The organism is Pseudomonas guariconensis (assembly GCF_015680235.1).
Taxonomy (GTDB): Bacteria; Pseudomonadota; Gammaproteobacteria; order Pseudomonadales; family Pseudomonadaceae; genus Aquipseudomonas; species Aquipseudomonas guariconensis_A.
Map to the genome: position 1 here is coordinate 106,386 of NZ_JADLJL010000002.1, position 112,907 is coordinate 219,292.

Annotated in this window: 102 protein-coding genes and 5 pseudogenes (2 of these 107 cut by a window edge); 76 read left to right on the forward strand and 31 right to left on the reverse strand. The window is 63.2% G+C overall.

Going from position 1 to position 112,907, the window contains the following annotated elements; genetic code table 11:
• From IRZ56_RS02590 to IRZ56_RS02660, 15 genes are all read left to right on the forward strand, one after another.
• Positions 1 to 429, forward strand: partial view of a terminase gene (locus tag IRZ56_RS02590; RefSeq protein ID WP_196143476.1) — the 3' end only. 1,062 nt of this gene lie to the left of the window's left edge; only the last 429 of its 1,491 coding nucleotides appear in the window; the start codon falls outside the window, past its left edge; it ends in the stop codon at positions 427 to 429.
• The gene (locus IRZ56_RS02595) at positions 429 to 1,880 is read left to right on the forward strand and encodes a DUF4055 domain-containing protein (RefSeq protein WP_196143477.1); all 1,452 of its coding nucleotides are present in this window, start codon (positions 429 to 431) and stop codon (positions 1,878 to 1,880) included. The genes IRZ56_RS02590 and IRZ56_RS02595 overlap by 1 nt, the downstream gene beginning before the upstream one ends.
• Positions 1,807 to 2,901: a minor capsid protein gene (locus IRZ56_RS02600; protein ID WP_196143478.1), complete on the forward strand. Its 1,095-nt coding sequence runs from the start codon at positions 1,807 to 1,809 to the stop codon at positions 2,899 to 2,901. The genes IRZ56_RS02595 and IRZ56_RS02600 overlap by 74 nt, the downstream gene beginning before the upstream one ends.
• A 36-nt stretch (positions 2,902 to 2,937) precedes the next feature.
• Entirely contained in the window at positions 2,938 to 3,552 is a 615-nt protein-coding gene (locus IRZ56_RS02605) for a hypothetical protein (protein WP_196143479.1), read from the forward strand.
• A gap of 83 nt (positions 3,553 to 3,635) precedes the next feature.
• On the forward strand, positions 3,636 to 4,409 hold the full coding sequence (locus tag IRZ56_RS02610; protein ID WP_196143480.1) for a hypothetical protein: 774 nt from the start codon (positions 3,636 to 3,638) through the stop codon (positions 4,407 to 4,409).
• A gap of 3 nt (positions 4,410 to 4,412) precedes the next feature.
• Positions 4,413 to 5,390 carry a major capsid protein gene (locus IRZ56_RS02615; RefSeq protein WP_196143481.1) on the forward strand — a complete coding sequence of 326 codons (978 nt, stop codon included), beginning with the start codon at positions 4,413 to 4,415 and terminating at the stop codon, positions 5,388 to 5,390.
• A 47-nt stretch (positions 5,391 to 5,437) separates the two neighbouring features.
• Positions 5,438 to 5,875 (forward strand): HeH/LEM domain-containing protein, encoded by a 438-nt coding sequence (locus IRZ56_RS02620; protein ID WP_196143482.1) that lies wholly within the window; start codon positions 5,438 to 5,440, stop codon positions 5,873 to 5,875.
• A gap of 3 nt (positions 5,876 to 5,878) precedes the next feature.
• On the forward strand, positions 5,879 to 6,256 hold the full coding sequence (locus IRZ56_RS02625; RefSeq protein WP_196143483.1) for a hypothetical protein: 378 nt from the start codon (positions 5,879 to 5,881) through the stop codon (positions 6,254 to 6,256).
• A 3-nt stretch (positions 6,257 to 6,259) separates the two neighbouring features.
• Complete coding sequence (locus IRZ56_RS02630) at positions 6,260 to 6,652, forward strand: hypothetical protein (protein WP_196143484.1); 393 nt, start codon at positions 6,260 to 6,262, stop codon at positions 6,650 to 6,652.
• A 1-nt stretch (position 6,653) separates the two neighbouring features.
• The gene (locus tag IRZ56_RS02635; protein ID WP_196143485.1) at positions 6,654 to 7,328 is read left to right on the forward strand and encodes a hypothetical protein; all 675 of its coding nucleotides are present in this window, start codon (positions 6,654 to 6,656) and stop codon (positions 7,326 to 7,328) included.
• A complete protein-coding gene (locus IRZ56_RS02640; RefSeq protein WP_196143486.1) occupies positions 7,325 to 7,753 on the forward strand; it encodes a phage tail terminator-like protein in 429 nt (142 codons plus the stop codon). Before IRZ56_RS02635 ends, IRZ56_RS02640 begins: the two co-directional genes overlap by 4 nt.
• Positions 7,754 to 7,764: 11 nt before the next feature.
• Positions 7,765 to 7,968, forward strand: coding sequence for a hypothetical protein (locus IRZ56_RS02645; RefSeq protein ID WP_196143487.1), 204 nt, complete (start codon positions 7,765 to 7,767; stop codon positions 7,966 to 7,968).
• 65 nt (positions 7,969 to 8,033) lie between these two features.
• Positions 8,034 to 8,690, forward strand: coding sequence for a phage tail protein (locus IRZ56_RS02650; RefSeq protein ID WP_196143488.1), 657 nt, complete (start codon positions 8,034 to 8,036; stop codon positions 8,688 to 8,690).
• A 9-nt stretch (positions 8,691 to 8,699) separates the two neighbouring features.
• Positions 8,700 to 9,083, forward strand: a complete 384-nt coding sequence (locus IRZ56_RS02655) for a phage tail assembly chaperone (protein ID WP_196143489.1) — start codon at positions 8,700 to 8,702, stop codon at positions 9,081 to 9,083.
• 68 nt (positions 9,084 to 9,151) lie between these two features.
• Positions 9,152 to 9,397 carry a DUF1799 domain-containing protein gene (locus tag IRZ56_RS02660; RefSeq protein WP_230390320.1) on the forward strand — a complete coding sequence of 82 codons (246 nt, stop codon included), beginning with the start codon at positions 9,152 to 9,154 and terminating at the stop codon, positions 9,395 to 9,397.
• Positions 9,398 to 9,494: 97 nt separating this feature from the next.
• On the opposite strand, the gene IRZ56_RS02665 is transcribed toward IRZ56_RS02660, so the two are convergent.
• Entirely contained in the window at positions 9,495 to 9,740 is a 246-nt protein-coding gene (locus IRZ56_RS02665; protein ID WP_196143490.1) for a hypothetical protein, read from the reverse strand.
• A gap of 245 nt (positions 9,741 to 9,985) precedes the next feature.
• Here IRZ56_RS02665 and IRZ56_RS02670 point away from each other — a divergent pair, with 245 nt between their 5' ends.
• From IRZ56_RS02670 to IRZ56_RS02735, 14 genes are all read left to right on the forward strand, one after another.
• Entirely contained in the window at positions 9,986 to 10,885 is a 900-nt protein-coding gene (locus IRZ56_RS02670; protein WP_196143491.1) for a hypothetical protein, read from the forward strand.
• A 123-nt stretch (positions 10,886 to 11,008) separates the two neighbouring features.
• Positions 11,009 to 11,995 carry a hypothetical protein gene (locus tag IRZ56_RS02675; protein WP_196143492.1) on the forward strand — a complete coding sequence of 329 codons (987 nt, stop codon included), beginning with the start codon at positions 11,009 to 11,011 and terminating at the stop codon, positions 11,993 to 11,995.
• A 41-nt stretch (positions 11,996 to 12,036) separates the two neighbouring features.
• Positions 12,037 to 12,312, forward strand: a complete 276-nt coding sequence (locus tag IRZ56_RS02680) for a hypothetical protein (RefSeq protein ID WP_196143493.1) — start codon at positions 12,037 to 12,039, stop codon at positions 12,310 to 12,312.
• A gap of 56 nt (positions 12,313 to 12,368) precedes the next feature.
• Positions 12,369 to 15,170, forward strand: coding sequence for a phage tail tape measure protein (locus IRZ56_RS02685; RefSeq protein WP_230390321.1), 2,802 nt, complete (start codon positions 12,369 to 12,371; stop codon positions 15,168 to 15,170).
• A gap of 183 nt (positions 15,171 to 15,353) precedes the next feature.
• Positions 15,354 to 15,938 carry a hypothetical protein gene (locus IRZ56_RS02690; RefSeq protein ID WP_196143495.1) on the forward strand — a complete coding sequence of 195 codons (585 nt, stop codon included), beginning with the start codon at positions 15,354 to 15,356 and terminating at the stop codon, positions 15,936 to 15,938.
• On the forward strand, positions 15,938 to 16,540 hold the full coding sequence (locus IRZ56_RS02695) for a hypothetical protein (protein ID WP_196143496.1): 603 nt from the start codon (positions 15,938 to 15,940) through the stop codon (positions 16,538 to 16,540). Before IRZ56_RS02690 ends, IRZ56_RS02695 begins: the two co-directional genes overlap by 1 nt.
• 2 nt (positions 16,541 to 16,542) lie before the next feature.
• Positions 16,543 to 16,941, forward strand: coding sequence for a DUF6950 family protein (locus IRZ56_RS02700; RefSeq protein ID WP_196143497.1), 399 nt, complete (start codon positions 16,543 to 16,545; stop codon positions 16,939 to 16,941).
• On the forward strand, positions 16,941 to 20,450 hold the full coding sequence (locus IRZ56_RS02705; protein ID WP_196143498.1) for a phage tail tip fiber protein: 3,510 nt from the start codon (positions 16,941 to 16,943) through the stop codon (positions 20,448 to 20,450). The genes IRZ56_RS02700 and IRZ56_RS02705 overlap by 1 nt, the downstream gene beginning before the upstream one ends.
• Entirely contained in the window at positions 20,450 to 21,472 is a 1,023-nt protein-coding gene (locus IRZ56_RS02710; protein WP_196143499.1) for a hypothetical protein, read from the forward strand. Before IRZ56_RS02705 ends, IRZ56_RS02710 begins: the two co-directional genes overlap by 1 nt.
• Positions 21,473 to 21,493: 21 nt before the next feature.
• Complete coding sequence (locus IRZ56_RS02715; RefSeq protein ID WP_196143617.1) at positions 21,494 to 22,291, forward strand: phage tail protein; 798 nt, start codon at positions 21,494 to 21,496, stop codon at positions 22,289 to 22,291.
• Complete coding sequence (locus IRZ56_RS23235) at positions 22,291 to 22,887, forward strand: tail fiber assembly protein (RefSeq protein ID WP_328310685.1); 597 nt, start codon at positions 22,291 to 22,293, stop codon at positions 22,885 to 22,887. Before IRZ56_RS02715 ends, IRZ56_RS23235 begins: the two co-directional genes overlap by 1 nt.
• Before the next feature lie 58 nt (positions 22,888 to 22,945).
• Positions 22,946 to 23,389: a structural protein P5 gene (locus IRZ56_RS02725; RefSeq protein WP_196143500.1), complete on the forward strand. Its 444-nt coding sequence runs from the start codon at positions 22,946 to 22,948 to the stop codon at positions 23,387 to 23,389.
• Entirely contained in the window at positions 23,386 to 23,748 is a 363-nt protein-coding gene (locus IRZ56_RS02730; protein WP_196143501.1) for a hypothetical protein, read from the forward strand. Before IRZ56_RS02725 ends, IRZ56_RS02730 begins: the two co-directional genes overlap by 4 nt.
• A complete protein-coding gene (locus tag IRZ56_RS02735) occupies positions 23,745 to 24,005 on the forward strand; it encodes a hypothetical protein (RefSeq protein ID WP_196143502.1) in 261 nt (86 codons plus the stop codon). The genes IRZ56_RS02730 and IRZ56_RS02735 overlap by 4 nt, the downstream gene beginning before the upstream one ends.
• A gap of 318 nt (positions 24,006 to 24,323) precedes the next feature.
• Here the strand turns inward: IRZ56_RS02735 and IRZ56_RS02740 are convergent.
• Positions 24,324 to 25,204, reverse strand: a pseudogene (locus IRZ56_RS02740) (tyrosine-type recombinase/integrase); the annotation flags it as partial.
• A 5-nt stretch (positions 25,205 to 25,209) separates the two neighbouring features.
• Here IRZ56_RS02740 and IRZ56_RS02745 point away from each other — a divergent pair.
• From IRZ56_RS02745 to IRZ56_RS02755, 3 genes and pseudogenes are all read left to right on the forward strand, one after another.
• A pseudogene (locus IRZ56_RS02745) lies at positions 25,210 to 25,731 on the forward strand (recombination protein NinG); the annotation flags it as partial.
• A pseudogene (locus IRZ56_RS23285) lies at positions 25,708 to 26,007 on the forward strand (peptidase M48, Ste24p); the annotation flags it as partial. The pseudogenes IRZ56_RS02745 and IRZ56_RS23285, both read left to right, overlap by 24 nt.
• A gap of 732 nt (positions 26,008 to 26,739) precedes the next feature.
• Positions 26,740 to 27,192, forward strand: a complete 453-nt coding sequence (locus tag IRZ56_RS02755) for a hypothetical protein (RefSeq protein WP_196143503.1) — start codon at positions 26,740 to 26,742, stop codon at positions 27,190 to 27,192.
• A gap of 260 nt (positions 27,193 to 27,452) precedes the next feature.
• Here the strand turns inward: IRZ56_RS02755 and IRZ56_RS23100 are convergent, their stop codons facing one another.
• The 9 genes from IRZ56_RS23100 to IRZ56_RS02795 all read right to left on the reverse strand — a co-directional run bounded on the left by IRZ56_RS23100 (position 27,453) and on the right by IRZ56_RS02795 (position 35,333).
• Positions 27,453 to 27,590 (reverse strand): hypothetical protein, encoded by a 138-nt coding sequence (locus IRZ56_RS23100; RefSeq protein ID WP_196166215.1) that lies wholly within the window; start codon positions 27,588 to 27,590, stop codon positions 27,453 to 27,455.
• Positions 27,590 to 27,766 carry a hypothetical protein gene (locus IRZ56_RS02760; protein ID WP_196143504.1) on the reverse strand — a complete coding sequence of 59 codons (177 nt, stop codon included), beginning with the start codon at positions 27,764 to 27,766 and terminating at the stop codon, positions 27,590 to 27,592. Before IRZ56_RS02760 ends, IRZ56_RS23100 begins: the two co-directional genes overlap by 1 nt.
• Positions 27,756 to 28,097 carry a hypothetical protein gene (locus IRZ56_RS02765; protein ID WP_196143505.1) on the reverse strand — a complete coding sequence of 114 codons (342 nt, stop codon included), beginning with the start codon at positions 28,095 to 28,097 and terminating at the stop codon, positions 27,756 to 27,758. Before IRZ56_RS02765 ends, IRZ56_RS02760 begins: the two co-directional genes overlap by 11 nt.
• Positions 28,088 to 29,188: a hypothetical protein gene (locus tag IRZ56_RS02770; protein WP_196143506.1), complete on the reverse strand. Its 1,101-nt coding sequence runs from the start codon at positions 29,186 to 29,188 to the stop codon at positions 28,088 to 28,090. The genes IRZ56_RS02765 and IRZ56_RS02770 overlap by 10 nt, the downstream gene beginning before the upstream one ends.
• 113 nt (positions 29,189 to 29,301) lie before the next feature.
• Positions 29,302 to 30,210, reverse strand: a complete 909-nt coding sequence (locus IRZ56_RS02775; protein WP_196143507.1) for a hypothetical protein — start codon at positions 30,208 to 30,210, stop codon at positions 29,302 to 29,304.
• Positions 30,211 to 30,598: 388 nt separating this feature from the next.
• A complete protein-coding gene (locus tag IRZ56_RS02780) occupies positions 30,599 to 31,747 on the reverse strand; it encodes a helix-turn-helix transcriptional regulator (RefSeq protein WP_230386022.1) in 1,149 nt (382 codons plus the stop codon).
• Between the two features lie 215 nt (positions 31,748 to 31,962).
• Positions 31,963 to 33,855 carry a sulfate adenylyltransferase subunit CysN gene (gene cysN, locus IRZ56_RS02785; protein ID WP_196143509.1) on the reverse strand — a complete coding sequence of 631 codons (1,893 nt, stop codon included), beginning with the start codon at positions 33,853 to 33,855 and terminating at the stop codon, positions 31,963 to 31,965.
• Complete coding sequence (gene cysD / locus IRZ56_RS02790; protein WP_328310760.1) at positions 33,855 to 34,769, reverse strand: sulfate adenylyltransferase subunit CysD; 915 nt, start codon at positions 34,767 to 34,769, stop codon at positions 33,855 to 33,857. The genes cysN and cysD overlap by 1 nt, the downstream gene beginning before the upstream one ends.
• A gap of 93 nt (positions 34,770 to 34,862) precedes the next feature.
• The gene (locus IRZ56_RS02795) at positions 34,863 to 35,333 is read right to left on the reverse strand and encodes an SRPBCC domain-containing protein (RefSeq protein WP_196143511.1); all 471 of its coding nucleotides are present in this window, start codon (positions 35,331 to 35,333) and stop codon (positions 34,863 to 34,865) included.
• 71 nt (positions 35,334 to 35,404) lie between these two features.
• Between IRZ56_RS02795 and IRZ56_RS02800 the strand changes: the two genes are divergently transcribed.
• The 6 genes from IRZ56_RS02800 to IRZ56_RS02825 all read left to right on the forward strand — a co-directional run bounded on the left by IRZ56_RS02800 (position 35,405) and on the right by IRZ56_RS02825 (position 42,732).
• The gene (locus IRZ56_RS02800; RefSeq protein WP_196143512.1) at positions 35,405 to 35,668 is read left to right on the forward strand and encodes a hypothetical protein; all 264 of its coding nucleotides are present in this window, start codon (positions 35,405 to 35,407) and stop codon (positions 35,666 to 35,668) included.
• 5 nt (positions 35,669 to 35,673) lie between these two features.
• The gene (locus IRZ56_RS02805; RefSeq protein WP_196143513.1) at positions 35,674 to 38,481 is read left to right on the forward strand and encodes an RHS repeat domain-containing protein; all 2,808 of its coding nucleotides are present in this window, start codon (positions 35,674 to 35,676) and stop codon (positions 38,479 to 38,481) included.
• Positions 38,482 to 38,657: 176 nt separating this feature from the next.
• Positions 38,658 to 39,767, forward strand: a complete 1,110-nt coding sequence (locus IRZ56_RS02810) for a DUF1214 domain-containing protein (RefSeq protein ID WP_196143514.1) — start codon at positions 38,658 to 38,660, stop codon at positions 39,765 to 39,767.
• Positions 39,767 to 40,939: a sulfotransferase family protein gene (locus IRZ56_RS02815; RefSeq protein ID WP_196143515.1), complete on the forward strand. Its 1,173-nt coding sequence runs from the start codon at positions 39,767 to 39,769 to the stop codon at positions 40,937 to 40,939. Before IRZ56_RS02810 ends, IRZ56_RS02815 begins: the two co-directional genes overlap by 1 nt.
• Positions 40,940 to 40,967: 28 nt before the next feature.
• Complete coding sequence (locus IRZ56_RS02820; RefSeq protein ID WP_196143516.1) at positions 40,968 to 41,756, forward strand: SDR family oxidoreductase; 789 nt, start codon at positions 40,968 to 40,970, stop codon at positions 41,754 to 41,756.
• A gap of 10 nt (positions 41,757 to 41,766) precedes the next feature.
• On the forward strand, positions 41,767 to 42,732 hold the full coding sequence (locus IRZ56_RS02825) for an acetyltransferase (RefSeq protein WP_196143517.1): 966 nt from the start codon (positions 41,767 to 41,769) through the stop codon (positions 42,730 to 42,732).
• Positions 42,733 to 42,937: 205 nt separating this feature from the next.
• Here IRZ56_RS02825 and IRZ56_RS02830 read toward each other — a convergent pair whose 3' ends face one another.
• On the reverse strand, positions 42,938 to 44,320 hold the full coding sequence (locus IRZ56_RS02830; protein ID WP_196143518.1) for a DUF1329 domain-containing protein: 1,383 nt from the start codon (positions 44,318 to 44,320) through the stop codon (positions 42,938 to 42,940).
• A 24-nt stretch (positions 44,321 to 44,344) separates the two neighbouring features.
• Complete coding sequence (locus IRZ56_RS02835) at positions 44,345 to 45,880, reverse strand: DUF1302 domain-containing protein (RefSeq protein ID WP_328305035.1); 1,536 nt, start codon at positions 45,878 to 45,880, stop codon at positions 44,345 to 44,347.
• A gap of 286 nt (positions 45,881 to 46,166) precedes the next feature.
• On the opposite strand from IRZ56_RS02835, the gene IRZ56_RS02840 reads away from it, so the two are divergent.
• Together IRZ56_RS02840 and IRZ56_RS02845 are read left to right on the forward strand one after the other, a co-directional pair.
• Positions 46,167 to 47,900, forward strand: a complete 1,734-nt coding sequence (locus IRZ56_RS02840; protein WP_196143520.1) for an FAD-dependent oxidoreductase — start codon at positions 46,167 to 46,169, stop codon at positions 47,898 to 47,900.
• A 2-nt stretch (positions 47,901 to 47,902) separates the two neighbouring features.
• The gene (locus IRZ56_RS02845; RefSeq protein ID WP_196143521.1) at positions 47,903 to 48,781 is read left to right on the forward strand and encodes an SDR family NAD(P)-dependent oxidoreductase; all 879 of its coding nucleotides are present in this window, start codon (positions 47,903 to 47,905) and stop codon (positions 48,779 to 48,781) included.
• Between the two features lie 136 nt (positions 48,782 to 48,917).
• Here IRZ56_RS02845 and IRZ56_RS02850 read toward each other — a convergent pair whose 3' ends face one another.
• The 6 genes from IRZ56_RS02850 to IRZ56_RS02875 all read right to left on the reverse strand — a co-directional run bounded on the left by IRZ56_RS02850 (position 48,918) and on the right by IRZ56_RS02875 (position 55,542).
• Complete coding sequence (locus IRZ56_RS02850) at positions 48,918 to 50,489, reverse strand: FadD3 family acyl-CoA ligase (RefSeq protein ID WP_196143522.1); 1,572 nt, start codon at positions 50,487 to 50,489, stop codon at positions 48,918 to 48,920.
• A gap of 67 nt (positions 50,490 to 50,556) precedes the next feature.
• On the reverse strand, positions 50,557 to 51,303 hold the full coding sequence (locus IRZ56_RS02855) for an SDR family NAD(P)-dependent oxidoreductase (protein WP_196143523.1): 747 nt from the start codon (positions 51,301 to 51,303) through the stop codon (positions 50,557 to 50,559).
• Between the two features lie 201 nt (positions 51,304 to 51,504).
• On the reverse strand, positions 51,505 to 52,590 hold the full coding sequence (locus tag IRZ56_RS02860; protein ID WP_196143524.1) for a ferredoxin--NADP reductase: 1,086 nt from the start codon (positions 52,588 to 52,590) through the stop codon (positions 51,505 to 51,507).
• A 1-nt stretch (position 52,591) separates the two neighbouring features.
• Entirely contained in the window at positions 52,592 to 53,347 is a 756-nt protein-coding gene (locus IRZ56_RS02865) for a glucose 1-dehydrogenase (protein ID WP_196143525.1), read from the reverse strand.
• Positions 53,335 to 55,014 (reverse strand): FAD-binding protein, encoded by a 1,680-nt coding sequence (locus IRZ56_RS02870; RefSeq protein ID WP_196143526.1) that lies wholly within the window; start codon positions 55,012 to 55,014, stop codon positions 53,335 to 53,337. Before IRZ56_RS02870 ends, IRZ56_RS02865 begins: the two co-directional genes overlap by 13 nt.
• A gap of 9 nt (positions 55,015 to 55,023) precedes the next feature.
• Positions 55,024 to 55,542 carry a flavin reductase family protein gene (locus IRZ56_RS02875; protein WP_196143527.1) on the reverse strand — a complete coding sequence of 173 codons (519 nt, stop codon included), beginning with the start codon at positions 55,540 to 55,542 and terminating at the stop codon, positions 55,024 to 55,026.
• A 211-nt stretch (positions 55,543 to 55,753) separates the two neighbouring features.
• On the opposite strand from IRZ56_RS02875, the gene IRZ56_RS02880 reads away from it, so the two are divergent.
• From IRZ56_RS02880 to IRZ56_RS02965, 18 genes are all read left to right on the forward strand, one after another.
• The gene (locus IRZ56_RS02880) at positions 55,754 to 56,935 is read left to right on the forward strand and encodes an acyl-CoA dehydrogenase family protein (protein ID WP_196143528.1); all 1,182 of its coding nucleotides are present in this window, start codon (positions 55,754 to 55,756) and stop codon (positions 56,933 to 56,935) included.
• Between the two features lie 124 nt (positions 56,936 to 57,059).
• Positions 57,060 to 58,184 carry an LLM class flavin-dependent oxidoreductase gene (locus IRZ56_RS02885; RefSeq protein ID WP_196143529.1) on the forward strand — a complete coding sequence of 375 codons (1,125 nt, stop codon included), beginning with the start codon at positions 57,060 to 57,062 and terminating at the stop codon, positions 58,182 to 58,184.
• A 236-nt stretch (positions 58,185 to 58,420) separates the two neighbouring features.
• A complete protein-coding gene (locus IRZ56_RS02890) occupies positions 58,421 to 59,317 on the forward strand; it encodes a VOC family protein (protein ID WP_196143530.1) in 897 nt (298 codons plus the stop codon).
• 11 nt (positions 59,318 to 59,328) lie between these two features.
• On the forward strand, positions 59,329 to 60,210 hold the full coding sequence (locus IRZ56_RS02895) for a CoA transferase subunit A (protein ID WP_196143531.1): 882 nt from the start codon (positions 59,329 to 59,331) through the stop codon (positions 60,208 to 60,210).
• A gap of 12 nt (positions 60,211 to 60,222) precedes the next feature.
• A complete protein-coding gene (locus tag IRZ56_RS02900) occupies positions 60,223 to 61,026 on the forward strand; it encodes a CoA-transferase subunit beta (RefSeq protein ID WP_196143532.1) in 804 nt (267 codons plus the stop codon).
• A gap of 38 nt (positions 61,027 to 61,064) precedes the next feature.
• Positions 61,065 to 61,937, forward strand: a complete 873-nt coding sequence (locus tag IRZ56_RS02905) for an enoyl-CoA hydratase (protein WP_196143533.1) — start codon at positions 61,065 to 61,067, stop codon at positions 61,935 to 61,937.
• Positions 61,938 to 61,939: 2 nt separating this feature from the next.
• On the forward strand, positions 61,940 to 63,007 hold the full coding sequence (locus tag IRZ56_RS02910; RefSeq protein WP_196143534.1) for an NAD(P)H-dependent flavin oxidoreductase: 1,068 nt from the start codon (positions 61,940 to 61,942) through the stop codon (positions 63,005 to 63,007).
• 12 nt (positions 63,008 to 63,019) lie between these two features.
• Positions 63,020 to 63,775 (forward strand): enoyl-CoA hydratase family protein, encoded by a 756-nt coding sequence (locus tag IRZ56_RS02915; RefSeq protein ID WP_196143535.1) that lies wholly within the window; start codon positions 63,020 to 63,022, stop codon positions 63,773 to 63,775.
• 11 nt (positions 63,776 to 63,786) lie between these two features.
• Positions 63,787 to 64,953 carry an acyl-CoA dehydrogenase family protein gene (locus IRZ56_RS02920; protein WP_196143536.1) on the forward strand — a complete coding sequence of 389 codons (1,167 nt, stop codon included), beginning with the start codon at positions 63,787 to 63,789 and terminating at the stop codon, positions 64,951 to 64,953.
• A 10-nt stretch (positions 64,954 to 64,963) separates the two neighbouring features.
• A complete protein-coding gene (locus IRZ56_RS02925) occupies positions 64,964 to 66,019 on the forward strand; it encodes an acyl-CoA dehydrogenase family protein (RefSeq protein WP_196143537.1) in 1,056 nt (351 codons plus the stop codon).
• Between the two features lie 139 nt (positions 66,020 to 66,158).
• Positions 66,159 to 67,307 (forward strand): acetyl-CoA C-acetyltransferase, encoded by a 1,149-nt coding sequence (locus IRZ56_RS02930; protein ID WP_196143538.1) that lies wholly within the window; start codon positions 66,159 to 66,161, stop codon positions 67,305 to 67,307.
• A gap of 16 nt (positions 67,308 to 67,323) precedes the next feature.
• Positions 67,324 to 68,199, forward strand: coding sequence for an SDR family oxidoreductase (locus IRZ56_RS02935; protein WP_196143539.1), 876 nt, complete (start codon positions 67,324 to 67,326; stop codon positions 68,197 to 68,199).
• Positions 68,200 to 68,466: 267 nt separating this feature from the next.
• A complete protein-coding gene (locus IRZ56_RS02940; protein WP_196143540.1) occupies positions 68,467 to 69,639 on the forward strand; it encodes an acyl-CoA dehydrogenase family protein in 1,173 nt (390 codons plus the stop codon).
• Positions 69,636 to 70,826: an acyl-CoA dehydrogenase family protein gene (locus IRZ56_RS02945; RefSeq protein ID WP_196143541.1), complete on the forward strand. Its 1,191-nt coding sequence runs from the start codon at positions 69,636 to 69,638 to the stop codon at positions 70,824 to 70,826. Before IRZ56_RS02940 ends, IRZ56_RS02945 begins: the two co-directional genes overlap by 4 nt.
• Before the next feature lie 15 nt (positions 70,827 to 70,841).
• The gene (locus IRZ56_RS02950; protein WP_196143542.1) at positions 70,842 to 71,624 is read left to right on the forward strand and encodes an SDR family oxidoreductase; all 783 of its coding nucleotides are present in this window, start codon (positions 70,842 to 70,844) and stop codon (positions 71,622 to 71,624) included.
• A gap of 2 nt (positions 71,625 to 71,626) precedes the next feature.
• The gene (locus IRZ56_RS02955) at positions 71,627 to 72,085 is read left to right on the forward strand and encodes a MaoC family dehydratase (RefSeq protein ID WP_196143543.1); all 459 of its coding nucleotides are present in this window, start codon (positions 71,627 to 71,629) and stop codon (positions 72,083 to 72,085) included.
• 19 nt (positions 72,086 to 72,104) lie between these two features.
• Positions 72,105 to 73,307: an acetyl-CoA C-acyltransferase gene (locus tag IRZ56_RS02960; protein ID WP_196143544.1), complete on the forward strand. Its 1,203-nt coding sequence runs from the start codon at positions 72,105 to 72,107 to the stop codon at positions 73,305 to 73,307.
• Position 73,308: 1 nt separating this feature from the next.
• Positions 73,309 to 73,695, forward strand: coding sequence for a steroid Delta-isomerase (locus tag IRZ56_RS02965; protein ID WP_230390322.1), 387 nt, complete (start codon positions 73,309 to 73,311; stop codon positions 73,693 to 73,695).
• Between the two features lie 75 nt (positions 73,696 to 73,770).
• On the opposite strand, the gene IRZ56_RS02970 is transcribed toward IRZ56_RS02965, so the two are convergent.
• On the reverse strand, positions 73,771 to 74,835 hold the full coding sequence (locus IRZ56_RS02970; protein ID WP_196143545.1) for a hypothetical protein: 1,065 nt from the start codon (positions 74,833 to 74,835) through the stop codon (positions 73,771 to 73,773).
• 71 nt (positions 74,836 to 74,906) lie between these two features.
• Entirely contained in the window at positions 74,907 to 75,707 is an 801-nt protein-coding gene (locus IRZ56_RS02975; protein ID WP_196143546.1) for an SDR family oxidoreductase, read from the reverse strand.
• Positions 75,708 to 75,870: 163 nt separating this feature from the next.
• On the opposite strand from IRZ56_RS02975, the gene IRZ56_RS02980 reads away from it, so the two are divergent.
• The 6 genes from IRZ56_RS02980 to IRZ56_RS03005 all read left to right on the forward strand — a co-directional run bounded on the left by IRZ56_RS02980 (position 75,871) and on the right by IRZ56_RS03005 (position 80,993).
• Entirely contained in the window at positions 75,871 to 76,698 is an 828-nt protein-coding gene (locus IRZ56_RS02980) for an alpha/beta fold hydrolase (RefSeq protein WP_196143547.1), read from the forward strand.
• Positions 76,695 to 77,486 carry a fumarylacetoacetate hydrolase family protein gene (locus IRZ56_RS02985; protein ID WP_196143548.1) on the forward strand — a complete coding sequence of 264 codons (792 nt, stop codon included), beginning with the start codon at positions 76,695 to 76,697 and terminating at the stop codon, positions 77,484 to 77,486. Before IRZ56_RS02980 ends, IRZ56_RS02985 begins: the two co-directional genes overlap by 4 nt.
• A 16-nt stretch (positions 77,487 to 77,502) precedes the next feature.
• Positions 77,503 to 78,411: an acetaldehyde dehydrogenase (acetylating) gene (locus tag IRZ56_RS02990; protein ID WP_196143549.1), complete on the forward strand. Its 909-nt coding sequence runs from the start codon at positions 77,503 to 77,505 to the stop codon at positions 78,409 to 78,411.
• An 11-nt stretch (positions 78,412 to 78,422) separates the two neighbouring features.
• On the forward strand, positions 78,423 to 79,451 hold the full coding sequence (gene dmpG / locus IRZ56_RS02995) for a 4-hydroxy-2-oxovalerate aldolase (RefSeq protein WP_196143550.1): 1,029 nt from the start codon (positions 78,423 to 78,425) through the stop codon (positions 79,449 to 79,451).
• Positions 79,452 to 79,902: 451 nt separating this feature from the next.
• Positions 79,903 to 80,511, forward strand: a complete 609-nt coding sequence (locus IRZ56_RS03000) for an SCO family protein (protein WP_196143551.1) — start codon at positions 79,903 to 79,905, stop codon at positions 80,509 to 80,511.
• Entirely contained in the window at positions 80,511 to 80,993 is a 483-nt protein-coding gene (locus IRZ56_RS03005; protein ID WP_196143552.1) for a copper chaperone PCu(A)C, read from the forward strand. Before IRZ56_RS03000 ends, IRZ56_RS03005 begins: the two co-directional genes overlap by 1 nt.
• Positions 80,994 to 81,139: 146 nt before the next feature.
• Here IRZ56_RS03005 and IRZ56_RS03010 read toward each other — a convergent pair whose 3' ends face one another.
• Positions 81,140 to 81,367, reverse strand: coding sequence for a hypothetical protein (locus IRZ56_RS03010; RefSeq protein WP_043206911.1), 228 nt, complete (start codon positions 81,365 to 81,367; stop codon positions 81,140 to 81,142).
• A gap of 693 nt (positions 81,368 to 82,060) precedes the next feature.
• Between IRZ56_RS03010 and IRZ56_RS03020 the strand changes: the two genes are divergently transcribed.
• A complete protein-coding gene (locus IRZ56_RS03020; RefSeq protein ID WP_419183244.1) occupies positions 82,061 to 83,182 on the forward strand; it encodes an MFS transporter in 1,122 nt (373 codons plus the stop codon).
• A 13-nt stretch (positions 83,183 to 83,195) separates the two neighbouring features.
• Here the strand turns inward: IRZ56_RS03020 and IRZ56_RS03025 are convergent, their stop codons facing one another.
• Positions 83,196 to 83,468 carry a hypothetical protein gene (locus IRZ56_RS03025; protein WP_196143618.1) on the reverse strand — a complete coding sequence of 91 codons (273 nt, stop codon included), beginning with the start codon at positions 83,466 to 83,468 and terminating at the stop codon, positions 83,196 to 83,198.
• On the opposite strand from IRZ56_RS03025, the pseudogene IRZ56_RS23390 reads away from it, so the two are divergent.
• Positions 83,403 to 83,621, forward strand: a pseudogene (locus IRZ56_RS23390) (ornithine decarboxylase); the annotation flags it as partial. The gene IRZ56_RS03025 and the pseudogene IRZ56_RS23390 overlap by 66 nt on opposite strands.
• A gap of 33 nt (positions 83,622 to 83,654) precedes the next feature.
• On the opposite strand, the gene IRZ56_RS03030 reads toward IRZ56_RS23390, so the two are convergent.
• The 7 genes from IRZ56_RS03030 to IRZ56_RS03060 all read right to left on the reverse strand — a co-directional run bounded on the left by IRZ56_RS03030 (position 83,655) and on the right by IRZ56_RS03060 (position 89,073).
• Positions 83,655 to 84,488, reverse strand: coding sequence for an AraC family transcriptional regulator (locus tag IRZ56_RS03030; RefSeq protein ID WP_196143553.1), 834 nt, complete (start codon positions 84,486 to 84,488; stop codon positions 83,655 to 83,657).
• Positions 84,485 to 84,799, reverse strand: coding sequence for an AzlD domain-containing protein (locus IRZ56_RS03035; RefSeq protein WP_196143554.1), 315 nt, complete (start codon positions 84,797 to 84,799; stop codon positions 84,485 to 84,487). Before IRZ56_RS03035 ends, IRZ56_RS03030 begins: the two co-directional genes overlap by 4 nt.
• Positions 84,796 to 85,497, reverse strand: coding sequence for an AzlC family ABC transporter permease (locus IRZ56_RS03040; RefSeq protein ID WP_196143555.1), 702 nt, complete (start codon positions 85,495 to 85,497; stop codon positions 84,796 to 84,798). Before IRZ56_RS03040 ends, IRZ56_RS03035 begins: the two co-directional genes overlap by 4 nt.
• Positions 85,498 to 85,673: 176 nt before the next feature.
• Positions 85,674 to 86,351: a sel1 repeat family protein gene (locus tag IRZ56_RS03045; protein WP_230381093.1), complete on the reverse strand. Its 678-nt coding sequence runs from the start codon at positions 86,349 to 86,351 to the stop codon at positions 85,674 to 85,676.
• A 177-nt stretch (positions 86,352 to 86,528) separates the two neighbouring features.
• Complete coding sequence (locus IRZ56_RS03050) at positions 86,529 to 87,623, reverse strand: hypothetical protein (RefSeq protein ID WP_196143557.1); 1,095 nt, start codon at positions 87,621 to 87,623, stop codon at positions 86,529 to 86,531.
• Positions 87,624 to 87,664: 41 nt separating this feature from the next.
• Positions 87,665 to 88,294 carry a LysE family translocator gene (locus IRZ56_RS03055; protein ID WP_196143558.1) on the reverse strand — a complete coding sequence of 210 codons (630 nt, stop codon included), beginning with the start codon at positions 88,292 to 88,294 and terminating at the stop codon, positions 87,665 to 87,667.
• 2 nt (positions 88,295 to 88,296) lie between these two features.
• Complete coding sequence (locus tag IRZ56_RS03060) at positions 88,297 to 89,073, reverse strand: YqcI/YcgG family protein (protein WP_196143559.1); 777 nt, start codon at positions 89,071 to 89,073, stop codon at positions 88,297 to 88,299.
• 157 nt (positions 89,074 to 89,230) lie between these two features.
• Here IRZ56_RS03060 and IRZ56_RS03065 point away from each other — a divergent pair, with 157 nt between their 5' ends.
• The 10 genes and pseudogenes from IRZ56_RS03065 (at position 89,231) to IRZ56_RS03110 (ending at position 112,480) form a co-directional block, all read left to right on the forward strand.
• The gene (locus IRZ56_RS03065; protein WP_196143560.1) at positions 89,231 to 90,151 is read left to right on the forward strand and encodes a LysR substrate-binding domain-containing protein; all 921 of its coding nucleotides are present in this window, start codon (positions 89,231 to 89,233) and stop codon (positions 90,149 to 90,151) included.
• Positions 90,152 to 90,295: 144 nt separating this feature from the next.
• Positions 90,296 to 92,656, forward strand: coding sequence for a DNA polymerase II (locus IRZ56_RS03070; RefSeq protein ID WP_196143561.1), 2,361 nt, complete (start codon positions 90,296 to 90,298; stop codon positions 92,654 to 92,656).
• An 82-nt stretch (positions 92,657 to 92,738) separates the two neighbouring features.
• Entirely contained in the window at positions 92,739 to 97,304 is a 4,566-nt protein-coding gene (locus IRZ56_RS03075) for an NEL-type E3 ubiquitin ligase domain-containing protein (protein ID WP_196143562.1), read from the forward strand.
• A 128-nt stretch (positions 97,305 to 97,432) separates the two neighbouring features.
• Positions 97,433 to 102,073, forward strand: a complete 4,641-nt coding sequence (locus IRZ56_RS03080; protein ID WP_196143563.1) for an NEL-type E3 ubiquitin ligase domain-containing protein — start codon at positions 97,433 to 97,435, stop codon at positions 102,071 to 102,073.
• A 99-nt stretch (positions 102,074 to 102,172) separates the two neighbouring features.
• Positions 102,173 to 106,714 carry an NEL-type E3 ubiquitin ligase domain-containing protein gene (locus IRZ56_RS03085; protein ID WP_230390323.1) on the forward strand — a complete coding sequence of 1,514 codons (4,542 nt, stop codon included), beginning with the start codon at positions 102,173 to 102,175 and terminating at the stop codon, positions 106,712 to 106,714.
• 211 nt (positions 106,715 to 106,925) lie between these two features.
• The gene (locus IRZ56_RS03090; protein WP_196143564.1) at positions 106,926 to 107,477 is read left to right on the forward strand and encodes a DUF4174 domain-containing protein; all 552 of its coding nucleotides are present in this window, start codon (positions 106,926 to 106,928) and stop codon (positions 107,475 to 107,477) included.
• 167 nt (positions 107,478 to 107,644) lie between these two features.
• Positions 107,645 to 107,914 (forward strand): annotated as a pseudogene (locus tag IRZ56_RS03095) (hypothetical protein); the annotation flags it as partial.
• A gap of 133 nt (positions 107,915 to 108,047) precedes the next feature.
• On the forward strand, positions 108,048 to 108,881 hold the full coding sequence (locus IRZ56_RS03100; protein ID WP_196143565.1) for a DUF692 domain-containing protein: 834 nt from the start codon (positions 108,048 to 108,050) through the stop codon (positions 108,879 to 108,881).
• Complete coding sequence (locus IRZ56_RS03105; RefSeq protein ID WP_196143566.1) at positions 108,874 to 109,578, forward strand: DNA-binding domain-containing protein; 705 nt, start codon at positions 108,874 to 108,876, stop codon at positions 109,576 to 109,578. Before IRZ56_RS03100 ends, IRZ56_RS03105 begins: the two co-directional genes overlap by 8 nt.
• A gap of 334 nt (positions 109,579 to 109,912) precedes the next feature.
• Positions 109,913 to 112,480: an EAL domain-containing protein gene (locus tag IRZ56_RS03110; protein ID WP_196143567.1), complete on the forward strand. Its 2,568-nt coding sequence runs from the start codon at positions 109,913 to 109,915 to the stop codon at positions 112,478 to 112,480.
• A 54-nt stretch (positions 112,481 to 112,534) separates the two neighbouring features.
• Here IRZ56_RS03110 and IRZ56_RS03115 read toward each other — a convergent pair whose 3' ends face one another.
• Positions 112,535 to 112,907 carry the 3' end of a protein phosphatase 2C domain-containing protein gene (locus tag IRZ56_RS03115; protein ID WP_196143568.1) on the reverse strand. It continues 443 nt past the right edge of the window, so 373 of the gene's 816 nt are visible here — the last part of the coding sequence; its start codon lies off the right edge, out of view; the stop codon is at positions 112,535 to 112,537.

A 112,907-nucleotide genomic window follows, 5' to 3' on the forward strand; every position in this document is an offset into this window, starting at 1 on the left:
CATTACATGAAGGTGCTTAAAGATCGCGGATACACCTACGGCGAGCATTGGGGGCCCCACGACATCGACAACCGGGAATTTGGTAGCGACGGCAAGACTCGGCGAGAACTCGCGCGAGAGGGCTACGAGATCGACGGTGAGAAGTACCGCATGACCTTCCAGGTGGTCCCGAAGCTCGGCGTGGACGAAGGCATTGAGCAGGCGCGGGAAATCCTGCCGAACTGCGCGTTCGACGAGGCGAAGTGCAGCGAGGGTATTACCGCTCTGGAGAGCTACCGCAAGGAATGGGACGACAAGCGTGGGTGCTGGAAGGACAAACCGCTTCACGACTGGTCCTCGCACCCGGCTGATGGGTTCCGCTATTTCGCCGTTGCCATGGCGCGACGTAAACGCACAGGCGGTGTCCGCCGTATCGGAGGTTTGGCGTAATGCCTGTTCAATCAACCCACCCAGACTACGACGCTCACATCGAAGAGTGGCGGATGATGGACGACGCTTTGGAGGGCGAGGGAGCCATCAAGCGCAACCCGCGAAACCTGCCCAAGCCAAGCGGTATGGTCGAGGCCGAAAAGCTGGACGGCGCCGGCAATGCCTACCTCTACCAGAACTACACCGCCAGGGCCCAGTACGAGCATTGGGTGCGGGATTCGCTGCGCTCGATGATGGGCCTGGTCTCTAGGCTGATCCCCGAGGTGAAGCTACCCTCGGGGCTGAAGGCGTTGGAGGGCAACGCCACGGCCGATGGCTTCGGCTTGACCCAGCTGTTCCTGCGGATCGTGCGCCAGGCCATTTCCCATGGCCGCGTGCCGTTGGTGGTCAACATCGACGACAAGGGGCAGCCGTACTTCGCCACCTACGCGGTGCGCAACGCCATCAACTGGGACACTGCCGACCAAGGCGGTCGGCAGGATCTGGTGCTTTCCGTATTCCGTGAGTTCCGGCGCAAGGAGCAGGATCGCTACAGTCACGAGTGCGAGACGGTCTATCGCGAGTTCTATATGGACGGTGCGGTGTGCCGCACTGGCGTGCGCAACGAGGCCGGCGAGCTGATCGAGGACGACCGCCCGTTGGGCACCGTCGACGGCAGCAACAACCTGGTGCGGGGGTTGGATTACATCCCGGTCATCTATTGCGGCTCGACCGACAACTCGCCGGACGTAGATGAGATCCCGTTGCTGACCATGGCCCGGGCCGCGCTGAAGTCGTACCAGCTCAGCGCCGACTACTTCACCGCGCTGCACCAGACAAGCCACCCGCAGCCGTGGGTGTCCGGCCTGGATGAGAGCGTGGAGCTCAGCGTCACCGGCCCATCTGCGGCCTGGGACCTGGGGCCAAGCGGGTCGTGTGGCTATCTTGAGTTCCAGGGCGCCGGCATTGAGGCGGTCCGTACGGCGATGGAAGACCAGAAGAACGCGGCCCTCGAGGCTGGCGCCAAGGTCATGGACGTTTCAGGCACTGAGTCGGGAGAGGCTCGAAAGACCCGCCAGAACGACCAGCATGCCACGTTGCACAGCATCGTCATCACCGCTGCAGAGGCCATCGAGCAGGCCCTGCGGTACGCCGCAGAGTGGACCGGCTTCAATCCCGATGAGGTTGTCTTCACGGTTAAGCCAGAGTTCGTGATCCCCGAGGTCAATGCCCAGGTGCTGGCCGAGCTGCAGAAGAGCGTGATGGCCGGCACAATCAGCGCCGAGACCTACTGGCAGTACCTGACCACTGGAAAGCTGCCCGAACGCCCCTACGAAGAAGAGGCCGAACTGATCGGCGAAGACCGAGACAAGGCCGGCATTGACCTGGACATAGATGATGGCGAAGAAACCGGAGCAGACGGCGGACGAGAAGCTGCTGGAGCAGGTGGGGCGTCACTCGGTACTGCTTGAGCGGCTCAAAGCCGGCGAGGTCAGGAAATTCGAGACCGTCCTGCGGCGGGCAGATGCCCATGTCCGCGACCAACTCACCCGCAAGGAGCTGACCACCTACAGCCGCAGCCGGCTTGAGGAGTTTCTCGGGAGGGTGGGCGGCAAGCTGCTGGAGATCTACAAGGCCTTCAGCAATCGGATGCAATCCGACCTTGTGGACATTGCGCAGTACGAGGCAGCGTTCGAGGGCCGCAGCCTGGCCAGGGCGCTGCTGATCGATGCAGTCATGCCGGCAGACTCACTGATCAGGGCCGCGATCAGCACGCAGCCCCTACAGGTAGCGGGCGTAGATGGCGGTAAGCTACTGAAGCCCTTCCTGACCGGATGGACGCGCACGGAGGCCGACAGGGTAACCAACGCCATCCGGATGGGTGTCGTGCAGGGCCAGACCAATGCCGAAATCACCCAGGCCATACGCGGCACCCCTGCGCAGAACTTCACGGACGGCGTGCTGGCGGTCACAAACCGTAGCGCCCGGGCCGTCGTCCAGACCGCAGTCCAGCATGTAGCCACCACGGCGCGCATGGAAACACTGAAGGCGAATGCCGGGGTAGTTCCTGGGTATCGGATCGTCGCCACTCTGGATCGTAAGACCAGTGTGCAGTGCCGGAGCCTGGATGGCCGCGAGTACGAGATGGGGAAGGGGCCTGTGCCCCCGTTCCACATTCACTGCCGAACCACCATCACGCCGATCACAAGGTTGTCGGCGCTGTTCGGGCAAGGTGCCACGAGGGCTTCCGTTGGCGCGGATGGCGGCGGGCAGGTCTCGGCAAGCCTCAGCTACTACCAATGGCTAAAAACGCAGCCAGCGGCGTTCCAAGACGCTGCACTGGGCCCGGTGCGCGGCAAGCTGTTCCGCGATGGGGGGCTCACTGTTGAGCGATTTGCCTCGCTGCAGCTGGACAAGAACTTCAAGCCTTTGACGCTGGGTCAGTTGAAGGAGCTAGAGCCCTTAGCTTTTGAGCGAGCAGGTTTCAGTTGATGCTAAAGTGCCATCCTTTGTTCAAGGGAGGCGGCGATGATTTGGATTTACATCATAATTTTTGTTACTTGCTTAGTGATTACTGGGCTCTTGGGTTTGACAGTAGGAATCCATTACAACCCATCCTCGACAATCAGATTCGTGCCTAACTGGGGTAGTTGGGGGGATTGGTTCTCCGGTGGCGGCGCGTTGCTGGCCGTTATCACTACGCTCTACTTGTCCAGAAGAGACGAAAGGCAACGAGCAGCTCAGGAGCATGATAGGTTTGAGATTGAACAGGGAGCTTCGAGCTCGCACATCGCTATACGCTTTACATCTCTTGGGCACTTTAACGCAAAGGTGAAAAGCGTTCTCATTTCTAGGCCGGATGGTCGAGCAATTACAATGTTCGGGCATGACCCATCAGGAACTGAAGCAAAAATGCCAGTCTATTTGCACTTCAAAGATGACCTGCAATATGAGTGGAATGTTAGACACATGCGTCAGTTGCTAATGGCGATCAACTCTCTCCAATGTGCACGTCTCGACGATTTGGCAATAGAGGTTATCACCTCTGTGGATGTGTTCCGTTTTAGCTTTGATGGTCCAGTGTTAAAAGCGCTTCGAGAAGCTGCAAAGCGGGAATCGATTTCGGTCGAAGCTCTTTTTTAGTTTCTATTTTCAGAACCGGCCCGGCTATCGCCGGGTTTTTTATGCCCGCAAGGCGGGCCCACCAGTCCCCAGGGGATAGCCACATGCCTTTTGACTTCGACCCGGCCGCCCACGGCCTCACTCTCGACGACACTCAAACCGCCGCTCTGAAGGCAGCACTGGGCGGCGAGGTGCAGAAATTCCTGGACGGTGAGGTCTCGGGCCTCAAGACCAAGAATCAGGAGCTGATCGGCTCCAACAAGACCATCAAGGCCGAGCTGGACAAACTGAAAGGTCAGTTCGACGGCCTGGACATCGAGGCTGTCAAGGGCCTGCTGGCCAAGGCCGGTCAGGACGAAGAGACCAGGCTGATCGCCGAGGGCAAGCTGGACGAGGTAATCAGCCGGCGCACCGAGCGCCTGCGCACCGACCTGGACAAGCAGGTCAAGGCCGCCAACGAGCGCGCCGACAAGGCCGAAGCCTTCGCGGCTAAGTACAGCGACAAGGTGCTGGCTGACTCCATCCGCGCAGCCGCCATCAAGGCCGGCGCGCTGCCCGAGGCGGCCGAGGACATCATCCTCCGCGCCCGAGGCACCTTCAAACTGAGCGAAGACGGGGAGCCTGTCGCCTTTGACCGTAATGGCGAAGTCATCTACGGCAAGGACGGCAAATCCCCACTGTCTCCCCTCGAATGGGCGGAATCGCTGCGCGAGACCGCTTCCCACCTGTGGCCAAGGGCCCAGGGTGCCGGGCAGACCGGCGACAACGGTGGCAAGGCCACGAAGAAATGGGGCGAGTACACCGAGGCGGAGCGCGCTGCGATCGCCCGTGACAACCCCGACGCGTACAAAAAACTCCAAGCCACCCGAGGAACCTAACCCATGGCATCTACCCAACTGTCGGACATCTTCGTTGCCGACTACTACGGCACTCTGGAGCCGGTGAACTCCCCAGAGAAGACCGCCGTCTACGAGTCCGGCATCATCACCCGATCCGCGACTCTGGACGGCATCGCCAAGAACGGCCAAGGCACTTCCGAGATCAGCTACTGGCAGGATCTCGACGCCGATGAGGCGCCGAACATCTCCAATGACGATCCAGACGACCTGGGAGAGGTTGGCAAGGCCGAGCAGGGCAGCATGCGTGCCCGGACCCTGTATCTCAATAAAGGCTACGGTGTCTCCGACTTGACCGCTGAGCTGGCCAACTCCGAGCCGATGCAGCACATCCGCAACCGCTTCGGTACCTACTGGACCCGCCAGTGGCAGCGTTACCTGATGGGCGCAGCCCGCGGCGTGATTGCATCTAACATCGCCAACAACGGCGGCGACATGGTGAAGGATGCGGGCGCATCGATCAGCGCAAACGCCTTCCAAGACGCTGCTTTTACCGCTGGTGACGCTGCCGACATGTTCGCCGCAATCGGTGTGCACTCGGTCGTGATGAACCAAATGGTGAAGCAGGACATGATCGAGTATCTGCGCGACTCGCAGGGCAAGATCATCCTGGCGACCTACCTGGGCAAGCCGGTCTTCATGGATGACGGCTTGATCTACGCCCCTGGACAGTACCTGTCGCTGTTCTTCGGTCAGGGCGCATTCGGCTACGGCGAGGGCAGCCCGCACATGCCGGTCGAGATGCAGCGCAAGCCGGATGGCGGTAATGGCGGCGGCGCCGAGGTGTTGTGGGAGCGCAAGACTTACATCCTGCAGCCGGCCGGCTTCAGCTGGCAGGGCAGCGACAACCGCAACTTGAGCCCGACCGCCACCCAGTACGCCGCTGCGGCCAACTGGAAGCGCGTGTTCGACCGCAAGCAGGTTCCGTTCGCCGCGGTCATCAGCGGCACCGCCACCCCTTGACCCCATGATGCGGGGCGCCGACCAGGCGCCCTGCGCAGGAGCTCACCATGAAAGTCATTTACACCAATACTCCAGGCAGCGAGCGCGGCACCTGCTATCGCCGCCTGGACCAGTTCTTCGGCGTTATCGACGGAGCTAAGTCGGTTTCCGTGCAGGGCGATGCCCCGCACATCAGTGAGGCTTACCAGCGACAGGGCATCAGCGTAAGCGAGATCGAAGAAGGCCTGCGCCTGGACGGCCCGACCATCGCCCAGTGGGTAGCGGAGGGTTACAAGGCCTCGGCGTACCCACCTGCTGGCTATGCCGCCACCAGTACTGCGGCAGAGATCGCCAAAGCGCTGGAGGAGGAAGGCGACGGCGCTCCCGAGACCGACCCTCACAAGATGAAGGTGCCGGAACTCAAAGAGTGGTTGACGGCCCAGGGCATTACCTTCGATCCAGCCCTCAACAAGCCCGAGCTGCAGGCCCTGATTCCGAAGGACTAAGCCATGACCGACTTCATCACTGTCGCTGACGTTGACGAAAAGCTTGGCCAGGGGTGGGCTGGTGCCGGTGATGCAGTCCTTGCCGTGAACATGGCCAATGCCTGGCTCACAGCCAAGATCAAGCGGGCGGTACCCATTCCGGTGCCGGATGCCATCGTGACCGCTGGCGCGCAGGTCGCCAAGCTCGCCGCCGAAGGCAAGCTCTACAAGGACACCCAGCGCGAGGTGCAGAGCAAGACCGTGTCTGCCCAGGCTGGTACGTCGACCAGCAAGACCTATGTCGCCGGGTCTGTCGATCGCTCCGCTGGCGAGAATTTCGCCCTCGACCTCATCGCGCCCTGGACCCGCCGCGCGGGCACCGTAATGCTCAAGAGGAGCTGACCCATGGGCATGCGCGAAGAACTTCAGGCCGAGCTGGCGGAGGCGTTTGACGATCCAGACGGCCTGGCCGATGCGGTAAAGACTGTTGCAGGGAGTCGCACGGTCAAGGGCGGATATGACCCCGAGATCGGCGGCACCGTCCCGGCCTCGACCATTTATTACACCGGGCGCGGCGTGTTCAGCAGCTACCTGACCAAGGAAATCGATGGCGCGCGCATCCAGACCGAGGACGTGAAGCTCCTGGTGCTGCAGAACGAATTGTTCGAGGGCCAGGCAGGCGCTGTAACCGATGTCCCTGCGCTACCCAAGATCGGCGACCAGGTGAGCGGCTACCGCGCACTCAATGTGTCGGAGGATCCTGCCCAGGCCACTTGGACCATCCAGCTGAGGAAGTGATATGGCGCGCGGATCACACATGGCCCAGCGATACGGCGGCGAGCAGGGCGGCTTCGCTGAGGCAATTCGGGCGTTCGCCGAGCAGGCAGAGCACGCCCTGGACGCCACCTTCCGCGAGATTGTGATCGAGATCGGCAGCAGCGTGATACGCATGTCGCCGGTCGGCAATCCGGAGCTGTGGGCGGCCAACGTCGCTCACCGGGCCAAGGCAACCAAGGCTGCCGACGACTACGACTTCAAGGTCGCTGTGCGCAACACACTGATCAACCTGAACCAGGACAACTTCACCAAGGCCGGAAATCTTCGCAAAGGCGTGAAGTACGCCAAGCCCCTCACCAAGACCGAGCGCGAGCAGAACTTCGCCACCAATGGCCTCGTAGCGGGCCAGGGCTATGTCGGCGGTCGGTTCCGGGGTAACTGGCAGTTCTCCATCGATTCGCCGGCGACCGAAGAGCTCGACCGCATCGACCCGTCGGGCAGTGAAGCCATTGCCGCGCTCATCACCCAGGTGCAGGCGCTCACCATCGGGCAGACGGCCTACATCGTGAACAACCTGGCGTATGCGGTCCCGCTCGAGTACGGCCACTCAACCCAGGCGCCGGCCGGCATGGTCCGGGTCACCCTGGCCAACTTCCAGCGCATTGTCGACGAAGCCATCAGGAACAACAGCGTATGAGCCAAGCAAAGGCCCGCCAGGCCATCGAGATCAAGCTGATGGCCTGGGCCACAGCGCGCCCGATCCGGGTGGCCAACTTCGAGCAGGGCTTCGAGGCCCAGCCGGGCGAGACCTACCTACAGGCGTTCCAGCTGCCGGCTAGCACAACTTGCCGCTACCTGGGCGGTGATGCCTACGAGTACATCGGCGTGTATCAGGTAAGCATCGTTTGCCCGGCTGGCCAGCCTCTGGTAATCGCCGAGACGCTGGTTGACGAGCTTTCGAGCCTCTTCCGGGTGGATTCGGAACTCAGCCGCAACGGATTCGAGGGCCTAGTCACCGAACCAGTCGACCAGGGCCCAACCATCACCGAGTCGGCGACCTACACGGTCCCGGCCAGCTTCACCTACCGCGGAGTCGCGGACCAACAGACCGTTGGGGTATAGCAGGAGAAACCATGGATATTCGTGATCTGCCTGGACGAAAGCGCGCATTGGAACACTCCATTCGCGAGTCCATTCGCTCTGAGATAGAGCTGTTCCGCAGCGAGACGGGCATCGATGTCGCCGCTATCGATGTGAGCGTGTTCCGTGCTCACGCAGTAGACGAAGAAGCACCGCCGAGGTCCATTGGCACCGTAAACGTAACGCTCGACCTCTGAGGGTCGCCAACTCAACCAGCCCGCCGCGTGCGGGCTTTTTCGTTTCTACCCAAGAGGAAAACACCATGGCCGCACGCTTCCCGCTGCCGAACGGGGCTATCGTTGAGATCGCCGCTACCCTGGGGACCGCAATTCCATTCACCGCAATCACCAACGCTGCGCCGCCAGTGCTCAGCGCTGTAGGCCACGACCTGACCGCTGACGATGTGGTGCTGATCGACTCCGGCTGGGCCAAGCTCACCGATCGAGCCGCGCGCGTGGTAAACCCCCTGACGGACAGCTTCGGACTGGGCGGCATCAGCACCTCCAGCGCTGAGATCTTCACCCCTGGCGCAGGCCTGGGCTCTGTGATCCCGGTCACCGACTGGGTGCAGATCTCGAAAGTGACCGGCTTCACTCCATCTGGCAGTGAGCAGCAGTTCGCCACTGTCGGCTATCTGGAAGACGATGACGATCGCCAGTTCCCGACCAACCGCAACCCGCTGAATCTTGCCATTGTGGTCGAGGACCAGCCGGCGGCTGCCTATGTTGGCGCCGTCGAAGGGTTCGACGAGTCAAAGGAGCTGACCGTGGTCCGCCTGAAGCTACGCAACGGCGACCAGATCCTCTACCCGGGCTACGTCAGCATCACTACCACTCCGACCATGGAGCGGAACAACATCATGACCCGCACCATCAGTGTCGGTCTGTCCGGTCGCCCTCTGCGTTACCTGGCCGCCTAAGGAGCCGATATGCCGAAGATCAAGATCGCGCAGAACCCCACGTTCACCGCCGAGGTGAAGATCCCGCGCGTGGGCGGCGACCCGGTGGCGGTGGAGTTCACATTCCGCTACTTCGATCGCACCGCCCTGGCCAAACTTTACGACGGCTGGAACCAGGCCTTCGAAGAACACGCCGAGAAGTGCAAGGCCGAAGGCGCGAGCCTCGAGCAGTTCACATCCGGCCAGGTTCAACTGCAGGCCGAGCAGATCAAGGCCGTCACCGCCGGCTGGGGCTTCGACGACAAGTTCACCGACCAAGCAATCCACGATCTGGTGACCACCTGTGTCGGCGCGCCGCAAGCCGTTCTCGACGCCTACCAGGAAGCCTACAACCCGGCACGCCTGGGAAACTGAAGGCGGCGGCGCGGGCCCTGTACGAGTCGGGCCCGTCCGCCGAGCAGTTGGCCTTCCTTGGGCTCACCTTGGAGGACATCGAAGTCGAGGACGTGGAAGTCTGGCCAGATGTGTGGCCGGCCTTCTGCTTGTTTGAGGCTTTGGGTACTCAATGGCGGCTTGGCCCCGGCGGGCCTTCAGGTCTCGACTACACGGCCATCCCAGGCACCGCCAAGATGATCGGGATCAAGCGCAGAGGTCTTGAAGAGGCGTTTCCCGATCTGCGCGTTATGGAAAATGAGGCCCTAGCCGTGATGGCTGAGGCTGCGAAGTAGGGCAACAACTAACGCGGAAAGGCCGCAGGAGAAATCATGAGCTCAGCCAAAAATTGTTTCCCGGGCCACGAAGACGCCGGGAAACTCCTGTCGTGGGTTACACGTCAGATTTTGAACTCCGCTCTGGGAAAAGACCTTGAATCAAAGATTCGAGAGGCAAGTGATGCGCGGACCGATCCTTGATGATGGATTTGTCGGCTGGCATGGCGGCGATCAGAGTTTTCGCTGTGTCTTCAATCTTGCTGCGCAGCGAAGGGTCCAGAGTTGCGAGGGATGTGCCGATTACCTGAAGTGCAGCGCATACGCCGAGCTCGAAGGGAGTGATTACGCGTTGTTCGCTCATGTTGATCCTCCTGGATCATTAATACCCCAGTCCATGGGCTTTCCGGCAGCGGACCGGGGCGGTTCGTTGGGAGGCACAACGCTACTACGGCCCGGACAAGCCCGCGTACTGTATTTCCGTCCATGGTGGATGGGTGGACAGTCTGACCGCTCATCGACATCAACCCAGCGGATGCCATCGGAATAGTGGCATCGGTGCCTCCAACCCTTTACCATGCTGCCGCCTTTTACCATGGAGCTGGGTTGATGACTGGGTTGGTGCTTGAAGCAAGCCACGAGATTTACTTCTCAACAAAGAATGAGATTCCCATCGCCGATGTGGTTACCTCGTTGCTTGCCTTCGAGAGGATCATCAAGCAAAGCCCGCAGGTCCTTTCCGCTCTGACTGGCGCAGAAATTGACCACATTGAAGTTTTCGTTGAAGAGCTGCACTCTGGTAGCTTGGATGCGAAGTATCTGCTCAAGCTGTTTTTCAAGGATGAGGAGGAGCTGGAGAAGTTTCTCGGCTCGATTAGGGAAAAACTCAAGGAGCATCCCGTGGTGCGAAACACGCTTCTGACCGCCGTCATCGCGGGAATGGTAGGGTACGGCCTATTCGCGGCAGCGAAGATCGTAAACAGCCCGGAAGCCGCCGCCACGATTCAGGCTAACAACAACGTGGTGATCAACATTGGTGCCGGCGAGGTCAACATGACGCCGGAACAATTCACCGCAGTGGTTCACGCAGCTATAAGGGATAAGAAGGCTCTTGCGAAGGACAGCGTGAGATTCATGGCTCCCGCTCGCACCGACAAAGAGTCTCAGGTGGTTTTCGACGGGCATGAGCAGATCGTCATCCCCAAGGAGACGGTTCAGGTAGCGCCTTCAAGCGTAGATGTTGTGAGGGACCAGATCGAAGATCGCCTTCCCGATGTAGATCTTCACATTCGAGCTACCAACCTGGACAGCAAAACCAGTGGCTGGGGTGGGCTAATCCCTGGCGTGGTTGATCGTCGCATCCCGATCGAGCTTGCCGAAGACATTGATCCGAAAGATGTGGCCGGAAAGTTCAAGCTCAGAGCTGACGTTGTTGTGATCTACGAGCCGAAAGGCAAGGCCAAAAAACTAACCCCAGTCAAAATACTGGTGACCGGTTTGGTCGAGTGACTCGGAAGCCCAGCCCCACGCTGGGCTTTTTGCGTCTGGCGCCGTGCTGATTCCTGCGCGGGTTTTGGCCCTTCCTGCTGATGGTGGTAGATTGCCCTGCATGCAGACAGGGACGCTCTCGATGTGAATCCGCTAGACCTCCTTCAGCCGTATCTATACGGTCCCGATGACACCATCAGTCATGAGTATGACCCGGCGGCATACAGGCTCACTTTCGAGGATAAGAGGCAGATCGAGGAAACCATACGGAAGCATGGTGCAGGCGCCCTGCAAAATGTTACCAAGGGCGGGGCGATGCTCTACCTTCGTTCCGCGATGCGATTCGCTGGCGAAGACGAAGCATATCTTCGATCTTTATTTGATCCAGATACTGTCAGATGGCGCGGCTTAGGTAATGACGCCTCCCGACACCCGCCGATTGTGAACATCCCTGCTCCTGAAGGCGGGTGGCCGATCAAAGAAGAAAAGGTAGCCATTCCCTACAGCCAGGCTCCGGAAGGGGTAGCCCTGTCGCTGCTGACTAAAGATGGGTGGTCAGGAGCGCACACTGAGGGCAACACACTCAGGTGTCTTTTCAGGGCAATCCTGCTCCCGTACTTAATCGAAAAAAATCCCTACTATCGAGTTGACCCAGTCAACACACCGCTATGCCATGCAATTCATTACTTGATTCCTATGACTGCAATCGGCCTGGATGGAATCCTCGCCAACACGCGAGACGTACCTAGGAGGCCGATTGATGAAATGCACAAGTTCATCGAGTGGCGCCTCCATCAGCCGATATACGGTGTGCAAGACGATTTCATGAGGATAAGTTCCGCGCACGGCAGTGTGTGGCCCAAGACGCCAGAGGCAGGTTTTGACGCACTAAAATACCTGTCCGCAGTGCCGTCTCGCTTCTGGCATGATCTTCTGGAAATCTATGCCCGCTTCGACGGAACCTTAAGTCATGGCTGGCCTGATCTTGAGCTTACAAATGGACGTGAGGTAGAAATGGTTGAGGTCAAGGTCAAGGATCGGCTCACAGCCAGTCAAAAGCTGACAATGCCGATTCTTATGGCGCTTGGCATCAAGTGTCGGGTGATCCGGTTAATGAACACCAAGAAGTGAAGGGCGAGGTAGGGATGCGATTTCTTTGGGGAGTGGTTGCGATGATTGTGCTTTCCGGCTGTGGGAAGAGCGACATCGACAGGGCGCGTGAGGCGGTTGCAGAAAAGCTAAATGACCCGGGGTCGGCTCAGTTCCGCAATGAGCGGAGCGAAAAGGGCGGCTGGGTTTGCGGTGAGGTAAATGGCAAGAATGCGTTCGGTGGCTACATCGGCTTCAAACGATATACGGTTACATGGATGCCGGACGGCTCCAATGTTGTAGCCCTGGAAGGGGAAAATGAAACCTCTGTGGACCGCATCAACTGCGGAATCCAATAAGAGCCTGAATCAACCCAAGCCCGCCATGTGCGGGCTTTTTTATGCCCGGAGAAACCATGAGTCAGGGTGATATTGCCGTCCTTGGTATCAAGGTGGAGTCAGGGGAAGCCGCTACAGCTGCCCAAGACCTCGATAAGCTGGCTCAGGCTGGGGATCGAGCCGAGAAATCTACCGCTGGCGTCAGCACCCAGGCAAAGGCGTCTGGCGTGTCCATCAAGAGCCTTGCCGCGAGCGGGAAAGAGGCGGAGCAGGCGCTGGATGCATACTCGCGCCAGGCGCAGGCTGCGGGCCTTTCAACGAAGGCCTATACAGCCGCGCTGCGTGGAGTTCCCGCACAGTTCACAGATATCGTGGTATCCCTGCAGGGTGGGATGAACCCGTTCACCGTCCTGCTGCAGCAGGGCGGGCAGCTCAAGGACATGTTTGGCGGAATTGGGCCGGCGACACGTGCCCTCGGTGGCTATGTTGCCGGACTGGTTAACCCGTTCACGCTGGCTGCCGCGGCTGCCGCGACGCTTGGTGTTGGTTACTACAAGGGCAGTCAGGAAGCGGATGAATTCCGAAAGTCCCTAGTGCTCACGGGGAACGCTGCTGGAACCAACGTTGGCGCCTTGGCAGACCTGTCAAAGCAGATCAGTGTGACGGTTGGAACCACTGGAGCAGCGGCAGAGGTATTGGCTCAGCTCGCAGGCAGCGGGAAGATCGCCGGCGATAGCCTGGGCACAGTCGCAACGGCTGCACTCGAAATGAAGGATGCAACCGGAAGAGCAGTTGAGGAGACGGTGGCTGAGTTTGTGGAAATCGGCAAAGACCCCGTTGATGCCGCTCGCAAGCTTAATGAGCAATACAATTTTTTGACCGCTGCGACCTATTCGCAGATCGTCGCTTTGAAGGAGCAGGGCGACACTGTGGGTGCTGCAAAGCTGCTTACCGATACATATGCGGACACGATCAGCTCCCGCTCAAAGGAAATTACTGAGAATCTCGGATACATCGAGCGCGCCTGGCGTGGCGTATGGAGCATGACCAAAAACGCCGGCGATGCTGTAGCGGAATTTGGTCGAACGCAAGGTATCGCAGGCCAGCTTTCGGATGCTCAACGAGAGCTTGCCGAGATCGACAAGCGAATGCAAAACCCTATCGCTGCGAGCAGCAAGCGAAACCAGGATGAGCGCGAAATAGCCCAGAGCCGCGTCAAAGCCCTTCAAGACCAGCTCAGGACACAACAGTCCATTGACCAGGCACAAGAGAACTACCGGAAGCGCCAGCGTGACTCGATCATCGCCATGCACGAGGTGGATACTCTCGAAAAGTCCGCCTGGACGAATGCAGAGAAGCGCGCCGACGCTTTGCAAAAATACGAGCGCGCGCTGGAGAAAATTCGCAAAACCGATCCCAATGACGCACGGCTCAAGCCGGAGACCATTGCGCGCGTTCGCGCCGACATCGAAGAGCAGTACAAGGATCCCAAGACGGCTTCATCGCCGGTTGACCTCTCCGGCTTCAACTACCAGAAAAACGCGCTGAGCGCCATCCTGGCCGAGTACAAGAACCACCAGAAGGAGCTGGACGCGGCGCAGAAAGCGGGCTTGATCTCGCAGGAGTCGTACGCCTCACAGCGTGCCGCGATCATCGAACAGCAGAAGGCCGAGGTCACCAACGCCTACGAGGCAGAAATCAAGGCCCTGGAGGACGCCAAAGGTCGGAGCAGCACCAACGCCCAGCAGCGCATTCAGCTTGACCAGAAGATCGCCGATGCCCGCGCGGCCATGGTCAAGGCACAGAAGGATGCTGACTCCGAGCTGGCGGTGCTGGCCACCAACGAGGAAGGCCGGCTCAAGCGCCAAGCTGCTGCAGTCCAGGCCTACACCGATCAGCTTGAGCGTGAGCGTCAGGTTCGGGCTACGGCAGGTGATCGCGCTGCGGCTGCCCTTGGTATGGGTGATCGGCAGGCGGGGCTCCAGAGAGAGCTTGATGGTGTGTCGGACGAGTTCAACCGCAAGCGTGAAACTCTGCTGGATCGTCGCCGCACGGCGCCGGACAAGTACAGCGCCGAGGACTACAAGCGCGACCTGGCAATCCTCGAGGAGGCTGAGAACAGGTACAGGGAAACTGTGGTGGGCAACTACGACAAGATCTCTGCAGCTCAGGGCGACTGGAGGAACGGCGCTTCATCGGCATTCGCTACCTACCTCGAACAGGCCCGCGACGTGGCGGGGCAGACGCGCACGCTGTTCAGCAATGCGTTCGGCAACATGGAAGACGCCGTGGTCAACTTCGTGAAGACCGGCAAGTTGTCCTTCAAGGATTTCGCTGACGGCGTGGTAGAGGATCTGATCCGCATCCAGGTACGCCAGGCCGCGGCCGGCTTCCTTAGTACTGCGTTCGGCTTCATGGGCGGCGGCGGTTCGTCCGCTGGCGCCGGGACGATGACTGGCTTCAGCGAAACCATCTCTAGATCTGGATTTTCTGGTGGTGGCTACACCGGCGATGGCGGGAAGTTCGAGCCGAAGGGCGTTGTGCACGGCGGTGAGTTCGTTTTGCGTAAGGAGATCGTGGCTCAGCCCGGCATGCGCAACTACTTAGAGGGCCTGAACCTGAGGGGATACGCCTCCGGCGGATTCGTGACACCGCGGATCGCCTCGACCGCTACCCAAATGGCTGCCGCCCAGCCCGACACGTCGGCCAGCTCGGTGCCCGGGATCGTCCAGCACATTAGCGTCCAAGGCACTGCCGACGACGCCACCCTGGCCCGCATCCAGCAGGCCGCTCAGAAGGGCGCGCAGGACGGCTACAACCTTGTCCTGCGCGACCTGAAGACCAACGGCCCAGCCCGCCAGCTGATCGCGCGTCGATGATCCATAGGAGCTGAAAATGTCGAATCAGAAAACGCCTCAGCCAGATGATTTCATGACCCGAATCCAGAAAGCCGCACGGCGGGGAGCCGAGGAGGGATACCGCCTGGTGCTGGCAGATCTGAAATCGAGAAAGCCCGCGCGGTAACCGCCGCGCAAGGAAGACCAGTCACTAGGAGTTACCGCATGGCACTAGCATGGCCGGCATCGCTGCGCCCGTCTGAAATGAACTGGGGTTTGGTAAACAACAGCCGCGCCTTCACCTCGACGCTCTCGAATGCCCAGCAGATTGTTGGGCAGCCGGGCGCCTATTGGCAGTGCACCATCACATTCGGATTGCTTACGCGCAAGCAGGAGCGACAGCTGACATCGTTCCTGGGGGAGCTGGACGGAATGTTCGGCACGGTCAACGTGCCGGCATTCACCCGACGTCGCGGTAATGGCGTAGGGGCTCTGAAGGTCGTTAGCGGCCCTTCACAGTCACGCTCCATTCAGGTTGGTGGCGCCACGCCGAACGCTCAGATGTTTTCCATTGGCGATTACATGACGATCGGCGGTGAGATGTTCGAAGTGATCAAGCCAGCCGTGGCCAACGCCCAGGGGCAGGCGGTGGTTCAGGTGAACAAGCGCATTCGCCAAACCTTGGCGGTTGGTGCGGCTATCGAGTATCTCAACCCGTACTCCGAAATGCGCATGACTCAAGACACCTGGAACATGACTGTGCGCCAGGCTGTGTCGAACGGAAGCTACCAGTTCAGGGAGGCCTTCTGATGCCCTCAACATTCCCGTTCAGCCAGAGCGTGGTCGATATCATCGCCACCGGCAAATTCCTGAGCGTGTATGCCTGCCAGCTCGATTTCGAAGACGGCCCGGTCTACGCGCATACGGGGACCGGTGACCTGGTGATCGACGGAATCACGTATCTGGGAGTAGGGCAGTTCGGCGAGGTCGGGCAGTCGCAGGAGAGCGACAACTCGAACTCGCCCATGTCGATTGACCTGGCCCTGAACGGCCTGGACAGCTACATCATCACCGAGACCAACATCCGGGGATGCCGCGGGCGATCCGGCAAGCTCCTGTTCGTGGTGTTCGACGAGCAGGGCAACTACGCCGCCGACATCCTGTTCTCCGGCCGCATGGACGCGGCCACCTTTTCCTACGCCGGCAACGGCGAGGACGGCAACAAGATCACCGTCCCGATCGTTGATCGGATGGCCGAGTGGAGCCGCACGGGCACCGAGCGCTTCACCGACGAAAACCACCGGGCCCGCCACCAGGGGGATCGGTTCTTCTACGCCGTCGCTCAAATGTCGGAATGGCCCATCTACTGGGGCTCCAAGAAAGACGCCCCGACGTTCACCTACGAGAAATAGGCATGCGCTACCGAGACTGGACCACACGCCTCAGCGAAGTGATCAAGGCCGCCTTAGAGCGGCCTTTTTCATGGGGCGAATTCGACTGCTGCCTGTTCGCTGCGGATTGCGCGGTGGCGGTATGCGGTACGGACCCGGCCCAAGCATATCGCGGCACCTACAAGACCGAGGCAGGCGCCAAGCGCGCCCTGAAGAAGAACCACGGCAGTCTTGAGGCGGCCTGGGATGCCTGCTTCACCAGGGTTTCGCCTGCATTCATCCAGCGTGGCGATGTCGCCATGTACGAAGCGCCTGGCGGCCGATCCATGGCTGTGTACTGGGCAAACGAGTTCTGGGCTACCACTGACGACGGGGTCGCCCGCGTGGTGTGCGAACCGCTTGCAGTTTGGAGAGTTGAATAATGTCCGGTGGCGTCAAGAAAATTGCTCAGGTCGCCGTCGGCGCGGTCGTCGGGTTTGTTTCGAGTGGTGGCAACCCGCTTGGAGCATTGATGGGTGCAGGCCTGGCCTTCTATGCAGCTGAGCAGCAAGAGAAGCTGAACACTAAGTCTCCTCTGCGCGACAGCGAGCCTTCGGCGCAGACTGTCCGCTCCTCAAAGGCTCCTGCACGCTTCATCTTAGGTCGCGTCAGCACCGGTGGGGTGCTGGTGTGGGCGCAAGAGCAGGCTGGCGATCAAACCGATGGCGAATGGCTGCATTTGGTCTATGTCTTGTGCGAAGGCGCCGTAGACGGGCTGGAGAAGATTTACCTTGGCGAAGAAGAGATAGGTACCTTTGGCGAGCACGCTTCCTATGAGCTTGTCGTCAACCCAGCCCAGGTGAACGCCTTCTTGAAGGCCAATTGCCCGGATTGGAAGAATGAGCAGATCGGCCGGGGGCTATCGTTCGTGCGCCTCTCTCTCAAGTACAGCGCTGAGAAGTTCCCCTCTGGGATTCCAGATGCTCGTTTCATTGTGCGCGGCCGCAACGATATCTACGATCCGCGCACCGGGATGTCCGTCTACACCGAGAATACAGCGCTGCATATCTTGTGGTTCCTGCGAAACCGCTGCGGCGTGCCGGACGATGAGATCGTGTTCGAGACCTTTGCAAGTGGCGCGAACGTCTGTGACGAGTCGGTCGGCAACCCAGACGGCTCCTCAAGCCCTCGCTATCGCAGTAGTTGTGTAATTGGCGCCGATGAGCAGCGCACCAACGTTTTGCAGAAGCTAGAGTCTGCGTGCGGTGGCAAGGCCATTCGTGTGGGCGGCCGTTGGATGTTCCAGGCGGGCGCCTACTACGGTCCGTATGACTTCGAGATCACCGAAGATATGGTGATCGGCACCATCACAGGGAGCACCGAACCGACGAATGATTCAGCGATCAACACGGTGCGCGGCACCTTCATCGATCCATCGCAGTCATGGACCGAGACCGATTATCCTGAAGTGAGCGTCGCCGAATGGGTTGTCGCGGACGGTGGTGAGGCGGCCGAAACCCTGACGTTTTCGTACGTCACCGATGCTTATCAGGCCCAGCGTCTGGCCAACATTGAGCTTCGCCGGCGCCGAGCAGGCGGTACGATCAACGTGCCGATGAACTTCCTCGGGTACAACTGCCGGCCGGGGCGAGCCGTGCGCGTGAACCTGCCGTCGCTCAATATCTTGGGCGAATTCATCGTCACCAACTGGAGCATGGGCACCGACGAAGGTTGCACCGCCCAGTTGCAGCAATATGATGCCGCGCAGTTCGACGATGCCGTGGGTCAGCCATACAACCCGATCGGCTTCATCAGCCTACCAGCCGGCGGCCTGGGCAGCCCCACCAACCTGGTATGGATTGCTGACGGCACCGCCGAAGTGACCCAGGGCGTACTGAGTTGGGTGCAGCCTGCCGGCGCCGTCACCGGCTACGCGGTCACTGTGCGCCAGGGAAACACTGCGGTGCAGGCCCAGCAGGTCCCGGCTACCACGCTGCGACTGCCATTGTCTGGCCTGGCATCGGGCAGCTACACCATGAGCGTGGCCGCCATTGGGCCGCTGGCCCGGTCGGGCGAAGCGAGCATCACCGTCAACATCGACGGACCGCCAGTGCCTGAGGCCTGCGTCGTTCAGTCGAGCATCGACAGCATCACGCTGTTCCCGAGCAATTCTCTTCATGGCCTGAACGGCGGCACCTACGAGTACTTCTTCAGCCTCGACCCGCAGGCGCCTGCGGCGCAGGCGGAATACCTGGGGCAGGGCATGAGCCTGACCCATACAGGACTGGCCTTCTTCACGAATTACTACTACTTCGTGCGCTCGAAGAACGCCTACGGGGTGAGTGGGTTCTTGAAGGTGCCGGCGTCTACGTCGACGGATGTCAGTACGTTCCTCGATGCTCTGGCTGGGAAGATCGGCGAAAGCCAGCTGGGCCAAGAGCTGCTGACGGAGATCGAGAAGATTTCCGGCGAGGGGCCGGATTCGGTGAATAGCCGTATCGATGCGGCCAAGCAGGAGCTGGAGGACCTGATCACCGAGCTGACCGACCCGCTCGAATACGTGCCCACCAATGCCTACCTGAAGAACGACGCTGTGCGCAGTGGCCAGCGCCTGTACATGGCGATCGCCAACGTTCCTGCCGCTGCGAACGGCAGCAATGCGCCGCCGAACCCGACCTACTGGGTGGATATCGGCAGCATCGCTGAGACGGCAAATGGCCTGGCCCAGGCTGTGGCCAAGAACACCACCGACATCAGCACCATCGACGGCAAGGTGACGGTCAACGCCGCCATGCTGCAGGCCGTGCAGTCGGCCTATCGCGATGACAACGGAGAGGGCGCGCTCAACGACGCCCTGCGGGGCTGGGACACCCTGGCGAAGGTCTCGGAAGAGTCACGCACCCGCGCAACGCAGAACGAGGCCATGGCCAGCCGGATGACAACGGTTGAGGCCAGTGTCGGCGAGAACAAGGGCAGCATCCGCAGCCTTGAGCGGACGGTGGTCACGAACGAGCAGGCCACGGCCAGCCGGTTCCTGGATGTGAGCACTAAGGTCGGTGCCAATTCGGCCAGTATCTCGGCGCTGGAAAAGACTGTCACCGACAACGAATCGTCGACGGCTTCGCGCCTGGAGACCGTTAATTCCCGGGTGGACGCGACGAATTCGGCGCTCAATCAGGAAAAGGCCGACCGTGCTGATGCTGTTGCCGGGGAGCGTGCGCTGCGTGAGGCATCCATCAGTGATGAGGCCGCCACTCGCGCGGATGCTGACCAGGCGCTCGGCGCTCGTATCGGTTACATGGAAGCGTCGTTCACAGTGCCGCAGGGTGAGCGTGACGACAACGGTGAAGGAGCGCTGTCAGGAGCACTGAAGGCCTGGGAGAGCACGGCGAAAATTGCGGATGAGTCGAAGGTGCGCGCGACGGCTATAGAGGCTCAGGCGAAACGGTCGGAGACGCTGGAGGCCTCGATTGGGCAGACGAATGCTGCGGTGCAGACGGTAAGCGAAGCTGTTGTCGGCGTGGACGGCCGAGTTCGTGCGCAGACCACGATCAAGGCGCAAACCATCGTCGGCGGCCGAAAGGTCATGGCCGGCCTATCCGTTGGCACCGATGGCGACACCTCGGAGATTCTGGCCTTTGCGCAGCGTTTTGGCGTGGTGGATGAAGTCAGTGGTCAATTGATCCTGCCGTTCGTTGTGCAGGGCGGCCAGGTCTACATCAACTCTGCAGTGATCAACACCGCCTTCATTCGCGACATCATCCTGGGCATGACGCTGCGTTCACAGGCAGTCGACTCACAAGGTCGTCCGTTGATCGAACTGAACATGGTTACCGGCGCTGTCTCGATCCGCGGCCAGTCGGTCGATGGCTCGATTCTGCTGAACAACAACGGCTTGTACGTCTACGACAACAACGGTATCGAGCGTACGGCAGTGGGGAGGCTGACCTGATGGCAGTGCAGTATGGAGGCCGGACGCGGGATGCGTCCGGTGTCGTCACGCTGGATACGTCGGTGACTGCGCTACGGTCGATCTACACGACCCAGGTGCAGGGGAATGGGGCCTGGGACCAGTACTTCTCGATACCGCAGATCAAGGCGGGGTCGTTTGTGGTCGTGCAGCCACCAACGCCGAACTATGCAGTTAGCGTGGAAGCTTGGTGGTCGCCTGGCCAACTCCATCTTCGACGGGCTTATAGCGACAGATGGATCGTCAAAGTCCTTTCGTATGGGGATGCTCCAGATACGACCACCAAGTACGGAATAAGGGCTAGAAACGACAGCAATCTGGTGCAGATCGACAACGTCAACAAGGTTATGAGTGTTGCTGGATCAGGGTCGTTTCTTCTTGGGCGGCGAGGGCCCGGTGACTACATCCTATCTGGCCAAGGAAATTTTCCATCTGTAATTAGAACTACAGAAGAGCCATATGTCTTCTTGCGTTCCGATACAGGAATGATGGTGTGTAAGTATCGCGTGCTGGGTTCGCCAGGGGCCTGGACCGGTTTCACTGTTGACGCTTGGTTTGGAGGCCCATTCGCCAACCTTCTCTATACCGTCCACTGGATGGTTGGATCCTCAACCCCAAGTTCGGTCGATAGTGATTATGGAATCCGGATTAGGAGTGAATCATCGGAGCGGACGTTCAACAGCAATGACAACCTAATTCTGTTGAGCGGCGGCGCGCCATCTTCAGACAGGTTTGTTATTGCCGGAACACCGGTGGAAACCCCAACAATCTACTGGTCTAGTTTTCAGATGCCATGGACGGGAAATGTAAACGACTACTTCCTTGCTTCTTCGCTGCTTCCGACTTTTTTCGATGGTTATGAGTTCTACGATAACCCTGCAGGATTCCTTGTCGGAAACAGAACTGTTTTGCAGGCCTATGCAGGGTCCTACAACTCAAGCACAGGCGCCGCTGGTGTAAACGGCAGAACGGTTTTCGCCGGCCGCCCAATGCGCCCCCTCTAACTTTCTCCAAAGGAAACAGCCATGCCCTGGTATAGAACAGGCACGGTCGCGATCACGGCCGGCCAAACGACGGTGACCGGTACCGGCACCAACTTCTCAGCGAATGCCCGGGTGGGCGATGCGCTGCTCGGCCCGGATGGCACCTGGTACGAGGTGACCAACATCGCCAGCGCTACGGTGCTGAGCATCTTGCCGGCCTACAAAGGCGCTACCGTCAGCGGCGGCACTTATGCCATCACTCCGGTGCAGGGATACACCAAGACCCTTGCCGACAAGTTCAATGACATCGCGAACACCTGGGGCTCGACGCTGGCCGGACTTGGTTCCGTGTCGACCGAAAACGTGGTGCCGGTGACAAAGGGTGGCACTGGCGGCACAACTCAAGCGACGGCACGAAACGGCCTGGGCCTGAAGTCGGCGGCAGTGGCCGATATCGTCGGTACGGTTAGCCAGAGCAGCGGAGTGCCCACGGGTGCCATTATGGAAACTGGTAAGAATGCGAATGGCACATATGTAAAATATGCCGATGGAACCATGATTTGCTGGAAGAATAATCTTGAGGGAGTCAATATTGATCAGCCGGCAGGCCCCGCGGGATTATTTATTACGGCCTCACCGGGAGTTTCTTGGACTTTTCCGGTCGCGTTCTCAGGGCCAGATTTGCCGTTTGTTACTTGTATCGCATCAAACTTTGGAGGTATTTGGTTTACAATTGGCGGTAGATCCTTATCTGCTGTTTTTGAAATGCGTGGAGTTCGCGGAGCATCTTACACCGGGAATTTTGGTATTCAAGCCATGGCAATTGGAAGGTGGTACTAATGATCATCAAGCTTTCCCCGGTTCGGTCTGACCTTCCTCTCGCAGTGGTCAAGGCTGGCGATCAGCTGGAAATCAACGGTGTCTCTCTGGACTTCTCACGGCTCGCTGACGGCTCGACGTTGCCAGCCGAGGCGATCAGCAGTTCCTTCATCGTTGCTCCTGTTGAGCGCATCAATGGCGACCTGGTCGTTACCTTGATGCTGCCACACGATGCCGACGCGCCGGAGAGCGCACGCTTCCCGATTGACATCCACGACCCTGCCGACGGTCCAGTTCGCCTGCCTGGCCTTGAGCCTGGCGATACGGTAGAGGTGGTTGCTGGTGTTATCGACTGGTCCCAGGAGATAACTGCAGAAGCCAAGGCCCAGGCGGCCGCAGAGCAACATCTTGCTCAGGTCCAAGCCGAGATTGCATCCCGTCGCGCTGAGGCAGACCGCTCGATCGCGCCACTGCAGGACGCCGTTGACCTTGGCGAGGCCACCGAAGCCGAGGCCGCTTCGCTGACTGCATGGAAGCGCTACCGCGTCGAGCTGAGCCGTGTTCCGACCCAGCCAGGCTATCCCAGCGAAATCGCCTGGCCCGTACCGCCCGCCTGATCCAACTGGACGAAACCGACCGGTCTAGAGCCGGTATTTTTTTGCCTGGAGAAAACCCATGACCGCACGCGGCGTACGCAATAACAACCCCGGGAACATCGATTTCAACCCCCGCAATGACTGGGTGGGTCAGCTGGGCCTGGAGGTAGGGCCCGGCAAGCCGCGCTTCGCCCGCTTCGACACGCCCGAAAATGGCATACGCGCCCTGGGCAAGCTGCTCATCAACTACCGGGGCAAAGACGGCATGCCCGGCGTGGGCGGAAAGGGCATCGACACGGTGCTGGAGACAATCAACCGCTGGGCGCCGGCGAACGAGAACGACACCCAGGCCTACGCCTCAGCTGTGGCAAAGCGCCTTGGCGTACGCACCACCGACCCGATTAACATCAAGGACCCGGCCACTCTGCGGGTGTTCGTCGAGAGCATCATCATCCATGAGAACGGCGGCAACCCGTACGAGGCGGAGGTGATCGACGAGGGCGTGCGGAGGGCTCTGGCATGAGCCCCTGGTTTCTGCGTCTAACCGGCGCCTGTCTGCTGGTCCTGCTCGGCATGGCCGTGGGCGCCTGGGCTACCAACAGTCATTTCCGGCCGCTGCTCGACGATGAGCAGAACCAGGTGGCCGCGTGCAAAGCCGCGCGCGACCACCTGGCTGGCCTGGCCACGGAGCAGGGCAAGGCCCTGGGCGACCTGACCCTGGCCGCGAACGAACGCCAGGCTAAGGCGGATCAGGCGGTGAAGGATGCCAGGTCCAGCGCCAAGGCCGACTACGCCGCGGCGAACCGCTTGCAGCTGGAGCGCACCGGCGGCGATCAGTGCGCGGCCGCCACCTCGATCATCGACAAGGAGCTTGGTCTATGAGGACGTTGCTGATCCTGAGCGCGCTGGTGTTGGCTGGATGCGCCGGCCGGGTCGAGCCGCAGATCCAGTATGTGCGCGTCGAGGTTCCGGTGCAGGTGCCGTGTCGCGCGCCGGAGGTTGCGGTGCCTACCTGGGCGGCTGATGGATTGAGCAAGTCCGACGACTTAGAGACTAAAGTGCGCGCCTTGCTTGCCGAGCGGCTGCAGCGGATCGGTTACGAGCGGCAGCTAGTTGCCGCAGTCCAGGCCTGCCGGTGATCGGCGCGCCTGTGGGTTGCTATATAAAGGAAGGGAAATGGTCGGCAGAACGCCGGGATGGGCAGCCGGGGCTGCGTGAGAAATGCGTGACTCTCGTGAACACTTGGCAGCACCTATGGGCAGTCGATTGCAGCGAGCGCTCCAAAAAGTGCTGTGTTATCATGCCGTTGCGTGGATTGGCATGCATGGGGTGCAAGGGGTCGAGTGTTCGAATCACTCCGTCCCGACCAAAAATCCCTAAGAAATCCAGATACTTACGAGTGTCTGGATTTTTTTATGGGCGGTCGTGCGCAAAACCCGCGCAAAATGCGCGCAAAACTATCCGGCGATTTCGCCGATATTCAGGTCGGCATCGACCTCGGACCACACCACATCTTCGTGCCCTTTTGATAGTTTCTGGTCATGCCTTCGGTGGTATGCCCGGCGATCTTCTGACCGTCTTTCCCGGCCCGCTTGTACAAGTGGAGGGAGAGGGCGCGCAATTCATGAAACCCTGGCATCTCCTCCTCTTTGAGGTGGCGATAGCAGCCAGCGGCATCCCTCGCATCTTTGAAGGCTCGAGTGAGGAACCTCTCGTCAACCTTCGTCCAGTGATCTTTCCCTTCTCGTTTCTTTTTTCGTTCCGGGCGACGGTGCACCAGGTATGGAGACAGGATGTCGTCCCGGCATCGAGTGAGCACTTCGCTCAATGGGTCGGTGACTTTGATCTTCAGCCAGCCAGCGTCCGAAGCCTTCTCCGTCTTGTTTGGTACGACATATAGATAGCCATCGCGCACGTCTTCGAATTTCATGTCGAGGATGTCGCCACGCCGTTGTGCAGTAATGAACGCGAGATCGATAGCGTTTTTCAGCCAGCGCGGGGACTTGTCATGGATTGCTTTCAGTCCTTCCACGGTGTGTCGCTTGCGCTGTTTCTTCTCGATCTTCGGAATCGTGTTGGCTGCAGGGTTGTCAGGGCAGAGGCCTTTTGCTGCGGCGTGATTGAAAAGGTCGATCAGAATTGCGCGAGCCTGGTTACTCGCCCTCGGGGTGAGGGGCTCAAGGAACTCGGCAATCATTCTGATGGTGATCTGGTCTATTGGGTGCTCGCCGAACGTCCCTCGGATCTGCTTGAACCTGACCGCATATAGATCAAGGGTTGCCTTTGCGAGTTCGCGCGGCGGCAGCACGTCGCGCTCATAGGTGGCAAGGAACCCGGCGCGGAGTGCAGTGCGTTGTTCTCGCTGCAACAGGGAAGAGTGGCAAGCAGATCGCTCGCGAGCTCGGCATTATCGACTGTGCCAGGGCCATGGCCAAGGATCCGAAGCTGCAGAAGGTTGCGGCCAAGGCCATCACCAAGCAGAAACGCCAAGACCTGCAGGAGCGCCGGGAGAAGCTGAAGACCCGCCGTGAGCACATGGCAGAGGCACAGACCGCGTTCAATGCTTACATCCGCGAGCGCGACGCCGGTCTGCCGTGCATCAGTTGCGACTCGAACCCAAGCGACCACGACCTCATCACCGGCAGTCGCTGGGACGCTGGCCATTACCGGTCGGTGGGCGCCTGCCCGGAGCTGCGCTTTGAGCCGCTGAACGTCCACCGTCAGTGCGTGAAGTGCAATCGAAACTTGTCCGGTAACGCGGTCGAGTACCGCATTCGCTTGGTAAAGCGCATCGGCGCAGACCAGGCTGAATGGCTCGAAGGGCCTCATAAGCCCCAGCGCCTGACCATCGAAGACACGACCGCCGGCGTCCTGCTGGTGAAGTACGGCGTGATCATTGGTGGCTTCGCAGGAGCGATCCTCTCGCTGACCTTCCTGCGAGGGCTCACCCGGGGCCAGGCGGTCGCCGCCTTCTTCACCGGCTTCGCATCGGCAGTCTTCTGCACCCCGCTCGCCATCAGCTACTTCAGCCTTGGCACGAGCGGAGAAACCCAATACGGCGTGGCCTTTCTGATAGGCCTTCTGGCAATGAACATCATCCCGGCGCTGAAGTCGTTTGTGGGTCAGTTCGGAGCCAAGGGGGTTATGACCCCGCCACCAACGTCATGTTGCTATTGGCCAGCGACGAGGGCGTGCACTGGCCCGACACGCCAGCCATCCATCCAGACGGCGATCTGGTGTTCACCTCGAGTCATCTGAATGACCATTTCGCCGGCAATGTCAGGGCAAGAGAGGAGCGTTTTGAGCTGTGGCGACTGCCACTCGAGCGCCGCCAGGTGAAGACTGATTGATCATGTTCTGAGACCAGACACGGTCAAGCCCATGGTTTGTATGAGCCGTCTGCTTTACAAGAGGGGGATCGGTGGTGTGCGGCATTTCTTCTGATGGTGTAGGACGCTTCCGAAAGGCGGCATTCCCCTCGAATGGGTGTTGAGGTGGGCTGAGTGGCCTTCTAGGCTCCATCTGGTTCGTCGTTCTTCACTGATGAGGGCTGGCCAGGCTACGGGCAGAGATCTGCGTAGGGTTGCGTAGGTCGGTTTGGTTGCCCTGGTTGGGGTTGAGCGGCGAACACTTGGGTTTTCAAGCGCCTCCGGCTGATGCTGGGGGCGTTTGTTTTTGTGGTGAAGGTGTCTGTATGGAGACAGGCTGGATGGCGGCGGTGGGTATACATCGTTAGGGCCGCTTTGCGGCCCTTTCGCGGCACAAGGCCGCTCCTACAGAAATTGCGCTGAGTCGGAATGGGTGTGCTGAGATATAACCACTAGGTCCGGCTCATCATGGTGAGAGGCGGGGTGTTCCAGAAGGTGGGCGAGAATGAAGTTGAACGAGGCGATTCTTAAATACCGAGCGTTTTACGTCGTTGGGTATGCATTGAAAATAGGCACGCTGCTTCTCTATGCAGTTTCAGCCTTGTCGTTCTTTTACTGGCAGGGGCGGGAGCTCAGTGGTGCTCCCATCGGAGGGCATCTTTTCTGGATGCTGAGCGAAGCCGTCCTGGAGCTGTATCGGGCCACTGTGCCCTACATTGGCCTCATCTGGAAATGCGCGTTGCCTGTCAGTCTCACTGACCCGCTGAGCTACGGCAATTTGGGCTTGGTGGGCCTTTTGGCTGTAGCTATTTTTGCCAGCTATATGACCAAATCCGCCAGGGCGCTGCGGCTGAGGGTCAAGCGGGAACTTCAACGGCTAGAGGAGGCCGGGTCGTCTGCACAGCCCAGTGCAAGCACCACGATCAATGCCACTAACATTGGCCAAATGAATGTCTAAAACCAACAGCTTCCTGACGTTCAGCCAGACACGCGGATGAAACGCATCTTGAGATGGGCGTTCGGTATTCTTTCTGCCTATCTGGTCACTGTATTGGCGAAGCTGACAGGGATGGTGTAAATGCCCAGGTTCAGTGTCGGTGCAGCCTGTCGCTGGCGGGCACTGAACCCGAGTCATCTGCATGAGCGCAACAAAGACGCCCATCCCTGCGCGCCCGCCCTGCACATGGGCAAATACCACCAACGGCACCGGGTGGTGCCTTAGGTACCTTTTTTGAACACTTTCGACTTGGCTTGCTTCATCTTTCGATGCTTGGCGACACGCCGGGTTTCAAAAAGGCTGAACGACAGCACGAAAAAGAGAATCGCCAAGACCACCAACCCAATCAGAATCGCCATTACTTACTTCGCCCCTTCAATTTCTTCTCAAGCATTGCATGCTCCTCGTCCAGCTTTTTCCTGCGCTTCTTCTCCTGATGATCGGAAGCGAACTTGCCTGCGAATATGCCACCCAGTGAAACGGCGATGGCGCCAGCCGCCACTGCGACGGCTTTGATGATCTTGTCAGCCGACATAGCCGTACGCCTGGTTCAGTGCTTTATAAAAGGCCTTTTCGACCGTTCCGTTATCGAAGGGCTCCCGGCCATGTGCCTGGATCAGGGTGTTCCTGATGTCCTGGATCTGTTTGCCATGGGTTTTGATGTCGCCATCGCCCATGGCGAATGCGTAGCGCAGTTTTTCTAGGTCGACGATTGCCTGCAGTTGGGCTTGGCCCGCTGCATCCAGGCTCATGGTCGCGAAAACGGACTTTGCTGCTCGCTCGACCAACGGCGGGGCGCAATATTCGTCGGAGGATTCGAAGTGGTATTCATCGCCGGGGGCGAGTGCATGGTCGGTCAGGCGCATTGGCATTTCACCCAGTCATCGAAGGTAATGGATTCGTTTTCAAGCAACGTGAGCGAGCGATCGTAGTCCTGGATGACCTGGCGGTGCTGGCGGTTACAGATCAACACGACCTTGCCGGCATTCCACAAAAACGGGCCGGCAATCAGGTAATTGAGTTTTCCAGTGCGCCCGGCGGTGCCGGAAGCCAGCAGCATCATCTGGATGACCACGGCGGTGCCATAGGCAATGGTGCTCATCTGTGCAAGGTGCAGCGCCTTCTCGTCATCACTGGCGCAAACCTTGTAGAAGGCGATGCCATGATGCCCTTTCAACAGCATCTTGATGATGGCGTACGAGGCAATGTCTGCGGCATTGATGGTGCCGTACTCTTTACCCAGTGCGTCCATCAATGGGTTTTCAGCGCTATAGCCCGAAACCTTGGTTTCGTCCTTCACCCATTGGGTGAACAGCGAGCTGAAGGGCAGGGGAAGCCCATCGGTGGTGGGAAGATCACTCAGGTAATGGGTGAGGATGTGCAGGATGGCTTTGACATGCCCGCCAATGAAACCTGCATTGGGAAAGCCGAGTTGCATCTGCTCGAGGATCAAACTGTAGAGCGTTTTACCGCCGACCGAGGCGCCGCCGATTGTGTAGTCCTCGGGTAGCTTCTGCCACAGGTTGAAGTCATGCCCGAAGATATAGCGATGCTTGGCACCGGTCCTGTAGTCGATGGGGCTAGGCCCACTTCCCGCTTTGTAGGGCTCATGCAACTGCTTGAAGAATGTCTCGAGCGCTTCGCTATTGCTGTTGGTGACATGGGCGAGGAGGACACCGATGATGCCCATCCCAACAGCGGTCCCCATCTGCGTTTTCGTCAGTGCAGGGTAGGAAGCGTCGATTTCGAGCTGCTCGAGTAGGCCATCGAAAGTGATGGGGCTGACCACCGTGATGGCTCTTTCGGACAACGTCAGTGGCTCAAGGGCAGGCGACGGGGCGGCTTTGCCTGTTTGCAGGGCCCTGAGGTAGGTGACCTCGGTTGCCTTTTCATTCCAATAAGCATCATCGGAGGAGGTGCTGAGGTACGACCTCAACCCCCTGAACAGCTTACGCATGTGGTTTCCCTGCCAATTTAATGCTTGTGTCGGTGGGTGGAAAGCGTATCAGGGGTGATATCTTAATGCCATTATCTGTGACTGGACGCGCCGGTGATGGGGCGGTGGCTTCATTATTCCCGCAACTGCGCAATCACCGCCGCCTGGCTTTTTTTCTGCGGCGTACAGGCAATGGTCTCGAAACGGTACCCTAACACCTCATCAGGAATGGCAAGGGCCGCCGTGTCGTTGGCTAGCGGCGCCACCGTAACGTCTTCAAGGTCCGAAAGACCGCAATAGGACGCCGGCAGGTTGAACGTGGCAAAAGCGATCGCCTGGCGCGCCCAGGTTTCGTAGTTCTTGCGGGTGAACAGCTCTTCCATCATCGGGCCGAAGATGAACACGCACATGAACATGGCGACGATGGCGGTCATGTCCGGCTTGACATCGTATTTGCGTTTTTCCCTCATGCTGAAATAGTCGCGCACCATGCTGCGCAGCATCAGGAAGCCAGACAGGAACATCACCGAGAACGTCAGCAGCAACGTCAGACCCGCGAACCACAGGGCTGGGTTCATGGCGGCGCTCAACAATACTTGTGCGTTGGGCAGGTCACGGGCGGGCAGGTTGGTCAGCTCGGCGATCAGCTGGTCGGTATAGACTTTCGAGAGCGTAGCCACGGCCACTGCGACTACCGCCAGCACGGGCTTCCACGGAAGCTTCTCCTGCATCCACTTGATCCTGGGTTCGAAATAGCAGCGCAGATACCACAAGCCGGAAACACCAGTGAGCAGCAGCAGCGTAAGGCCCACGGGTTGGTCGATCGCCAGCCCGCTCATCTTCAGTCCGGCGACGGCGTACAACAATAACGTGCAGACGAAGAACAGCAGCATCGAGTAATGCAGGCGCGTCCAGCCGAGGATGATCAGATAGTTGCGGTAGTACCAGACGCGCTTGCGGGGGGATTGGCGGACGTTGGCCACGTAGCCTTTCAGTGCGGGGATGAGCACGAACATTGAAAGAAGTAGAAGTATTTCGGACATAGCCTTTCCTTTTTTGAACCTTGTAACAGGGGCATTCATTTGCCGTTGGGGTTGATTGTGCCCGGCAGGTAGAAAGGATTCACCCCAGGTGGGTGGATTTCGGACGCGTCTGACAAAGCACTCTGATTGGCAGTGAAAACCTGTGGGAGATCACCCAGCCCTCGGGCTGCGCTGTTGCGCAGAAAACAAGCGGCTAGCGCTGCGGCGGTCCGACTTGTCCCGCGATCAAGGGCGAAGCCCTTGGCAGGCGACGATGATATCGGGCCCGGCCCAATCGCGGGACAAGCCCGCTCCCACAAGGCCCCCCTAGACATCCCCCATACAAGCCAAGCCCTGCGTTATCCACCTGTTCCTGCATGACAGCGCCGAAGCGTTGTTCGCAGAAGGCTCAACCCAACGACGCCACACTGTTGAGCAATGTCTTCACCAACTGCGCCTGCCGCGTCGCGCCGGTCTTGGCGAAGACCCCGCGTAAGTGCGCCCGCACGGTGTTGCGCGACACGTTCAGCGCTTCGGCCGTCTCGTCCAGGGTTTGTCCATCCATCACCAGCATCGCCACCTCCGTCTCCGTGGGGGTCAGCTGGAACAGGCTGCGCAGCAGGTGCCGCGAGGCCTGGGGCGAGTCTGCCGGGTCGCGGATGAACAGTGCCACCGCTGGCCGTCGTGCGCCTTTGCGGGCTTGGTAGTTCAGGGGAATGGGACGTAGCAGCAGGTTCAGCGGCATCTCCCCGCTCGGGCGGGACAGGGTGAGCACTTCCAGCTCGTCCAGCCCGCGCTGGCGGTGCCTCAGGATGGCCTGGATGGCCTGTTGCAATGCGCGGTTCTCATGGTTGACGAAGGCGCATAGCTTTTCCTGCTTGCACACCAACCCATCGCCGTTGGCGAACAGACGCTCTGCCGCGCTGTTGCAGCGCAGGGTGCGACCGTTCTCGTCGAGGATCACCGTGCCGACCATCAGCCGGTCGATGGTCGCGGCGTACAGCTGGCGTTCGGAGTCGAGTTGGTCGACCGCCGAATGCAGGTCCACGGCCTGCTGCAGGTGCGGCAGCAGCAGGCGGACCAGGGCGATTTCGTCGGTTTCGAAGTCATCGCTGGCGTGGCTGCGGCTGGCGAACAGGGCGCAGTGCATGCCAGCGGTGGTGACCATGTTGGCCACCAGCACATGGCGCAGGTCCAGCGGTTGCAGGTAGTTGCGGTAGAAGTCATGGGCCAGCCAGGGCTCGGTGCCGAGCATCTGGTCGGCGGTGGCCACCTTGTCGGCGGGCCATTCGAGGAAGGGGCAGATCGAGTAGTAGTACTCGCTGTAGGACGGCTCGCCGGGCAACAGCGCGCCATGCACCGAGGCGTTGACGATCAGGCCGGGGCGCTCGTGTTCGGGGTTGCGCAGCACCAGGGTGATGAAGCTCGCGTTCAGGCGTTGGCGCAGCTCTTCCAGGAAGCTGGCCCAGGGTGTGGGTTCCAGCGGGCCCTGGTAGACCAGGGCAAGCAAGGCGCTGAGGGCTTCGGTGGCGATGGGGGCCAGGTGGTGGGTGGTCATGCTGCGCCTCATGGGAGGATGGTAGAGGCAGTATTGATGTGAGGCAGGGGCGGTAAATCGTCTGTTCGGACTATCAAGAGCCGAAGTGGGCAGCGTGTCGGAGCAGAATGAAACCTGCGTTGGCCCAATCGCCGGCAAGCCGGCTCCCACAAGATGCTGCGCGCACGATTGGAGTGGGAGCCGGCTTGCCGGCGATTGGGCCTGCCCTGCCTTGCTCAGAGGCGCAGCAACGCCTCGACGATCCGCTCGGCCGCCGCCTCTGCCGTCTCCGTTCGGGTATCGATATGCAGCTCCGGATTCACCGGTGGCTCGTACGGCGAATCGATCCCGGTGAAGTTCTTCAGCTCACCCCGGCGGGCCTTCTGATACAGCCCCTTGGGGTCGCGCTGCTCGGCCAGGGCCAGCGGCGCGTCGATGAAGATCTCCAGGAAGTTGCCTTCCCCGGCCAGGCCACGGGCCATGTCGCGCTCGGCGCGGAACGGCGAGATGAACGAGACCAGGGTAATCAAGCCGGCATCGAGCATCAGCTTGGCCACTTCGGCCACGCGGCGGATGTTCTCCACCCGGTCGGCCTCGGTGAAGCCCAGGTCACGGTTCAGGCCGTGACGCACGTTATCGCCGTCAAGCAGGTAGGTGTGCTTGCCCAGCGCATGTAGCTTGCGCTCCACCAGGTTGGCGATGGTCGACTTGCCGGCGCCCGAGAGGCCGGTGAACCACAGCACGCGCGGCGCCTGGCCCTTGAGTGCGGCGTGGGCCTCGCGGTTGACGTCGATGGCCTGCCAGTGCACGTTCTGCGCCCGGCGCAGGGCGAAGTGCAGCATGCCGGCACCGACGGTGCGGTTGCTCAGGCGGTCGATGACGATGAAACCGCCGGTGTCGCGGTTGTCGGCATAGGCATCGAAGGCGATTGGGCGGTCCAGGTTCAGGTTGCACACGCCGATGCCGTTGAGTTCGAGGGTCTTGGCGGCGAGCTGCTCGAGGCTGTTCACGTCCACCCGGTGCTTCAAGGTCGCGCATCTCATGCCCACGGTGCGGCAGCCGATCTTCATCAGGTAGGGGCGCCCGGGCAGCATAGGCTCTTCGTCCATCCACACCAGGGTGGCTTCGAACTGATCTGCCACCGCAGGCGGGGCGTCGGCCAGGACGATCAGGTCGCCGCGGCTGATGTCGATCTCGTCCTTGAGCACCAGGGTCACGGCCTGGCCGCACTCGGCGTGCTGTTGCGGGCCGCTGGCGCCGAGGATGTCGGTCACCTCGCTCTGCTGGCCCGAGGGCAGCACGCGGATGCGCTCACCGACACTGATGCTGCCGGCGGCAATGTTGCCCGAGAAACCGCGAAAATCCAGGTTCGGGCGGTTGACCCATTGCACGGGCAGGCGGAAGGCGGCCTGGCTGGCGCGGGCCTGTTCCAGCGGCACGTCCTCCAGGTAGGCGAGCAGGCTTGGGCCTGTGTACCAAGGGGTGTTGGGGCTGGCGGTGAGCATGTTGTCGCCGCGCAGGGCCGAGAGCGGGATGCACTGGATGTCGTCCAGGCCGATCTGCGCGGCGAAGGCGCGGTAGTCGGCCTCGATGCGCTGGAAGACGTCCTCGGAATAATCCATCAGGTCGAGCTTGTTGATCGCCAGCACTATCTTGCCGATGCCCAGCAGCGACACCAGGTAGCTATGGCGACGGGTCTGGGTCAGCAGGCCCTGGCGGGCGTCCACCAGGATCACGGCCAGGTCGGCGGTGGAGGCGCCGGTGACCATGTTGCGGGTGTACTGCTCGTGGCCGGGGGTGTCGGCAACGATGAACTTGCGTTTTTCCGTGGCGAAGAAGCGGTACGCCACATCGATGGTGATGCCTTGCTCACGCTCGGCGGCCAGGCCGTCTACCAGCAGGGCGAAGTCCAGGTCTTCGCCCTGGGTGCCGAGCTTTTTCGAGTCGGCTTCAAGCTGGCCGAGCTGGTCTTCGAACAGCACCTTGGACTCGTACAGCAGCCGCCCGATCAAGGTGCTCTTGCCGTCATCGACGCTACCGCAGGTGATGAAACGCAGCAGTTGCTTGTGCTGTTGTGCCTGCAGGTACGGGGTGAGGTCGTCGTGCTGGGCGTGGGTGATGGCGTTCATCAGAAGTACCCCTCTTGTTTTTTCTTCTCCATGGAGCCGGCCGAGTCGCTGTCGATCAGGCGGCCCTGGCGTTCCGAGGTGCGGCTGACCAGCATCTCGCTGATGATCGCCGGCAGGTCGTCGGCGTCGCTGTCGATAGCGCCGGTGAGCGGGTAGCAGCCCAGCGTACGGAAGCGCACCTTACGCATCTCGGGGGTTTCGCCTTCGCGCAGCGGTAGGCGTTGGTCGTCGACCATGATCAGGGTGCCGTCGCGCTCCACCACCGGGCGCTCCTTGGCGAAGTACAGGGGCACGATGGGGATCTGCTGCAGGTAGATGTATTGCCAGATGTCCAACTCGGTCCAGTTCGACAGCGGGAACACCCGCAGGCTTTCGCCTTTGCGCTTGCGCGTGTTGTACAGGCGCCACAGCTCCGGGCGCTGCTGCTTGGGGTCCCAGCGGTGCTGCTCGGAGCGCAGGGAGAACACGCGCTCCTTGGCGCGGGATTTTTCCTCGTCGCGGCGAGCACCGCCGAAGGCGGCGTCGAAGCCATACTTGTCCAGTGCCTGCTTCAGGCCCTGGGTCTTCCACACGTCGGTGTGCAGGGCCGAGCCGTGGGTGAAAGGGTCGATGGCTTTTTCCACGCCTTCGGGGTTGATGTGGACCAGCAGCTCCAGGCCCAGGCGCTCGGCGGTCTGGTCGCGGAACGCGATCATCTCGCGGAATTTCCAGGTGGTGTCCACGTGCAGCAGGGGGAAGGGCGGCTTGCCCGGAGCGAAGGCCTTCATCGCCAGGTGCAGCATCACCGCGCTGTCCTTGCCGATGGAGTAGAGCATCACCGGTTTTTCACACTCGGCCACCACTTCGCGGATGATCTGGATGCTCTCGGCCTCCAGCCATTGCAGATGAGTCAACATCGGATACCTCCTCGTGATCTTCCGGGTACGGGCCCGGTTGACGCCAAGGTAGGCAATGCACCACCGGCGCCTCTTCGTCTGCTCGGACGAAGTGGGCCGGTGGCGCGAACATCAGGCCGCCGCGGCGTGCAGCGACTCGGCGCGGGCCTTCACGGCCAGGGCCACGGCATCGAAGCCCTGCTTGACCCAAGCACCATGCTTGGCCATGACGGCATCGGCAGTGGGGCCAAGGAATTGGTCGGTGGTGTGGTAGCGGCAGCTGTCCGGGCCGGTGCGCTCGATCAACTGTTCGCGGCGGGCGGCGTCCGGGTTGCTGGCGCTCGAGCGCATCTCCCAGGCGAGCAGGTGGTGTGGCTCGAAGTCCACCAGATATTCGACCACATGCAGCAGCTCACCAGGCGCGGCCGGGTTGGGCAGGAACAGGTTCACCGGATCGCCCAGGCGCAGGGTGGACTCGACCTTGACCGTGTAGGGGTTCCACTGCGGGTAGCTGGGCAAGTCGATCAGGATCGACCAGACCAGCTCGGCGGGGGCGGCGATGTCCACGGTGACGGAGCGAACCAGGTTCTTGTCGGTTGTCATCGATGACTCCTCGTAGGATGGCCCCACGCCGAGGCATGGCGCAGGGGAGCCGTGCGGCTCAACGAGGCATCGTGGTCGGTTGGGGTTTCGGGTTCTTCGTCCGTTTGGATGAGGGGCGTAATTGGCTTAATGGTCTGGGCGTTAGGGATTTATTACTTCATGTTGGTAAGTATGTTGCAGAATTTTTTACTTGGGGTGTGAGAAGTTTTAGGGCAGTGATTATCGCTGTTCGATTTGCCTATTTCTTACGTGGTTCGCTGTTTTTGACCCGCTGCACCGGCTTTGTTGTTTGTGAATTACTAACGACAGAGGAAATAGTCATTAACAGGAGTTGATTTCCATGTTGTCTTTTCGCAGTACCCCGTCCGTCACGGTTGCCGATAACCGCGGCCTGGCTGTACGCACTATCGCTTATTGCCGTAGGCCAGATGAGCTGCAAGCGACGGATGAGCGAATCACCCATCACCAACACGACGCCCGAGGCGTCCTGGCACGCAGTGCCGACCCCCGGCTGGCCGCTGCTGGCCGGGCAAACTTCACCTATCTGTCGGACCTCGCCGGGACGGCCTTGCGCACCCGCAGCGTCGATGCGGGCACCTCGATAACCCTCAGGGATGCCGCCGGGCGCCCTTTCATGGAGGTGGTCCAGGTTGCTACCGACGAAGAGGGTAACGACGACCTGAGCCAGGCGATTACCCGTACCTGGCAGTACGAGGCCCCGGCCCAGGCCGGCCGACCGTTGAGCGTGACGGAGCAGGTGGCCGACAGCGAGATGCGGATTGCCGAGCGGTTCGTCTGGGCACAGGTTACGCAACAGGCACGGGACCATAATCTGCTCGGGCAGGTGACCCGCCGTTACGACCCGGCGGGTCTGGTGCAGGCGAACAGCTTTACCCTGACGGGTGTGCCGATCTCAACGACCCGGCAGTTGCTCAAGGATGCCGACCATCCTGATATCGCCGCCGATTGGCAGGGCGAAGAGGCAGCGGAATGGGACACCCGTCTGGCCCGCGAGACCTATACGACCCAGACCACGGCAGACGCCACGGGCGTGATGCTGACGACCCTGGATGCCGCAGGCAACCTGCAACGGGTGGCCTATGATGTGGCCGGCCAGCTCAGTGGCAGCTGGCTGACGATCGCGGGCAAGGCCGAGCAGGCCATCGTCCGGTCCGTAAGTTATTCCGCCGCCGGGCAGAAGCTGCGCGAGGTGCATGGCAACGGTGTGGTGACCACCTACACCTACGAGCCCGACACCCAGCGCCTGTCGTCGATCAAGACCGAGCGCCAGGGCACTGGCGCGAAGGTGCTGCAGGACCTGCGCTATGCCTACGACCCAGTGGGCAATGTGCTGAAGATCCGCAACGACGCCGAGGCCACCCGCTTTTGGCGCAACCAGAAAGTGGTGCCGGAAAACACCTACAGCTACGACAGCCTCTACCAACTGGCCAGTGCCACGGGCCGCGAAATGGCCAACGCCGGCCAACCAGGCCGCAACCTCCACGTCACCCTCTTCGACAGCGCCACCTACACCCAATACACCCGCACGTACCACTACGACACCGCAGGCAACCTGCTCCAGATCCGCCACAGCGCCCCCGCCACGAACAACGGCTACACCACCGATATCACCGTCAGCGACCGCAGCAATCGCGCCGTGTTGAGCTCGATGACGAAGGCCCCGTCGGCTGTCGAGGCGCTGTTCACTCCGGGCGGGCAGCAGGCCGTGCTGTTGCCGGGGCAACCACTGACCTGGACTTCGAGAGCCGAGCTCGAGCAGGTTGTGTCGGTGAAGCGCGAAGGTGCTACGGACGACCGCGAAAGCTACCGCTATGACAGCCATAGTCAACGCGTGCTGAAAGCCAGCACCCAGCAAACGGCTCAAAGCACCCAGGCCCAGCGGGTGATCTACCTGCCAGGGCTGGAGCTGCGCATCCACACCAATGGCGACACGCTCACCCAAGACCTGCAGGTGATGACGGTCGGGGAGGCCGGTCGTGCGCAAGTGCGGGTACTGCACTGGCAGGCAGGAAAACCCGACGACCTACCGAACGACCAACTGCGCTACAGCTACGACAACCTGCTGGGCAGCAGCGCGCTGGAGGTCGATGGCACCGGCAACCTGATCAGCCAGGAAGAGTACTACCCCTTTGGCGGCACGGCGGTATGGGTTGCGCGTAATGAAATCGAGGCGAGCTACAAGATCGTGCGCTATTCAGGCAAAGAGCGCGATGCCACGGGGCTGTATTACTACGGCTATCGCTATTACCAGCCTTGGGCGGGGCGCTGGTTGAGCGCGGATCCGGCCGGTACGGTGGACGGGTTGAATCTGTTCAAGATGGTGGGCAATAACCCATCGACTCTTATAGATGAGCGCGGCTTGACGAAGAAGAACACGAACCGGCGGCCCGATCATGGTCAACAACGCGCAACGCCGCAGCAGGCTGTGCAACAGCCCGCCACTACGAATTTCAGACTTCCCTGGCGCTACGCCTTGGATTACCAGAAGTCTCTGCCAACACCTCACACTGCCAAAACGTTGTATCACATAGAGCAAAGAACGGACACGGTACGCCCCACCTCGCTTGAGCTAGGCCAGCCAGGCCAGTCGCGCTTCAGAAACGCAACAAGTACCGCTGGCAAGCAACCCGATCTTCAGGTCCCCCCTGTCGTTGTCATGCGTAATGGTACCGACGTGTCGATACCCAGCGACCCCGTCACTGCGGGCGGACTACTGTCCAGGTTCGCCAAAACCGCAATGAACTCGCTGATACCTGGATCTCGGCCGATGCGGCCCGAGGAAGTGCCGAACCGTCATGGGCTCGCGTTGCAGATTGACTCCAATAGCGCACTTGAAACGTTCACGTCCGCCGTAGCCATGGTCAATAATAATTTGGCGAGTAACGATGCCAACGATATTTCCCCGACCAAGCGCGAACAATACGTTCAACTCACGCAAGCAGTTCAGAACGGTGAAATCAGTAATGCAACAGCGTTCCTCTCGTCGAGTTTTGGTTGGGTATTCGATCACAATTCTCCCACCGAGGATCGTGTGATAGGGGCGCTTTTCAATTTCGGCGGGGCAATGGTCGCCGCTGGCCAGCAAGCGGCTGAAATGAGGAACGGCAAGGCATTGCGCTCCACGTGATAACAGGCGCTGACCTATGGGCCCGCGTTCAGGCCAACGCATATCTATATGGTCATGCGGGCCCCTCGTAGTGATTTTTCCGGGCCGCGCATTTTAGTCCGCTCGGACGTAGTACTCGATGGTCGCGATTTCTATGGTCTCCCCACCGGCGGCATCCCGCCCCCACGGAGACCATCATGGCCATCGATCCCACCGAGCAGGTATGCAGCGGCGCAACCTGGAACCAGTTCTGCGAGCAGTTAAGGCGCAGCGGCGAGCAAATTATGCGCGCCGAGGCGCCTGCCGATGCGCAAACCCGCGCCGAAGGCTTTCGCTACCTCACGCGCCTGCTGCGCATCGCCCTGGAGATGCACTTGGAGTTCGCCGACCCGGACTTCCCAGGCTTCATCACCCCCTCCCATGAAACCGCCAAGATCGGCGCCGACAACCCCGATAACCTGTACCGCTATGCCCGCCTGAACGGTGCCCAGCGCTACCGGGTCAGCGGCCAGCGCGGCAGCGTCGCCTATTTGAGTTTCGGCACCCAGAAAGGCGGCTACGAAACCAACGGCAAGATGATCCAGACCGGCTTCATCGATGCCAACCAGTTGCAGCTGGACGCAGGCGGCAACTTCGCGATCATCCTCAGCCAACACCCACAGGCCACCGGCAATTGGTTGCGCCTGGAGCCGGAAAGCAACGCCCTGATCGTGCGCCAGACGTTCCTGGACCGCGCCACCGAGCAACCGGCTCAGCTGCGTATCGAGCGCCTGGATGGCGACCAGGTTCCCCCGCCACTTGACCCGGCCTTCCTGCAGCAAGGCCTGCAACGTGCCGCCTCGTTCGTCGAGAACACCGCGCGCCTGTTCGCCGACTGGGCCCAGGGCTACCAAGCCCATGCCAACCAGCTGCCGCCGGCCGACCAGCCGCTGTGCCAGTCGGTAGGGGGCGACCCGAACATCTTCTACTACCACTCCTACTGGGCCCTGGCCGACGACGAAGCCTTACTGATCGAGGTGGAGCAAGTGCCTGAGTGCGATTTCTGGAACCTGCAGATCAATAACTACTGGATGGAGTCGCTGGACTACCGCTACCACCGCATCTGCCTGAACAAGCATTCGGCGCAACTGGACGCCAACGGCGGCCTGCGCATGGTGCTCAGCGCCCGGGACCCGGGCCTTGCGAATTGGCTGCAAACCGCCGGCCACCCCCACGGCACCCTGTGCCTGCGCTGGGTTGGCGCGAAAACCCCGGTACACCCCACTACCCGCGTCGTGAAGCTGCTCGCGCTGAAGGAGCTTGCCTGATGATCAATGAGTTCGCCCCCGAACGGCTGATGGCCGAAGCCAGTGCCCGTGCCGCAGGCCTGCAGGACTTCGGCCCGGGCAACTTCCGCGAAGGCCTGGCGGTGCTGGCCGAGGCGCTGGAGCATGAGGCTCGGTTGTCCGTGGCCGGGCGCGCGATGCTGCGCGAAAAGCTGCTGGCGCAACTGGTCAACCGCCTGGTGGTGGAGGACCATTGCACGCGCTACCCGCAGATCCTCGAACAGCCCATCGAGGCCCCGTTGGTGATCGTCGGCCTGCCACGCACCGGCACCACCTTGTTGCAACGTACCCTGGCGGTCGACCCGCAGTTCAGCAAAGCCTTGTGGTGGGAGACACGCTACCCGGCGCCCCTGCCCGGCGAGGACCCCGCCTGCCCCGAGGCACGCATCCTGAAGGCGCGTGCCGAAGTCGCATCGATGGTCGAGTTCCTGCCGCAATTGCTGGCCATCCACCCGCTGGACGCCGAGCAGGCCGATGAAGAGTTCATGCTGATGGAGCACAGCTTCCTTTGTGCCATGGACTCCTATGTCAACGTGCCCAGCTACACCGCCTGGCTCGACCGCCAGGACCAGAGCCAGGTCTACCAGTACCTCAAGCGCTGCCTGCAGTTCCTGCAGTGGCAGCAGGGGCTGCGGGGTGTCGCCCCAGGCCGGCGCTGGCTGCTCAAGAGCCCGCAGCATCTGCATACCCTGGAGCTCCTGTTCAAGGTATTCCCGGGCGCCCAGGTCATCCTCACCCACCGCGAGCCGGCCAGCACCATCCCATCGCTGGCCAGCTTCATCCATACCCTGTGGCAACTGTACAGCGATCATGCCGACGCCGAGGCCGTGGGTGAGCAGTGGAACCGCCGCATGGCGCGCGCCATGCGCCATGCCATGGCCGTGCGGGAAACCCTGCCCGAAGGGCGGGTACTGGATATCCATTTCGAGGACACCGTGGGCCAGCCGTTGGCTGTGGTCGAGCGCATCTACCAGTTCGCCGGCCTGCAGCTGAGCGCCACGGCACGTGACGCGATCGTTCGCTGGCTGGCCGACAATGGCCGCGACAAGCGCGCCAGCCACCAGTACAGCCCCGAACGCTTTGGCCTGAGCGAGGCCATCCTGCAGCGCGACTATGCCGAGTACCGTTCCCGTCACCTGCGGGCCAACGCCTGACACCACAACAACAAGAAGGAAAACCACCATGCTATTGAAAGACAAGGTCGTGATGATCTCCGGGATAGGCCCGGGCCTGGGTATCAAGCTGGCCCTGGAGGCTGCGCACCAAGGCGCTCGCGCCCTGGCCATCTGCGCCCGCAGCGCCGAGCGGCTGGAGCAGGCGCGTACCCGCATTCTCGCCCTGGGCCATGAATGCCAGGTGCTGTGCGTGCCGACCGATATCACCGACACCACTGCCTGTGCGCATTTCGCCAAGGCCACCTTGGAGGCATTCGGACGCATCGACGCGCTGGTCAACAGTGCGTTCTCCCACGGCGGCTTCCAGGCCGTGGACGAGGCCGACAATGCGCCACTGCGCGAGGCCCTGGAGGTCAACCTGCTGGGGTCGCTGAACATGTCGCGGGCGGTGTTGCCGGCCATGCGCGAACAGGGCGAGGGCGCCATTGTCATGATCAACACCCTGGGCGTGCGCAAGCCCTACCAGGGCGGCGCGGCCTATTCGGCGTCCAAGGCTGCGCTCACCGCCAGCGTGCGCTACCTGGCCAGCGAACAGGCGGTGCACGGCATCCGCGTCAATGCCCTGGCTTGTGGCTGGATGTGGGGCGAGCCGGTGCAGGCAGTGGTACGCCAGAGCGCCGAAGCCCGGGGCATCAGCGAGGCGCAGGCCAAGGCCGAATTCAGCGCCAGCATCCCTGGCGGGCGCATGCGCACCGACGACGAGTGTGCCCGTGCAGCGCTGTTTCTGGCATCGGATTACGCCAGCGCGATCAACGGTGCGCAGCTCGATGCCAATGGCGGCGAACTGATGAGCTGAGGGCACCGCCATGATCGATCATTGTGCTTTCAATGGCGACGCCGATGGCCTGTGCGCCCTGCAGCAACTGCGCCTGGCCGGCGAGCTCGACCCGGCGGTGCGCCTGGTCAGCGGGGTCAAGCGCGACATCACGCTGCTGCGACGGGTGCAGGCAGGGCCCGGCGAACGGGTGACCGTGCTCGACATCGCCCACGAACAAAATCGCGAAGACGTCCAGCGCCTGCTCGCCGATGGCGTCCAGGTGCGCTATTTCGACCATCACTTCCCAGGCGAACTGCCCGAGCACCCGGCCTTCGAGGCGCATATCGATACCGCCGCGCACGTGTGCACCAGCTTGCTGGTCGATGCCTGGTTGCAGGGTAGGGCGCACCGTTGGGCGGTGGTCGCGGCCTTTGGCGATGGCATGCCGGGGCCGGCCAGGGCACTGGCCGAGCGCCATGGGTTGCTCGAGGCGGATGTAGCGGCCCTGGCGGAGTTGGGCCAGTTGCTCAACTACAACGCCTATGGCGACAGCCTGGCCGACCTGCATTTCGAACCGCTGGCCCTGGCCGAGCAACTGCGGCCCTATGCCGACCCGTTGGACTTCATGCGCGATAGCGAGACTTTCGCGGTGCTGCGCGCGGGGTACGCAGCCGACATGGCCGCCGCCGAGGGGTTGACGCCCTGGCGCGAGGGGGCGGGCATGCGCCTGTTCCGTCTGCCGGCGCAGGCGTGGGCCCGTCGGGTCAGCGGCGTGCTGGCCAACAGCCTTGCCGCGGCCGCGCCAGGGCGCGCGCTGGGGTTGTTGAGTGCCAAGCCCGATGGTGACTGGATGTTCAGCCTGCGGGTGCCGGAGGGTGCGGTATGGTCTGCCGATGCATTTTGCAGGCAATTCCCCAGTGGCGGTGGACGCGTTCGTGCGGCTGGCATCAATCGGCTGGGCGTGGAGCAACTGCCTGAGCTTGCGGATCGGTTGGTGGCTTGTTACCCCGGTTGAGCCAAACCCAGGGCATGAAGCCCTTGAGACAAGAACGCCCCGGGCCGACCAGCCTGGGGCGTTCTTGTTTCAGGTTGGAAATTGCCGGGGCCCCTTTCGCAGCTGTAAGCGGCCTTGCGCCGCGAAAGGGCTGCAACGCAGCCCCACGATCCCCAGGCAAAAGAAAACCCCGGCCTTTCGGGCCGGGGGTTTAGGCTGGAGAGGTTTAGCGCGTACCCAGCTTGCGCAGGTTGCCTGGGGTGAATTCGTCAGGCCCGAAGTTGCTAGCGTTGAGCTTGGCCGGCTTCTGGTCGTCGAGCAAGCGGTCGACCATGTACGACCCAGCGATCAGATCGTGATACAGCCCCAGGCGCGCATGGAAGCGCTGGATGTCATAGGCATACACCGAAGTCTGCATGTTGGTGCGCCACAGCTGCCCACGGGAATCGTAGTTGTCCGCCAGGGTCGCGGCCCAGCTGTCCTCGTCGATGTAGAACGTACGCTTGGCATAGATATGCCGGGCGCTCGGCTTGAGGGTCGCCTGCAGCACCCAGACACGGTGCTTCTCGTAGCGCATCAGGTCCGGGTTGATGTGGCCGGCGGCATTGATGATGTCGGCCTGGGTCACGTCCGGGCTGTCGATCTTGTAGTTGTTGTAGGGGATGTAGACTTCTTTCTTGCCGACGATCTTCCAGTCGTAGCGGTCGGTCGCACCGTTGAACAGGCGGTCTTCGTCATAGACACGGAAACCACCGGCCCCAGTCGGGGAGTCATAGCCAACCGTCGGTGCTCGGCGCACACGGCGCTGGCCAGGGGTGTATTGCCAGGCCTGGCGCGGCTGGGCGGCCGCGCTGATGAACTCATGGCCGACTACGATCTCGCCTTTCTTGCGCACCGGCTCCAGCGTCGTGAGCAGGAAGTCGGTGAATACGCCATTGGTGCTCTGCGCGTTCTGCTTGGGGTCCGACCACAGCGAATAGATCTTGTAGTTGACCTTCTCCAGCACGCGGTTGTTGTCGGCGTATACCACCACCTGGTTGTAGTTGGCCTCCTCGGTGACCGCACGGGCCTGCATGGTGTGGTTGAGGATCAGCTCGTTGCCGTTCTTTGGCACCGGGAACGGCGAGGCGCCGAAGGCATCCAGGGCATCGTTGCCGTCACTGCTGAGCTTGGCGGTCTGGGCGTTGCGGGCGATGGCTGCCTCGGTCTGCGGGTCGACGCGGAAATCCCGGTGGCTGGGGTAGACCGGCATCTTGAAGGAATTCGGGTATCGCTTGAACAGCGCCTTCTGGCCGTCGGTGAGGTTGGTGGCGTACTGCTCCATGTTCTGCGCGGTGATGACGAACAGCGGTTTTTCGTCGGCATACGGGTCCGAGTAGGGCGTGCCGGGGCCGGCGAACTTCACCTGGGGCGGCGTGCCGCGCCATTTTCCGGTCCAGGCCGGGATGCTGCCGTCGGCATTGCCGGCGCGCTCGGCACCCATCGGGGTCAGGTCCGGGCCCAGGGTCGTGGCGTCAGTGCCACTGACATTGGCCTGCAAAGCCAGGCTGCTGCCGAACAAGGCGATCGCGAGCGTGGTACGCAACCAGGGGTGCTTGAGATCAGACATTTCGGTGATCCTCCGTCAGGGCTTTTAGAAGCGGTACTTGAAGTTGAGCGCGATGTTGTCGCGGTCGGCCCAGGGCGAATTGTTGGCGTTGCCCAGGTACGCGCTGTACAGCGCCTCGACCGTGAAGTTGCCGAGGTAGCGCCAGGTGGTGCCGATGCTGGCACGGTCGTCGCCCTGGCCGTAGTTGATCGAGCCGGTCAAGGCGCTGTCGTGCTGGGCGGCGGTGCTGAAGTTGATCGGCACCGACATGTCCCAGCCACTGAACACGTCGTTGTAGTCAAGGTTGACCTGCACCGTGTAGCCCCAGGCGTCACGGTCGCCCACCAGCGAATCGGTGCCGGGCAGGGAGAAGCCGGGCGCCAGGGTCAGCGGGTCGGAGGTGTCGTTGTCGAGCACGGTGTTGTAGATCAGTTCGCCGGTCAGGGTGGTGTTGTCGGCGAAGGCGCTGGGGCCGAACACATGGATCGCCGAAACCTGCGCCTGCAAGGTCTTGGCCCTGACGGCGCTGGAGAAGCCGTTGTCGACCATCACCGGCTGGCCGTCGCGGTAGCTCACTTCACCGGCCAGGCTGGTGTCGCCCAGCACGGTGGCGAAGCTTGCGCCGTACAGGTCGATGTTGTCGAAGTATCGGGCGCGGTAGAAGCCCAGGTCGCTCTGGAAGTCCAGGGTTGGGGTCTTGTCGTGGTAGCGCACGTAGTACAGGCCGAACTCGGTGTTGTTCAGCGAGGCCGCGCTATAGCGCAGCGCCAGGCCATACTGGCCGCTGTCGCTGGGCTCGTCGTCCTTCAGGCGCTTGACGAAGCCGCTGGCATCGCTGTAACCACCGCGGTCGATGTAGTCGGTGGTGGAGAAGTAGCTGCCCACGCCGAACAGGTCGGTCTTCTCCCACTTGTACTGATAGTAGGCTTCTACATCCAGCTCGTCGGTGAGGCTCAACTGGCCGAAAACCTGGCCCACCGGCAGCAGCACTTCCTTGACCTCGACGCCCGGGGTGGTCGCCTTGGTCGCGTCCACCGGGCTCTGGGCCCCGGAGACGCCGGGGTAGAACAGGCTTTCACCCCAGCTCACCACCTGGTCGCCCACGCGCAGGTTCAGGTTGTGCCCGGCCATGTCCCAGGTGCCGTAGGCATAGGCATCGAGCAGGCGCAGGTCGTCGCGGTGTTGGTCGATGGTGTCCTTGGAGAAGCGGTCGGGGCGGCTGCATACGCCACTGGCGAAGCAGTTGGAGGTACCGGTGTCGTTGTCGTTGCCACGGTCATAGACGCGGTCATAGAAACCCGATGCCCGCATGAACAGGCCGTAGTTCTCGCGCCAGTGCAGGTTGGCTTCGGTGAGGAAGCCCACCCGGTCGGTGATCAGGCTGCCCCGGTCGAATGCGTTGTCGCCATCGTTGCCGTCGGCGTTGGCCACCAGCTTGTGATCGCGCTTCTCGGTGCGCCAGGCAAGGCTGTAGCTCAGGGTCGTGTCCCAATCAACGCTCAGGTCGTCGCTGGGCTGGAAGGACAAGGCACTGGCCTGCTGGCTGAGGCCGCCGGCCAACAGCAACAGGGAAAGACGCACGTACGTGTTAACAGGGTGGGGGGCGATTGTTGTTTTTATCATTGTCGTCCTCATGCGCGGGCATTGCCTGCCCGACCGACGTTCCGGTTTTGGGAGGTGGAGCAGGGCCGACTATGGGACGCAGCCTTGGCAGCAACATCGTCCAAGTGGACTACGCGTAGCAGCCCGTGACCCGGTAGTCCCATTGGACGATGCCGGGTCACAGGGGGCGCCGGACAATCCTTCAGGCGCCCCGGCCGCCTTCTTCGGCGTGGGCCGTGGTTCTGTCTGCCCCGAGGAGGTCCGCATGATCAGGTGGGACGAATGTTGCGATGTGCTGGTGATCGGGTCGGGGGCCGGCGGCATGACCGCAGCCCTGCGTGCCCATGACCTGGGCCTCGATACGCTGGTGATCGAGAAGAGCGAGCAGTACGGCGGCACCTCGGCCGTGTCCGGCGGCGGTATCTGGATCCCCGACAACCACCGCATTCGCGCGCTGGGAGGCGAAGACAGCCGGGCCGAGGCGGTGGCCTACCTCAAGGCGGTGACCCACGGCGAGCTCGACGATGGGCGTATCGAGGCCTATGTCGAGCATGCCAGGGCCATGGTCGAATACCTCGAACGCGACACCCGCGTGCGCTTCGAAGCCCAGGCCCAGTACACCGACTATTACCCCCACATGCCCGGCGGCAAGCCCGGCTATCGCTCCATGGACCCGCTGCCCTTCGACGCCGCGGCCCTGGGCGAGGAATTCCTGCGCATGCGCGCGCCATCGCCTGGCACCTTGATGATGGGCCGCATGGCCATGACCATGAAGGAAGCCCGGGTGCTGCTGTGCCGCGGCAAGGGCTGGCTGGGCCTGACCGCCAAGGTGCTGTGGCGCTACTGGCGTGACCGCGAGGGGCGCAAGCTGTCGCGGCGTGACCGCTTCCTGACCCTGGGCAATGCCCTGGTCGGTGCGCTGCGTTGCTCCTTGCTCGACCGTGGCGTGCCGCTGTGGCTGAACTGCCAGCTCGAGCGACTGCTGATCGTCGGTGAACGCATCGGCGGTGCCCGCGTGTTGCGTGACGGGCAATGGCTGAACATCAAGGCGCGCCACGGCGTGATCATCGCGGCCGGTGGGTTCGAGCGTAACCAGGCGATGCGTACGCAGCACCACCCGCAACCTTCACAGGCCCAGTGGAGCGCGACCCCGCCGTGCAACACCGGCGATGGCATCCGTGCTGCCCAGGCCGTGGGCGCCAGTACGGCGCTGATGGCACACAGTTGGTGGGCACCCACGGTGCAGGTGCCGGGCGAGGAAAAACAGCGTGCGCTATTCATCGAGCGCAACCTGCCCGGTTGCATCCTGGTCGACTCTGCGGGCGAGCGTTTCGTCAACGAAGGCGCGCCCTACAGCGACATCGTCTACGCCATGTACCGGCACAACCGCGAAGGCGCCACCAGCGTGCCGTGCTGGCTGGTGTTCGATGCCGACTACCGGCGCAAATACCCCTGCGGGCCGTTGCTGCCAGGCTATGCCCAGCCCGACTGGCGCTTGCCCGAACACCTGCGCAAGGTGCTGCACAAGGCCGACGACCTCGGCGCCCTGGCGGCGCTGATCGGGGTCGACGGCGCGGGCCTTGGCCGCACCGTGGCGCGCTTCAACGCCATGGCGGTATGCGGGCGTGACGATGACTTCGGCAAGGGCGAGTCGCTGTTCGACCGCTACTACGGCGACCCCGGCGTGCAACCCAACCCGTGCCTGGCCCCGCTGCACAAGGCGCCGTTCTATGCGGTGCGGGTGGATGCCGGCGACATCGGCACCAAGGGCGGCCTGCTCACCAACGCTCATGCCCAGGTGCTGCACCAGGACGGTAAGCCGATCCAGGGCCTGTATGCCATCGGCAACAGCGCCGCCTCGATGATGGGCCGGACCTACCCCGGTGCCGGCGCCACCCTGGGCCCTGCCATGACCTTTGGTTACCTGGCGGCCGAGCATATCCGCGCCGACAGCCAACAACGCCAAGGTCCGTCGACCTTGGCCCTCACCGGGAGGTAAGCATGCAGACAGATATGCCACAGATCGCATTGGTAACCGGCGCCAGCCGAGGGGTCGGGCGCGGTATTGCCTTGGCCCTGGGCGAGGCTGGCATGACCGTGTACGTCACCGGAAGGCAGCAGGGGCAGGGCGGTTCGACGCTCTACGGCCAGGCCTTGGAGGGCGACCTGCAGGGTACGGCGGCGGCCATCGATGCGGCCGGGGGGCGCGGTATCGCCGTGGCCTGCGATCATGGTGACGATGAGCAGATCCGCGCGCTGTTCGAGCGCATCGACCGTGAATGCGGGAAGCTGGACCTGCTGGTGAACAACGTCGCCCATATCCACGACCAGTTGATCGAGCCGGGCCCGTTCTGGGAAAAGCCTCTATCGCTGGTGCGCATCCTCGATGTCGGCCTGCGCTCGGCGTATGTCGCCAGCTACCATGCAGCGCCTTTGTTGCTGCGCAGCGGGCGCGCGCTGGTGTGCTTCACCTCGTCCTTCGGTGCCGGCTGCTACATGCACGGCCCGGCCTATGGGGCGCAGAAGGCCGGTAGCGACAAGCTGGCGGCGGACATGGCCATCGATTTCGAAGGGCGAGGGGTCGCCGCGGTGTCGTTGTGGCTGGGCCCGCAATTGACCGAACGTACACGCATCGCCGGGGAGCAGCATGGTGAGCAGTACCGGGCGTTCCTGGAAAATGCCGAGACGCCGCAGTTCAACGGGCGCTTGATCCATGCCTTACTCAATGACCCGCAGTTGGCCGACTACACTGGGCAGACGCTGATCAGCGCCGAAATCGCGCCGCGTTATGGCATCACCGAGGCGGGCGGGCGCCAGCCGCCGTCACACCGCGCCATGCTGGGTGAGCCACGCCAGCAGCATCCGGCTCGAGTCATCTGACCGGGCCTTGCGGCCCTATCGCCGGCAAGCCGGCTCCCACAGTCTGAAACAGCGCAGGACAGGTGGGAGCCGGCTTGCCGGCGATAGGACCAGTACAGACAACACCAGATCGGGGCGCCAAAGCGCGCCCCGTCATTCACGCCCACTCGCGCAATACCTGCTTGGCCACCTTCCCGGTGGCATTGAGCGGCATGCTGTCGAGCACCCGAACCCGCCGCGGCACCTTGTAGTTGGCCATTTGCTCGCGGCACCAGGCCAGGAACACCGCCTCGTCGATACGCTGCCCCGGTACCGGCAACAGGAACGCCATGGCCACCTCGCCCAGGCGCTCGTCGGCAATCCCGATCACCGCCGCCTGAGCGACCCCTGGGTAACGCACCAGTGTCTGCTCGATCTCCGCCGGGTACACGTTGAACCCGCCGGTGATGAACATGTCCTTCAACCGATCGGTGATGCGCAGGTAGCCGTGTTCATCGAGCACGCCCACGTCCCCGGTATGCAACCACCCCTGGGCGTCGATCGCCTCGGCGGTGGCCTTCGGGTCGTCCAGGTAGCCGCGCATCAGGTTGTAGCCGCGCACCAACACCTCGCCCGGTTGGTTGGCCGGCACCGGCTGCCCCTGCGGGTCGACGCAGCGCACTTCCACGTCCGGCATTGCCCGCCCGCAGGTGGTGGCGACCCGTTCGGCGCTGTCGCCGGCACGGCAGATGGTGACGAAGCCGCAGGCCTCGGTCAGGCCGTAGGCGGTGACGATGGTGGCAAAGCCCAACTCGCTGCCCATGCGCCGGATCATCTCCACCGGGATCGACGCCGCGCCGGTCACGGCGATGCGCAACGAGCCCAGGTCGTACTCGGCCCGTTGCGGGTGGGCCAGCAGTGACTGGTACAAAGTAGGCGGGCCGGGTAACACGTTGATGCCCTCGCGCTGGATGCAGTCGAGCAGGGCCTGGGTGTCGAACACCTGCTGCGGCAACAGGGTGCAACCGCGCATCAGGGCCGCCACCCAGCCGGCCTTGTAGCCAAAGGAGTGGAAGAACGGGTTGACAATCAGGTAGCGGTCCCCCGCCTGCAGCCCGACGATCGCGCTCCAGTCGCGCACCACCCGCAGGTTCTGGCCATGGCTGCTCATCACGCCCTTGGGTTTGCCCGAGGTGCCGGAGGTGAACAGCAGGTCCGACAGGGTGTCGCCGTTCACCCGCTGTTCACGTTCAGCCAGCTGAGCCTCGCTCACCTGGCCCGCCAGGGCGAGGAAGTCGTCCCAGGCCAGACCGTCGGCCACCTCGCCCTGGGGGCGCAGGTGAATGACCTGGCGCAGCGCGGGCAGCGTCTGGTCGGCGAGCATGGCTGGGTAGTCGGTGTCGAGGAAGCGGCTGATGCAGAACAGTACGCAAGTGTCGCTGTCGCGCAGCACTTGGGCCGCTTCGGCACCTTTCATGCGGGTATTGAGCGGCACCAGGGTGGCGCCGACGCTGTGCAGGGCACCGGCGGCGACGATCCACTCCCAGAGGTTGGGCGCCCACACCGCCACCCGCGCCGACACCGGCACATCCAGGGCCAGCAGGGCGCGCGCCGCCTGGCGGCGCAATTGGTCCAGGCGCTGGTAGCTGATGGGTTGGCCGGTGTCTTCGATGGCTGGGCGTTCGCCATAGGTCTGGGCGGCCAGGGCGAACAGTTGCGGGAAGGTCTGGGCGTTTTCCACGGACGGCATGTGGCCTCCTCAGGCAGAGGATCGATGAACGAAGGGGAGGGCCGGGCACCGGGCCCGGCCGAATGAATCAGACGCTGGGCGGGGCGAAGCGGCGGCCGGCGGAGAAGCCGCCATCCACAGCGATCATCTGCCCGCTGACGAAGGACGCTTCGTCCGAGGCGAGGAACAGCGCGACATTGGCCACTTCCTCCGGCTGGCCGGAGCGGCTGAGCATGTGCTGCGAAGCGAAGAAGTCATGGAACGCCTGCTGTTCGCGGACCATGCTGGTCATCGGCGTTTCGATCAGGCCTGGGCACAGGCCGTTGACGCGGATGTTGGCGTGGCCGTAGTCGATGGCCATGCTGCGGGTCAGCTGGTTGATCCCGCCCTTGGAGACGTTGTAGGCGACGTTGCCGTCGCAGCCCTGCAGGCCGAAGATCGAGCCGATGTTGATGATCGAGCCGCTGCGCTGGGCCTGCATCTGCCCCAGCACGTGTTTGCTGGTGAGCATGCTGCCGGTCAGGTTGATGTCCAAAACCCGCTGCCAGTCGGCGGTGCTGGCGCTGGTGACGCTGCCTTGGCTGGCGACGCCGGCGGCGTTGACCAGCACGTCGAGGCGGCCGAAGCGCTGGATGACTTCGGCCATCACCTGTTGCACCTGCTCTTCGTTGCGTACATCCAGATTCATGAACAGGCCGGGGAAGTCCGCAGGTGCCTGGCCGACATCCAGCCCGACCACCTGGGCGCCTTCGGCGCTGAAACGACGCACGCAGGCCAGGCCGATGCCCGACGCACCGCCGGTGACCACCGCGACCTTGTTTTGCAAACGAGCCATATTCGAACCTCTGTCCTTTTATTGTTGTGGAGCTGCTGCTGTGGCGAGTCTACCTGCAATGGCGGTGGGCTGGATCGTCTGTAGGGACTATGCCAGTCCGCGAGGGCCCAATCGCGGGACAAGCCCGCTCCAGGTATGTTTGCAAGCCCTGAGGCAGCGGGGTACCTGTAGGCGCGGGCTGCAACGCAACCCCGCTCGATCTCAAACCGGAAACTTCAATCGCACCCGCGCCCCTTGCGGGTGCCCTTGGCATGCCAAAGTCCACCCGGCCTCGAGCTCCGCCTTGCTGAGCACATCGTTGCGCGCCAGCTGCGCCTGGCCTTCCTCCACGGTGCACATGCATGCCCCACAGAACCCTTCCTCGCAGGAAAACGGCACATCCAGCCCGGCCGCCTTGCAGCTTTGCAGCAAGGTATCCCCTGGGCGCGGCACGATCTCGTGGGTCACGCCATCGAGTTCCACCACGAGCAGTTCGCACCCTGCACCTTCGACCTGTACCGGCACGGCCGCTTGGCTGGCCGGGTCGGGTGGCGAGACGAAGCGCTCCACATGGATGGCATCACGCGCTTCGCCCAAGGCCAGCAGGGTTCCCTCCACGGTGTCCATGAACGGCCCCGGCCCGCAAATGAAGTAGTCCGCGCCGCGCCAATGGCGTACCAGCTGACGCACCTGGGCGGCATCGACGAAGCCCTGCACCGAGTCCAGCACATGCACCACCTGCAACTGCTCTGGGTGCGCCTTTGCAAGGGCGCGCAGCTCGTCGCGGAAGATCACCGAGGCTTCGTCGCGGTTGGCATATACCAGCAACACCGGGCGTTGGCCGCTGTGCAACACGGCCTTGAGCAGGGAAAACACCGGCGTGATACCGGAGCCACCGCCAAACAACACCAGAGGCCGGCTGGCGTCGGCGGCCTGGCGCGGGTCGATGCAGAAATGCCCGGCCGGCGGCAGCACCTCGAGCCAGTCGCCGACCTGCACGTGCTGGTTCATCCAGTTGGATACCCGGCCACCCTCGACCCGCTTGATGGTCACCTTGGGCCGGGCGTCGGTCCAGGGTGAGCTGGACATCGAGTAGCAGCGGGTCAGGCGTTTGCCGTCCACCGTCACCCGAAAGCTCAGGAACTGCCCCGGTTTGTAGGCGAAGCGCCCACGCAGCGCCTCGGGCACGTCGAACACCAGCGAGCGTGCATCGGCGGTCTCGTCGATCACCGCGCACACCTGCAGGCGCAAGTCGCTGGCAGGGGATGCGCTGGCCTGGGCCTGGTCTGCAGCAGCCTGGATGTTCATGTCAGATGCCACTGATCAGTTGCGCATTGTCCACCCGCAGTTCTGCGCCATTGACGAAGCGGGACTCGTCGCTGGCCAGGAACAGCACCACGTTGGCAATGTCGCGCGGGGCGCACATGCGGTTCATCGGGTCTTGGTCGAGCAGCTCCTGGGGAATCGGCTGGCCGCCGGCCAGGGCCTGGGTCATCGGTGTGTTGACGCCATCCGGGTGCACGCTGTTGCAACGGATGCGGTAGCCCTGTTGCTTGCAGTGCAGGGCGATGGAGCGGGTCATGGCCGCCACCGCGCCCTTGGAGGCGGAGTAGGCGCAGAACATCGGCATGGCGCCGAGGGCTGCGACCGACGACATGTTGATGATCGAGCCGCCGCCGGTCTTCTTCATGGCCTCGATGGCGTACTTACACCCCAGGAAGTAGCCATCGCCGTTGATCTTCTGCACCTTCTGCCACAGCTCAAGGCTGGTGTCCTCGATGGTGCCGGTGGCCAGGATGGCGGCATTGTTGACCAGCACATCGAGGCGGCCGAAGTGTTCCAGGGTGGTGGCGATCACCCGCTGCCAGTCGCTTTCGCTGGCGATGTCGTGGCGGATGAACAGCGCGTTCTCGCCGATCTCGGCAGCGGCCTGGCGGCCGGCTTCCTCGTTCAGGTCGGTGAGCACCACCCGGGCGCCCTCGCGGGCCAGCAGCAGGGCATCTTCGCGGCCGATGCCGCTGGCGGCGCCGGTGACCAGGCAGACCTTGCCTTCTACACGTTGCATGGTTGTTCTCCTTGTGGGGCTCGGTGGCTGGCGGCCACGCCAGCCACATGGGCTGCGGCGCGCCGGCCGGAAAAGACGCAATCGGCCAGGGACAGGCCGGAAACGTAGAGGTTGGAGGCCACGCCCACGGCGCAGCGGCCGGCCGCGTACAGGCCATCGATGGTCTGGCCTTGCGGGTCGAGTACCTGGCCGCTTTGTTCGCACACCCGCAGCCCGCCCAGGGTCAGGGTTGGGCAGGGGTACAGGCGGCTGTCGTAGGACAGGTCCAGGCAGTACCAGGGGCCTTGGCCCAGGTCATGGAGCATGGATGCGGACTTGCCGTGCGGGTCGGCGAGATCGCCGCGAGCGGCGCGGTTGTAGGCGTCGATGCTGCGGCGCAAGGCCTCGACGGGCAGCCGGCAGCGCTGGGCCAGCTGCTCGAGGGTGTTGCCACGGCGGCAGTTGAACAGCAGGTTGAGCAGCACTGGCAGGCGCTGGAACGACCACACCTTGCCCGGCCCGACCTGCTGCAATGCCTGGTTGCGCAAGCTGCGGTCGAGAATCAGCAAGGCGCGACCGTCCTGCTCCTCGACCATGGCATGGCCCAGGGTGGCGCCGTACAGCTCTTCATTGCAGTAGCGCTCGCCCTGGGAGTTGACGATCAGGCCTTTGGCCCAGGCCATCGGCGGGTTGATGAAGCGCCAGGCACTGACCTTGTCCATACGCCCCAGGCTGGCGCCTACGCTGCGGCCCAGTTCGATGCCGCTGCCGTCGCAGCCGCTGCTGCCCAGGGGCAGGCCGGCGAGGTAGCGCGGGGCATGCTCGCCGAGCAATTGGCGGTTGAACACGAAGCCGCCGCTGGCCAACAGCACGCCGTGATCGGCACGCACCAGCAGGGGCAGGGCGTGTTGTTGTTCGATGCGGTGCATGCGTGCGCGCAGCCGCGTGGAAACCGCTGGGGCGTACATGTGCACCGCCGCTGCCCAGCGCGTCAGGCGCGCATGTTGGCGCGCGGCGCGGCTGCCTGCGGGCAGTTGCCAGGCTTCGACGCCCAGTACCTGGCCTTCCCGGTCGACCACCAGGCGTCGTACCTCGCACTGGGTACGCACGCGTACGCCGCGGCGCCGGGCGCTGTCGGCCAAGGCACGGAACAGGGCCGACCCGGACATGCCGGTACCCTTGGTCCGATGGCCACGAGGGGCCGGAGCGGCATCCACGGCGTAGGCCGGCACCGCCTCGTTGCCTGAGTAGTACAGGTAGTAGCTGTCGCTGGGGTAGGAAGTCTTGTGCGGCGCCATGCTGCCTTCGAACACCGCACCCTGGCGCTCCAACCAAGCCAGCTGCTCCAAGCTGGCATCGCAGAAGGTGCGCAGGGCCTGTTCGCTCACTGCATCGCCGACCTCCTTGCGCAGGTACTCGAACATCGCCTCGCTGCTGTCCGTATAACCGGCCTGCAGCTGTTGCGGCGTGCCACCGCCGGCATACACCACGCCGCCGCTCAGGGCCGTGGCGCCGCCGCCTGCGAAGCGCTCCAAGGCCAGTACCGAAAGGCCACGGCTGGCGGCCTCGATGGCGGCGCAGGCCCCGGCCCCGCCGAAGCCCACCACCACCAGGTCGGCGCGCTGCTGCCATTGCAATTGCTCGGCACTGTCGACGCGAAGCGGTGCCTGCACCGCTTGCAAGGTCATGACTGCGCCTCAGCTGACGCTGGCCGCAAGGGGCACAGGTTTGGCAGTGGTGGTGTAGTGCCCGTCCAGGTACACCAGCGGGGTGATGGTCGGGGTAGTGTGAATGCGCAGGATACGGCCGATGAAGACGGTGTGGGTGCCGTAGGCGAACTGGCCGTCCTGGCGACAGAGGATCGACGACTGGGCATCGGCCAGGTAAGGGATGCCTTCGTCGCTGGTCAGCCACTGACCCTGGCCGAAGCGCGCTTCGCCCTTGATGCTGCCGCTGCACAGGTGTGCCAGGTGCTGCTGTTCCAGGCCCAGGATGTTCACGCAGAAGCTTGCGCCGGCGGCCAGCGCCGCGTGCGGTGAAGCGCTCTGGTTGACGCAGATCAGCAGCGATGGCGGCTCGGTGCTCAGCGAGTCCACCGCGGTGGCGGCCATGGCGAAACGCTGGCTGCCGTCGCTGGTGCTGATGATGGTCACCGACTTGGCCAGGCGGCGCATGGCCTGGAGCATGTCGGCTTTCAAATTATTGTTGTCGTTCATCGCACGCCCTCGGTTTGGCTGTTTCAGTGCGATGGATTCTTGCAACGCTGACAAGCCCCAACATCGTCCAACGGGACTAGTCAATGCGCACCCGACATGGTCCGTTTGAGGGATGCCGCGCCCGATTCACCTTGTTGCAATGCCTACGGTGGAGGCATGGCGCCTCTCTCGCACGCCCCGGGGAACGGGGCGACCAGAGGAGAACAACAAGATGAATCAAGACCTCATGCGTCAACAGTTGCGCCAGCGCGCCCGTGAGCTGGTGCCCGTGCTGCGCGAGCGCGCAGAACAGGCCGCACAGATGGGCCGCCTGCCGGAGCAGACCATCGCCGACTTCCACGAGGCGGGCTTCTTCCGCATCCTCCAGCCGGCCCGTTGGCAGGGGCTGGAGCTCGAGCCTAAGGACTTCTTCGAGGTGCAGATGATCCTCGCCGAAGGCTGCATGTCCTCGGCCTGGGTGCTGGGTGTGGTGGCCATCCACAACTGGCAGCTGGCGCTGTTCGACGATCGCGCCGCGCAGGACGTATGGGGGCAGGACAGCAGCGTGCTGATCTCCTCTTCCTACATGCCGGTGGGGAAAGTCGAGCGGGTCGAGGGCGGTTTCCGCCTGAGCGGGCGCTGGGGCTTCTCCTCGGGCAGCAAGCATTGCCAGTGGGCCTTCCTCGGCGCCATGGTGCCGCCGGCCGAGCCGGGCGGTGCACCGGACTACCGCACCTTCCTGGTGCCGCGCGCCGACTATCAGATCATCGACAACTGGAACGTGATGGGCCTGGAGGGCACCGGCTCCCACGATGTGCTGGTCGAAGGCGCCTTCGTTCCGGAATACCGCACTCACCGCGCCGCCGATGGCTTCATGCAGCAGAGCCCGGGCAACGCGGTCAACACCTCGGCGCTGTACCGCCTGCCGTTCGGGCAGATCTTCGTGCGCGCGGTGTCGTCCTCGGCCATCGGCGCCCTGCAGGGGGCGGTGGACCACTTCATCGCCCACAACAAGGCGCGGGTGGCGGTCAACGATGGCCGCAAGATGCTCCAGGACCCGGCCGCGCAAAGCGCCCTGGCCAACGCCATGGTCTGTGTCGACGAATGCCGCACCGTGCTGCTGCGCAACTTCGAGCTGATGCTCGACAACGCCCGCAGCGGCACGCCGCTGGACATGCAGCTGCGGGTGAAGATGCGCTACGACTCGGCGCTGGTGGCAGACCGCTGCGCCAAGGCGGTAGCCGAACTGATGTTCAACAGCGGTGCCTCGACCATCTTCCGTGACCACCCGATCAACCGGGCGTTCCGCGATATCCATACCGGCCGTGCCCATGTGGCCAACAGCCCGGCCAAGTACGCCTGGAACCTCGGTGGCGTGAGCATGGGGCAGGACACCACGGACTTCTTCCTCTAGGCCATGGCGTGCTCACCGAAACCGGCTAGTCCGTTTTAGGGATTCGAGCCCGTCGCCGATGCCAGAGGATGTGACCAAGGCCGGCACCTGCCGGCCAACGTCCACAGAACAACAAGGAACGCACATGAAATTCTCGCTGATTTACGAAGCCCAGACGATCGATGCCAGCCGCGAGGGTGACCGCAAGATCTTCGATGACACCGTGGAGCAGGCGGTACTGGCCGACAAGTTGGGCTTCGACACCTTCTGGTGCGTGGAGCACACCGCGTTGACCAACTATTCGCACATGTCCGCGCCGGAGACCATGCTGGCCTTCGTCGCCGGCAAGACCGAGCGCATCGGCATCGGCCACGGCGTGGTGTGCCTGCCGCCGGCGATGAACCACCCGGTCAAGGTGGCCGAGCGCATCGCTACCCTCGACCTGTTGTCCAAGGGCCGTGTGCACTTCGGCGTCGGCAAGGGCGGTACCCAGCAGGAAGCCGGCACTTTCGGCTACGACCTGGCGACCCTGCAGCCGCAGATCGACGAGGCCATGTACCTGATTCCGAAGATGTTCGTGCAGGACGAGATCGAGCACCACGGCGACTTCGTCAAGATCCCTAAGCGGCCGATCCATCCCAAGCCGTACCAGGACCCACACCCGCCGATGTACCTGGCTTGTACCAACACCGAGTCGTTGAAGAACGCCGGTGGCCGTGGCATGGGTGCGTTGGTGCTGGGCTTCGGTGGCCCGGAGGAGATCGCCAAGAAGGTCGAGGTGTACCACCAGGCCTTCGACAACCGCGAGGCACGCAACCAGGTGGGCTTCCGTCCGAACCGCCACATCGCCGCACTGTGCCCGGCCATCGTGCTGGACGACAACGAGACCGCGCGCCGCATCGGCATTCGTGGCCAGCGTTACTTCATGGAGTCATTGGGTTACTGGTACGGCGGTGGCGAGCGCCCGGACCCGGAGAAGTGGAAAGACGACACCTACGTCGATGGCAACGGCCAGGCGGTGATCAAATCGCGCTTCGCCTCCGAGGAAGTGCAGGTCGACTTCTCTGACCCGACCATGGCGATGATGAACCCCAACCACGCCTACGGTACCGTCGAGGACTGCATCGGCTACGTACAACGGCTGATCGATGCCGGCGCCGACGAAATCCTGTTCATTTGCCAGATGGGGACCGTGCCGCAGTGGGCTCAATTGGAAACCTTGCGCAACATCGGCGAGAAAGTCATTCCGCATTTCCGCAACAAGCAGTAAATCCACCAGGGGGCGCTTTGCGCCCCAATCGCGGGACAAGCCCGCTCCCACAGGTACGGTGTCGCCAATGGCTTGCACGGAACCTGTGTGTGCGGGCTTGTCCCGCGATTGGGCTGCGCAGCAGCCCCTCCGTCGGTAGTCCTATTGGACGATGACGCTCCACCGCCAACTGGCTTGAATACGACCATCCAAGAGCCCCAGCGGCTCGTGACAAGAACAACATGAGGAGATCGTGCATGGATATCCGTGGCTTGGGTTACGTCACCGTGCGTTCCACCGACCTCGCGCAATGGCGCCACTACGCAAGCCAAGTGCTGGGCATGATGGTGATCGAGGACGAAAGCGGCGAGCGCCTGTTCCTGAAGATGGACGAACGCCCATACCGCATCCTGGTACAGCACAGCGCCCAAGACGGTTTTGGCGCCTGCGGCTGGGAAGTGGCCGGCCAGGCCGCCTTCGACCAGGCCGTGGCCGAACTGCACGCCGCCGGTGTGGCCGTGGAGCAGGGCAGTGCCGAGCAGGCAGCGCTGCGCCAGGTCCAGGCGCTGGCCCTGTTCGCCGACCCCGACGGCAACCGCCACGAGCTGTACTGGGGCCCACGCCAGGACTTCGCCCGCTTCGTCTCGCCAGTGGGCGTGCGCGGTTTCGTCAGCGATGCCCTGGGCATGGGCCATGTGGTGCTGCCGGCACCGACTTTCGAACGCTGCCGCGACTTCTACGAACAGGTGATGGGCTTCGGCCTGTCGGACCTCATGAAGATCCGCTTCACCCCCGACCCGGCCGAGCCGGAAAAGCGTATCCACTTCATGCACTGCAACAATGGCCGCCACCACTCCCTGGCGATCTTCGAATGCCCGGTGCCTAGCGGCTGCGTGCACATGATGGTCGAGGTCGATGGCCTGGACGAAGTCGGCCGCGCCCTGGACCGCATGCACGCCAACGGCGTGAAGCTCTCGGCCACCCTGGGTCAGCACACCAACGACCAGATGATTTCCTTCTACATGAAGACCCCCTCCGGGTTCGACCTGGAGTACGGCTGCGACGGCCTGGTGGTGGACTGGAGCCGCCACACCCCGTTCGAAAGCACGGTGGTCAGCCAGTGGGGCCATGACTTCAGTGTCGGCCGCCAATGAGGACAGCACCCATGGATAAACAGATGACCACGGCCCAGATGGTCGCCCAGCTGCGCGATGGCATGACCATCGGTATCGGTGGCTGGGGCCCACGTCGCAAGCCCATGGCGCTGGTACGCGAGATCCTGCGCTCGGACCTCAAGGACCTGACCGTCGTCGCCTACGGCGGCGCCGACGTCGGCCTGCTGTGCGCCGCTGGCAAGGTGAAGAAACTGATCTTCGCTTTCGTCTCCCTCGACTTCATCCCCCTCGAGCCATACTTTCGCAAGGCGCGCCAGGAAGGCGCCATCGAGGTGATGGAGATCGATGAAGGCATGCTGCTGCTGGGCCTGCGTGCCGCCGCCATGAACGTGCCGTTCATCCCCACAGCGGTAGGCCTGGGCACCGACGTGCTGCGCCACAACCCCGAGATCAAGCTGATCGCCTCGCCCTACGCCGATGGCCGCGACTGGGTCGCGATGCCTGCGCTCAAGCTCGATGCTGCCCTGGTGCACGTCGACCGCGCCGATGCACGCGGCATCTGCCAGATCGCCGGCCCCGACCATTACATGGACGACCTGTTCGTGCGCGCTGCGGCACGCACCTTCGTCACCTGCGACGAGCTGGTCGACAGCGCGTGGTTCCATGCCGACCCGGCCCGGGCCCACCAGGTGTTCTGGGAGCGCAACCTGACCACCGCCGTGGCCAACGTGCCTGGGGGCGCGCACCCGTCTTCCTGCGCGCCGCTGTACGGCTTCGACGTACCGCACTTCAAGGCCTACGTGGCCTCGGCGCAGAGCGAAGAGGGCTGGCAGGCCTATGTCGAGCAGTACGTGGCCTGTTCCCACTCCCAGTACCTGGAACGTTGCGGGGGCCTTGAGGCCATCCGTCGACTGCCCCTGCCGGTTTTCTAAGCGAGGAACGCCATGACCCCTGCAACCTCCTACAGCCTCGCCGAACTGATGATCTGCGCCGCCGCCCAGGCCTGGCGCGACGACGGCGAAGTCCTGGCCACCGGTATCGGCGTGATCCCACGCCTGGCTGCCTCCTTGAGCATGCTCGACAACAACCCGCAGCTGATGATGACCGACTCGGAAGCCTACATGGTCGCCGAGCCGGTGCCGGTCGGCCCACGCAATGGCTATGAGCCCAAGCGTGACAGCTGGATGGGCTTCTCGCGCATCTTCGACAACGTCTGGAGCGGCAAGCGCCACGCCATGATCGGCCCGATCCAGGTCGACCGCTTCGGCCAGGCCAACATTTCCTGCATCGGCGGCGACTACCACAAGCCCAAGGCGCAGATGCTCGGCGTGCGTGGCCTGCCGGGTAACTCCATCAGCCATGCCAACTCGTTCTACGTGCCCAGCCACAACCGCCGGGTGTTCGTCGAAGGCGAGTGCGACGTGGTCGCCTCGGTGGGCTACAACCCCGAGCGGCTGGCCCGCGGCTGGTCGCTGGAGGATATCGATATCCGCCTGATCGTCACCGACCTGTGCGTACTCGACTTCCTCGGGCCGCAGCACCAGGTGCGAGTGCGTTCCTTGCACCCGGGCGTGAGCCTGGACGAGGTGCGCGACAACACAGGCTTCGCCCTGCACGTACCCGAGCATTGCCCGGTGACCACCGCGCCCACCGAGGCGCAGCTGCAGCTGATCCAGCAGCTGGACCCGCACAACCTGCGCGCCAGCCAGCTCAAGGACAACCCTCCGGGCCAGCGCCAGGCGCGCTGACAGCCCGTACCCGCCAACCGCCTTGCCGGAGTGCAGTAATGAGCGAGCAAAACAACAAAGAGGCCGATGAGGTGGTGCTGTACGAAGTGCGTGGCGCGGTGGCCTTGGTCACCATGAACCGCCCGCAGTACCACAACGCCCAGAACTCGCGGATGACCTATGCCCTGGACGCCGCCTTCGCCCGCGCCTGCGCCGATGACGAGGTCAAGGTCATCGTCCTGCGCGGCGCTGGCAAACACTTTTCCGCCGGGCACGACATCGGTACGCCGGGGCGTGACGTGGACCAGAGCTTCGAGCGCGTGAGCCTGTGGTACGACCATGTCGGCAAGCCGGGCGGCGAGTTCCTCTACGCTCGCGAGCAGGAGGTGTACCTGGGCATGTGCCGGCGCTGGCGGGATATCCCCAAGCCGACCATCGCCATGGTCCAGGGCGCCTGCATTGCCGGCGGGCTGATGCTGGCCTGGGTGTGCGACCTGATCGTGGCCAGCGACGATGCCTACTTCCGCGACCCGGTGGTGCGCATGGGCATTCCGGGAGTGGAGTACTTCGCCCACGTGCATGAGCTCAACCCACGCATTGCCAAGGAGTTCCTGTTCCTCGGCGCGCCGATGCCGGCGGCGCGTGCCTATCAGATGGGCATGCTCAACCGCGTGGTGCCGCGCGAGCAGCTGGAGGCGCACACCCTGGAGCTGGCCGCGCAGGTCGCCCAGATGCCGCGCCTGGGCCTGCAACTGAGCAAGCAGGCGGTCAACAACGCCGAAGACCTGATGGGTAAGCGCGCGACCATGGACATGGTGTTCGGCCTGCATCACTTCGCCCATGCCCACAACGAGTTGGTGTCGGGCGACCGCCTGGGCGGCTACGACGCCAAGGCCATGGCCAGTTCCCAGCGCGACCCGGGGAGGGCATGAGCATGGCCGTATCGCTCGATACCCGCCTGACCGCCTTGCTCGGGTGCCGCTACCCGATCGTCCAGACCGCCATGGGCTGGGTCGCCGACCCGCGCCTGGTGGCAGCTACCTGCAATGCCGGCGGTTTTGGCTTTCTCGCTGGGGCGACCATCGAACCGCAGCAGATGGATGCCGCGATTCTCGAGACCAAACGCCTGACCGACCGCCCGTTCGGGGTCAACTTCCACATGTACCAGGCCAACGCCGAACAGATCGTCGAACTGGTGGTGCGCCACCAGGTGCGCGCCGTCAGCTACAGCCGCTCGCCGGGCAAGCAGATGATCGCTCGGCTCAAGGATGCCGGTGTGGTCTGCATGCCCACCGTGGGCGCCCTCAAGCATGCGCAGAAGGCCGTGCAGATGGGCGCCGACGTGGTGACCGTGCAGGGCGGCGAGGGCGGCGGCCACACCGGCGCCGTGCCCACCGCCATGCTGCTGGGCCAGGTGCTCGATGCGGTGGAGGTGCCGGTGGTGGCTGCCGGTGGTTTCAAGGATGGTCGCGGACTGGTATCGGCCTTGGCCCAGGGCGCCGATGGCATCGCCATGGGCACGCGCTTTCTGATGACCGCCGACAGCCCGGTGCCCCGGGCCACCCTGGCGCGCTACCTGGCGGTCAAGGACCCGGCGGCGGTGATCGTCAGCCGGGCCATCGACGGTTTGCCGCAACGCATGATCCGCAACGAGCTGCTCGATGAGCTCGAGTCCGGCAGCGGCCTGCGCCGCTGGTTGCTGGCTGTGCGCAGCGGCCTGGCCTACCGCCGCCACACAGGCCTTGGCCTGGGCCAATTGCTCGGCAGCGCCCTGAAGATGCGCCGCGACGGCGGGCTCAGCGCCGCCCAGAGCCTGATGGCCGCCAACGCGCCGATGGTCATCCAGAAGGCCATGGTCGAAGGCCGCCCCGCCGAAGGCGTGCTGCCGGCCGGGCAGGTGGCAGCAGGCATCGACAGCCTGCCGGGCTGCGCCGAACTGATCGCGCAGATCGTCCAGGACGCCGAGCAGCGCTTGGGCGCACTGTGCCGCCGAATTTCGTAAGGGGGAATCCGAATGCAACCATTCAGTGTCAGCATTGACAACGGCATCGCCGAGATGGTCTTCGACCATCCCCCGGTCAATGCCTTCAACAGCCGGGGCTGGGCCGACATCGCCAGTACGCTCCGAGCGCTGGGCGAAGACGAGCAGGTGCGGGTCATCGTCATCCGTGCCGAAGGCCGTGGCTTCTGCGCCGGGGTCGACATCAAGGAACTGGCCGCCGACGGCAACCTGATCGTCGCGGTCAACAAGGGCAACTACGACACCTTCAAGGCCGTGCACCGCAACCCGGTGCCGGTGATCGTCGCCGTGCATGGCTTCGTCCTGGGCGGCGGCATCGGTATCTGCGGCGCCGCCGATATCGTCGTCGCTGCCGAATGCGCCCGCTTCGGCGTGCCTGAGGTGGACCGTGGCGCCATGGGCGGCGGCGCTCACCTGCAGCGCCTGTTCCCGGTGCAGAAGGTGCGTCACATGTACTTCTCTGGCGAGATGATCGACGCCGCCGAGGCCTTCCGCCTGGGCGCAGTCGAGCGTGTGGTGCCACGCGAGCAACTGCGCGAGGCGGCGCTTGGCATCGCTGCATCCATCGCCGCCAAGAGCTCGGCGATGATCCGCCTGGCCAAGGAAGCGCTCAACGGCATCGAGGACGGCGATCTGGAAGACAAATACCGCTGGGAGCAGGGCTTCACCCTAGAAGCCTACCGCACCCAGGACTCCCAGGAAGCTCGCGACTCGTTCGTCGAGAAGCGCAACGCCAACTTCAACGGTTGAGGGCAGCGAACATGGACCTTACCTACACACCGGCCCAGCAGGCCTTCCGCGCCGAGGTGCGGGCCTGGCTGCAGGCCAACGTCCCGGCCCAGCCATTGCCCTCGTTCGACACCGAGGAGGGCTTTGCCGCCCACCGCGCCTGGGAAGCGCGCCTGAACGAAGGGCGCTGGGGCATGGTCACCTGGCCGACCCGCCTGGGTGGGCGCGGTTGCGACTTGATCGAGTGGCTGATCTTCGAGGAAGAGTACTACCGCGCCAACGCCCCGGCGCGGGTCAACCAGAACGGTATCTTCCTGCTCGGGCCCACCCTCATGGAGTACGGTACCGAGGAGCAGAAAGCGCGCTTCCTGCCTCGCATGGCCACCGGGCAGGACATCTGGGCCCAAGGTTGGTCCGAGCCGGGCGCCGGCTCCGACATGGCGGCGATCCGCTCGCGGGCCGAGCGTGACGGCGACCATTACGTGATCAACGGCCAGAAGACCTGGTCTACACGCGCGGTCTGGGCCGACTGGGTGTTCGGCATCTTCCGCACCGACCCCGGTTCCCAGCGCCACCATGGCCTGACCTTCATCCTGGTGCCACTCGACAGCCCCGGCATCACCGTGCGGCCGATCCCTCAGCTCAACGGCTTGCCGGGCTTCGCCGAGATCTTCTTCGACGATGTGCGCGTGCCGATGGAGAACGTGTTGGGCGGCGAGGGCATGGGCTGGCACGTGGCGATGTCCACGGCTGGCTTCGAACGCGGCCTGATGCTGCGCTCGCCGGCGCGCTTCCAGGAGACCGCTCGGCGCTTGGTGCAGTTGTACCAGGCCAACCGCGAGAGCGCCGACCGCGACCCTGCCATCGGCGAAGCGGTGATGCGCGCCTGGTTGGACGCCGAGGCCTACACCCAGCAGACCTACATGACTGCCTCGCAGCTGGTCAAGGGCGGGCGTATCGGGCCTGAATCCTCGACCAACAAGATCTTCTGGTCCGAACTTGACCTGCGCATGCACGAAACTGCCATGAGCATCCTTGGCTTGCGCGGTGAGCTGCTGCCCGAGGCACCGGCCGCAGGCGATGTCGGCCACTGGCTGGACGGCTTCCTGTTCGCCCAGGCCGGGCCGATCTATGCCGGCACCAACGAGATCCAGCGCAACATCATCGCCGAACGCATGCTCGGCATGCCGCGTGCCTGAGGGAGAGACCATGGACTTCAGTTTCAACAGCGACCAGTTGCTCTTCCAGGACAACGTACGCAGTTTCTTGATCAACGAAGTGACCCCTGAACGCATCCGCGAGTTGTGGCTGACCGACAGCGGCCGCTGCGACCAGCTCTGGGCGCAGCTGGTGGAGCTGGGCCTGACCGGCCTGACCGTGCCGGAGCAGTATGGCGGCATGGGCCTGGGGGCCCTGGACTTCGTCCTGCTGGCCCAGGAATGCGGTTACGCCGGGCTGCCAGAGCCGCTGGTGGAAACCATGCTGGTGGCGGTGCCGCTGCTGGCCGAACTGGGCGAGGCCCATGAGGGGCTCAAGCACGACTGGCTGGGGCGCGTGGCCGAAGGGCAGGCGCGCCTGGCGGTGTGCGAGCCGGGCAACCCGCTGGTCAGCGATGCCCACGTCGCCGACCTGCTGCTGCTCAGCCACGGCGATGAGTTGCACGCGGTGCCGCGCGAGGACGTCGAGCTGGTGCGCAACCCATCGGTCGACCCCAGCCGTCAGCTGTTCCAGGTGCGCTGGACGCCGGGTGCGGCCACCTGCGTGGCCCGTGGCGAGGAGGCGGCGCGACTGCTGGCGCGGGCCTTCGAGCGCGGCGCGCTGGGCTGTGCGGCGCAGTTGCTGGGCCTGGCCAAGCGCATGGTGGACCTGGCGGTGGACTACAGCTTCGAGCGCAAGCAGTTCGGCAAGCCGATCGGCTCGTTCCAGGCGGTCAAGCACCTGATGGCCAACGTCGCGGTGCGCATCGAGTTCGCCAAGGGCCCGCTGTACCGCGCCGCCCATGCGGTGGCCCACGGTGAGGCAGAGCAGGCGCTGGCCGTGTCCCATGCTCGGTTGGCCGCCTCGGAGGCTGCGCTGCTGGCTGCGCGCAACGCCATTCAGACCCACGGTGCGATGGGCTACACCTGGGAAGTCGACCTGCAGCTGTTCATGAAGCGCGCCTGGGCGCTGGACAAGGCCTGGGGCGACCACGCCCTGCACAAGGCGCGAATCCGCGAGGCGCTGTTCGACCGCGAGTTGGCCATTGGCGCCGGCACCACCTTCTGATGCTTCGGCGATGGATGGCAAGGGCCTTGCCCTTGATCCCTGGCCCCTCTGTGGGAGCGGGCTTGCCCCGCGATCACCGGCGCAGCCGGTGCCATTCACCGATGGCGCAACCAACCGTTTTTGTCTTGTGAGGTAGAACATGCCCGAAGCTTATATCGTCGATGCCCTGCGCACGCCCACCGGGCGGCGCAAGGGCGGCCTGGCGCACATTCATGCAGCGGACCTGGGCGGCCATGTGCTACGCGCCCTGGTCGAGCGCAACCCGATCCCCGACAACGACTACGACGACGTGATCTTCGGCTGCGTCGACACCATCGGCCCGCTGGCCGGCGACATCGCCCGTACCGCCTGGCTGGCCGCCGGGCTCAGCCAGGCGGTGCCGGGCACCACCATCGACCGCCAGTGCGGTTCTTCGCAGCAGGCGGTGCATTTCGCCGCTCAGGCGGTGATGAGCGGCACCCAGGACGTGGTGGTCGCCGGTGGCGTGCAGACCATGACCCAGATCCCCATCTCGTCGGCCATGACGGCTGCCGAACCCCTGGGTTTCGGCGACCCGTTCACCGGCTCCGAGGGCTGGGTGCGGCGTTACGGCGCGACGCCTCCGACCCAGTTCCGCGCCGCGCAGATGATCGCCGAGCGCTGGCAGCTCAGCCGCCAGGCGCTCGAAGCCTACTCGCTGGAATCGCATCGGCGGGCCTTGCGCGCCATTGAGCAAGGGTATTTCAAACGCGAAATCGTACCCTTGGCCGGCGTCGAGCACGACGAAACCCCACGTCACACCAGCCTGGAGAAAATGGCCGAGCTGGAAAGCCTGTTCGGCTGCGACCGGGTCACTGCCGGGGTGTCGAGCCAGACCTGCGACGCCGCCAGTGCCGTGCTGATCGTCTCCGAGGCCGCGCTCAAGCGCTACAACCTCACGCCCCGGGCACGCATCCACCACATGAGCGTGCGTGCCGACGACCCGGTGTGGATGCTCACCGCGCCCATTCCGGCCACCGCCTATGCCCTCAAGCGTGCCGGCATGCGCCTGGAAGACATCGACCGGGTGGAGATCAACGAGGCCTTCGCCTCGGTAGCCATGGCCTGGATCGACGAGACCGGCTATCCCCATGCCCAAACCAACGTCAATGGTGGGGCCATTGCCTTGGGCCACCCGCTGGGCGCCACCGGTACCCGGCTGATGTGCAGCCTGCTCCATGAACTGGAGCGCAGTGGCGGCCGCTATGGCCTGCAGACCATGTGCGAAGGCGGCGGCCAGGCCAACGTGACCATCATCGAGCGCCTGTAAGCGCAGGAGAATACCCATGAGCAGTTGCAACAACCGAGTCGTGGTCATCACTGGCGCCGGCGGCGGCCTGGGCCGTGCCTACGCCCTGGCCTTCGCCGCCGAGGGCGCCAAGGTGGTGGTCAATGACATCAACCGTGACGCCGCCGAAGCGGTGGTCGCGCAGATCCGCGAGCAGGATGGCCAGGCCATCGCCAACAGCAATGACATCACCTGTTACGAAGATGCCGGGCGCATCGTCGCGGCGGCGCTGGAAGCCTTCGGCGGCCTCGACGTGGTAGTGAACAACGCCGGCATCTGTCGCGACCGCATGTTCGCCAGCCTCACCGAGGCGGACTGGGACGCGGTGGTGGCGGTGCACCTCAAAGGCCACTTCTGCCTCTCCAGCCACGCCGTGCGCCATTGGCGCGAGCAGGCCAAGAACGGCGTGAAAGTCGATGCGCGCATCATCAACACCAGCTCCGGGGCAGGCCTGCAAGGCTCGATCGGGCAGTCCAACTACGCCGCGGCCAAGGGGGGGATCGCCTCGCTGACCCTGGTCCAGGCGGCCGAGCTTGCGCGCTACGGCATCACCGTCAACGCTTTGGCCCCGGCGGCCCGCACCGGCATGACCGAGGGCGTGTTCGGTGAAGCGATGAAAAAGCCCGAGCAGGGCTTTGACTACTTCGCCCCGGAGAACGTCGCGCCGGTGGTGGTGTGGCTGGGCTCGAGGGAGTCGGCTGGCGTGACCGGGCAAATGTTCGAGGTCGAGGGCGGCAAGCTGTCCATCGCCGACGGCTGGCGGCGCGGGCCGCTGGTCGACAACCAGGGGCGTTGGGCCGTGGCCGAGGTCGGTGCGGCGGTGGGTGAACTGCTCGAGCGCGCTGTGCCGGCGCAGAAAGTCTACGGCAGCTGATTCAACTGTTTCGCCACATGGGCGGGACCGCACCACATGCCAGGGTGGTGCGGTTTTTTTTCGTCTGGAGACCGGGCAGAGATCGATGAGGGCTGCTCCGCAGCCCTTTCGCGGCACAAGGTCGCGCGTAAAAAACAGCGCGGGCCCTGTAGAAGCGGCCTTGTGTCGCGAAAGGGCCCCAGAAGCCTAGTCCACTTGGCCGATTCCCCCGGCCCGGCATCTGGCCACACTCAAGCCATCCGGGCCAGACGAGTAGAAGACGCCGCGATGGACTTTGCATTCAGCGACGAGCAGGAAATGATTCGCGCATCGGCCGAGGGCTTCCTCGCCGATGTTTCCGACTGTGCCGCCGTGCGGGCAGCGATGGTCAGCGAAAACGGTTACGACACCGACCTCTGGCAACGCCTGTGCAGCGAAATGTACTGGCCTGCCATCCATATTCCCGAAGCCTATGGCGGCTTGGGCCTGGGCTTCGTCGAGCTGGCCATCCTGCTCGAGCAGATGGGGCGGCGTCTGCTGTGCTCGCCCTTCTTCGCCACGGCCTGCCTGGCCACGCCGGCACTGCTGCTAGCCGGTAGCGAAGCGCAGAAACAGCGCTGGCTGCCCGCCATTGCAGAGGGCCGCGTGCGTGGCACCCTGGCCTTTGGCGACGGCGGTGCCTGGACCTTCCAAGGCATCGGCGTCACGGCCACGCCCGAGGGCGATGGCTATGTGCTCGACGGCGAATACGCGCAAGTGATCGACGGCCACAGCGCCGACCTGCTGGTGGTCGCGGCGCGGCTGGCTGGCAGCACGGGCGAACACGGCATCGGCCTGTTCCTGGTCGAGGCCGGGCAGGCGGGCCTGGCCCGCCAGTGGCAGCCGACCATGGACCAGACCCGGCGCCTGGGCCGTATGTGTTTCACGCGCCTGTACGTGGCTGCGGATGCGGTGCTCGGCGAGGCCGGCCAGGCCTGGCCGCAGTTGCAGAACGTGCTGCGCCTGGCCTGCGTGGGCTTGGCTGCAGAGCAGGTGGGCGGGGCCCAGCAGGCGCTGGATTTGAGCGTGGCCTACCTGCAGGAGCGCCAGCAGTTCGGCCGCCCCTTGGCCAGCTTCCAGGCCCTCAAGCACCGCGCCGCCGACATGATGTTGCAGGTCGAGTGCGCGCGCTCGGCGAGCTATTACGCCGCTTGCGTCGCCCAGGAAGCGCTGGACCCGGCAGGTGATGCACAGGTGGCCGCCGAACTGCCGCTGGCCGCCGCCCTGGCCAAGTCGCAGTGCTCCCAGGCGTACTTCCACTGCGCCGCGGAGGCGATCCAGCTGCACGGCGGCGTGGGCTTCACCTGGGAATACGACCCGCATCTGTATTTCAAGCGTGCCCGGGCCAGCGAGAGCTACCTCGGCGCACCGGCCTGGCATCTGCAGCAGATCGCCAACGTGATTATCGGGGAGCAGCCATGAAGATCCGTTTCAGTGAGCAGGACGAGCGTTTCCGCCAGGAGATCGCCGACTGGATGGCCGCCAACCTGCAAGGCGAGTTCGAGGCCCTGCGTTTTCGTGGCGGCCCGGGCGATGAACACATGTTTCCCGAGGAACGCAAGGCCTGGGAGCGCAAGCTCGCCGCAGGCGGTTGGACCTGCGTGGGCTGGGCGCCGGAGCATGGCGGGCGAGGGCTTTCGATCAGCCAGCAGGTGATCTTCCACGAAGAGTACGCCCGTGCCGGCGGCCCTGGCCGCATGGGGCATATCGGCGAAGGCCTGGCAGGGCCGACCATCGCCGCCTTCGGCAGTGACGAGCAAAAGCAACGCTTCCTACCGGGCATCGTCCAGGGCACCACGTTCTGGTGCCAGGGCTATTCCGAGCCGGGCGCAGGCTCTGACCTGGCTGCGGTGAAGACCCGCGCCGCCCAGGACGCCAACGGCGACTGGCTGATCAATGGGCAAAAGGTGTGGACCTCGCTGGCCCACGAGTCGGACTGGTGCTTCGTGCTGGCCCGCACCGAGCCGGGCAGCGTTGGTCATCATGGCCTGTCGTTCCTGCTGGTGCCGATGGACCAACCGGGTATCAGCGTGCGGCCGATCGAGCAGATGACCGGCACCTCGGAGTTCAACGAGGTGTTCTTCGACGATGCGCGAACCGACGCTGGCAACATCGTCGGCCAGCCGGGCGAGGGCTGGAAGATCGCCATGGCCCTGCTGGGTTTCGAACGCGGGGTGTCCACCCTCGGCCAGCAGATGCAGTTCCAGAACGAGCTCGACGAAATCATCGCCATCGCCCGGCGCAACGGCGCCGACCGCGACCCACACCTGCGCCAACGCCTGAGCGAGGCGTGGTGCGGTCTGCGCATTCTGCGCTACAACTCGCTGCGCATGCTCTCCGGGCCTCAGGACGGCTCGCTGCGCCGCGAGGCGACCATCTACAAGCTGGGCTGGTCGAGCTGGCACGCCAGCCTCGGCAAGCTGGCCATGGACGTGCTCGGCCCGCAGGCCGAGCTGCTCGAGGCCGCCCCCTACCAGCTGAGCCGCCTGCAGTCGCTGTACCTGTTCAGCCGCGCCGACACCCTGTACGGCGGCAGTAACGAGATCCAGCGCAACATCATTGCCGAACGCGCCCTGGGCATGCCCCGGGAGCCGCGGCCACGCCCCTGATCGAGGAGTCTTTGCATGTCCGTTCCACACTATGTTTCCGGCCACGGCCTGCTGCGCGGCAAATCGGTGCTGATCACCGCCGCCGCCGGCTCCGGCATCGGCTTCTCTGCGGCGCTGCGTGCGGCCGAGGAGGGCTGTCGGGCCCTGATGATCAGCGACATCCACGAAGGCCGGCTTGGCGAAGCGGTGGCGCGTATCCGCGAAGCCACCGGCCTGCAAGCCGTGCATGGGCAACTGTGCAACGTCACCGACGAAACCCAGGTGCGTGAGTTGGTCAATGCCGCCGAGCGCGAGCTGGGCGGTGTCGACGTGCTGATCAACAATGCCGGCCTGGGTGGCTCGCGCGCCCTGGTGGAAATGCCCGACGAAGAATGGCAACGGGTCATCGACGTGACCCTCACCGGCACCATGCGCATGACCCGCGCCATGCTCCCGCACATGATCGAACGCCGTGCCGGAGTCATCGTCAACAACGCCTCGGTGCTCGGCTGGCGCGCGCAGAAGCAGCAAGCCCACTACGCTGCGGCCAAGGCCGGGGTCATGGCCCTGACCCGCTGCGCCGCGGTGGAGGCGGCCGAGCATGGCATCCGCATCAACGCGGTGAGCCCGAGCATCGCCATGCACGACTTCCTCGCCCGCTCCGCGCCCCAGGCGGTGCTCGACCAGCTGGCCGCCAACGAGGCCTTCGGCCGCGCTGCCGAAGTCTGGGAGGTGGCCAATGTGATGATGTTCCTGGCCAGCGACTACAGCTCGTACATGACCGGCGAAGTGCTGTCGGTTTCCAGCCAGAGGGCCTGAGCATGACGCGAATCTTCGAGACGCCCCAGGCGCTGCACGAGGCGGTGGGGCAGGCGTTGGGTCACAGCGACTGGCTGTTGGTGGACCAGGCGCGCATCGACCTGTTCGCCGAAGCCAGTGGCGACCACCAGTGGATTCACGTCGACCCGCAGCGCGCAGCCCAGGGGCCGTTCGGGGCCTGCATCGCCCACGGCTACCTGAGCCTGGCCCTGGTCAACCTGTTCCTGCCGCAGATCATCGAGGTGCGCGGCATCGCCATGGGCGTCAACTACGGCTGCGAACGCGTGCGTTTCCCCTCGGTGGTACGCGTGGGCTCGCGGGTGCGTGGCAGCGCCATGCTGTTGTCGACCGAGGCGGTCGGCAGCGGGGTGCAGGCAGTGATCCGCGTCAGCGTCGAGATCGAAGGCCAGGAACGCCCTGGCTGTGTGGTCGACACCATCAGCCGTTACTACCCGGCGTAAGCCGTCCAAGGAGTTGAGCATGAACGAAGCAGTGATCGTGTCCACGGCGCGCACGCCGATCGGCAAGGCCTTCCGTGGCGCCTTCAACGACACCGAGGCGCCGACCCTGGGTGGCCATGTGGTGGCCGAGGCGGTGCGCCGCGCTGGCATCGCGCCGGAGGAAGTGGACGATGTGATCATCGGCGCCGCCGCCCAGCAGGGCACCCAGGCCTACAACCTCGGGCGCCTCTGTGCCACCGCCGCCGGCTTGCCTGCCCAAGTGTCCGGCATGGCCGTGGAGCGCCAGTGCGCCTCGGGCCTGATGAGCATCGCCATCGCCGCCAAGGGCATCCTCTGCAACGAGCTCGACATTGCCGTGGCCGGTGGCCTGGAGTCGATCTCGCTGGTGCAGAACAAGCACAAGAATACCTACCGCAACCAGTCCGCGCGGGTGCTCGAACGTGACCCCACGGCCTATATCCCGATGATCGAGACCGCCGAGATCGTCGCCCAGCGCTATGGCATCAGCCGCCAGGAGCAGGACGCCTACAGCCTGCAGAGCCAGGTGCGCACGGCTCGCGCCCAGCAGGCCGGGCTATTCGACCTGGAACTGGCGCCACTGACCACGCACAAGTTGCTGGTGGACAAGGCCACTGGCCAGAGCCGCCATGAAGCCGTGACCCTGCGCCAGGACGAATGCAACCGCGCCGATACCAGTGCTGCCAGCCTGGCGGCCCTGGAGCCGGTGTGGGCGGGCGGCCAGTGGACCGGGGCTGGGCAATTCATCACCGCCGGCAACGCCTCGCAACTGTCCGATGGCGCCTCGGCTTCGGTGCTGATGAGCGCCCGCCTGGCCGAGCAGCGTGGCCTGCAACCGCTGGGCATCTACCGTGGATTGGCGGTGGCCGGCTGCAATGCCGACGAGATGGGCATCGGGCCAGTGTATGCGATCCCAAAGCTGCTCAAGCGCCATGGCCTGAAGGTCGATGACATCGGTCTGTGGGAACTCAACGAGGCATTCGCCTGCCAGGTGCTGTACTGCCGCGACACCTTGGGTATCGACAACGAACGCCTCAACGTCAACGGCGGCGCCATCGCCATCGGCCACCCGTTTGGCATGTCGGGGGCGCGGATGGTCGGGCATGCGCTGATCGAGGGCAAGCGCCGGGGCGTGCGTCATGTGGTGGTGAGCATGTGCATCGGTGGCGGCATGGGCGCCGCAGCGCTGTTCGAGGTGGCCTGATATGGGGTTGCCTACGCCACAGCAGGTGCAAGCCATCATGCAGCGCTATGTCGAACTGGTGGATGCCGGGGATATCGATGGCATCCTGCGGCTGTATGCCGAGGACGCCGTCGTCGAAGACCCGGTCGGCCAGGCGCCGTTGCAGGGCCTTGACCGGATCGCCGAGTTCTACCGCCAGGGTTTGGGGCACATGAAGGTATCCGCGCGCCTCACTGGCCCTGTACGGGCCACCCACAACGGCTGCGGCGCCATGCCGTTTCGTGTCGATATGCAGTGGGACGGGCGGGACTGCTCATTGGATGTGATCGATGTGATGACATTCGATGGGCGCGGGCTCATCAGTAGCATGAAGGCATACTGGAGCGAGGCGAACCTAGTGCAGTATTGACTGCGCCAGGTATCGCATCGGTGATGTTTGTCCGCTGGCACCGGCCAATGGGGATGGCCGGTGCGGCGGGCTGGTTTACAGTTTTATGATCTTCAAGGCTCGCCGCGGTTGCGAATCGTACTTGCCATGATAGCGGAACCTGATGGGGTGGACATTGCCATGAATGTCGGTGATATCACCGTCGAATGACAATGTATCCTCGGCCCGTTGATCGCCCTGGAAAAATACCAGGTGGGAAGGAATCAGCCGCATGAGAACGACCACTTCATCTGGGCGAGGTTGGGGTATTGCATCCGCAGGCATGAGCCAGTCCAAGGTCGGCCAGCTGTCCCAAGGCGAGTTCGCAGTCGTCAGGGTATCAGGCAGCCTGAACTTGTATTTATTGATCATGCTTTCACCGGCATGGCCTGCTACGCAAAAGGAGAGTTCGGTACTCCATTCATCTCCTCTGTCCCACCAGATCCCTGGCATGTATATGTATTTCAGCGCCAGTTTTTGGCCTCGGTAGCTGGCACGGATATAGTTGTTATAGGCGCGGCTCCAGTTATTGCCGCTACCTGATTGATACACCAGCTGCTCATCGATTTCGAAGGAGACCTGGTATTTCGAGAGGGTTCTTGGTCGTAAGCGTATCCGTCCTGGCAAGGATTCGTGGTGTGTGGAAAGCGTGTCGCTGAACAGGACCGCGAAGGTTCTGGTTTGCGCGTCATTGGTGGCGACCCAGATTCGAATCGTGTCGCTGGCCGTTGTAGCCTTACTGACGACGCTGTTTTCTTCGTGGACGAAAGGAGCGGTTTGGTCGATGACACTTTCGTCATAAACATACTCGCCGGCATTATGGTAGGTGCTCCAACCAGACAGCGCCTGGTACGGCACATCGTGAGGAACCGGTGTGCCGACAGGATTACCGCTTGAGTCCACCTCTACCAGGCGCATGGACGCAAGGTCGTCGGTACTCAACGGGACTTTTCGGCCCAGGTGATCTCGGGCGAGCACTTCGATGGTCAGTGGGATCCGTTGGCGTGCATTATTGAAAAGTGAATGCGTGGCGCCCAACTTCGTGGGGGTGTGATAAACACGAAAGATCTGGAAATAGGCAATGTCAGGCGCAGTGTGTGCGGCTGGGGTTTCAACAGTCATGGCATGTCCTTGAGTGGTCTTGCGGAGCCTTGACTGTGCGGTCTTTCCCAATCGCGGATAACTCGGTTTTCTTATAGGTTCTCCGGGTTGCGGGTACCCTGTTGTTCTCTTGCCGCGTCGAGAAAGGCTGGTCGTTCGCCGCCACCGTGCACCGCCAGGTCGGCACCACTGACGTAGCGGGCCAGGGGGGATGCGAGGTACAGGCAGGTGTCGCCGATATCGTCCGGCTCGGCCAGGCGGCCCAGGGGGATGGTGGCAGCGACCTCGGCCAGTTGCTCGGCATCGCCATAATGCAGTTGGGCCTGTTCGGTGAGGATCAGCCCGGCGGTGACCGCATTGACTCGCACCTTGGGCGCCCATTCCACGGCCAGCGAGCGGGTCAGGTTGAGCAGGCCGGCCTTGGCCGCGCCATAGGCGGCGGTGCCGGGGGAGGGGCGGGTGGCGCTGACGCTGCAGATGTTGATGATGCTGCCGCCCTCGGCCTGTTTCTGCATCACCCGGTTGGCCAACTGACACAGGTTGAGCGGCGCCAGCAGATTCAGCCGCACGATCGATTCGCTGAAGCGCGGCGAGGCGCTGGCGGCTTCGGCGAACGGTGCGCCACCGGCATTGTTGACCAGCACATCGAGGCGGCCGAAGTACTTCAAGATGCCGCCTATCAGTTGCTCCAACTGCTCCAGGTCACGCACGTCGCACTGCATGAACACGGCCTGGCGACCGCCTCCGCTGGGCAGGCGCTCCGGTGCCTGGCGGCCACAGATGATCACCTGCGCGCCACTGTCCAGAAAACGCCGGGTAATGCCACGGCCCACGCCCTTGGCACCGCCGGTGACCAGGACGACCTTGCCGCGAAAATCCAATGGGTCTTGCATGGGGATGCCTTTCGTTCGTCAGGAGAATCCCTCGATGCTAGGCGCCCGCTGCCGTCGGGCCTACGTCCAAAGGGACTAGGGGTGTTGTAGTCCTGTCGGACGATGCCGTCTGCCCTGGCGGCTCTGAATAATCCCGGTACAACAACAAGCCGGGAGGTTCCCCATGGGCGCAGCAGCGCAAGGGCACAAGGTCAGGTTGCCGGGTGGCCTGCAATTGCACTATCAGGATGTCGGCTCGGGCGAGGCGGTGGTGTTCATCCATGGCAGCGGTCCGGGCGCCAGCGGGCACAGCAACTTCAAGCACAACTACCCGGTGTTCGCCGAGGCTGGCTACCGCGCCATCGTGCCCGACCTGCCGGGCTACGGCGCCTCGGACAAACCTGAAACCGCCTACACCCTGGATTTCTTCGTCGAGGCCTTGCTGGGCCTGCTCGATGCCCTGGATATCCAGCGTTGCACGCTGGTCGGCAACTCCCTGGGCGGTGCCATCGCCATTGCCATCGCCCTGCGCCAGCCGCGGCGGGTGACGCGCCTGGTGCTGATGGCCCCGGGCGGCCTGATGGACAAGGCGCAGTACTACCTGCAGATGGAAGGCATCCAGCGCATGGCCGCCGCGTTCGCCAGCGGCGAGCTGCGTGACGCTGCCGGTATGAAACGCCTGCTCGGCTTGCAACTGTTCGACCCCTCGCTGATCGACGACGACACCGTGGCCGAGCGGGTCGCGGTGGTGGCGCAGCAGCCACCGTGCGTGCTCTCCACCATGGAAGTGCCGAACATGGCCGAGCGCCTGCCGGAACTGGCCTGCCCGATCCTGGGCTTCTGGGGCATCAACGACAAGTTCTGCCCCGTTTCCGGTGTCGACACCTTGATGCAGGCTTGCCGACACATCCGCTTCGTACTGCTCAGCGAATGCGGCCATTGGGTGATGGTCGAGCATCGGGACCTGTTCAACCGTGACTGCCTGGCATTTTTGAAGGAGGGCCGCCCATGAGCGCGCAACTGCGTCGCCAGCACGGCGACGAACTGTACCAGGCCCTGTGCGATGGCCAGACCTTGGCGCCGCTGACCGAGCGCTGGCCACAGATCAGCATCGAGGATGCCTACCACATCTCGTTGCATTGCATCGAGCGGCGGGTGGCGGCCGGCGATCGTATCGTCGGCAAGAAGATCGGCGTTACCTCGGCAGCCGTGCAACGCATGCTCGATGTGCACCAGCCGGACTTTGGCTTCATCACCCGTGCCATGGCTTTCGACAACGGCGCCGACATCTCGCTGGCCGAGAACCGCCTGATCCAGCCACGTGCCGAGGGCGAGATCGCCTTCGTGCTCAAGCATGACCTGGCCGGCCCGGGCGTCACCGAGGCCGATGTGCTGGCGGCGACCGACTACATCACGCCGTGCTTCGAGATCGTCGATTCGCGCATCCATGACTGGCGCATTCGTATCCAGGACACCGTCGCCGACAACGCGTCCTGTGGCGTGTTCGTGCTCGGCCAGGAGCGGGTCGACCCACGCCAGCTGGACCTGCCGGCGCTGCACATGCGCGTGTTCAAGAACGATGAACCGCTGAGCGAAGGGTTGGGCTCGGCGGTGCAGGGCAACCCGTTGACCGCGGTCGCCTGGCTGGCCAACACCCTCGGCGCCTTCGGCATCCCCTTCAAGGCCGGCGAGGTGATTCTCTCCGGTTCGCTGGTGCCGCTGGAGCCGGTGCGGGCAGGCGACCGCTTTTCCCTGACCATCGACGGCCTGGGCAGTGCCCAGGTGTCCTTCCGAGCCTGATCGAGGAGCAAGGCCCATGAGCCAAAAACTGAAAGCGGCCATTATCGGCCCGGGGAACATCGGTACCGACCTGCTGATGAAAATGTGCCGCTCGGCGTGGATAGAGCCGGTCTGGATGGTGGGTGTGGACCCTGAGTCCGAGGGCCTGAAGCGGGCCCGGGCAATGGGCGTGAAGACCACCGCCGAGGGCCTCGACGGCCTGCTGCCCCATGTGTTGGACGATGACATCCGCATCGCCTTCGACGCCACCTCCGCCTACGTGCATGCGCACAACAGCCGCAAGCTCAACGAGCTGGGCGTGATCATGGTCGACCTGACCCCGGCGGCCATCGGGCCGTTCTGCGTGCCGCCGGTCAACCTCAAGGAACATGCCGCCAAGCTCGCGATGAACGTCAACATGGTCACCTGCGGCGGCCAGGCGACCATCCCCATGGTCGCGGCGGTATCGCGTGTGCAGCCAGTGGCCTATGGCGAGATCGTCGCCACCGTGTCGTCGAGTTCCGTAGGCCCCGGCACGCGGCAGAACATCGACGAGTTCACCCGCACCACCGCAGGTGCCGTGGAAAGCATCGGGGGCGCCCGTCGCGGCAAGGCGATCATCGTCATCAACCCAGCCGAGCCGCCATTGATGATGCGTGACACCATCCACTGCCTGACCGACGACACCCCCGACCAGGACGCCATCCGCGCCTCGGTGCTGGACATGGTCAAGGAAGTGCAGCGCTACGTGCCCGGCTACACGCTGGTCAACGGCCCGGTGTTCGACGGCAACAAGGTGTCGATCTTCATCGAAGTGCAAGGGCTGGGCGACTTCCTGCCCAAGTCGGCCGGCAACCTGGACATCATGACCGCTGCCGGCCTGCGCACCGCCGAGATGTTCGCCGAAGAAGCCCACAAGGGCACCCTGCAATTGCCGGCCCGCTGAGGAGAGTGGTGATGAATTTTCAAGGTAAGAATGTGCTGCTGCACGACATGAGCCTGCGCGACGGCATGCACGCCAAGCGTCACCAGATCAGCCTGCAGCAGATGGTGGACGTGGCCACCGGGTTGGACGCCGCGGGCGTGCCGCTGATCGAGATCACCCACGGCGACGGCCTGGGTGGCGCCTCGCTGAACTATGGCTTCCCCGCCCACAGCGACGAGGCGTATTTCAGCGCGGTGATTCCCAAGCTCAAGCAAGCCAAGGTTTCGGCGCTGCTGCTGCCGGGCATCGGAACCCTCGACCATCTGAAGATGGCCCACGAGCATGGCGTCTCGACCATTCGCGTCGCGACCCACTGCACCGAGGCCGACGTGTCCGGCCAGCACATCGGCATGGCCGCCAAGATGGGCCTGGATACCGTGGGCTTCCTGATGATGGCGCACATGGTCAGCGCCGAAAAGCTGCTGGAGCAGGCGCGCCTGATGCAAAGCTATGGCGCCAACTGCATCTATTGCACCGACTCGGCCGGCTATATGCTGCCCGACGAAGTGAGCGAGAAGATCGCCGTGCTGCGCAATGGCCTGGAGACAGGCACCGAGGTCGGTTTCCATGGCCATCACAACCTGGGCATGGCGATCGCCAACTCCCTGGCCGCTATCGATGCCGGCGCGGTGCGTATCGACGGTTCGGTGGCTGGGCTCGGTGCCGGCGCCGGTAATACGCCGTTGGAAGTGTTCGTCGCCGTGCTCAAGCGCATGGGCGTGGAGAGTGGCGTAGACCTGTACCGCATCATGGACGTGGCCGAGGACCTGGTGGTGCCGATGATGGACCAGCCGATCCGCCTGGACCGCGATGCCCTGACCCTGGGTTACGCCGGGGTATACAGCTCGTTCCTGCTGTTCGCCAAACGTGCCGAGGCCAAGTACGGCATCCCGGCCCGTGACCTGCTGGTGGAGCTGGGCCGTCGCGGTACGGTCGGCGGGCAGGAGGACATGATCGAAGACCTGGCCCTGACCTTGTCCCGCGATCAAGGGCGACGGTGATATCGGGTCCGACCCAATCGCGGGACAAGCCCGCTTGTATGGTGATACTTGAAGGGGTGGTGGGCGCCGGCTTGCCCACAACCATAGAATCTCCCACAAGGACAGCGTTATTTCAGGATTGCGGTAATCCTGAGCGGGCTTGTCCCGCGATTGGGTCGGGCCCGATATCACCGTCGGCTGGCAAGGGCTTCGCCCTTGTTCGCGGGGGCGCAACGACCAGAGCGGCGCTGCGCTCCATCGGCGTTAGCAGGATATGTGCCGCACCCTGACGTGGAGCAACAAAGTGTTACGAGATCAACCCCTGCGACAACAAGACGCAGCCCGGAATTCAATGGCTTGCGCGGGGTTGGACCTCTGTCGGCTGGATGCCCGGGGGGTGTCATGCCAAAATGCCCCGGTTTTCAGCTGGCCCATCCCAGGGGCCGGCACCTTCCCTGTAAAGGATGGTTCCATGACTGATTTACTGACCCGGCGTGCTGTCGTCGCCGGGATGGGCGTGCTGGGGCTTGGCCTGCTGGCGGGCTGCAACCCGGCCCGGGGGCTCGAGTTCAAGTACGGCAAGAACATGAGCAACGAAATCCTCGGCCGCAAGTTCCGGCTCAAGGACACCCAAGGCAACGAACGCACCCTGTCGAGCTTCTATGGCTCGATGCCGATGATCTTCTTCGGGTTCACCCAGTGCCCCGCCGTCTGCCCGACCACCCTGGCGCGTGCCGCGCAGATCAGGAGACTGCTCAGGGGCCGCGACCGTGACCTGTTCCAGGTGGTGCTCATCACCCTGGACCCGGAGCGTGACACCCCGGAAGTGCTCGATGCCTACGTCAAGGCCTTCGACCCCTCGTTCACCGCGCTCACCGGCACCCCCGAGGAAATCGCCGAGGTGGCCAAGGAGTTCAAGGTGTTCTACGAAAAAGTCCCGGCGGGTGATACCTACACCATCTCTCATTCGTCCACCAGCTACGTCTACGATACACGTGGCACCCTGCGACTGAGCCTCGGCCACTCCCTGACTGCCAAGGAATGCGCCGAAGACCTGGTCACCCTGATGGAGATCTGCTAATGGCTGTTTCACTGCAACCTATCAAACGCGGCCTGGTCGCCCTGGCGCTGATGGGCCTGGCCCTGCCGGCACTGGCCCAGACCACCGTGAGCGATGCCTGGGTACGCGCCAGCGTGCCGCACCAGCAATCGACCGGGGCCTTCATGACCCTGACCGCCGATACCGACAGCAAGCTGGTGAGCGTTGCCTCGCCCGTGGCCAAGACCGCGCAGGTGCATGAAATGACCATGAACGGCGACGTGATGGGCATGCGTGAGGTGAAGGCTGTGGAGTTGCCGGCCGGCAAGGCCGTGAGCCTGGACCCGAGCGGCTACCACGTGATGCTCATGGGCCTGGCCAAGCAGGTCAAGGAAGGCGAACAGGTGCCGCTGACCCTGGTCATCGAAGACGCCAAGGGTGCCAAGCAGACCATAGAGGTGCAGGCACCCGTACGCCCGCTGGCCGCCGAAGCGGGGCATGACCACGGCCACATGCAACACTGATCGTTCAAGTACCGCTGGGTTTCCCGGCATGACGCAAGGCCGCACCTGCAGGCACCCGGTGGGTGGCGTAGGGGCGGCCTTGTATCGTTTCAGGGGCGCGTAATGGCCCCATGTCACTTAGACCGGCGCTCAGCTACGACCGGCGCTCAGCTACGAAACCTGGGTAGCGGCCGCTCGATGGTCAACGACGTCAAGGTCTTGCGCACCTGGGCATCTTCGGCTTCCAGAGCCTTGAGGCTTGCGCGGATCTTGCCAGCAGCGGGCACATCGCCCTGCCGGTCGATCCAGTCTGCAATCTCCTTGCAAGCACTGCTCAAACAGGCTTGGCGCTGGTTCATCAGCGTCAGGAGGGTGGTGAGCTCTCTATCGGACATGGCAGGATCCTCCGTTCAGCCCACTCAGTTTAGCAGGGGTAGGGGGTTCTGCTCGGCGCAATGCCAGGCCTGCCAAACCGGTATGCGTTACAACCGTTCATCCGACGAATAGGCGGCAAAGGCTGTATGGGCCTGCGTGCGCTGCCTGTTTATTGAAGTTCGATATTTTGTAAGTAAAACGGTATTGATCTTGAAAGGCTTGAAGTTCTTGCGTTTAACTTTTTTCTTGTGAGTGGGAAGTTTCCTACTTGTTCGCGTGAAGCATTTGTTGCAAAAGGTTTTGTTACAAGTAGTGGGTTGTTGGTGGTGCGTTGTACGTCTACCGTGGAGTTGCGATTAATTTAAGGAATACGTCAAAAGATGATCTGACGCATAACTTAGAGTTAGGCGGCGAGGATGTCCCTGGGCTCTTTCTGCTTTCTGAGTCTCACTGACCCACCTGGGCTGGCTCTGGTACAGCAACCTGATGTTCTACCTGACTCCCGAGAGCGAGCAGAACGTGCTCAAGCGCTTGGTCTACGAGCGTCTCGACACACCTGGGCGCGATATTACGGAAGACGAACTGATCTACTCGGCCGGCTAGGGAAGACGAAGCGACATGCAGGCTTTGAACTTGACGCAGGCACCAGGGCGCTTGCGACCGGATACTGTTTCTCCAAATGTGGGGAGTTTGCCTTCGAGGCTGCCTTCGCTGTGGTGGTGGTAGCTATAGCCGAGGCGGATCTCCTGTTGATTGGCTTGGTCTACTTCTTTCGCTACTTGCCCAGCGCGGTCTTTTCGCCCATTGGAGGTTGGTTGGCGGATAACGGCGATCGCAAACGTACCCTGGTTTGGGTAGAAATGGGCAAGTGCCTCGTGGTGCTTTTGTTCTTCGGCGTGTTCAGTTTTACCGAGCCGGCCCTGGTGATGGTGACCGTGACGGCCATGTTCATGACCGCACTGGACTGTCTGTATGTCCCCACCTTCCGTGCTTATTTTCCCAGCATCGTCGAGCGGGACGTGCTCTGTTCGGTCAACAGTGGGCTTCAGGTGGTCGAAGATGCGGCGTCTATCGTCGGGCCGCTGGTGTTTTCCGCCATCGCGTTGCTGTACACCACTGAGGTGACCTTCCTGTTCTTTTCCGTCTGCCTGCTGTGTTCGGCTGTTGCCCTTGCCACGCTGTCACGGGTCGAAAAAGAGCAAATGGTAGCCTTCGATGGCATGAGCCTCGTGCGTGAGGCTGCGCATAGCGTCGGCCAGATGCGTGCCGGCAATGCGCCTCTGTTCGCCGTGATTTGTTGCACCACGTTTTGTGCAATGTTCGCGACCTCGGTGATTCGCTTCATCCTGCCGGCTTCGGTACTCGAGCATTTTTCTTCCGAAGCGGCGGTAGGCTACGTATTTTCCCTGTTGGCCACCGGGACCGTACTGGGAGGCGTGCTTTATACCCGGCTCAACAAGCGCACCACGGCGCGCTTGGTGATGCGCTACTGGGCGCTGTACGGTGCCTTGTTTTTCGCAGCCGCCGTAGCCCTGGAATACGCCAGCGGGCTGTTCCTGCTCATCCTGTTTTGCGTGGGGTTCGTGGGGGCGTTCGTGGATATCGCCATCGTGACCAATATCCAGTGCCTGTCTGGCGAGCACGAGGTCGGGCGCAACTTCTCGTTGTATTACTTCACCGCAGTAATCGGCGACGCTTTTTCAGGTTTGATCGCCAGCGTCGTCTATGTGCTGGTGGGGCCGGCGACCTTCATCGGGATGACACTCATGCTTGTCCTCGCGCCCTTACGTTGGATCACCCAAGGAGGTCTGGATGACCATCACGATCGTGCATAGTGCGGCCCTTTCCTCAAGCGAGTGGGGAGAGGCCGAAATGGTCGATTTCGCGCAATGCGCAAACCTTGCCCATGCCTCTGCGCTGGTACTCACTCCGCGGGATGCGGTCAGTGATCAGGTGGCTCAAGCCGTACGGCGCTGGAAGGTGCCCCTGTTCGTGATTGGCCAGGCGCACGAGCCGCTCCAGGCCAAGCATTGCTCGGAGCTGGGCGCCATCCGCTTGCCGAAGTCCCTGGGCAGCGATGAGCAGGCGCGGGTAAAGGCCGCGGCCGAAGCGTACGAGCATCGCACGCTGCCGCCGTTCACGCGTGCTGTCGCCGCATTCAGCGCGCGTCGCAGGCCCACCTATGCCTGCCCGGGCCATCAGGGGGGACAATGCCTGGAGCTGCATCCGGCAGGGGTGCGCCTGCGACGCTTGCTGGGTGACGGAATCTATCGGGTGGACGTTCCACATGCCGCACCCGAGCGTAGCCTACGCAAAGCGGCACGCCTGCCGGTAGGCGCCGGGGGTGACGCCATAGGCCTGCTTGAACTGCCGGCTCAGGTGGCTCTGGTCGGCAAAGCCCAAGGAGAAGGCGACGTCCGAGGCGCTCAGGCCGCTCTTGAGGTATTCGCGGGCGCGGGCCAGGCGGCGTTGCTTGAGCCAGGCGTGGGGTGGCAGGCCGGTGGCCTGGCGGAATACTCGGGCGAAATGGAAGGGCGACAGGTTCACCGCTGCTGCCAAGGCCTCCAATGAGGGCGGGTCGGCCAGTTGGCTTTCCAACAGCTCACGGGCCCGTGCCACGGCCAGGGGTTCGTTGCCTGGCGCACGGGCCTGGGCGCAGTGGCCATGACGCTGGACCAAGGCCAGCACCGCCTGGCGCCAGGCGGTCTGCTGCTCCAGGGCGCTGGCGCCGGTTTCGGACAGTTGGTGCAACTGGCTGAACATGGCGGCTAGCGCCGGATCCTGGATGACGCTGTCCTTGAAGTGCGGCCTGCCATGCCGACCCAGCTCCAGTTCCTCCAGCACGCCGGTCACCCGCTCGTGCTCGGGGTAGAAGCCGCGGTAGCGCCAGCCTGCTTCGTGAGCGGTGGCCCCGGTGTGCAGTTCGTCCGGGTTGATCAGCACCATACTGCCCACCGGTGCCAGGTGTTCGCTGCCGCGATGCCAGAAGCGCTGGGCGCCGGACTCGATCACGGTGAACACATAGCCTTCATGCACGTGGGGGGCAAAGCGTTGTTGGAAATACCGCGCATGCAGCATCTCCACGTCGCCCAGCGCCGGGGCCTGCCAGAGGTGAGTCTGTTCGCGCAGGGGCGTGTTCATGCCAGCCAGCTGCGCAAAAGGAAGAAGATCAACATGCTGGCCAGCATGCTCAGCAACACGCTGCGGGTCAACAGCACCAGGGCGATCGCCACCAGCGAACCCAGCAGGTACGGGTTGGCCAGGCTCAGGTCGAGCTGGTGACCGGGCAGGAAAATGATCGGCCCACAGATGGCCGTCAGCATGCCTGGCACGGCGAAGCCCAGGAATTGGCGGGCATTGGAGCTCAGGCGCAAGGGCAGGCGTGGTTCGAGGAAGGCGTAGCGGTTGAGAAATACCACCAGGCCCATGGCGAAGATCAGCAACCACGTCATGGGCGGCCTCCGCCAAGCTTCTGGCAGGTGAAGCCGGCGCTCATGCCCAGCAGGCCCGCAACCACCAGGGCGGTTTCCCACTGCCAGTGACTGAACAGCACCGAGCAGAACAGCGAGACGGCCACGCACACCACAGTGGGCAGGTTACGCACCAGGGGCGCGATCAGTGCGACGAAGGTGGCGACGATGGAAAAATCCAGGCCAAGCTGGTCCAAATGCGGGATGTTCTGGCCAAGCAGGATGCCGGCTAGGGTGAACAGGTTCCAGGCCACATAGAACGTCAGGCCGACCCCCAAGGCATACCACCGGTTGAAGTGTTGCTGGTCATAGCGGCTGGTCAGGGCGAAGAACTCATCGGTCAGCAAAAAGCCCAATCCCAGGCGCCAGCGCAGCGGTTGGTTGGAAAGCACCGGGCGCATGGACAGGCCATAAAGCAGGTGTTGGGAAGTCAGCAGCAAGGTGGTGAGCAGGATCGAGAACAGGTTCGCACCGCCCTTGAGCATGCCGATTGCCACCAGTTGCGCGGCGCCGGCGAAGACGATAGCAGACAGCCCCTGGCCCTCCCAGGCGCTGAGGTTGGCCTCGATGGCCATGGACCCGGCCAGCAAGCCCCATGGGGCGACAGCCAGGGACAGGGGCATGATGGCGAGGGCGCCGTGGAGAAACGCTTGACGGGCGACGGGTGGGCTGCAGGACATGATGGTGACTATGAATCGACTGGGACAACCAGCATGCCAGAGGACGAGAGGGGAGGCTTGAACGTTCTTGCTACCCTAGTGTGGTGTTTTACAAACAACAACCCTGAATCGCGGCGCTTTTTGCGCTCATGCGGCGTTGTCGCGCCTCGCCGTGGCTGGGCTACGACGCGTCTCGATCAGCGATGGCTGGTCAGGCGCTGTTGGGCAGCCGCGCAACCGTTGATCTCTACGGCCTTTTGCAGCAGTAGCTGCCGACGCTGCGGATCAAGGTCGCCGAGCAGGCGGTACACCTCGGCCTGATAGTCGCGCTGGCGCCCCCATTGCATTTCCAGGCCTTGCGGCTGGCTGCGGTTGCAGGCCAGGCGAACCGCAGGCTGTGGGTAGTAAGGCGCATACAGGGTGGCCATGCTGGGGATGGCCTCCAGTGCCTGGCGGTACGCGGGGCTGGCGTTATACGGCGGGCACCAGGTGGCGATCGCCGGCGCTGGCGGGGCGAAACCCTGTTGCAGGCTGGCTTCCAGCAACGGGCAGGCGGCATCTGGAATCTGCGTGGCAGGCAGGTACGTCATGTAGTACAAGGCCAGCCGGTACTGGGCTACGGGGTGGCCAAGTGCCACTGATTTCTTCAGCAAGGCCACTGCCGTGGGCAATGTGCGGGCCAGGGCCTGGCCTTGGCGGCTGAGCTCCGGGTCGCCGCCTATCGCAGTGCGCAGGGGGCTGGGGGTGTCATCCTGGCTGTCGGCCTGCTCGAGCAGGGGCAGGGCCTGGCGATAGAGCAGGTCGGCGTGTGGGTCGATCTGCACGTCCAGCGCCTGGGCAGTGTGCGCAAGCACGCCCAGGAGCAATGGCGACAAGAAGACAGCACGATTCACGGGCGGGTCTCGCAGGCAGGCCGGCCAAGGCAGGCGGCCAGGTGCAGCGGGGCAGCTTCGATGGTCATGGCGTTACACACGTGCCTCAAGCGAATCGGGAGCGACGACGTCGTATTCTAGCCACCCCGAAGGGCAGTCTGAAAGACCATTCCTATTTTGTCAGACGAGCTTGATGGTCGTCGCCTTGCGATTGGCCTGTTTTTCCTGGGCCAGCCCGAGTTTCGCGGTGATCACCTTGGCCAGGGCATTGTTGCCCCGATCATTGAAATGCAGGCGGTCGACGAACAACGGCTCGCTGAACACCGGGGAACTGCTCAACATGCAGTTCATGTCGTAGCATGGCACGGCTTCGGCCTGGGCCTTGATACGGCGGAAGAAGGCCATGTGCAGTTCGCTGTCGAACACGTCGGCCAGCAGCCGATCGAAATTGGTCGGCTGTTGTTGCAGGGTATCGAGCATGTCTTGCTCGGCGACAGGCAGGCTGTCGCGGCACCAGGGCAACAAGGGCTGGAGAATGAAGGTGAGGGTTGCGTGGCCATCGGCCAGCAGACGATCCCACTGCCGTAGGGTACGGCCGATCGTTTCGGCCGCGCGGGCCAGGCGCTTGTCGGGTGCCGACAGCGTCCAACTGGGCATGGGAGCCGCCCTGCGAGGCGCCAGGGCCTGGCCCAGGCGCTGCCAGAACGACGCGTTGCGAGGGCCTTCGGTGTGCTGCACGCCTTCGTTGAAACTGTTGAGCAGGCCCAGGTACGACAAAGCCTGCTCCGGGCCATGCTCGCAGGCCAGGACTTCATCCAAGGCTTCGTGGGCCAAGGTGTTCAGGCCGCTGAGCACCACCACATGGCCGATTTCGCCAAATCGATGCTGGTGGGTCAGGAACATCAACAACTCCTGGGTGGCGTTCAGCCCGCAGCCGGCCAGGCTCAGCCAGACTTCGCCGGTGAGTGCCGACAGGTACGAGGCCACTGTGTGTTCGTCGGAGCTGGCGCCGATGCCCAGGGTGGTGGAACCGCCCACCAACAGGTTAACCCGCTTCGTACCGTGGTGCTCGGCCACCGAGAAGCGCTTTCCGAGACAGTGGCTGTAGCGCATGCCCAAGCTGTCGGTATTGATGGTGCCGGAGCGATAGCCGCGCTCATGCATGTACAGCGTGTGCGGCGCGCGGCGGCTGCCCAGCAGCAGGAAGCGTTGGTAGTCCTGCTGCAGCGGAACAGGGTTGCCCGGAACGTTCGTAGCGTGGTCGATCGGTCTCATGGGCGCTCCTTTTGGCACACCAGGCTCGGCAGTGGCGCGGCTCAGCCGGCCAGTTCCTTGATGTTGTAGGCAAGGCCGGCGATGGCGATCAGCAACAAGGCGACGCCGGAGGCCAGGGTGATCAGGCGGTTGCTGCGCTGCGAGGCGATCTTGCCGATGGCGAAGATGTACAGGCTGAGCACGGCGAAATCGATGATGATCCACAGCAGCGACAACACCACCATGCTCTTGCCGAAGGATTCAGTGATCTGGATGAACTGCGGGAAGAAGGAAATGAAGAAGATGATGTCCTTGGGGTTGGAAATACCCACCATGAACCCTTGCAGCAAGCCGCCTCGACCGGGTTGTTCGGGCGTATCCGCCGGGGTTTGCACAGCGGGCGCCTGCAGCGCCTCGCGCAGGGTAGCGACGGCGATATAGCCGATGAACAGGCAGCCCAGCAGGCTCAGACCGCTGAGCCAGGCCTTGTCCACCGCGGCGCTGGTCATGATGATCCAGGCGGCGGCACCGATGAGTACCAGCGAAGCCCAATTGGTGCCGAGCGCGGTGAACAGGGCCTTGCGCGGGCCGGAGGCGGCCGCGGTGTTGACGATCAATGCCACGACCGGGCCGGGTGTGGCGATCAGCAGCAGGACGGTGAGGGCATAGGTGGCGGCGAGTGCGGTATTCACGTTCAGTTCTCGATCAGGGTATCGGCTGGTGCATGGACATGGAACGGGCAGCGCGCCGGGTTCAGCGAGCCAGGTTCCTGAAGTTGGTATTGGCGCCATTCGAAATTGTCGCCCTGGCCGAAGAAGCCCAGGGTGTCCGGGACGACGCCGTCGTTGTAGTGGCGCACCCGCTCGCGGATCCGTGAACGGATGCGTCGCCCGCTTTCGGTGGCGGCGCTGGCCACCTCGTCGAAGCTTTCCCGGGGGTTGATGACGAAGGCGATGTGCTCGCCCAGGTTGCGGCTTCTCATTTGCCGGTGGGCAGGGAAGTTCATGTTGATGAACAACGGCATGCCCGCGAAGCAGAACGACCAGTGGGGGTCATGGGGGTCGCGAGGGACCTCGGCGGGCCAGGGACGCGGGTCGAGACTGTGCACGTCCTGCAGAACTGCCCAGGCCAGGGCCTGCTGCTCGGCCAAGGTGCTGCTGGCATCGGTCTCGAGGAACGCCAGCAGCGGCATACCGATACGTTGTTTCAGAGGGATCGGCTCGAGGGTGCGGACATAGTCGGTAAGGCCCTGGGCGATGTCGCGGGCCAGCGTCTGCGCCTGGGCGAAGACGATATGGCAGCTCTCGGCGGACACCGCCTTGCGCCCGAACAGGCAGGGGAAGTCGGGAGCGGCGAGGAGAGTGCGAAAATGTGCGATGGTTATCTGTGTCCAATGTCGGTGTGTCTGGATATGTTCAGCGGCCAGCTCTAGCGCATCCAGGCGATAGCAGTTTCCATAACCCGTAAACATGAGTTCCCCAGGTGTTCAATGAATTTGACCGCGAGATCCACGCGGTTTCCCTTGATATTTGTGTTTTAAGGGCATTTTCAGAGAACGATGCCGCGTTGTAAAACGGGTGGAACTATGACCTACTATTAGTCTCACTCATGCTCTACTGGATGGCTCGATGACGGAAAGGATCCCCGCGCTGCACGCCCTGCGTGCCTTCGAAGTGGCGTCGCGCTACGAATCCTTCACCCGTGCGGCCGAAGAGCTGGCACTGACCCAAGGCGCGATCAGCCACCACGTCAAGACCCTCGAAGCCATGTTCGGCTGCGACCTGTTCGAACGGCGCGGGCCCAAGCTGCGCCTCACCGAGCACGGCCGGCTGTTGGCTCAGGAGCTCAAGGTCGGCTTCAAGATCATCGAAAATGCATGCTCGCTGCTGCGCCAGGACCGCTATGGGCTGCGTCTGAAGGCCCCTTCGACGCTGACCGTGCGCTGGTTGCTCAAGGCGCTGGACGGATTCAAGAAGGTCGACAACAGCTGCAGTGTGCAGCTGTCGAGCGTCTGGATGGACATCGACACGGTGGATTTCTATTCAGAGCCCTACGACTGCGCGATTCTGCTGGGCAGTGGGCGATTCCCGGCCGATGTCGAGAGCCTGAAGCTGTTCGATGAATGGTTGATCCCGGTGTGCCATCCCGACTACCTGCAGGATCAAGTCACGGACCTGTCGGTGCTGCAGCGCTGCGAACTGCTGCATCCCTCGCCGGACCGCCGTGACTGGCGCCGCTGGTTGGCGCGGATGGACGCACTGGATATCAGTATTGGCCAGGGCCAGGTGTTCGATACCCTCGACCAAGGAATTTCCGCGGCCCAGCAGGGCCTGGGCATTTCCGTGGTCGACCTGGTGCTGGCCAGCAACGACTTGGCCGCCGGCCGCCTGGTGACGCCGTTCAAGCATGCCGTAGCCACCGGTGATGGCTACTACATGACCTGGCTCAAGGCCAGCCCCAAGGCGCGCCAGATGCAACGGCTGCGCGAGTTCCTGCTCGGCCAGGTGCCGCCACTGGCGTACAAGGATATCGACTATCTCTACGGTTGATGGGGCTGCTTTGCAGCCGATCGCTCAGGCCGGCTGCATCTTCTTTGTGCCACGGCGCAACCCTTCGCCGGCCTGGCCAGCGACGAAGTGCCATACAGCGGTAGAATGCACATTCGCTGATGAAAAACGATTCGAGGTCGACGCGTGGAGTTGCAGCAGGGCTTTGTCCTCACCCGGCATTGGCATGACACGCCAGAAGGCACCTGCGTGGAGTTCTGGCTCGCCACCGATCAGGGGCCGCGGCAGATACGCCTGGCGCCACAGGTGTCGGTGGCGTTCATCCCGGCGCAGCAAGGGGAGCATGCCCAGGTACTGTTGGCCAAGGAGCAGGGCGTCGAACTCAGACCCCTGGGCCTGCAGGATTTCGACCAGCGTCCGGTGCTGGGCCTGTACTGCCGGCAACACCGGCAATTGATGCAGCTCGAGCAGCGCCTGCGCAGTGCGGGTATCGAGGTGTTCGAAGCCGATATCCGCCCGCCCGAGCGCTACCTGATGGAGCGGTTCATCACCGCCCCGGTGCTGTTCAGCGGCCAGCCGGATGACCACGGCGTGTACTGCGATGCCCAACTCAAACCTCAGCCCGAATACCGACCGACGCTACGTCTGGTCTCGCTGGATATCGAGACCACCGAGCGTGGCGAACTCTACAGCATCGCCCTGGAAGGCTGTGGCCAGCGCCAGGTCTACATGCTCGGGCCCGCCAACGGTGATGCCAGCGAAGTGGATTTCGATCTCGAATACTGCGACGACCGTCGCCAATTGATCGAGCGCCTGAACCAGTGGTTCGCCCTGCACGACCCGGACGCGATCATCGGCTGGAGCCTGGTGCAGTTCGACCTGCGCCTGCTGCACGAGCATGCCGCGCGCCTGCAGGTGCCGCTGGCCCTTGGACGCAAGGGTGCCCCACTGACCTTGCGCGCCCATGGCAGTCGTAGCCACGTGTTCGCCGACGCCCCAGGGCGCTTGCTGATCGACGGTATCGAGGCGCTGCGCTCGGCCACCTGGAGTTTCCCTTCGTTCAGCCTGGAAAGCGTCGCGCAAACCTTGCTCGGCGAAGGCAAGGCCATCGATACGCCCTACCAGCGCATGGATGAAATCAACCGCATGTTCGCCGAGGACAAGCCCGCCCTGGCGCGTTACAACCTCAAGGACTGCGAGCTGGTCACGCGCATCTTCGCCCATACCAAACTGCTGGAGTTCCTGCTCGAGCGCAGCACCGTCACCGGTCTTGCGGTGGACCGCAGTGGTGGTTCGGTGGCTGCGTTCTGCCACTTGTACATCCCTTCGATGCACCGGCTGGGCTACGTTGCGCCCAACTTGGGCAGCCGGCCGGACGAAGCCAGCCCTGGCGGCTTCGTCATGGATTCACGCCCTGGCCTGTATGACTCGGTGCTGGTGCTCGACTACAAAAGCTTGTACCCCTCGATCATCCGGACGTTCCTGATCGACCCGGTGGGGCTGGTGGAAGGCCTGCGCCAACCCGATGACGCGCATTCGGTCGAAGGTTTTCGTGGTGCGCGGTTCTCCCGTAGCCGGCACGGCCTGCCGGCGATCGTCGAGCGGGTCTGGCAGGGCAGGGAGGCTGCCAAGCGAGCGGGCAACGCGCCGTTGTCCCAGGCCCTCAAGATCATCATGAACGCCTTTTACGGCGTACTCGGCTCCAGCGGTTGCCGGTTCTTCGACCCGCGCCTGGCCTCGTCCATCACCCTGCGCGGCCATCAGATCATGCGCCAGACCCGGCAACTGATCGAAGCCCAGGGCTACGACGTGATCTACGGCGACACCGATTCCACGTTCGTCTGGCTCAAGGGCCCCCATGACGAAGAGGCGGCGGCACGCATCGGGCACGCTCTGGTGGCCGAGGTCAACCGTTGGTGGCGCGAACACCTGCAGGTGGAAATGGGGCTTCAGAGCGCACTGGAGCTGCAATTCGAAACCCACTACCGACGATTCCTCATGCCCACGATCCGCGGCACCGATGAAGGCAGCAAGAAGCGTTATGCGGGCCTGGTCCGGCGCGCGAACGGCCAGGAGGACATGGTCTACAAAGGCCTGGAGTCGGTGCGCACCGATTGGTCGCCGCTGGCCAGGCAGTTCCAGCAGGCGCTGTACGGGCGCATTTTCCGGGGCCAACCCTATCGCGACTACGTGCGTGATTTCGTACGGCGCACCCTGGCTGGCGAGCAGAACGAGTTGCTGGTCTATCGCAAGCGCTTGCGCCGGCCGCTGGCCGAGTATCAGCGTAACGTGCCGCCCCATGTACGCGCTGCACGTCTGGCGGATGAATACAACACGCGGCTGGGGCGGCCACAGCAGTACCAGAACGGTGGCTGGATCAGTTACGTCATCACGACCTCGGGCCCTGAGCCACTGGAGAACCAGCAATCGCCGATCGATCACGAGCATTATCTGGCGCGCCAATTGCAGCCTGTGGCCGATGCCATCCTGCCCTTCGTCGGCGACGACTTCTGCGCACTGACCGATCGACAGCTGCTGCTGTTCTGAGCCGCTGGCAGTAGCTATCTACTGCTTGCGCCCGACGTTTTGTTCCTAGCCTCGCACGCTGTATTCCCGCAGAGGCAAGGACATGCAGGGTAATGATATCCAGGGCGGCAATAAGGCAGACCTGATCGCAGCCGAGCGCGCATTCCAGGACCACTTCATCCACGAGCGACTTCCGGCATGGCTGCGCCTGGCAAGCCCCGAACAACTGGCGACGATCACGCCTGCCTTGCGCGAAGGCCTGCGTCTGCGCAGGCAAATCGAACGTGTCCTGGCAGCGATCGAGCCACTGGACGGCTTTGTCCAGACGCGGCTGGAGCAAGCGCTGCACGAGCGTTTTGGCGTGACGCTCGATGTACGCAGCAGCACGTTTCGCGTCGAAAGCCGGGAGCCTGTGATCAACCAGCAGCCGGTCGGCAGCCATCTGACCGAGGCGGTCTATCGGCAAATGCCATTGGTCGAAGCTGCGCTGCGCAACTTCACCCGTGACGAGGCCGAACCTGGGCGGCAACCGAAGGGCAATCGCCTGTCGAGCCCTGACATTGACCTGGCGAGCTTGCCCTCGGCCACCGCGTTTGCCGCATTGTGCCGTGAACTCGATCTTGGGGCCCGATACCAGCAGCATCTCCGCAATGGACTGGTGCAGCCTGACCCCGCGCAGTCGTTGCCATCGTTGCTGGCAAATGCCCGTAGGCAAAGCATGCTGGTGGATGCAGGCAAGGGATGCCTGGGCGGCGTCCTGACCCAGGGCGAGTTCGAACTGATCGCTCAATTGTGTACCCAGAACCAGCTGAGTTCCCTTGGAGGCGATCGGGTCGTGGCCAGACAACTGAGCCTGTTCGGTTGCACGCTCGAGCAGATCGTGGTGCTGGATGTCATCGACCGCGGCTGGCTCGGCGAATACAGCAGGCGCCTGTTGATCCATGTGCCGGATGATCCGTTTGGTGCCTGGAGCGTGTTCTCCAGCTTGCGCGAGCTGGCCTACGGACTCGGCCGGCGTTTGCGCGACCAGACGTACCAGTATTTTTTCAGGCGCTTCGTACGTCGACGGGACAGCCAGGCGTTCTTCGACACGGTGACGCCAGGCTATGCGGACCTGCCGCTGTGGGCCAACCTCGACATGCACGAACGGCTGAGCGCCCACCCCAAGCCGCTGTTCGTCTGGCTGGGTCAGGCCCATGTCGAAAGGATCCAGGACGACGCCGCGGTGATCGCACCGCCTGTCGCGCAGCTCGACCGGGAAGTCCAGCGTGAGCATGACCTGCGCCTGGCCGCCGAAGGCTGGTCGTTGGTCTATCTGGCGGGCATGTTCATCCCGACGCTCGGGGCTGTGTTGCTGGCGGTCACGGCCTGGCAGCTGCTAGGGGAGATTTTTCAAGCTATCGAGGATTGGCAGGATGGCGATCACGAGCAAGCCTTGGACCATGTGATCAATGTCGCCACCGATCTTGCGTTGGTGGGTGTCACCTCGGCAGGCGTGGGGGCGGCGAGCCGGGCATGGCGGCGCTCGCCGCTGGTCGATGGCTTGGTGCCTGCCGAACTTGAAGACGGTTCCAGACGGCTGTGGAACCAGGACCTGGCACCTTTTCGCAGTGCGCAACTGCCGGCCCGGGCCGTTGCTGACGAGGCCGGCATCCTGCGTTTCGGGGAGGCGGCCTGGATCGACATGGAGGGTCATCGTTACCCGGTAAGCCTGCGCGATGGCCAATGGCGGCTCGATGCTCAGCGTCGCCCAGGCAAATGGCTGCAACCGCTAAAGCCCCGCCATGCCCCGCGGTTGCTCAACAACGGCGCTTTCGCTTGGCGACTGGAGACGCAGCAGCCGGTGTACTGGGATGATGTGTTGTATCTGTGGCAACGGCTGGGTGGGCGTTTTCGTGCGCTCGGCAGGGAACAGGCCGAATGGGCGCTGACGTTCCATGGCCTGGACGGCGATGACCTCAGGGCGCTGCATGTGTCTGGTCGAGCGCCGGATACGACCTTGACGGACACGGTAGAACGCATCTTGCTGGAGCAGCGCATCCGCGACATGGTCAGCTGTTTGCGCGCCGGCATGCAAGTGAAGGACGTCATGGTTCGCCAGCACGCCGAATTGCTGGCCGGCGCGGTCCCGTTGCCTGACCAGGCGTTGGCCGAGCTGGCCTGGAACCAGCGAAGGCGCCTGTTCCAACGCATCTACCAGAACATCCAGGCCAGCGAAGTCCCTGCGGTGAGGGCATTGCGCAGGGCGTTTGCAAACCTGCCGACGCGTGTTGCGCTGGACATAGTGGACTCGGCCAGCCAGGAAGACCAGGTACGCCTGCTCGAGCACGGCCGGGTGTCGCTGAACCTGGCCCAGGCCGGGCGGGCCGCACACTTGCGAATACGCACTGTCCGGGTCTATGAGGCGTTGCACCTGGACACCCCGCAGGATGTCGACCTGGCCAGAGTCGTGCTAAGCCTGCTCGATCATCTGCCGGCGGCAGGCATTCGCTGGCGCTTGTTCGACGAGGGCGTGCCGATCATGACGACGCAAGGGGAGCGCTCCTTCGACCTGATACACCTGAACGGCCGATTTCTGGTGCTCGATGCCGATGGAGCGCCCGTTGGCGAGACTGGCGAGCTGTTCGAAACCATGGCTGGCGCCTATGGCGAGGCGCAACGTCATGCGTTGCAGATCAACGATCCCTTCGCCCATAACCTCAGGGTCCTGATATCGCGCCTGGCGGTGTCGCGGCGCCAGGACGTCGAGCGTCTGTTGCAGGCAACCGGGCCGCAAGACTGGTTCAAGGCCCCTTGCAGGCTTGGCGACGGTCGAATCGGTTACCCCTTGAGTGGGCGAGGCGCTGGCTGGCGTCCCGCACCTGCACCGTTCTCCTTGCGGGTGGAACTCAGGCGGTTCCATCCTCAATACACCGACGGCGAGGTAGCCGCCTGGGAGGCCCAGGTGCGCCAGGCAGGCAGGACGGTACAGGAGGCGTTGGCGCAGCTTGGCCGTGAGTTCGATGCGTTGAGACGGACGCTCAACGACTGGGTGCTGGAAGGCCCAGCCGGTGAGACGCGGCGGGCCCGGACGCAGATCATGGACCAACTGCTGCGTCGCTGGCAGCGCATCACCGACGACATTCCTCAATTCAACCTGCGCGAAGGCCTTCACAGCGTGATCGTGCATTCGGTCAGGCCGGGTGTGTTACCGCGGCTTCCGGAACAGGTCAGTTTCGCCCACGTGGTAGAGCTTTCGCTGTGCGCCACGGATTTACGCAGCGTGCCAGCGGCCTTCGTCCGGGCGTTTCCGAACCTGCGCATCCTTCAGGTCGCACGTAACCGGCTGACTCGGATACCGCCATACCTGGAACAGCTGGCGCATCTGCGGGAACTGGACTTGTACGATAACCAGATCGCGCTCAGTGGCACGCAAGGATGGAACCTGGAGCATTGCGAGCACCTGTGCCATCTCAACCTCTCCAGAAACCCGTTGGGCATGACCTTTTCCGTGAGCCGCATGGTAGGCCTGAAAAGACTGTTTCTGCGCGACACCGGCATCGATAGCTTACCCAGCGGCTTGCTCGAGGCAGAGGCCCTGGAGTTCGCCGACCTGAGCGGCAACCGGATCCGCCGCTTGCCGCCGGAATACTACCAGGCTAGCGTGCCGCTACGACGTGTCCTGCGGTTGGACGGCAACCCGCTGAGGGACGAAGATTCGCAAGCCTCTAGGCTGTTTTTGAGGGCAGGGCAGCAGGATATCGATGTCCAGCGCTGGAGCGATGCCCTTGAGGCGCATCAGCGCGGTCGCATGATGCAGGGCTGGGCTTTCGTTCAGGGGCAGGAAGGCGCCGCGGGTTTCATCGAGACGTTGCAACGGTTACTGGACACACGGGAATTCCAGATGCAGCCCCGAGCCCTGGCCGGGCGGGTAATGAGCATGTTGCAGAGCCTGCAGACCGATGCCAGCTTGCGCGAGGCGTTGTTCGCCCATGCGCAGGATGAACTGACCTGCCATGACAGCGCCATCCTGCGGTTCAGTAATCTAGAAGTGCGTGTGCTGGTTGCCAGGGCGCGACAGGATGCGCCGCCTGACCGACAGGGCGACGCTTTGCTTCGCCTGGGCCTGCGCTTGTGGCGGCTGGACCAGGTGGATTACCGGTTGCTTCAGGACACACAGATCTGGGAAGCGCAGGGCACGATGTTGGAGCCGCTCGAAGTGAACCTGGGTTATCGCCTGGCCTTGCGCGAGGCGCTGGACTTGCCGATCGAACCGGTGGAAATGGAGTACCTCCCGCAGGCCAACCTGAGTGCGGAGCGTGTCGCGCGAATCCGTGACTGGGTATTGGCCAAAGAGCAGCGGGAACAGGACGCGCTTGCCGACTGGATGATCAGCCAGTCGTTTTGGCGCGAATACCTCACGCAAACCTTTGCCGAGCGCTTCGAAACCTTGAACGCACCGTTCCATGAACGTGTCGCCAGCCTGCTGGCCTGGCGCGAAGATCTGCTGGCGTCCGCACCACGGCAGCCCCCCGGCAGCGATGCAGCCTATCAGGCACAGTTGGCGCGGATCGACGCGAGGGTGAGCACGGAGCACCAGGCCCAGCGAACAGCAGAACATGCGCTGTTGTTGCAGCTGACCCAGGAGGCGATGAGCATCGGCCCGGCAGAACCGGCGATCGATGTGTGATCCGTCGTTGGGCACACTGTGTGCGGCCGACTTCCAACCCAGGAGGAGGGCACGGTAGTAGTTAAATAGCGTCGCTCGCCAGGACGCGCTGCTTAGGCTCGTATCTCCCCAAGCAGGAGATACGAGTCATGGATATTCCACACGTGCCGGTGGGCATCGCCGCGGCACAGGCCTTCCAGGATGGCATCATCGCCAAGCGCCTGCCTTCCTGGCTGCTGGCTGCAGACGAAAGCCAACGGGCCTCGCTGGAACAGGCGTTGCAACTGAGCCTGTATTTCCAGCAACGCGTGCGCAACGTGCTGGAGCGTATCCAGCCGATCGATGCCTTTGCGGCACTGAAACTGCAGCAGGCCCTCGAGGCCCGCTATGGCGTGCGCTACCAGGTCGGTCACTGGCGCTTTCGTCATGGGCGCTGGGAGCCTGTAATCAATAGCCAACCTGTCGGTACCCACCTGAGCCAGGCCCGTTACGAGGATATTCCCCTGGTCGAGGCGGCACTGCGCAATTTCACTCACAACGAAGCCCAAGCCCGTGAAGCGCCTGCCGACACCGGTTTATGGTCGCGGATCGGGACAGCCCTGGAGGATCTGTTCTCAGGTCGGACCAAGGAAGATTTTCAGGCCAGGGACAATAGCCTGGTCAATCCCCAGGGGATACCCGAGGCCATCCCCTCGGCCATCGAGTTCGCCGCCCTGTGCCGAGCGCTCGACGTGGGCGGGCAGTACCAGCGCCACCTGGAGGCGGTCCTGCGTCCGAGCGCCAAGCATGACGAGCCATGGGAGAACGTCGCTTCACTCCTGGCGCGCAGTCACCGATACGCCATGCTGGTCGATGCCTACAGGGCCTGCAGCAGTGGTGCGCTAAGCGATGCAGAACTTCGCCTGGTGGTCATGTTGTGTCTGTTGCGCGGACCTCTGCGGCTTGATGGTGCGCCTGTGGTCGCCAAGCAATTGAAGCTGCTGGGTTGCTCGCTGGAGCAGATCGTCGTGCTCGATGTGATCGACCAAGGCACATTGCGCGATACCAGCCGGCGTGTGCTGGTGCATGTGCCTGGCGACCCCCAGGGGGCATGGCGCAGCTACCGCGACTTGCGCTATTTCGCCAACGACCTGGGCAAACGCTTGCGTACCCCGGAGTACCAGAAGTTTTTCAGCCGTTTCGTACGCCGCCGCGATGCCCAGGGCTTCTTCCAGACGGTGCGCGAGCGCTACCGTGGTTTGTCGGACCTGGCCAACGCGGCGCTGGACGAGCACGCGCTTGCCTATCCCCAGGACCTGTTCGGCAGCCTGGCGAGCGCACGCATCGAACACATCATGGACGACGCGGCGATGATCGCGGTGCCGGTGGCGCAATTGGACCGGGAGGTGCAGCGTGCCCACGACGAGCGCCTGAACGCCGAAGGTTGGGCATTGCTCAACCTGGCAGGTTTCTTCGTCCCAGGGATAGGCATGGCTTTGCTGGCGGTCAGTGCCTGGGAACTGCTGGGCGAGGCGTTTCATAGTATCGAGGCTTGGCATGAAGGGGACACCAGCGAGGCGTTGGACCACCTCCTGAATGTCGCTCGGGATGTCGCCTTGGTGGGTGTCTCCGCCGTGGGCGCGACCGTGGCGAGCCGACTTTGGAACCGCTCAGCGGTGGTCGACAGTCTTGTACCGGCGCGGCTGGAGGGGGGCGCGACGAAGCTGTGGAACCAGGACCTGGCAGCCTACCGCAGTGAAGCCTTGCCGGCCGGGGCAGTGCGCGATGAGGCCGGTGTGCACCATCTGCAGGGACGCACGTGGGTCGAGATGGATGGCCATTACTACCCGGTGCGCCAGGGCACCGAGGACGGCCAGTGGCACTTGCTGCCGGCACGGAGCATGAGCCGATGGTGGCCGCGCGAAGCATATGCTCCGATGTTGCGCCACAACGGTGTCGGCGCTTGGCGGCTGTGGTCGGAAAACCCGGGGCAGTGGGAGGACCCACGTTACTTGTTTCGTCGTCTGGGCGGGCGTTTCCGTGAGCTGGACGATGAACGGATCGGGCAGTTGCTGGCGTTTCATGACCTGGGGGCGGAGCATTTGAGAGGGCTGCATATCCAGGGGCGCGTCCCGGACGCCGAGTTGCTGGACAGCGTAATGCGCATTGGCCTGGATCTGCGTATTCGCAGGGCGGTGCAGCGTTTACGTGCGGGGCAATCCTGCGATGACCTGGTGGTATTGCAGGGAGCCCGGCACCTGCCCGGCGCGCAGGCGCTACCAGACCATGCGCTGGCGGAGCTGGCCTGGCGTGAGCGACGATTGTTGCTGCAACGTCTGTATGAGGGGTTCCAGGATAGCGACAGCCCGGGAACCGCTGCCTTGCGCCGGGTTTTCCCGAGCCTGCATCGGCGCGTGGCCCAGGCGCTTCTCGACGCAGCAAGTGCGCAGGAGCGGCAGCGTCTGCTCGACAGCGGGCGAGTCTCGATGCGTCTGGCGAATGCGGCCAGGGCCGCGGTAATGCGCCTGCGCACGGTACGGGTCTACGAGGCGCTGTATTTCGATACGCCGCAAACAGTGGACCTGGCCCGTGTGGTATTGGGGTTGCTCAACGATTTGTCTTTCCGGGGCGCGAGGATCCGCTGGCGTTTGTTCGAGCGCTATGTCGGGGGGGCTTTGCTGTATGCCGGCGAAGCAGGTGACAGTGCCTTCGATCTGGTGCATGTCAACGGCAGGTTCATCCTGCTGAACGGACATGGACACATACAAGGCGATGCCGGTGAGCTGTTCGAAGTAATCGCCAGTGCGTTTGACGAAAGCCAGCGTAATGCTTTGGCCGTAGGCGAGCCGTTGGCGCATAACCTCAGGGTCATGGTGGGGCGCGTGGCATTGCGTCAGCGCCAGGAGGTGCAGCGACTGCTGGGCGCGGGGGAACCGATGGGCTGGCTGCGGATGCCGCTGCGCCAGTCCGATGGCCGGATCGGTTACCCGCTGAGTGGACGCAGGCCTGGAACCAGCCGTGAGCAACCGGCACCGCAGGGGTTGATGGCCAGGGTTCGAGAGTTGTACCCCACGTTCACCGATGCGCAGGTGATCGCGTTCATAGAAGATATCCGCGGCTCGGTCGAGGGCGTGGAGATAAGGCTTGCCCAACTGGAAGCGGAACTGCGGTCACTGTCCAGGTCGTTGTCTTTTTGGATCGGGGCCAGTCGCAATGCTGCGGAGCAGGACGACCGATTCGCGTTCGCCGAAGCGATGCTCGGTTGCTGGCAACGTCGGGTCATGATTGGCGGTGAGAATGACAGCCCGAATGTCCGCTATTGGTGGTCACAGGTGCAGATCGCACCAGGCATTCTTCCGGACTTGCCCGAAGGGGTCAGGTTCAATCATGTGGCGGTGCTTTCATTGCGAGGGCTTGGCCTGGAGCAGGTGCCCGACGGATTCCTGCGAGCATTTGCCAACCTGCAGACCCTGGAGCTGTCCGGAAACCGCGTGACCCGTCTGCCCGACTTCCTGATGTACATGGAGCACCTGGAATACCTGGATCTCTATGGCAATGGCATCACGCTGGACAACGGGCAGCGCCTGACCCTGAGCCATTGTCGAAACCTGGTCTACTTGAACCTTTCCCATAATCCATTGGGGCAAGGCTTTCCTCTGCACGGCATGCCCAATCTTTGTGAACTGCACATGCGCAATACGGGCCTGGTGGAAATACCTGACGGCGTTTCGAACTGCCAATGGCTGCGTACCCTGGACCTGAGCGACAACCAGATAACCGCTTTGCAGGACAGTTTCTTCCATACCAGGGTCTGGACAGCAGGTGTCGTGCGGATGGCGGGCAATCCATTGCCGGAGGCGCAGTTGCAGGTGGTGCAAACAGCACGACAAGGCATGGGCGCGGGCGTGGGGTCTGCCATACCTGCCCGTTTGCGCTGGATCGATGCGATCAGCGGTGAACAGCGGGACGACATGGCGGCATTGTGGGCCGAGGCCGAGGGATTGCCGGGCGCAGAGGAATTCATTGCGTTGCTGCAGGATCTGTTGGGTACTACCGAGTTCCAGCAGCGCATTGGCGCCCAGAACCTGGCCAACCGGGTATATGCCCTATTGGATGCGATCATCCGCGCCCCCGCGTTGCGCGAGGAATTGTTCGTCAATGCCGGGGCCTTGACCTGCGTCGACAGCGTAGCGCTGCGGTTCAGTGATCTGGAAGTTCGGGCGCTGGTATGGCAGGCACAGCAGCCTGCCTCAGGTGACGTGCAGCACGGTTTGCTTCATCTGGGGCGACAGCTTTGGCGGCTGGAGACGCTCGATGGCATCGCCCGGCAGGATATCCAGGCGCGATTGGCGTCAGCAATCGCCCCTGGCGAAATCGACGAAATCGACCCAATCGAAATCGTCCTGGCCTACCGTCTTGCGCTGCGTAGCGACCTGGACTTGCCGGTGCAGACCCGTGCAATGCAGTTTCTGGACCTTGCTCATGTCGAGGCTTGGCAAATTGAATCCGCCCGTGCCCGGGTGCTGGAGACCGAGACGCCGGAATGCCTGGCAGCGTCGCTCGTGGACCGCGACTTTTGGCAACTGCACCTGCGCCGGACCCAGAGCAGTCGATTCGATGAATTCAATGCACCGTTTCATCAACGGGTCGAAAGTTTGATGGAGGATGAGCAAGTTCCCGAGGCCGAACGCCTTGCACGGATCAACCAGGTGAACCAGGAGCGTGCCCAAGGCGAGCGAGACCTGATGCTGGAACTGACCCGTGAAGCCATGGAACTGGCGCCCGCCGCCCAAGGCGCCCCCGAACGCTGATTTCGTTCGGCGAGCCTGTGTTGTGGCGGTAGGTATCTAGCGCCTCCTGGCGATCCCTGGTACCTAGGCTCACGCTCATGTTCACCAGGAGACCGGACAATGAGCGCGCGTGATGAGCAGGCAATGAGGCAGCTCGATGCCCAAGCCCAGGCCTACCAGGATCACCTTGTGGGGGCACGATTGCCTGGCTGGCTACGAGCCACGCAAACAGCCCGTCTGGATGACCTGGAACAGGCCCTGGGCAAGAGCCTGGAGTACCGGCAGCGGGTACATGATCTGCTGTCGAAGGTCGAAGACATTCGGGCCTTCACCCGGCGGGCCCTGGAGTCGGCCTTGCAGCAGCGTTTCAACGTGCCGTTCGATACGGCGCGCTGGACGCTACGCGTAGGGCGTCATGAGGTGGTCATCAACCAACAGCCCGTAGGCGTGCACCTGACCGAAGTGGTCTACGAGCAGGTTCCCTTGCTTGAAGCTGCCCTGCGCAATTTCACCGCCCAGGAGGCTGCCGATGAAGGGCAGCCACGCGGCAACCGGTTGACGAGCCAGCAGCCAGGTGAGGCGTCTCCATTGTCGGCTGTCGAATTCGCGGCTTTGTGTCGAACGCTGGATCTGGGGGGCTGCTATCAACGACACCTGCAGGCTGTGTTCGAGCCCCCGGATGACGATCGCGCGCAGGAAGCCCCGCTGTCGCAACTGGCCAATGCACAACGCTACGCGATGCTCGTGGATGCCTACCGGGCAGGGGCCGAAGGTCGCTTGACCGACGAAGAGCTACAGGTGGTCGTCGCCTTGTGCCAGAACCACCAACGACCACGTCTGGGAGGCGCGCCCGTCGTTGCCAAACAGTTGCAGGTGCTGGGCTGCTACCTGAGCCAGATCGTTGTCCTGGACATCATCGACCAGGGGCTTGTGTTCAACTCCAGCAAGCGGGTGCTGGTGTACATCCCCGGTGATCCCTTCGGCCCCTGGAGTGCTTTTCCAAGCTTGCAGCGTTTCGCCAGGAGCGTGCTGGGACAACGCTTGCGCAGCCCGGCCTATCAGCGATTCTTCAGCCGTTTCGTGCGCCGGCGCGACAGTCAACGGTTCTTCTCCACGATCATCACGGGTTATCGCGATTTGCCTGTCTGGGCGAACATCGACCTTTATGAATACACGCGTGCCTTCAGCGGGCCGCTGTTCGACAGCCTGGCGGCGTTGAGCATACGCCAGATCAAGGACGACGCAGCATTGATCGCGGCGCCTGTCGCGGCGTTGGACCGGCAAGCCCAGAGAGAGCATGACCAACGCCTGGCTGCACAAGGCTGGACATTGCTCACCCTGGCAGGGCTCTACGTGCCGGCCATAGGTTCGACGCTGTTGGCGTTGACGGTTTGGGAGTTGCTTGGCGAAGTATTTCAAGGCTTCGAGGATTGGCGCGAAGGCGACACGCGCGATGCCCTAGGGCACCTGATGAACGTTGCCCGGGACTTGGCCATCATGGGTTCGTTCGCCGCAGGCGGGGTCGCCGTTCAACGCGCGTGGCGCCGCTCGGCCAAGGTGGATGGCCTGGTGCCTGCGCGGCTGGAGGGTGGAACCCTCAAACTCTGGAACCAGGACCTGACACGCTACCGGCGCAAGGCGCCCCCGGCGATGGCGATACCTGATCGAGCAGGTATCTTCCACCTGTCCGGGATGGCCTGGATCCGGATGGACGGCCACTATTACCGAGTCCGACAGCGGGCGGCGGACAGGCGCTGGCAATTATTGCCCGACACAACGCAAGGCGAAGATGCAGCCTTGCATGAGAACGATCACGCGCCCTTGTTGCGCAGCAACGGTGCTGGCGCCTGGCGCTTGGGGTCGGAGCAGCCGCTCGAATGGGAGGGGCCCCATTACCTGTTCCGCCGCCTCGGCGGCCAATTGGCGGAACTCGATGACGAGCAGATCGACCAGGTGCTGGCCATCCATGGTTTCGATGAGGACCAGCTGCGGGCCCTGCACGTTCATGACCAGGCACCGGATGCCGCTTTGCTGGACACCGTCGAGCGCACCTTGCTGGACCAACGCATCCGCCATTTGGTTGGCAGCTTGCGTTCCGGCCGTGGCGGCGAGGACCCGGTGACGTTGCTGCAGGCCAAGCGTTTGCCTGGCGCGGCGACATTGCCTGATCAGCAACTGGCTGAGCGCATATGGTGCGATCGTCGCCTACTGTTGCAACGTCTCTATGATTCACAGCAGCACGAAGACGGCCCGTCGGGCGTATTGCGCCGGGCTTTTCCGAGCCTGCACCCACGTGCGGCGAGGGCGCTCCTGGACGCGGCGGGTAGCGCTGATCTGCAGCGCCTGCACGAAAGCGGGCGAATCGGCTTGCAGCTGGCCGAGGCGGGGGCCGCCCTGGCGCTGCACGTGCGCGTGGTGCGTGTCTATGAGGCCTTTTTCCTCGATACTCCTCAAACCCGCGATCTGGCCCGGGTCGCGATCGGCATGCTCAGGTATCTGCCCGGCGCGGCCGAGGGGGTGCGTTGGCGCCTGTTCGAGGCGCATGCACAAGGCCCGCAGCTGCTTACGCTCGACCAAGGGCGCCAGGCATGGGACCTGGCCCATGTCGATGGCCGTTTCATGCTGCACGATGCGCAGGGCATCGCCTTGGGTGACCCTGGTGAGTTGTTCGAGATGATGGCCCGTGCCTATGCCGATGACCAGCGCCAGGCCATGGGCATCGGTGAGCCCTTCGCGCATAACCTGCGTGTGCTGCTGGGCCGGCAAGCCCTGCGTAATCGCACTGAAGTGGTGCGTTCGCTGCACGACGACCAGGGGGGCCGCTACCGGCTGCCTTGGCGCCAGCCCGACGGTCGAGTCGGCTATCCGCTGAGTGGGCATGGCGCGGTGAGGCGGCAGTGGCGCCGAGGGCAGGCGCAGGCATTGCTCGCCAGGGTCCGTGAACTGTACCCGGGCTTCAGCGAACAGAACGTTACCCAGTGGATCGATACGGTACGTCAGTCGGGGCGTAGCGTGCACCGCGAGCTGGACAGGTTGGCCGAGGAGCTTGACGAGCTCGAGGACTGCTTGTCCCAGTGGGCGGAGCAACCGGCCAGTCGCGTTGTCCGGCAGGCTCGAGACAGCGTCCGTGTGGCATTCAACAACTGCTGGCGACGTGTGAGGATCGTCGGCCCCTATCCTGACCCGCTGTCCAACCACTTTCGCCTGACCATTCAAGGCATGCGGATCGGTCAACTGCCGGAATTGCCCGCGCAGGTGAGTTTTGGCCATGTCGTCGAACTGCTGCTCATGGACATGGATATGGAGCAGATACCGGCCAGCTTCTGGCGAGCCTTTCCTCGCTTGCAGGTCCTGGACCTGGGCGGCAACCGCTTGACCCGGGTCCCGCAGCAACTGATGCGCCTGGAGCATCTGCACGAGTTGATCCTGGTCGACAACCAGATCGTGCTCGATGGCCCCCAGGCGGTCACGTTGAGCCGGTGTGTCCATCTCGTGCTTCTGGACCTTTCCCACAACCCGTTGGGGCGTAGCTTTTCCCTGGCCAGGTTGGAGCAGCTGCTGCGGTTGGACATGCGCAACACCGGAATCACCCAGTTACCAGAGGCGCTGCTGGATCTTCCTCAACTGGTCTATGCCGACCTGCGCGACAACCGGATCAATGCCTTGCCTGCGGCCTATGACCTGGCGCCGATGGATGTGAGGCGCAGGTTGCGCTTGGCGGGTAACCCCTGTGGCCAGCGACGCCTCGCCGAACAGCTGGACGATTGGCCGCACGCCGACGATCCCGACGAGCACCCGATAAGCCCTCGTCAGCTCTGGAGCCAGGCCATCGGCTCGCAGGGACGTGGCGGGCTGCTGGCCTGCTGGAGCGTAGTGGAAAGCGAGGAGGGGGGCGAGCGGCTTTTCCGGGTATTGCGGCAATTGCTGCGCTCCGAAGGTTTCCGGCGCAACCCCCAGGCCATGGCCTACCGGGTACTGGGGGTATTGCGCGCCATGGCCGACGACCCCGTGCTGCGCCGGCAGCTGTTCGATGTCGCGAACGATGAATGGGGATGCCAGGATGGCGCATCCTGGTGTTTCGACAACCTTGAGGTGAGCATGCTGGTGTATCGGGCGCAGGCCGATCCCCAGGGGCATCCGGAGCAGGCCCTGTTGCATCTGGGGCGTCGATTGTGGCGCCTCGAAGAAGTGGACCGGATCGCCCTGCTGGACGCCGGAGCACGAGGCCTGGAGGCGGAGGGCAGCGAAGTGGGGCTGGCCTTTCGCATAGGCTTGCGCGAGCGCCTTGACTTGCCCATTGGCAGCGACGACATGAGCTATGCCCAGGTCGCAGGTGTCGATGGCCCGATGCTGGACCGTGCCTACCAGCGCGTGCTGGCAGCCGAGACGCCGGGACGCTTGGCTGAGTCGCTGGTCGACAGACCCTTCTGGCAAGCTTGCCTGGAGCGCATCCACACTGACCGCCTGATGGCGCTCGATGCGCCATTCCAGCAACGCCTGGCTGCCGTGCTGGATGATGAAACGTTGTTGCTGGGCGAGCAGCTGGAACGCGCTTCCGGTATTCGTGACGAACAGCGCGCGGCGCGTCGTGCATTGATGCTCGAGCTGACACTGGCGGCGCTGGAAACGCCGCCGCCCAGGCCGGGTGGCACGGCGCCTTGATGCCAGGAGGGGCCACGGGCCTGGCAGCTTTGGGCTATGCTCACCTTGGTCGTCAGTATTTTCCGCGGATGCTGTAGGCCCGGTCTGGGGGAGCGAGTAATGGCAAGTTACCTTTCGCCTATCCACCTGTCTTGAGAGGTAGTTTAGGCTCGCACGTCGGATCTTTCTTCCTGACCTGTAGTCTTTGTTTCGAGAAAATAAGGAGATGCGCATGCTCGTTCGGTCACTGACCCTCGCCACCTTGCTCGCCTTCGCTGGCCCCCTGTTCGCCGCGGACAGCGACGCACCGCTGGCCAAGGAACTGGGCAAGGCCAGGCCCTTGGTCATCATCGCACCCAGCAGCGCCGACCCGACCTTGCGCGGGTTGAACGAGGCCCTCAAGGACCCGGCCACCCAGGCCGCTTTCAAGGAGCGCAGCCTGGTGCTCTACAGTGTCGCCAACATGATGGGCAAGCGTGAGGACAAGAACCTCGAGCAGCAGACCACCATGGCGCTGATCCGCGAGCTCAAGCTCGGGGCCAGCAAAGGCACCAAGGTGATCCTGGTGGGCAAGGACGGTGAACGGCATGTGCTCAAGGACGACGACAGTGGTGAAAAGCTCGATCCCCAGGTGATCTTCAAGGCCGTGGATGAATTACCCGCCACCGAGAAGGCGGTGACCGCACCGGAGCCTGTGGCGACGTCCAGCGAAGCCAAGCCCAAGGACAACAAGCCTGCCAAGCCCGCCAAGCCGGCGGCCCCGCCCAAGCCGCTGGAGGATTGACTACCCCTTGGCCTGGGCCCAAGCGCCCAGGCCAAATTCATGTATCACACTGTATCAACCCCATGGCGTGAACCATTCCCATACAAAATCCCGCCGCTGCCGATACACCCTCGATACACCGCCGCGATGTAATGGCTCCACTTTCCAACCACAAGTGGAGCATCACCATGAAACAGTCGAAAAATACCCTTGGCCTGCTCGGCGCCGCTCTGATCGGCGGCATGGTACTTGGCAACACCGCGTTCGCGGCTGAACCTTTGACCCAGGGGTACCAACTGGCCGCAGCCAAGGTGGCTGGCGAGGGCAAGTGTGGCGAGGGCAAGTGCGGCGCCAGTGAAAAAGCCAGCAAAGGCGAAGGCAAGTGCGGTGAAGGCAAATGCGGTGCCGGTGAAAAAGCCACCAAGGCCGAGGGCAAGTGTGGCGAAGGCAAGTGCGGCGGTGATGGCAAGGCCCACGGCTGACGCCCTGGCGATCGATCAGTTGCACCGAGGCTTGTCGCAATAGCCGGCAAGCCTTGGTGCCACTGCCAAGGACAGGCCCGGACCTGTTCGATCAGTGGAGCTTACCTACATGAACGACACTCTTCTACAGGCAGGCCTCGGCCTTCGTCGCGGTCTGCTGCCCCAATTGCTGGCGATGGAGCAGGGCGCTGTCGATTTCCTGGAATGCGCGCCGGAAAACTGGATCGGCATCGGTGGCGTCTACGGCCAAGGCCTGGACCAGCTGGCGGAACGTTTCGCCATCGCCTGCCACGGCCTGTCATTGTCCCTGGGGGGCAGCCAGCCATTGGACCAGGGCTTTCTGGCGCGCACGAAGCAATTTCTCGAGCGTTACCAGGTGCGCCTGTACAGCGAGCATCTAAGCTACTGCAGCGACGACGGACATCTTTATGACTTGATGCCGATCCCTTTCACCGATGAGGCGGTGCACCATGTCGCGGCGCGCATTCGCCAGGCCCAGGATTTGCTGGGGCGGCGCATCGCCGTGGAAAACATCAGCTATTACGCCGCACCTTACCAGGCCATGAGCGAGCTGGATTTCATACGTGCCGTGCTCGACGAGGCCGATTGCGACTTGCTGCTGGACGTCAACAACGTCTATGTCAATGCCTGCAACCATGGTTACGACGCCGGAAAGTTTCTCGACGGGCTGCCTCTGGAGCGCGTGGTCGGTATGCATGTGGCCGGCCATTACGACGAGGCGCCGGACCTGAAGATCGATACCCACGGCGCTGCGGTGAAGGATGCCGTGTGGTTGCTGTTCTCCCTCGCCGTCCAGCGTTTCGGCGTACAGCCGACAGTACTGGAGCGGGACTTCAACTACCCGCCGCTGGCCGAACTACTGGCCGAGACAGCGCGCATCCGTGCGCTGCAGGACGCGGTCAGGAGCGTACACAATGTCTGAGACCCTGCGCACCCAACAGTACGCCCTGGCCCGCCATATTCGCGATCCCCAAGGCAACCCGCCGCCGCCGGGGATCGAGGCACGACGCCTGAAGGTCTATCGCGAGCTGTTCTACAACTCGATCGAGGGCCTGTTGGCCGGCTGTTTCCCGGTCATGCGCCAGACGCTCGGCGACGCCCGCTGGCACGCACGGGTGCGGGCGTTCTATGCACACCACCGGTGCCAGACACCACTGTTCACCGAGATCGCCGAGACATTCATCGACTACTTGCAAAGTATCGAACCCGACGCCCCCTGGCAGCTCGAACTGGCCCACTACGAGTGGATCGAAGCCTCGCTGTACCTGAGCGATGCCCAGGATCCGCCGCACCAGCCCGATGGCGATCTGCTCGAGGGCGAGCCCTTGTTGTCCTGTTTGGCTCGGGTGCTTGCCTATCGTTGGCCGGTGGAGTGCATCGGGCCTGACCACCAACCCGTCGAACCGCCTGAAGCCCCTACATTGTTGCTGGTGTATCGGGATGCGCAGCTTCAGGTGCGCTTTGCCCGGCTGACACCGATGGCTTATCAGTTATTGGCAGGGTTGCCGGGAACTGGACGCGAGCGCTTGCAGGCGTTGGGTGGGGAAGAGGTTCGGCGCCATGGGTTGGCGCTGCTGGAGGACCTGCGAAGACAACGCATCATCGTGGGGACCCGCTAGGCGGGTTGTGCATTCCACAGTAAAACAAGTCGTACCTTCGCATTTGCTGGCAAAGGCTTCGCCCTTGATCGCGGGACAAGCCCGCTCCCACAGGGGGGCGGCGTTAGCCGCTTGTTCTCTGCGCGACAGCGCAGCCCGGAAGGGCTGAGTGATCTCCCGCAGAACAACGCGTAACTATTTGATTTTGTAGGTCTTGTGGGAGCGGGCTTGTCCCGCGATCCTGCACCACCTCGCCCCCAAGACCGGCACAATGGCGTGCCGGTCGTCAGCTCCATTGATCGCCTGCATGGACCATTCGGTCAACCTTGGGAACCCCTGGCAGCTTGGTGAATGAATGGACGTGACGCCTGGCAATGAAATGTCGACCCGCAGCCACGTAGTGCGGCAGCTGATTCTGGTGTTTACCGGTGTGCTGGTAGTGGCCTTGACGCTTGGCCTGGTATCGCTCTACCGCCTCGCCGAGGCCTTGGATCGGCGTGAGGTGGAGCAGAGCCGCTTCTACGCCGCGTCCGCCCTGACCCAGCTGCAGAAAAACGAAAGGAGCTTCTTGTTGACCCATGCCCATTGGCAAGCTGCCTACGACCACTTGGCAGGGCCGGTCGACAGCCATTGGGCCTATGACGAAGACAACGTCGGGGCCACGCTCTACACCTCCAACGGTTATACCGGTGTCTATGTGCTGGACGACGACGGTACCCATTACGCCATCCTTGAAGGGCAGTTGAGCGACGAAGGCCTGGCGCGCCACAGCGCCAGTGCCGACCGTGTGCTGCAACTGGCCCGTGTGGCCGACCAGACCGAGCAGGCTGCGTCGGGCTACCTGGTGTTTCGTGGCCAACCGGCGGTATTCGTTGCGGCGGTGATCCGCCCACCGAACTTGGCCCACCACCTGCCACAGCCTACCGCGGTGCTGGTGTTCATCCGCGTGCTTTCGCCCGCTGTGCTCGAGCCTTTGGGCCGGTCGGTGGGGCTGTCCGGTTTCGTCATCCGCGATGTGGCCGTCGAAGTGCCCGGACGCGGGTTCCTGCCGCTGGAGGGCAGCGGCCATGCGCTGACCTGGGCGATCCCACAACCCGGCACGGCCCTGATCCATACGGTCATCCCGCCTTTGGCCGTGGCCCTGTTGCTCATCGCCCTGGCCATGGCGCTGTTTGCCCGCCACGCGATGCGCGCCAGTGCCGGCATCGACCGCAGCCACCGCCAGCTGGCCGCCTCCAAAGCCGCACTGGAAACCAGCGAAGAACGCTTCAAGGCCGTTGCCGAAGCCGCCTCGGACTGGATCTGGGAAACCGATGCCCAACTGCACCTGACCTACCTGTCGGCACGCTTCGCGGAACTCACCGGGCATGCCGTACAGGCCTGGTTGCAGCGCCCGATCACCGAGTTGTTGTCCTGCGATACCAGCCACGTCGAGACCTGGTTGCACGGCCTGGCCGCCACGGGTGCCTCCGGCAGCTTGCGCTGCCAGTACAATGACCACATGGATCAGCAGCGGATCTGCAGAATCGCCGCACGCGCCATCGTCGAACAGGGCGTGTGTTCGGGCTTCAGGGGCACCTGCAGCGACATTACCGATGAGGTGGCCGCTCATGCGCAGATACAGCACTTATCGTTGCACGATGCGCTTACCGGGCTGCCCAATCGCAACAAGCTGTTCCGTTTCCTCGAACAAACAAGTCAAGGTCTGGATACGCCCCAGGTAGCGCTGCTGATGCTCGATCTGGACAACTTCAAGCCGATCAACGACAGCCTTGGCCACCCGGCGGGCGATGCCGTGCTGATCGAGGTGGCCGCACGCCTCGGCCAGGCCACTCGTGACAGCGACCTGGTGGTGCGGCTGGGCGGCGACGAGTTCATCATCGTGCTGGCCCGTCCGGGTGACCGTGAAGACATGGACCGTTTCTGCCTGCGCGTGATCGAGGCGCTCAAGCGGCCGATGCAGGTGGAAGGGCATACCGTGCAGATCGGGGTCAGCCTCGGTGTGGTGCTGTCGGCGGAATACCCCGGTACGCCCAGCGACCTGATCCGCTACGCCGACGTGGCCCTGTACAGCGCCAAGCAGGCCGGCAAGAACACCTGGCGCTACTTCTCGGCGCAAATGAACGCGGCGCTGATGGACAAGCGCGTGCTCGAAGGTGAGTTGCGCGAGGGCATCCCGCGTGGCGAACTGGTGCTGCATTTCCAACCTCGCTTCAAGGTCGATGGGGCCACGGTTGCCTCGGTCGAGGCCTTGGTGCGCTGGCAGCACCCCCGGCTCGGCCTGTTGCGCCCGGACCGGTTCATTGCCTTGGCCGAGGAGTCGGACCTAATCGTGCTGCTCGGCAACTGGGTGCTGCGCGAAGCCTGTGCCAGGGCCAAGGACTGGCCACAACCGATCATGGTCTCGGTCAACATGTCGCCGGCGCAGTTCAGCCGCAGCGACGTGGTTCGTGACGTGGGCGATGCACTGCGGGCCACGGGGTTGCCAGCCCACCGCCTGGAGCTGGAGATCACCGAGAACGTCATGCTCAACGACATCGAAGGCGCCCTGCATACCATGAATGCGCTCAAGGAGCTGGGTGTGCGCCTGAACATGGATGACTTCGGTACCGGCTATTCGTCGCTCGGTTACCTGCGCACGTACCCCTTCGACAGCATCAAGATCGACAAGCGTTTCGTCCAGTCGCTGGGCAAGAGCGGCAGTGACCGCAGCGTGGTGCAGGCGATCATCAACCTGGGCAACGCCATGGGCATGACGGTGACCGCCGAAGGGGTCGAGACCGCCGAGCAACTGGCATTGCTCAGTGACGACCAGTGCCATGAAGTGCAGGGCTTCTTGCTCAGCAGGCCGGTGGAGAACGAGGTGTTGGTACGGATGATGTCGGAGCAAGGGGGACCCCAGGTGCATTCGAAGGCGCGCTGAGGCTTCGCGAGGCAAGCCTGTTACAGAAATGGGGCGTGGCGACGCGGCCGCGGCTCAGCCTACCCGCAACCACATGGCCGAAGCATCATCGCTCATCTTGAAGCGCGGGTAGCGCATGCAGGCGGCATCGTCGTGCTCGATACGCCTGAGCAGCTGGGCGAGGGCGCCCAGGCCGTCAGCGAGCATCTGTGTCATGAACGAGGCGGGGGTGCAGGCTTCATAGGTGTCGAACAAGGCGGCAAAACCGTCGCTCATCAGCACCAGGTCATCGCCTCGGGCGACCGGGACACGGTTGTAGCAGGTGCCAGCCTTTGCCAGCCGCGCATCCACGCCAAGCACGGCTTTCGGGCGTTCGCGGGCTACGCGTCGGTCTGCGATCACCGCAGGTGTGCGCACGCCATGGGCACCGGTGCCGGGCCCCAGGGCT

What these genes read in the sequence shown, in the direction of transcription:
- IRZ56_RS02595 (WP_196143477.1), top strand. Translation starts at nt 429, where the DNA reads ATGCCTGTTCAATCAACCCACCCAGACTACGACGCTCACATCGAAGAG.
- IRZ56_RS02600 (WP_196143478.1), top strand. Translation starts at nt 1,807, where the DNA reads ATGGCGAAGAAACCGGAGCAGACGGCGGACGAGAAGCTGCTGGAGCAG.
- IRZ56_RS02605 (WP_196143479.1), top strand. Translation starts at nt 2,938, where the DNA reads ATGATTTGGATTTACATCATAATTTTTGTTACTTGCTTAGTGATTACT.
- IRZ56_RS02610 (WP_196143480.1), top strand. Translation starts at nt 3,636, where the DNA reads ATGCCTTTTGACTTCGACCCGGCCGCCCACGGCCTCACTCTCGACGAC.
- IRZ56_RS02615 (WP_196143481.1), top strand. Translation starts at nt 4,413, where the DNA reads ATGGCATCTACCCAACTGTCGGACATCTTCGTTGCCGACTACTACGGC.
- IRZ56_RS02620 (WP_196143482.1), top strand. Translation starts at nt 5,438, where the DNA reads ATGAAAGTCATTTACACCAATACTCCAGGCAGCGAGCGCGGCACCTGC.
- IRZ56_RS02625 (WP_196143483.1), top strand. Translation starts at nt 5,879, where the DNA reads ATGACCGACTTCATCACTGTCGCTGACGTTGACGAAAAGCTTGGCCAG.
- IRZ56_RS02630 (WP_196143484.1), top strand. Translation starts at nt 6,260, where the DNA reads ATGGGCATGCGCGAAGAACTTCAGGCCGAGCTGGCGGAGGCGTTTGAC.
- IRZ56_RS02635 (WP_196143485.1), top strand. Translation starts at nt 6,654, where the DNA reads ATGGCGCGCGGATCACACATGGCCCAGCGATACGGCGGCGAGCAGGGC.
- IRZ56_RS02640 (WP_196143486.1), top strand. Translation starts at nt 7,325, where the DNA reads ATGAGCCAAGCAAAGGCCCGCCAGGCCATCGAGATCAAGCTGATGGCC.
- IRZ56_RS02645 (WP_196143487.1), top strand. Translation starts at nt 7,765, where the DNA reads ATGGATATTCGTGATCTGCCTGGACGAAAGCGCGCATTGGAACACTCC.
- IRZ56_RS02650 (WP_196143488.1), top strand. Translation starts at nt 8,034, where the DNA reads ATGGCCGCACGCTTCCCGCTGCCGAACGGGGCTATCGTTGAGATCGCC.
- IRZ56_RS02655 (WP_196143489.1), top strand. Translation starts at nt 8,700, where the DNA reads ATGCCGAAGATCAAGATCGCGCAGAACCCCACGTTCACCGCCGAGGTG.
- IRZ56_RS02665 (WP_196143490.1), bottom strand. Translation starts at nt 9,740, where the DNA reads ATGAGCGAACAACGCGTAATCACTCCCTTCGAGCTCGGCGTATGCGCT.
- IRZ56_RS02670 (WP_196143491.1), top strand. Translation starts at nt 9,986, where the DNA reads ATGACTGGGTTGGTGCTTGAAGCAAGCCACGAGATTTACTTCTCAACA.
- IRZ56_RS02680 (WP_196143493.1), top strand. Translation starts at nt 12,037, where the DNA reads ATGATTGTGCTTTCCGGCTGTGGGAAGAGCGACATCGACAGGGCGCGT.
- IRZ56_RS02685 (WP_230390321.1), top strand. Translation starts at nt 12,369, where the DNA reads ATGAGTCAGGGTGATATTGCCGTCCTTGGTATCAAGGTGGAGTCAGGG.
- IRZ56_RS02690 (WP_196143495.1), top strand. Translation starts at nt 15,354, where the DNA reads ATGGCACTAGCATGGCCGGCATCGCTGCGCCCGTCTGAAATGAACTGG.
- IRZ56_RS02695 (WP_196143496.1), top strand. Translation starts at nt 15,938, where the DNA reads ATGCCCTCAACATTCCCGTTCAGCCAGAGCGTGGTCGATATCATCGCC.
- IRZ56_RS02700 (WP_196143497.1), top strand. Translation starts at nt 16,543, where the DNA reads ATGCGCTACCGAGACTGGACCACACGCCTCAGCGAAGTGATCAAGGCC.
- IRZ56_RS02705 (WP_196143498.1), top strand. Translation starts at nt 16,941, where the DNA reads ATGTCCGGTGGCGTCAAGAAAATTGCTCAGGTCGCCGTCGGCGCGGTC.
- IRZ56_RS02710 (WP_196143499.1), top strand. Translation starts at nt 20,450, where the DNA reads ATGGCAGTGCAGTATGGAGGCCGGACGCGGGATGCGTCCGGTGTCGTC.
- IRZ56_RS02715 (WP_196143617.1), top strand. Translation starts at nt 21,494, where the DNA reads ATGCCCTGGTATAGAACAGGCACGGTCGCGATCACGGCCGGCCAAACG.
- IRZ56_RS23235 (WP_328310685.1), top strand. Translation starts at nt 22,291, where the DNA reads ATGATCATCAAGCTTTCCCCGGTTCGGTCTGACCTTCCTCTCGCAGTG.
- IRZ56_RS02725 (WP_196143500.1), top strand. Translation starts at nt 22,946, where the DNA reads ATGACCGCACGCGGCGTACGCAATAACAACCCCGGGAACATCGATTTC.
- IRZ56_RS02730 (WP_196143501.1), top strand. Translation starts at nt 23,386, where the DNA reads ATGAGCCCCTGGTTTCTGCGTCTAACCGGCGCCTGTCTGCTGGTCCTG.
- IRZ56_RS02735 (WP_196143502.1), top strand. Translation starts at nt 23,745, where the DNA reads ATGAGGACGTTGCTGATCCTGAGCGCGCTGGTGTTGGCTGGATGCGCC.
- IRZ56_RS02755 (WP_196143503.1), top strand. Translation starts at nt 26,740, where the DNA reads ATGAAGTTGAACGAGGCGATTCTTAAATACCGAGCGTTTTACGTCGTT.
- IRZ56_RS23100 (WP_196166215.1), bottom strand. Translation starts at nt 27,590, where the DNA reads ATGGCGATTCTGATTGGGTTGGTGGTCTTGGCGATTCTCTTTTTCGTG.
- IRZ56_RS02760 (WP_196143504.1), bottom strand. Translation starts at nt 27,766, where the DNA reads ATGTCGGCTGACAAGATCATCAAAGCCGTCGCAGTGGCGGCTGGCGCC.
- IRZ56_RS02765 (WP_196143505.1), bottom strand. Translation starts at nt 28,097, where the DNA reads ATGCGCCTGACCGACCATGCACTCGCCCCCGGCGATGAATACCACTTC.
- IRZ56_RS02770 (WP_196143506.1), bottom strand. Translation starts at nt 29,188, where the DNA reads ATGCGTAAGCTGTTCAGGGGGTTGAGGTCGTACCTCAGCACCTCCTCC.
- IRZ56_RS02775 (WP_196143507.1), bottom strand. Translation starts at nt 30,210, where the DNA reads ATGTCCGAAATACTTCTACTTCTTTCAATGTTCGTGCTCATCCCCGCA.
- IRZ56_RS02780 (WP_230386022.1), bottom strand. Translation starts at nt 31,747, where the DNA reads ATGACCACCCACCACCTGGCCCCCATCGCCACCGAAGCCCTCAGCGCC.
- cysN (WP_196143509.1), bottom strand. Translation starts at nt 33,855, where the DNA reads ATGAACGCCATCACCCACGCCCAGCACGACGACCTCACCCCGTACCTG.
- IRZ56_RS02795 (WP_196143511.1), bottom strand. Translation starts at nt 35,333, where the DNA reads ATGACAACCGACAAGAACCTGGTTCGCTCCGTCACCGTGGACATCGCC.
- IRZ56_RS02805 (WP_196143513.1), top strand. Translation starts at nt 35,674, where the DNA reads ATGTTGTCTTTTCGCAGTACCCCGTCCGTCACGGTTGCCGATAACCGC.
- IRZ56_RS02810 (WP_196143514.1), top strand. Translation starts at nt 38,658, where the DNA reads ATGGCCATCGATCCCACCGAGCAGGTATGCAGCGGCGCAACCTGGAAC.
- IRZ56_RS02815 (WP_196143515.1), top strand. Translation starts at nt 39,767, where the DNA reads ATGATCAATGAGTTCGCCCCCGAACGGCTGATGGCCGAAGCCAGTGCC.
- IRZ56_RS02820 (WP_196143516.1), top strand. Translation starts at nt 40,968, where the DNA reads ATGCTATTGAAAGACAAGGTCGTGATGATCTCCGGGATAGGCCCGGGC.
- IRZ56_RS02825 (WP_196143517.1), top strand. Translation starts at nt 41,767, where the DNA reads ATGATCGATCATTGTGCTTTCAATGGCGACGCCGATGGCCTGTGCGCC.
- IRZ56_RS02830 (WP_196143518.1), bottom strand. Translation starts at nt 44,320, where the DNA reads ATGTCTGATCTCAAGCACCCCTGGTTGCGTACCACGCTCGCGATCGCC.
- IRZ56_RS02840 (WP_196143520.1), top strand. Translation starts at nt 46,167, where the DNA reads ATGATCAGGTGGGACGAATGTTGCGATGTGCTGGTGATCGGGTCGGGG.
- IRZ56_RS02845 (WP_196143521.1), top strand. Translation starts at nt 47,903, where the DNA reads ATGCAGACAGATATGCCACAGATCGCATTGGTAACCGGCGCCAGCCGA.
- IRZ56_RS02850 (WP_196143522.1), bottom strand. Translation starts at nt 50,489, where the DNA reads ATGCCGTCCGTGGAAAACGCCCAGACCTTCCCGCAACTGTTCGCCCTG.
- IRZ56_RS02855 (WP_196143523.1), bottom strand. Translation starts at nt 51,303, where the DNA reads ATGGCTCGTTTGCAAAACAAGGTCGCGGTGGTCACCGGCGGTGCGTCG.
- IRZ56_RS02860 (WP_196143524.1), bottom strand. Translation starts at nt 52,590, where the DNA reads ATGAACATCCAGGCTGCTGCAGACCAGGCCCAGGCCAGCGCATCCCCT.
- IRZ56_RS02865 (WP_196143525.1), bottom strand. Translation starts at nt 53,347, where the DNA reads ATGCAACGTGTAGAAGGCAAGGTCTGCCTGGTCACCGGCGCCGCCAGC.
- IRZ56_RS02870 (WP_196143526.1), bottom strand. Translation starts at nt 55,014, where the DNA reads ATGACCTTGCAAGCGGTGCAGGCACCGCTTCGCGTCGACAGTGCCGAG.
- IRZ56_RS02875 (WP_196143527.1), bottom strand. Translation starts at nt 55,542, where the DNA reads ATGAACGACAACAATAATTTGAAAGCCGACATGCTCCAGGCCATGCGC.
- IRZ56_RS02880 (WP_196143528.1), top strand. Translation starts at nt 55,754, where the DNA reads ATGAATCAAGACCTCATGCGTCAACAGTTGCGCCAGCGCGCCCGTGAG.
- IRZ56_RS02885 (WP_196143529.1), top strand. Translation starts at nt 57,060, where the DNA reads ATGAAATTCTCGCTGATTTACGAAGCCCAGACGATCGATGCCAGCCGC.
- IRZ56_RS02890 (WP_196143530.1), top strand. Translation starts at nt 58,421, where the DNA reads ATGGATATCCGTGGCTTGGGTTACGTCACCGTGCGTTCCACCGACCTC.
- IRZ56_RS02895 (WP_196143531.1), top strand. Translation starts at nt 59,329, where the DNA reads ATGGATAAACAGATGACCACGGCCCAGATGGTCGCCCAGCTGCGCGAT.
- IRZ56_RS02900 (WP_196143532.1), top strand. Translation starts at nt 60,223, where the DNA reads ATGACCCCTGCAACCTCCTACAGCCTCGCCGAACTGATGATCTGCGCC.
- IRZ56_RS02905 (WP_196143533.1), top strand. Translation starts at nt 61,065, where the DNA reads ATGAGCGAGCAAAACAACAAAGAGGCCGATGAGGTGGTGCTGTACGAA.
- IRZ56_RS02910 (WP_196143534.1), top strand. Translation starts at nt 61,940, where the DNA reads ATGGCCGTATCGCTCGATACCCGCCTGACCGCCTTGCTCGGGTGCCGC.
- IRZ56_RS02915 (WP_196143535.1), top strand. Translation starts at nt 63,020, where the DNA reads ATGCAACCATTCAGTGTCAGCATTGACAACGGCATCGCCGAGATGGTC.
- IRZ56_RS02920 (WP_196143536.1), top strand. Translation starts at nt 63,787, where the DNA reads ATGGACCTTACCTACACACCGGCCCAGCAGGCCTTCCGCGCCGAGGTG.
- IRZ56_RS02925 (WP_196143537.1), top strand. Translation starts at nt 64,964, where the DNA reads ATGGACTTCAGTTTCAACAGCGACCAGTTGCTCTTCCAGGACAACGTA.
- IRZ56_RS02930 (WP_196143538.1), top strand. Translation starts at nt 66,159, where the DNA reads ATGCCCGAAGCTTATATCGTCGATGCCCTGCGCACGCCCACCGGGCGG.
- IRZ56_RS02935 (WP_196143539.1), top strand. Translation starts at nt 67,324, where the DNA reads ATGAGCAGTTGCAACAACCGAGTCGTGGTCATCACTGGCGCCGGCGGC.
- IRZ56_RS02940 (WP_196143540.1), top strand. Translation starts at nt 68,467, where the DNA reads ATGGACTTTGCATTCAGCGACGAGCAGGAAATGATTCGCGCATCGGCC.
- IRZ56_RS02945 (WP_196143541.1), top strand. Translation starts at nt 69,636, where the DNA reads ATGAAGATCCGTTTCAGTGAGCAGGACGAGCGTTTCCGCCAGGAGATC.
- IRZ56_RS02950 (WP_196143542.1), top strand. Translation starts at nt 70,842, where the DNA reads ATGTCCGTTCCACACTATGTTTCCGGCCACGGCCTGCTGCGCGGCAAA.
- IRZ56_RS02955 (WP_196143543.1), top strand. Translation starts at nt 71,627, where the DNA reads ATGACGCGAATCTTCGAGACGCCCCAGGCGCTGCACGAGGCGGTGGGG.
- IRZ56_RS02960 (WP_196143544.1), top strand. Translation starts at nt 72,105, where the DNA reads ATGAACGAAGCAGTGATCGTGTCCACGGCGCGCACGCCGATCGGCAAG.
- IRZ56_RS02965 (WP_230390322.1), top strand. Translation starts at nt 73,309, where the DNA reads ATGGGGTTGCCTACGCCACAGCAGGTGCAAGCCATCATGCAGCGCTAT.
- IRZ56_RS02970 (WP_196143545.1), bottom strand. Translation starts at nt 74,835, where the DNA reads ATGACTGTTGAAACCCCAGCCGCACACACTGCGCCTGACATTGCCTAT.
- IRZ56_RS02975 (WP_196143546.1), bottom strand. Translation starts at nt 75,707, where the DNA reads ATGCAAGACCCATTGGATTTTCGCGGCAAGGTCGTCCTGGTCACCGGC.
- IRZ56_RS02980 (WP_196143547.1), top strand. Translation starts at nt 75,871, where the DNA reads ATGGGCGCAGCAGCGCAAGGGCACAAGGTCAGGTTGCCGGGTGGCCTG.
- IRZ56_RS02985 (WP_196143548.1), top strand. Translation starts at nt 76,695, where the DNA reads ATGAGCGCGCAACTGCGTCGCCAGCACGGCGACGAACTGTACCAGGCC.
- IRZ56_RS02990 (WP_196143549.1), top strand. Translation starts at nt 77,503, where the DNA reads ATGAGCCAAAAACTGAAAGCGGCCATTATCGGCCCGGGGAACATCGGT.
- dmpG (WP_196143550.1), top strand. Translation starts at nt 78,423, where the DNA reads ATGAATTTTCAAGGTAAGAATGTGCTGCTGCACGACATGAGCCTGCGC.
- IRZ56_RS03000 (WP_196143551.1), top strand. Translation starts at nt 79,903, where the DNA reads ATGACTGATTTACTGACCCGGCGTGCTGTCGTCGCCGGGATGGGCGTG.
- IRZ56_RS03005 (WP_196143552.1), top strand. Translation starts at nt 80,511, where the DNA reads ATGGCTGTTTCACTGCAACCTATCAAACGCGGCCTGGTCGCCCTGGCG.
- IRZ56_RS03010 (WP_043206911.1), bottom strand. Translation starts at nt 81,367, where the DNA reads ATGTCCGATAGAGAGCTCACCACCCTCCTGACGCTGATGAACCAGCGC.
- IRZ56_RS03025 (WP_196143618.1), bottom strand. Translation starts at nt 83,468, where the DNA reads ATGCTCGTACGCTTCGGCCGCGGCCTTTACCCGCGCCTGCTCATCGCT.
- IRZ56_RS03030 (WP_196143553.1), bottom strand. Translation starts at nt 84,488, where the DNA reads ATGAACACGCCCCTGCGCGAACAGACTCACCTCTGGCAGGCCCCGGCG.
- IRZ56_RS03035 (WP_196143554.1), bottom strand. Translation starts at nt 84,799, where the DNA reads ATGACGTGGTTGCTGATCTTCGCCATGGGCCTGGTGGTATTTCTCAAC.
- IRZ56_RS03040 (WP_196143555.1), bottom strand. Translation starts at nt 85,497, where the DNA reads ATGTCCTGCAGCCCACCCGTCGCCCGTCAAGCGTTTCTCCACGGCGCC.
- IRZ56_RS03050 (WP_196143557.1), bottom strand. Translation starts at nt 87,623, where the DNA reads ATGAGACCGATCGACCACGCTACGAACGTTCCGGGCAACCCTGTTCCG.
- IRZ56_RS03060 (WP_196143559.1), bottom strand. Translation starts at nt 89,073, where the DNA reads ATGTTTACGGGTTATGGAAACTGCTATCGCCTGGATGCGCTAGAGCTG.
- IRZ56_RS03065 (WP_196143560.1), top strand. Translation starts at nt 89,231, where the DNA reads ATGACGGAAAGGATCCCCGCGCTGCACGCCCTGCGTGCCTTCGAAGTG.
- IRZ56_RS03075 (WP_196143562.1), top strand. Translation starts at nt 92,739, where the DNA reads ATGCAGGGTAATGATATCCAGGGCGGCAATAAGGCAGACCTGATCGCA.
- IRZ56_RS03080 (WP_196143563.1), top strand. Translation starts at nt 97,433, where the DNA reads ATGGATATTCCACACGTGCCGGTGGGCATCGCCGCGGCACAGGCCTTC.
- IRZ56_RS03085 (WP_230390323.1), top strand. Translation starts at nt 102,173, where the DNA reads ATGAGCGCGCGTGATGAGCAGGCAATGAGGCAGCTCGATGCCCAAGCC.
- IRZ56_RS03090 (WP_196143564.1), top strand. Translation starts at nt 106,926, where the DNA reads ATGCTCGTTCGGTCACTGACCCTCGCCACCTTGCTCGCCTTCGCTGGC.
- IRZ56_RS03100 (WP_196143565.1), top strand. Translation starts at nt 108,048, where the DNA reads ATGAACGACACTCTTCTACAGGCAGGCCTCGGCCTTCGTCGCGGTCTG.
- IRZ56_RS03105 (WP_196143566.1), top strand. Translation starts at nt 108,874, where the DNA reads ATGTCTGAGACCCTGCGCACCCAACAGTACGCCCTGGCCCGCCATATT.
- IRZ56_RS03110 (WP_196143567.1), top strand. Translation starts at nt 109,913, where the DNA reads ATGGACGTGACGCCTGGCAATGAAATGTCGACCCGCAGCCACGTAGTG.